Origin of the sequence: Planomicrobium sp. YIM 101495 (genome assembly GCF_009707665.1) — a bacterium.
Lineage (GTDB): Bacteria > Bacillota > Bacilli > Bacillales_A > Planococcaceae > Planococcus.
The window spans coordinates 863,887-979,229 of sequence record NZ_WLZW01000001.1; the positions used below are offsets into that span (position 1 = coordinate 863,887).

Below are 115,343 nucleotides of genomic sequence, written 5' to 3' on the forward strand. Positions count from 1 at the left end.
CGTGGCTGGCGTGTTGTCATCGAAATGGAGTATTCATAATTTGTATCCGGCTGCGAGAACAGCTCTTTACGTACTGTGCCTTTGCCGACGCCAGAAGGGCCGGACAATACAATCAGCAGTCCACGATGTTTACTCATATTATCCCTCATTCGTTTCGTCATCTCTGTTTTACGGCTCGTTGCAGGCGACTCCCAACAAATTGTGGAATGCCTTTGCCGCTTCCGTCTCTTTTAGGTAACTGCCTTATTATATCATATTCTATGCTGAAAATGATAAGATGGAACAAAACGATTTGAAAGAGGGATACACATGGCATTCGATGGCTTGTTTACAACAGCGATGACAAGTGAATTACAGCAGCTTGTCACAGGCAGAATTTCAAAAGTTCATCAGCCGAACGAGCTTGAACTGATTTTGCAAATACGCTCACAAGGAAAAAATCATAAATTGCTGATTTCGATCCACCCGTCCTATTCCCGCATCCATTTGACGGCGAACGGTGGATCCAATCCATCCGAGCCACCGATGTTCTGTATGCTGCTCCGGAAGCATATCGAGGGCGGCGTCATCAAGGAAGTCATCCAGCATGAGCTGGACCGGCTGATCATCTTGAAGATCCGTTCCAAAAACGAAATCGGTGACGACATCGAACGTGAGCTCCACGTCGAAATTATGGGACGTCATTCCAACGTCATTCTTGTCGATGCCGAACGCATGATGATTCTTGACAGCTTGAAGCACTTGCCGCCGAGCGTCAACTCGTACCGCACGATCATGCCGGGCCAGCCTTACATCTTCCCGCCGTCCCAGGAAAAGCGCAATCCGTTCACGGAACCTGAGCGCCTCGCAGGACACGGTCCGAAAGAATTGGTCGCTACATACGCTGGACTGTCTCCGCTCCTGGCGCTCGAGCTGAACACGCGCATGCTCCAAGGTGGCGACACGAAAGCGACGGCAGAAGCGTTTCTCGCAGACTTCAAAAAAGAGCAGCCGGTCGGATATTTCATCGAACAAAACGGCAAGTCGTATTTCTCTGCGACGCTCCTGACTCACCTGCACGGCGAAGTGCAACAATTCCCGACACTCGGCGAAATGCTTGACCGGATGTATTACCGGAAAGCAGAGCGTGACCGCGTCAAACAGCAAGCGGGAGATCTCGAGCGCTGGCTGCAAAATGAAATCAGCAAGCTGAAACTGAAGCTGAAAAAGCTGACAAAGGAACAACAACAAGCGGAAAAGCGCGATCAGCTGCAATTGAACGGCGAGCTCATCATGGCCAACATCCACTTGATCAAAAAAGGTATGAACGAAGTCGAAGTGGACAACTATTATAATGGAGAGAAAGTGAAAATCACGCTCGATCCGCGGAAAACAGCGGTCGAAAACTCCCAGAAATATTATTCCCGCTACCAAAAGGCCAAGACCGCTGTCGTCAAGACAGCTGAGCAATTGGAACGCACGAACGAAGACATCGCCTACTTCGAGACGCTGATGCAACAAGTCGAACAGGCTGAGCTTTCGGACATCGAAGAAATTCGTGAAGAACTCGCGGAACAAGGCTACATGAAAGCACAGAAGTCGAAGAAAAAGAAAAAGCCGACGAAGCCTTCTGTGGAATCGTACGTTTCGAGTAGTGGCACGCCGATTTCCATCGGCAAGAACAACAAGCAGAACGATTACGTGACGTTCAAAGTCGGGACGAAATCAGACGTTTGGCTGCACACGAAAGACATCCCTGGCTCCCACGTCGTCATCCACGACAGCGAACCGGATGAGACGACGCTGATGGAAGCCGCAACAATCGCTGCCTACTTCAGTAAAGCGCGCGAATCTTCCTCGGTGCCCGTCGATTACACGAGCATCCGCCAAGTGAAGAAACCGAGCGGCGCGAAGCCAGGCTTTGTTATTTACTTCGAACAGAAAACGTTGTATGTGACACCTGACGAAGAACTCGTCATTAAGCTGCGGAAGTGAACACGTTTCCGGCCAAGAGTTTTTGGCTGGATGTGCGTGTTGTTTACATAATAAATGTATGGTAGGTTATGGAGGTTATTTGCATGTCCGATATTAAGTGGGAGCTGATTTTCGATCCGGTGCTCGCGATCGAATCGCTTCCGTATGTCCTGAGTGGCATTTGGTACACTTTATATATTTCGTTGATCAGTATGGCAGTCGGGGTCGTCCTCGGCTTCTTCATCTCAATCGCCCGGACTTCGCCGTGGTTCGCACTGCGCTGGCCGGCACGCATGTACATTTCCTTCATGCGCGGCGTCCCGATTCTGGTCATTTTGTTCCTGCTGTATTTTGCGCTGCCGATCATCGGCATCCAGTTCACTGCAGTCCAAGCGGCACTTGTCGGATTCTCACTGAATAGTGCGGCGTACATCGCGGAAGTGTTCCGTTCGTCGCTGTCGTCCGTCGACAAAGGCCAATGGGAATCATCGCGTGCACTCGGCATGACTTACTGGCAATCGATGCGCCGGATCATCCTGCCGCAATCGATCCGTATCGCACTGCCACCGCTATCCAATATTTATTTGGACTTGATCAAAGCATCTTCGCTTGCTGCCATGATCACCGTGCCTGAGATTTTCCAAAAAGCACGCGTCGTCGGTGGCCGCGAATACGATTTGTTGACGATGCTCATCGTCGTTGCGCTCATTTACTGGGCGATCTGCTCGGTCATGACGGTGCTGCAGAACTACTTGGAGAAACGCTACGCCGATTATTTATGAACACCAAAGACCGCCGATTCAACGCTGAATCGACGGTCTTCTTGTCGTTCTAAGTCAGTATGAAATTCCGACACGCACTTTATTGAAATCAAGGCTGTCGATTTGCTTGTACGCGAATTCCGCTGTATCGGCAACAGTGATCCGGGCCCCGCCTTCTGGCAAGGAATCACGTTCCACACGGTACTTCCCTTTCCGTTCCCCGTCCGGTAAATAGGTCGGACAAACGATCGTCCAATCGAGTGATGAACCCGCTAATATTTCGTACGTCTTATGATGCTCTTCCGCTGCCCGCGTCAACTTGCGTTTCGACTCACTTGATTGATACCGCAGGACCTCCGGTGTCACACGGCTTTGCAGAATGCCGGCTGTGCCGATCGTGATGATGCGTGTGATCCCGGTCTCTTGCATCGCTTCGATGATCAGGGGCATGCTTTCGGACAGCGTCGTTGTGCCGTCCGTGTTCAGCGCACTGACGACAACGTCCATTCCGTGCATCGCTTGAATGACGTCATTTTTGACCAAGACATTTCCTTGGAAGATTGACAGATTGTCCACGTTGCGCTGTATTTTTTCCGGTGAGCGGACGAGCACGTTGACGTGATGTCCCCCGCGAAGCGCCTGTTCGACAAGCTCACTTCCGACACGACCCGTCGCGCCTAAAATCAATAACTTCACTTGCAGTCCCTCCAATCACTTCAATAGCCCTTCACTCTTCAGACGCCGGTTCCACCGTATATTTCATCAGAAACGGCAGGAACAACGCCTCTACTGCGAAAATGATGAGCAGCGCCAAGAGGAATAGATAGATGCCTGAACCCATCAAATATAAGTTCGCGATGACGACCGGCACGAACAATAGCAGCGCTGCAAAGACGCGGGTCTTGCTCGTCACGGTATGGATCGTCCCGCACGAGCGGCACGCGACTGGGCGATACGCCAACATCAGCGAGACGAAAAATTGCTTCCACGAAAATCGGGTGTTGCATACTTCACATTTCTGCACTGTTCCACTTCCTCGATAAGATTAATCGGTCTCCAGCAGCTGTTTGCCGCGGCTGTAAAACCCGTTCCATTCGGCTTTCGGCACGAGTGCTCCGCCTGTTGCCCATACAATGTGTGTCGTGTTTTCAAGAATCTCTTCCGTACTGCTCCGGCTAACGACAACCGGACCGATCAAGCCCGCTGTCGCGGACGGTTCGACGGCAATATCTTCCGTATCCGCCAAAAGTGCGAGCAGCTTGAACAATTCCGCGTCTTCGACCGTATACAGGCCGCGGATGGTTTTTTCATTAAAGGATGAAGCAAACCCGGAAGGACGCCCCACTGCGAGGCCGTCCCCTTCCGTTATGTTGTCGATGCCGAGGTCCTGGACACTGATGTTCGACTTTTCTCCGGTCAAGAGGCCGGCAAGAACCGCCGGTGAATGGGTCGGTTCGACAAAGAAGCAACGGACCGCATCGCCGAATACTTGTTTCAGGCCGAATGCGATGCCGCCTGGCGCCCCGCCGACGCCGCACGGCAAGTGGACCGCGAGCGGACGATCTTGATCGATCGTGATGCCCATTTCCGACAGCTGCCGCTTTAAACGCAACGCAGCTGTGCTATAGCCGAGAAAAAGTCTGGAAGATTTCTCATCGTCGACAAAGTAGGCACCCCGCTTTTCCAGGGTCTCCTGTCGCCCGGACTGGATCGCGACGCTGAAGTCGCCTGCGAACTCGACGACCCGTGCGCCTTTTTCACGCAGCAACTCTTTTTTCCACGCCTTCGCATCCCATGACATATAGACGGAAACATCGAAGCCGAGCTTAGCGCTCATGATGCCGATGCTGAGCCCGAGATTGCCGGTCGAGCCGACGCCGATTGCATAACCGCTGAAAAATTGCTTGAATTCTTCGGACGCAAAACGTTCCGTCGACTCCCCCGGCCGGAAGAGACCTGCCTCGATCGCCAACATTTCAGCGTGCAGCAGCACTTCGTAAATGCCCCCGCGTGCTTTGACGGATCCCGCAATCGGCAAGTCGCTGTCGCATTTCAGGAGAAGATCTCCTGCGAGCTGGAAATCATATTGCTGCTCGAGTGCGCGTTTCATTGCCGGAATGCGGCGGAGCGGGGACTCGATGATGCCGCCGCTCTCCTTTAGTTCCGGGAATTCCTTTTCCAAAAATGGTGCGAAACGCTGCCAAAGCTCCTCAGCCTCTTTGATGTCTTTCATTGAAAGTGGCAGTTCTGACAGTTCGTTTACCGGTGCATGATTCGGATTCCGCCAATACACCGGCTGCAACGCTAGAATCTGTTCAAATTCAGGATGCTTCGCTGTCCACTCGTCTAATTGCTGTTTACTGATCTGCATCTGGATTCTCCTCTACACGTGATTCTTCCTGCCTTTATCATACACGAAAGACGCGTTTATTTCGCGCGTTTCCCGAGCAGTGTTGCAATCACGAAGAGCACGAGGGCAGTTGTGACGAACGTCCACCAAGGTAAGCTGACGACCGGGCCGAACTGCGGAATGTACAGCACGACGACAAGAATCGCTGAGAACAATGCTGCTCCAAGAAGTCCCGCTTTCCAGTACTGGATTCTCGCTTTTTTTTTCGTCTTGAACAGTGAAGAGCGCATAATTTTGAACAGTGTAACGACGCCGACGATTGTGCAGACTACACTCGTCAAAAGGATCATTGCGATGCTTCCGAGCGAAATTTCCATCGGTTGTTCTGTGAAGAATCCGATGATCAATTGAAGCACGCCATACGTGACTGCGAACCAGCCGAGGAGACCAGCGAGCTGAGACAGCACAAACAGTGTGACGTTACGCTTTTTCTCGCTTGGCAGCTGTTCAATCAGTTCATCCGCAAATTCCTGCGGGTGGTTACCGAGTACGTGCTCCGCCGTCCTGCCGTTTTCCTGCGCATCGAGCAAGTGATCGAGAATGTCCATCAGCACTTCTTCCCCTGCCTGCTCGTCGACGCGCAAATCCGTCCGGACATACAGCAGCAGATCTTCGTACATTTTCATGTTGTCTTTTGTGAGTCCTGCTCTTTTTTCATTGTTTTGTGCGATCAATGTGTCGGTTGCTCTCATCAGCCTTCACTCCTTTTCAATAATTCGCTGACCGGAACAGCGATTAGTTGCCACTCGTCTGCAATTTGCTCCAACTCTTCTTTGCCCGTGTCCGTCAGGAAATAATACTTCCGGTTCGGTCCTGATTGGGAGGGTCTCATCTCGCCGCGGATGAAGCCATTTTTCTGCAACCTGAGCAGCACCGGATAGATCGTTCCGTCACTGATGTCCGGCAGTCCCATCTTCTGCAGCTTCTGCGACAGCTCATATCCGTACACCGGCTCCGCTTCCACGACCGCCATGACACACGCATCCAAAACCCCTTTCAACAATTGACTCCTGGTCGCCATTTTCTCCACTCCTTCTGGTACTTGGTAAAGCAAGTTAGCTGCTTAAGAAAAAAGCTACCTTGTGATGCATAGTAGTTGAATACACTATATAACGGTCGGATTGTTGCTGTCAACTATTATCTGACAAATTAATTTTTGCGTAGGCTTGACCTAGTATTATTGCAGGATTTTGCTTCCGGATAGTATTTCGCAAATGCAGATAGTATGTCCAATTAACTGGAAATGGAAACGGCCCTATTTTAGCGATTGGACAGTATTTGTTACTAAATCGTACAGTATGTAACCGGAATTTGACAGTATTTTAGTGAATTCCGACAGTATTTGGTCCAAATCGGGCAGTATACCTAATTAATTGGGAAAACCATCACCGATACATCCTCAAAAAAGAAAAAAGCCGACATTTTGTCAGCTTTGCAATGTGCCGGCCTTCAATCCTTCGTGCCACTCACCGAGCATCGGCAAATCCGATCCGTCGATCGCACGGATTTCGGCCGCTTCCTGGATAAGTGCCGGGAAGTCGGTCAATGTGTGGAACGTGAAGCCTGCTCCGTGAATCGCTTCGACCGATTGCGGCAGATCGTATGTAAAAATCGCGACGATGCCGAGCACTTCGAAGCCGGATTCCTCAAGCGCTTTCGCTGCCTGCAGGACAGAGCCACCTTTTGAAATCAAGTCTTCAACGACGACGACTTTTTTGCCAGGCTCGATTTTGCCCTCGATCATGTTCGATTGCCCGTGCCCTTTCGGCTTCGAGCGGACGTAGATCATCGGCAAATCGAGCTCATCGCTGACCCAGGCGGCGTGCGGGATGCCGGCAGTTGCCGTTCCGGCCACCACGTCACATGACGGATAGTGTGTGCGGATCAGGTCGGCTAACCCTTTCGCGATATCTTTCCGGACTGACGGGAATGACATCGTCAGCCGGTTATCGCAGTAGATTGGCGATTTGATGCCGGATGCCCATGTGAACGGGTCATGCGGACGCAGCTCGACGGCTCCGATTTCGAGTAAGTGTCTGGCGATTTTCTGTTTCATCATTGACCACTCCATTCCTTCAGAATCTGGGCATAGCTGCCGTTCGCGTCCGTCGCACGTGTGATGGCACGCCCGACAACGATATGTGTTGAGCCATTCATTTTCGCACCGCTTGGCGTGGCGACACGCTTTTGGTCATCCGCTGCTACGTTCGCCGGGCGGATTCCTGGTGTTACACGGAGGAATCTTTCTCCGCATGCTTCGCCGATGATTCCCGCTTCGTGTACGGAACAGACGACGCCGTCAAGTCCGGCAGCTTTCGCCTGCTTCGCATAGTGGACGACGGATTCTTCGAGGCTCACCGAAACCAATTGGTCGCGCTGCATCTCTTCTGCGCTCGTCGACGTCAGTTGCGTGACAGCAATCAGTTTCGTACCGCTGTCCCCGAGCCCCCGTTTCGCTGCGCGCATCATTTCCAGACCGCCCGCCGCATGGACATTGGTCAGTTCGACACTGAGTTTTGCGATGACACGCATCGCCGATTCAACGGTGTTCGGGATGTCGTGCAGTTTCAAGTCGAGGAAGATGTCGTGGCCGAGTGCTCGAATTTCGCGCACAAGCGCCGGTCCACCTTCGTAAAACAGTTCCATCCCCACTTTGACAAATAGCGGCTCGGTAAATTGTGAAAGAAACTGCAGCGCTGCTTCCCCTGTCGGAAAATCGAGCGCAATGATCGGTTTTGTCATAAGCTGTGGCTCCTTCCAGTCAATTGTTCGATCGAGTCGTAGCCGAGTTCATTCAAGCGGGCTGGCAGTGCTTTGATGATTTCCGGACAGATAAACGGATTGACGAAATTCGCCGTTCCGACTGCCACTGCGTTCGCACCAGCCGACAGGAAATCGATGGCATCATCGACACTTGAGACGCCGCCCATTCCGATAATTGGCAACTCGGTTTGTTTCCGCACTTCGTATACCATGCGGAGCGCGACTGGTTTGATGGCCGGGCCGGATAAACCGCCTGTGACATTGGCGATGATCGGACGCCCAGTTTTTGTATCCATCCGCATGCCGAGCAGCGTATTGATCATCGTCAGTCCGTCCGCTCCGCCCGCTTCCACCGCTTTGGCGATCGACACGATGTCGGTGACGTTCGGGGACAATTTGATGTACACCGGCACAGAAGACACCGCCTTGACCGCTTGTGTCAATTCTTTCGCAATCTGCGGATCGGTGCCGAACGTGATACCGCCTTCCTTGACATTCGGACACGAAATGTTGATTTCGAGTGCGTGGACGTTCGGCGCATGAGAAATGCGTTTTGCGACTTTGACGTAGTCCTCAGTCGTCGTCCCGGCGACGTTTGCGATGATCGGCACGTCGTATCCTTCCAAAAACGGCAGCTCCGCATTCACGACACCTTCGAGTCCCGGGTTTTGCAGTCCGATGGCATTCAACATGCCGGACGCCGTTTCCGCCACGCGCGGTGTCGGATTGCCGAGACGCGTCTCGACGGTCGTCGCCTTGATCATGATCGCCCCGAGCTCGGACAAATCATAAAACTTCGCATATTCTCTTCCGAAACCGAAACAGCCGGATGCTGGCATGATCGGGTTTTTCAATTCGAGTCCTGGAAGTTTTACTGTCAAATCCGTCATGAGATCACCACCCCTGCTGGAAATACCGGTCCGTCCGAGCAGACCTTCACGTAATCCAATTCATTTTTTGTCGTACGGCAGACACAAGCGAAACACGCGCCGATGCCGCAGCCCATCCGCTGTTCATAAGAAAGAAAGCCTTTTTTCTCTTCGAGTGCGCGTTGCAATGCATCAAGCATGGCCGTCGGTCCGCACGCGAAGTACGTGTCGAAATCCTTCGGCAAGCCGTTCAAAATATGCGTGACGAATCCTTCTGTGCCGTGCGAGCCGTCGACCGTTGCGATATGTGTTTCACCAAGCGAACGGAATTCCTCTTCGTAGAACACTGCCTGCTTACCCTCGAATCCGAGGATGTGGACCGTCTCCACGCCGCGCGCATTCAATTGCTTCGCCAGTTCATAAAGCGGTGGAACCCCGATGCCGCCGCCGATTAGGAATGCTTTCTTGCCAGCTTCCGCCAGCGGAAATCCGTTGCCGAGCGGGCCGAGGACGTCAAGCTTGTCCCCAGGCTTCTTCTCGGCGAGCAGTGTCGTGCCGCGCCCTTCCGCACGATAAATCATCGTGAACTGCCCATTTTCTGTATCTATGGAAGCGACGGAAATCGGACGGCGCAGCAACGGTTCGAAACTGTCCGCGACACGCACATGGACGAATTGTCCAGGTGCAGCCATGCCACGTGCGATATCCCCTTCCAGCGTCAATTCGAAAATAGTGTCAGCAATCTGCTGCTGCTTGATGACCGTCATCTGTTCTTGCCGGATCATACAAGCGCCCCCATTTCCTCCGCAGAGAACGTCATCGATTCGATGACGCGCAGCATCGCTTCCGCCGTATCAAGAGAAGTGAGACACGGTGTGCCGTTCTCTACCGATTCTCGGCGGATGCGGAAGCCGTCGCGTTCCGGCTGCTTGCCTTTCGTCAACGTGTTGACAACGATCTGTGCGTCGCCGTTTTGGATGACGTCCAGAAGTGTCTTGCCGTCTGCACCGATCTTGCCGACTTCCGTGACAGGGATGCCTGCTCCTTTGAACGCTTCAGCCGTTCCGCCTGTTGCCATAATCCGATAGCCGATCGCCTGGAACCGTTTTGCAAGCGCTGCAGCTTCTTCTTTGTCTTTGTCCGCCACCGTCATGAGAATCGTCCCGTGGTCTTTCACTTCCATGCCGGCAGCCGCCATCCCTTTGTACAAGGCTTTTTCGAGTGTGATGTCTTTGCCCATAACTTCGCCTGTCGATTTCATTTCCGGTCCGAGCGTAATGTCGACGCGGCGCAGCTTCGCGAAGGAGAATACTGGTACTTTGACGTAGACACCTCCCACAATCGGTGCCAGTCCAGGGTTAAAGCCCTGCGCGACGATCGATTGGCCGAGAATCGCTTTTGTCGCAATGTTGGCCATCGGAATCGCTGTGATTTTACTCATGAACGGCACTGTCCGGCTCGAGCGCGGATTGACTTCGATGACGAACACTTTGCCTTCTGAGATGACGAACTGGATATTGAGCAATCCGACAATCTCGAGCCCTCTTGCAAGACGTGTCGTATAATCCGTCAACGTTTCCAGCAATTCATCGGAAATATTTTGTGTCGGATAGACCGCGATCGAGTCACCGGAATGCACGCCTGCCCGTTCGATATGTTCCATAATGCCCGGGATCAGGACATTTTCGCCGTCTGAAATGGCATCCACTTCAATTTCGATTCCTGTCAAGTAGCGGTCGATGAGGACCGGATGTTCAGGGCTCGCTTCCACTGCAAACTCCATGTAATGGTTCAAATCTTCTTCATTGTAGACGATTTCCATTGCGCGTCCGCCGAGCACATAAGATGGTCGGACAAGCACCGGATACCCGATGTCATTGGCGATGACCACTGCTTCTTCTGCGGATACCGCCGTTTTTCCGAGCGGTTGCGGAATACCGATCTCGCGGAGTGCCGCTTCGAATTTATTGCGGTTCTCTGCGCGGTCAGTCGCTTCGAGCGACGTGCCAAGAATGTTCACGCCATGCTGTGCAAGCCCTTCTGCCAAGTTGATCGCCGTCTGTCCACCGAATTGGACGACGACGCCCACCGGCTTCTCAAGGTCGACGATGTGCATGACGTCTTCGATCGTCAGCGGTTCAAAGTATAGTTTGTCGGAAATCGAGAAGTCCGTTGAAACCGTCTCCGGGTTGTTGTTGATGATGATCGCCTCAAAGCCGGCTTCCTGGATGGCCCAGACGGAATGGACCGTCGCGTAGTCGAATTCCACTCCTTGACCGATCCGGATCGGTCCAGAACCGAGGACGATGACGCTTTCCTTTTCCGTTTTCACCGACTCGTTTTCGTCTTCGTAGGAACCGTAGAAGTACGGTGTTTCCGATTCGAATTCGGCAGCACATGTGTCGACCATTTTATACACCGGCATCAGCCCTTGCTGTCTGCGCCACGCGTACACTTCCCCTTCCGTCACGCCCCATAGCTTCGCGATCGTGCAGTCAGCAAAGCCGAGACGTTTCGCTGTCTTCGCAGCAGCGAAGTCAAAGACGTTCTCCGCCAATTCTTTTTCGAATGCGACGATCTTGCGGAACTTATCCAGGAAGAAGGAGTCGATGCGGCTCCATTCATGGATCGTTTCGATCGTCACACCGCGGCGCAATGCTTCTCCGATGAAGAACAACCGCTCGTCCCCAGCACGGCGGATGCGCTTCTCGATCCACTCATCCGCCATGTCGCTTCCACCTTTCAGTTCCAGGTGGAATTGGCCGGTTTCAAGTGAACGAACCGCCTTCAAGATTGACTCTTCGAACGTGCGGCCGATCGCCATCACTTCCCCTGTCGCTTTCATTTGGGTGCCGAGGTTACGTTTTGCTGCTTCGAACTTGTCGAACGGCCAGCGCGGGATTTTCGTGACCACATAGTCAAGTGCCGGTTCAAACGCAGCGTACGTGCGTCCCGTCACCGGGTTCATCATTTCGTCCAACTGCAGACCGACTGCAATTTTCGCTGCCAGCTTGGCGATCGGGTAGCCCGTCGCCTTCGACGCAAGCGCCGATGAACGGCTGACGCGCGGGTTCACTTCAATGATGTAATATTGGAAGCTGTCCGGATCGAGTGCGAGCTGGACGTTGCAGCCGCCTTCGATTTTCAAAGCCCGGATGATCTTCAGTGAGACGTTGCGGAGCATCTGGTATTCACGGTCAGACAGTGTCTGGCTCGGTGCGACAACGATGGAATCACCGGTATGGATGCCGACCGGATCAATATTTTCCATATTGCAGACGACAATGGCCGTGTCGTTCGCGTCGCGCATCACTTCGTACTCGATTTCCTTGAAGCCGGCGATCGATTTTTCGAGCAGGCATTGTGTCACTGGGCTGTATTTCAGGCCGCTCGTAACGATTTCCTGCAGCTCCTCGTCGTTATGGCAAATCCCGCCGCCCGTGCCGCCGAGTGTGAAGGCGGGTCGGACGATGACCGGGTAGCCGATGCGCGCGACAAAAGCTTTCGCTTCTTCGAGGTTATGGATGATGTCGGAATCTGGAACCGGTTCGCCGAGCTCATTCATCAATGTGCGGAACAGATCACGATCTTCCGCCTGGTGGATGGCATCCAGTTTCGTGCCAAGAATTTCGATGCCGAGCTCTTTCAGGATACCAGACTCGTCCAGTTCGATCGCCATGTTGAGTCCAGTCTGTCCGCCCAGTGTCGGCAGCAGTGCGTCCGGCCGTTCTTTCCGAAGGATGCGGCTGACAAATTCAAGCGTCAGTGGTTCAATGTACACTTTATCCGCAATTTCTGTATCGGTCATGATGGTCGCCGGGTTCGAGTTGATCAAGATGACGCGGTACCCTTCCTCTTTCAATGCGAGGCACGCCTGCGTCCCGGCGTAGTCGAATTCTGCAGCTTGTCCGATGACGATCGGGCCGGACCCGATCACGAGGATACTTTGGATGTCTTGTCTTTTAGGCATGTTGCTGCTCCTTCCGGTGTGAAATCATGGATTCGATGAAACGGTCGAACAAGTAATTCGAGTCTTCCGGGCCAGGTGACGCTTCCGGATGGTATTGGACCGTGAACGCCGGGAAATCTAGATGTGCCAGCCCTTCGTTCGTGCCGTCATTCACTGCACGGTGTGTTACTTCGAGACGTGTTCCTTGAAGCGTTTCTTCATCGACCGCATAGCCGTGGTTTTGGGACGTCATTTCAATCCGCCCAGTCGTCAAATCTTTCACCGGATGATTACCACCGCGGTGGCCGAACTTCAATTTGAATGTGTCTGCACCACATGCGCGGGCGAACAGCTGATGGCCGAGACAAATGCCGAACAGCGGCACTTCGCCGATCAGTTCGCGGACCACTGCCACACATTCTTCTACGTCTTTCGGGTTTCCTGGTCCGTTTGAAAGCATGATGCCGTCCGGACCCCATGCCAGGATTTCCTTCGCACTCGTATTGTATGGGACGACGATGACGTCACAGTCGCGTTTGTTCAGTTCGCGCAAGATGCCATGCTTCATGCCGTAGTCGATCAGAACGACTCGCTTGCCGCGCCCCGGACTCGGATAAGGACGCATCGTCGATACTTGCGCCACCTGGTCTGTCGGCAGCTCCAATTCCTGAAGTGAGACAACCGCCATTTCTTTGTTCAGCTCTGCGCCACTCTCCGTCAGCATCCCTTTGATCGAGCCTTTTGCGCGGATCAGCCGCGTCAACTTGCGCGTATCGATGCCTTGGATTCCTGGAATCCCTTTTGTTTTCAACAAGTCACAGAGCGTGGAGTTGCTCCGGAAGTTCGACGGGAAATCGGACAGTTCACGGACCGCCATCCCTTTCACTGCCGGCGAAATCGATTCAAAGTCGTCGCTGTTGATGCCGTAACTGCCGATGAGTGGATACGTCATGGTGACAATCTGTCCGCAGTAGGACGGATCCGATAAGATTTCCTGGTAACCGGTCATGCTCGTGTTGAAGACGATCTCTCCTGTGGATGCCGCTTCACTCCCGAATGCAGTCCCTTCAAAAATGGTGCCGTCTTCCAGAACTAGATAACGTTTCATCAATTTTCCTCCTCCTGCCAAACGATTGCCCCGCCGAATACTGTCATCACCGGCCAGCCTTTGCACGTCCAACCGCCGAATGGTGTGTTTTTCCCTTTCGATAAAAATTCATTTACATCGATCTCTTTTTCTTTTTCCAGATCCAATAACACGAGATCTGCTGTGCTGCCGACTTCAAGTGTGCCGTATGGCAGTCCGAATGTTTCACTTGGTTTGACGGTCAACCAGTCGATCAATTGCTGCAGTGTCCACTCCCCTGTTTCCACGAAACGCGTGTACAGGAGCGGGAATGCCGTTTCGAATCCGACGATGCCGAACGGTGCGCGCTCCATTCCGTTCGCTTTCTCTTCCGCTGTGTGCGGTGCATGATCAGTCGCGATAAAGTCGAGTGTGCCGTCAAGCAGCCCTTCGCGAAGTGCAGCCAAGTCTTCCTTGCTGCGGAGCGGCGGGTTCATTTTCCAATTTGCTTCATTTCCAGGAATGTCCTCTTCCGATAGCAGCAAGTGGTGCGGACTCACTTCCGCTGTGACGTTCACACCTGCACGTTTGCCGTCGCGGATGACGCGGACCGATTCTTTCGTCGAGACGTGGCACACGTGGTAATGGGTGCCTGCCGCTTCTGCAAGCAGGATATCGCGCGCAATGTGGACCGACTCAGCAATGGACGGGATTCCTTTCAGGCCAAGCTCCCCGCTGCGTTTTCCTTCGTGCATGACACCGTCGTAAATGAGTGTGTTGTCTTCACAGTGCGCCACGATCGGCATGTCGATCTTTGCCGCGTCCTGCATCGCTTCATACATCATGCCTGCTTGCTGGACACCGACACCATCGTCCGTGAAAGCGAACGCTCCGGCCGCTTTCAGCTCTTCCAGATTCGTCCGTTCTTTGCCGGCTTCGCGGATTGTGATCGATGCATACGGTAGTACACGGATGTGCGCATTTTTCTCGATCAAGCTGTTGACGAGGCCAAGGTTTTCTTTCGTATCCGGTACCGGACGTGTATTCGGCATGGCGCAGATGGTCGTATAACCACCTCTTGCCGCTGAGCGTGTTCCGCTCTCGATCGTTTCCTTCTGTTCCCCGCCCGGTTCGCGCAAGTGGACGTGTACATCGACAAATCCTGGTGACAGGAGCTTGCCTCCGCCGTCAATGACCTGCTCGCCGTCTGCTTCAAGCGAGGGAGAAAGTTCGAGAATTTTTCCATCCTGAATGCGTACGTCCGTTTCCATCATTTCCCCATTTTTCAGCATCTGTGTGTTCTTGATCAATAAATTCATTTGAACCTCTCCCTTTCAAAGCATATTCGAGTACAGCCATGCGGATGTACACACCGTTTTCCATTTGTTTGAAAATACGTGATCGTTCACATTCGACAAGACAGTCTGCGATCTCAACGCCGCGGTTGATCGGTGCAGGATGCATGATGATTGCCGAATCTTTCATACGACGCTCGCGTTCTACCGTCAACCCGAACTGTTCGTGGTATTGTTCTTTGCCGAATAACGCAGATACTGCATGCCTTTCGTGCTGGACGCGCAGCAGCATGAGGACGTCCGTCATGCCGATCAATGCATCAAGGTCTTCTGTCGTTTCGAATTCGCCGCTCCACTCTTCCGGACAGATGAATGATACGTCTGCACCAAGTTTTTTCAGTGCTGCGGCATTGGAGCGTGCGACCCGGCTATGGGCGATGTCGCCGACGATCGTAATGTGCAAGCCTTCAAAGCTGCCGAATTCCTGGCGGATCGTGTACAGGTCAAGCAGCGATTGCGTCGGGTGCTGACCGGAACCATCCCCGGCGTTGATGACGGCTGTCTTTAAGCCTTTTAACCCTTCGTAGTAAGCTTCTTCTTCGTGCCGGATGACGACTGCATCGACGCCGATCGCTTCAAGTGTCTTGACTGTGTCGTAAAGTGTTTCCCCTTTCAACACACTGGAAGAGCTCGTCTCGAACGGCAGTGAAGTGATGCCGAGGCGGTGCTCCGCCATTTCAAAGCTCAACTTCGTCCGTGTGCTCGGTTCGAAAAACAGATTGGCTACCGTGCCGCCTACTGTCTCTGCCTGCCCTGTCCGGCACTTGTCCGCGCGGTCGAGCAATCCGATAATTTCTGTTTCCGTCAGTTCGTTCATCGATAATAGGTTCGCCATCATGTCTCATCCTTTCTTTTTTCACAAAAAACACCTTCCCGAATGGCAGGAAGGTGTGCGGAAACAAGGAGACTTAGATCCCCCGCGCAATTCAGCCTTTCCATGCCTCTCTGGACATTTCTTAAAAGGTTATGATTCGGTTGTTTGTTCTTCGTGTTTTGGTCGTCCCGGTAATACCATGTTCAAGACGACACCAACGATTGCAGCAAGCGCCATGCCTTCAACGACGAATGTCTCGGAGAATTCGAGCTTCGCGCCACCGATGCCGATGATCAGGATGACCGATGCGATGACGAGGTTGCGTTTGTCCCCGAAGTCGATGTTGTTCTCGACAAGCATCCGGAGTCCGGAAGATGCGATGATCCCGAACAGTAAGATCGAGATGCCCCCAAGGACAGCAGTTGGAATCGTTTCGATCGCTGCCATCACTTTGCCGAGGAACGAAAACAGGACGGCTAGGATCGCAGCACCGATGATGACGTAAATGCTGTAGACGCGCGTAATGGCGAGTACCCCGATGTTTTCGCCGTACGTCGTCTTCGGTGGTCCTCCGATCAGCGAGGAAAGGAATGTGCCGATTCCGTCACCGAGGATCGAGCGGTGAAGCCCTGGGTCTTTTATGTAATCACGGTTGACGATTTTGCCGAGTACTAGCTGGTGCCCGATGTGTTCCGAGATCGTGACGATGGCGATCGGCACCATGATGAACAAGAGCGTCGGCGTCACCGTGAAGGAATAATCGACGCCTGGCACAAGAAAGTCCGGAACCGCGAACCAGGTTGCTTGTTGGATCGGTTCGTAATTGATGATGCCGATCGCAGCCGAGTAGGCATAGCCTACGACGATACCGATCAAGATCGGCATGAGCGAGATGATGTTTTTAAAATAAATTGTACAGATGATGGCTGTTCCGAGTGTAACAAGCGCTGCCGAGAAATGCTGCAGGCTGTATTGGGAAACATTGTTGACGGTGATATTCATGGCCATGTCGACTGCGGTTCCTGACAAAGCGAGCCCGATGACGATGATGACAGGAGCCACCACAATCGGTGGCAGGATGTTGATGAGCCACTTATAACCTGTTGTCCAAATGACCAGTGCGACAATGGCGTAGACGGCTGAGACGAACATCGAGCCGATCATGGCTGACCCAATGCCACCTGTTTCCGTCGCGATGGTGATCGGGACGATGAAGGCGAATGATGAGCCGAGGTACGCCGGCACTTTGAACTGTGTGATCAAGATGAAGATAATCGTGGCGATCCCGCTTGTCAAGAGTGCGATGGCGGGGCTCAGGCCAACCAGCTTCGGTACAAGGATCGTCGCACCGAACATCGCGAACATGTGTTGTAGACTTAAGGACAGCAACTGGCTTGTTCTCGGTTTTTCATGGACATCCAAAATGGCATCTTTCAATTGGGTTCTCTCCTGTCTCATTCGTGAATGGAAACTAAATCTTTGCCGTCACTTTCCTGCATCTGGACGACGATGCGTTCGTTGCTTGAAGTCGGGATGTTCTTTCCGACAAAGTCCGAGCGGATTGGCAACTCGCGGTGTCCGCGGTCGATCAGTACGGCTAGTTGGATCTGTGCCGGTCGGCCGATGTCCATCACTGCGTCCATCGCTGCGCGGACCGTTCTTCCTGTGTAAAGCACATCGTCGACGAGCACGACTTTCTTGCCTTGCAGATCATGTTCAATATCTACTTGGTGAACGAGCGGCTCCTGGTTCTTATGCTTCTCGGTCAGATCATCCCGGTAAAGGGTAATGTCCAATTCGCCGGTCATAATCGCTTTCCCTTCGATCTGTTCGATCTTTTCGGCGAGGCGATGCGCGATAAAAGCTCCTCTTGTTTTGATTCCGACCAGTACGCATTCGTCGATTCCTTTATTCCGTTCGATGATTTCGTGGGCGATGCGTGTAATCGCACGGGCAATCGCCTTGTCATCCAGTATTGTTGCTTTTTCCATTCGTTTCTTCATCCTTTCTTTGTTGCACGGTACTCGTCTCCGCGATTTCAGACACAAAAAAATCCTTTTACCTAAAGAGGTAAAAGGATGGATGCGCAGAAAAATACAGCCCGGGAGACACACTCCCAGCTTGTTGCGTAACGTAGTTCCTTCTCAGCCTCTCTGGACTGTTATTAAAGGTGACCTATTCAATTTGCTATAGCAAGTATATAAATGGATTTGCCGGTTGTCAAGCGCCGTTTCGAACCGATTCCACCAATTCCGCAAATTCCGTCGGTGGTTCTGCAGAAAACTCAAGGTATTCGCCCGTTACCGGATGGTCGAATCCGATGACTTGTGCATGCAATGCCTGGCCAACCGCTTCTTTCAGACGTTTCGGTCCATACTTCGGGTCTCCTACGAGTGGGAAACCGATATAACGCATATGAACGCGAATCTGGTGCGTACGGCCAGTTTCCAAGCTGCATTCCACAAGTGTGAAATCGCCGAAACGCTCAAGCACACGGAAATGTGTCACCGCGTGTTTGCCGTTGTCGACGACAGCCATGCGCTGGCGGTCTTTCGTGTCACGTGCAATCGGTGCTTCGATCGTCCCTTTGTCATGCGGAATATGGCCGTGTACAAGCGCGATGTATCTGCGTGTCACGGTCTTCTTCACAAGCTGCTCCACGAGGGAATGGTGCGCCGCATCGTTCTTCGCGACCATCAAAAGTCCGGAAGTGTCTTTGTCGATCCGGTGAACGATTCCCGGACGGATGACGCCGTTAATGCCGGACAAATCCGTGCAATGGTGCATCAAACCGTTGACCAGTGTGCCAGACGCATGTCCTGGCGCCGGGTGGACGACCATCCCTTTCGGCTTGTTCACGACGAGCACATCCGCATCTTCGTAAACAATCTCAAGGTTCAAGTCTTCCGGCACTGCATCCAGGTCTTCCACTGGCGGTGGGATGACGACAATTTCGTCACCTTGCTTCGTTTTATAGTTCGGTTTGACCGTCTCGCCGTTGACACGGATGGCACCTTCTTTGACCCATCCCTGGATCTGTGAACGTGACCAACCTTCTTCTTCAGCAGACAACACTTTATCGATCCGGTCTCCTGCTGTTTCTTCTGTTACTGTAAACAAGAATTCTTCCATTATGACACCTTTTTCTTTTGTCTTTTTTCATCTCTGATAATGACGATGAACATCATCACCACACCGATCGTCAAAGCAGCATCCGCTACGTTGAAAATCGGGAATTCGTAATTGATTACCGGAATCAGCACATCGACAAAGTCGACTACTTCCCCACGCGTCATGCGGTCGATGAAGTTCCCGAGCGTTCCGCCAAGCAAGACCATCAAAGTCACTTGGAATAACGGTTCGCCTTTTGCATGTTTGTGGAAATAATAAATGATGCCAATCGTTACAGCTACGGTCACGATCGCAAATAGCCACATCTGTCCTTCGAGCATCCCCCATGCAGCACCTCTGTTGCGGTGCGAGAGCCAGCCTAAATACGGATCGACGACTGCGATCCGCTCGCCAAGTTCCATGTTGGCGACTACGAGCCATTTCGTGAATTGGTCGAATGCAATGATCAATAAAGCAATGCCATAGTAAATTAACACAAGCCTGTTCCCCCGTCATCTCATCAGTCAGTCCATTTTACCATAGATGGGAGGGAAAAAGAAAATGAGGATGGATTGGGTAGTGAGATTGGTGGCACGTAGGAATCTGGTGTGGAGTTTCTATTGGGAAAGATGGGTATCGCATTGAATGTCGCTTGCGGCTTAAGGACATGGCTCCCGGAAGAAGCCAAGCTGAGGAACGCTCGTCTTCTTCCTCCTCCCAGTCCAAACCATCTCCTTCGCTTTGTGTGTGGGAGAAGTGGGAATGATATGCAATTTTCATTTCATTCTATTGTTGGTGTCGAGATAAATGTCTGGGCGGCTGACTGCGTAGGCCGCTGGGGTTCTGATGTTGTGTGTAGAAAAGTAAAATCGGGTGTCGCGTGAGTATTTGCTTCGTCGCTTCGGACAGGGCTCCCGGAAGAAGCCAAGCTGAGGAACGCTCGTCTTCTTCCTTCGCCCAGTCCAAACCAGCCACTCCGCTTTGTGTGTGGGAGAAATGGTGGTGAGATGGAATTTTTATTACTTTCTAATGTTGGTGTTGAGTTAAATATTTGGGCGGCTAACTGCGTAGGGTGCTGTGGTTCTGATTTTGGAGAGGGAAAAAGAGAGAGCGGGCGTCGCGAGGGAAATCTCTTTTTTCATCAGGGATGCAAAAATAAAAGTAGTTTTCACCTCTATTCTGCAACGTGCGGCATTTCCAGCTTCAATAACAAGAATTTTTACCGTTAAGTGACGGAATCGCGCAAATGTGAACGCACCACTCATACCAGCTTGAGGTACGACATTTATTCTTCTGCTCGCTTATTTTCAAGAGTGAAAATCTGAGTCGCGACTGCAAGTGCATGAGTCGCGATTAAATTCCGTGAGACGCGACTAATGCCAGAATCAGCATAAAAACTGAAATCCCCCACCTACCATCCGACACCTTCTGTGAGAATGCGACGATGGCTGCTATGCTTCGATTATCCAAATCTTCAACATTCTACTTCTCTCCCCTTGTCGAGGGAGCTGAGCCGGAATGGAAGAGTGAACGTGCTGAAGGAGTAAAGCTAAGACGAGACCCCGCAGGTTGCGCAGCGACCGAGGAGGCTCGAGGGCAAAGATATGCTCCTGCATCGCTGCGCTAGCTTCGTCGCAAAGACATTGACCGAATTCCATTCGTTCAACGCCTTCTCAGCGCCTTCAGCTCACGAAACCCTGAAATGTGGGTCAGCCGGTTTCCTGCTAGGTCAATCCTCTCACTTCATGAAAACTCTGGAATGCAGACCAGCCGGACTCTATATATTAATACTCTAGTTCTTCACCAACACAAAAACCCGCCCTAGGTCATGTTGCTCGACCTGGGGCGGGTTCGAAATGTTGATTATGCTTCTTTTGTTTCGACGACTGCCGCACAACGTGAGCAGAGTGTCGGATGATTGTCGTTTTGGCCGAGCTGTTCAGAAACAGTCCAGCAGCGCTCACATTTTTCGCCGTCCGCTCTTTCGACGACAACTGCAACGGAACCGTCTGCCACTTTCGGTGCGTCTTCTAGAGAGCCGCCGAATTCGTAGCCGGAAACCATGAACAACTGGCCGACGTTGTCATCGATCGACGCAAGCAATTGTTTCGTTGCTTCGTCTCCGTAAACGACCACTTTCGCTTCAAGCGATTTCCCGATTGTTTTCGCAGCGCGCGCTTCTTCAAGTGCTTTCAAGACTGCGTCACGGATCACCATAAATTGTGTCCATTTTTCTTCGAGTGCATCGTATGCATCTTTCCACTCAACTTCCGGGAAGTCCGTCAGCTGTACGCTCGCTTCTTCTACGAAGTCCAAGTGTGCCCATAGTTCATCCGCAGTGTGCGGGATGATCGGGGAAGCGAGCTTCAAGATTGCCATAAGCGAGTCGAACATAACTGTCTGCATCGCACGGCGATGTGGATGATCCGCCGTTTCGATGTAGACAACGTCTTTCGCTACGTCAAGGTAGAATGAGCTCAAGTCATTTGCGCAGAAGTGATTCAACGCATGGTAGACACTTGAGAATTCGTAAGAGTTGTAGCCTTTATGCGCTGCGTCGATCATTTTTTGAAGACGCATTGCCATGAACTGGTCCATTTCGCGCATATCTTCATATGCGACGCGGTCCGTTTCATTGTCGAAGTCGTGCAAGTTCCCGTGAAGGAATTTCAGCGTATTGCGGATTTTGCGATACACTTCAGAAACTTGCTTGAAGTTCTCGTCAGATACACGCACGTCCGCAGTGTAGTCGACTGAAGCAACCCATAAGCGCAGGATATCTGCCCCAAGTTGGTTCATGACTTTCGCTGGCACGATGACGTTACCGAGTGATTTACTCATCTTGCGACCATTGCCGTCGAGTGTGAATCCGTGGCTTAAGACGCCTTTATACGGCGCGATGCCGTTGATTGCCACACTTGTTGTAAGTGATGAGTTGAACCAACCGCGGTATTGGTCAGAGCCTTCAAGATAAAGGTCTGCTGGATACTGTAGGTCTTCGCGCTCATCAAGTACTGCTTGGTGAGATGAACCTGAGTCGAACCAAACGTCCATGATGTCGTTTTCTTTCGTAAATGTGCCGTTCGGGCTACCTGGATGTGTGAATCCTGGTGGCAATAGGTCGCTTGGCTCGCGCTCGAACCAAACGTTCGAACCGTGCTCGCGGAACAAGCCTGAGATGTGCTCGATTGTTTCCGGTGTGATGATTGCATCCCCGTTTTCCGCATAGAATACCGGAATTGGAACGCCCCATACGCGTTGACGGGAAATATTCCAGTCTCCTCGGTCACGCAGCATATTGTAAAGACGTGTTTCGCCCCAGTGCGGTGTGAATGTCGTCTCGTCGATTGCTTTTAGGATCTGGTCACGGAACGCTTCGATTGAAACGAACCACTGTGCTGTTGCACGGTAGATAACCGGCTTTTTCGTACGCCAGTCGTGTGGATATGAGTGCGTGATGAATTCAAGTGCTTCGAGCGCACCTGCTTCTTTCAACGCTTCTGTGATCGATTTGTTCGCTTTGTCGTAAAACTCTCCTGCGAATCCTGGTGCTTCGTCTGTCATGACACCACGCTCGTCGACTGGACAAAGAACGTCAAGGCCGTATTTTTTCCCGACTAAGAAGTCATCTTCCCCGTGTCCTGGTGCAGTATGAACGCAACCAGTACCAGATTCGATTGTGACGTGGTCACCAAGCATGACGAGTGAAGTACGGTCATACAATGGGTGCTTCGCCGTGATGTGTTCCATTTCCGCCCCTTTGAACTGACGGACAACTTCGTATTCTTCCCAACCAAGCTCTTTCGCAACTGCTTCAGCGAGGTCTTGGGCAACGACATATTTAGAGCCGTTCGCAGCCAATTCAACATAGTTGAAATCAGCATGAACTGTGATTCCAAGGTTAGCTGGAATCGTCCAAGGAGTTGTCGTCCAGATGATGATTTTTGTTCCTTCGTCTAATAGTCCTTTTCCATCAACGACAGGGAAAGAAACGTAGATTGATGGAGATTTCTTGTCGTGGTATTCAATTTCAGCTTCAGCGAGAGAAGATTCACTTGATGGAGACCAGTAAACCGGCTTCAATCCTTTATAGATGTAGCCTTTCTCAGCCATCTTACCAAATACTTCGATTTGACGTGATTCGTATGTTGGCTTCAATGTAACGTATGGGTTTTCCCAGTCGCCACGAACACCGATGCGCTTGAACTGTGAACGTTGGCTATCGATCTGTTGGTATGCATATTCTTCACACAACTTCCGAAATTCGGCCAATGACAGCTCTTTCCGGTTGACTCCTTTGTTCGTCAACGCCTGCTCGATCGGTAGACCGTGTGTGTCCCAGCCCGGAACGTATGGCGCATGGAAACCCATCATCGAACGGGAACGGACGATCATGTCTTTCAGCACTTTGTTGAGTGCGTGACCCATGTGAAGGTCACCGTTCGCATAAGGTGGTCCGTCATGCAAAACGAAGAACGGACGGCCTTTCGTACGTTCGTTGACTTTCTTGTAGATGTCCATCTCTTCCCATTTCTTCTGCATTTCCGGTTCGCGATTCGGCAAGTTGCCGCGCATCGGAAAATCAGTTTTCGGCATTAATAGCGTATCTTTGTAATCCATTCTAATTCCTCCAATTTGGTTGGTTCGCTGAACAGAAACAGCGCGCTGCCAATTTTTTTGCAAACAAAAAGAGTCTCCCCTCCCTGGAAAGGGACGAGAAACTCTCGCGGTGCCACCCTCGTTGCAGTTCGATCAGCTGCCACTCGAATCACCGTAACGTGGTGCAACGGAAGCGGCTAACCGTTCAATTCGCCGCTTCTGCTCAGGAGTGATCTTTTCCTGCTGGCCATACCGGACTCACACTATCCCCGGTTCGCTAAATTGGCTGAAAGCTGGAAACATCTCCGTCTTCGCGTTTTCAATGTATGTCGTTATTATAAAGACTGACAGGGTAACTCGTCAAGCTTGTTAATCTTCTTCTTGTTCTTCCAGACGTTCGAGGTTGGTCGTATCCAGATCGTACTCCATCAACGTTTCCCAATCATCTGTATCGATCAGATCCAACTGTGCTTCCACAAGCATCTTGAAGCGGTTGCGGAATACTTTCGATTGCTTCTTCAGTTCTTCGATTTCCATCGCGATGCGACGAGCTTTCGTCAGGCTTTCGTTGACGATCCGGTCAGCATTCTTCTCTGCTTCCCGCACGATCAGCTTCGCTTCTTTTTGGGAATTGCGACGGACTTCTTCAGCAGCTTCCTGTGCGACGACGATCGACTTGTGCAACGTCTCTTCGATGTTCGTGAAATGGCCGACACGTTCGTCCGTCTGCTTCAGACGTTCTTCCAATTCCTTTTTCTCTTTGATCAGCCCTTCGTAATCTTTGATGATCTGATCGAGAAACTCGTTCACTTCATCTTCGTTGTATCCGCGAAATCCTCGGCCGAACTCTTTATTATGTATATCCAGCGGTGATAATGGCATTTCATGCACCTCTCCTTGCCTCAGCTTCTTTACCCTTCATTATACAGTCCTTCAAGTGAAATATCAGTATATTTTTATATTTATTGTAGCAATTCACCCGGCAAGTCACGAAAACTCGCCGGATTCATCAGCCTTTCGGTACCAGCCTGCCAATTTGCAGACGGATTTTGTCTTTTCTCGTCCGCCCTTCGATGGCAAGGACTTTCACACGCCCTAACCCGCGAACCGAGATCAAGTCGGATTCCTGCAGTTCGAATGCTGGCTGCTCCTGCACAGTCCAGTTCACTTTCGCTTTGCCGCCATGAATGTAAGCCGACGCCTTTTGGCGGGAGATCTTGAAGACCGAGCTCATAACCGTGTCGAGGCGCAGGGAAGACACCGTGTCCGTCTCCTCCGCCCATTCCTCGTGCACTTGAATGAAGTTCTCTGCACCCTCCACTTGCTTCAGCTGGACTTTGACGTTCTTCGCACTGACGAAGTTAGCTTCGAGATAAGACTGGATTTCGGCTGCGACCGCGAATTGCACTTGCTCATTCTCAATGCGGATGTCGCCGTACTTCCCGCGGTCCAGCCCGAGCGACATGAGCGACCCCAGAATATCCGGGTGCTCCAGGCTTACGAACTTCGCAGGGTACTTGAGCTCCAGCATGACCAGCTGGAAATCTTCCGGCTGCGGCTCATAATAAGACGGGTACAACAGCAGACGTTCCCGTTCAGGATCTTGAAATAAACCGGCCGAAGCGATTTTCACATCCGACGAACCGACGACCGACTGGACGATGAAGCGTTGACGAGGATCCAGGAAGTCGGTCAACTTTGGTGTATACCGATCCTCCACTTCGATGATCCAACCCGCCACTTGCTCGATGAATGGCTGCTCTTCTTTACGGAAGTGCTGAAATAGTGACTCCATTTTTAAAATCTCCTTTGTGACGATTCACTTAGTTACAGAAAAAACCCCACAAGAGTGAGGTTTTAGATGAATGTGCGAAACACGACGATCAACCCTTGGCTCGCCAAGTTCAATGCAAAGATTGCAATGATCGGTGAAAAATCGATCATGCCGATCGGTGGTATAATCCTCCGGAAAATATCCAAGTACGGATCTGTAAGTCTGGAAAGCAATTGACCAAAGCTGGATTCCTTCGCATTCGGCAGCCAGCTGAGTAAAATGCTGGCGATGAGGATATACGTATATATTTGGACTGCGTATAAAATAAGATTCAATAAAGCGATCATTGGGAAGTCATACACCTCTTTTTATTGTTGGTCATCGTAATAGAAATCTGAAATAGCTCCGTCCACTTCGACTGTATCGGGAACACATAGGAAGATGTCCGTACCGATACGTTGAATATCGCCGCCAAGGGCATAGACAGTTCCGCTCAGAAAGTCGATGATACGCAAGCCTTGGTCTTTTTCAATCCGTTGGAGGTTGACGACGACCGCGCGTTTGTTCTTCAAGCTCTCTGCAATGTCCTGAGCTTCCGAATAGACGCGCGGCTCAGCTAGCGTGACTTTCGCAGATTTGCTAGCGCTTTGTAAACTCACCAAATTCGGTGGAGCAGCATTTGTATGCTCAACAGGTTTCGGACGCCGTTCTTTCGGTGCCTTCCGCAACTGTTCCTGTTGGGTTACTGGTGCTTTTTCCTGTCGTACTGCTGGTTGTTGCTTCTGTGATTGGGGTTCAGCTTCTTCATAATCATCCATGTAGAAATAGTTTTTGAATTTGTCTATGATGCTCATCCCTCTACCTCACTTTCCGTTCCTACCAGTGCCGTGCCGATCCGGACATATGAAGCGCCTTCTTCAGCAGCGATTATATAATCGCCGGACATCCCCATCGAACATTCTGTACACGGAGCATGGTCCCAAGCCTTCTCGGCAATCTCCATCTGCAGTTTCTTCAGGCCACTGAACACTTGGCGGATCAGTCCTTCGTCTTCTGAAATCGGAGCCATGGTCATCAAGCCGATCACTTGGATTTTGTCGAAATCGGCGAGCGACCGAACAAATTCCACCGCTTCTTCAGCTGGGACTCCGCTTTTTGATTCTTCACCGGAAACGTTGACTTGTACGAAGCAGCGAACTGCTTTCTCCGCACGTTTCTGAATTTCTTTCGCTAAGCTTAGCCGGTCTAATGAATGCAAGAAATCAATTTCATTGATGATGTCTTTTACTTTGCGTGTTTGCAAATTGCCGATGAAGTGCCAGTCGACACTCGCGTGGATCGCTTCGCGTTTCTGCAAAAGGCCAGCAGGGCGGTTTTCGCCAAGATGTATGATGCCAGCGTCTACAGCTTCCTGCGTGCGCTCATTCCCGACTTGCTTTGTAACGGCGATCACTTGGATGCCTGGGTTGATTTGATTGAGTTGCTCGGTTATGTTTTCGAATTTCGATTTGATCGTTTCCATCATTTCACTACTTTTCTTGTCATAATTTCCATGCGTAGCTCATTTAGCGTGAGAGGTCCTGTCCTCACAGCAAGCTCACTTTATTGTACCAATATCATTGTCATTTATCAATTATGTGTGCATTGGAAATCTAGCGGGGTGGTGGGAAGAGGGAGATCGGATGTCGCATGGGAATTCGCTGCGTCGCTTCGGACAGGGCTCCCGAAAGAAGCCAAGCTGAGGGACGCTTGTCGTCTTCCTCCGCCCAGTCCAAACCACCTCCTCCGCTGAGAGTGTGGGAGAAATGATGATAAGATGTCATTTCCATTTTATTCTAATGCTGGTGTTGCGTTAAATGTTTGGGCGGCTGACTGCGTAGGCCGCTGTGGTTCTGATGGGGAATGCGGAAAAGTCATTTGGGTGTCGCATGGGAATTCGCTGCGTCGCTTCGGACAGGGCTCCCGGAAGAAGCCAAGCTGAGGGACACTTGTCGTCTTCCTCCACCCAGTCCAAACCACCCCCTCCGCTGAGAGTGTGGGAGAAATGGTGATGAGATGTCATTTTCATTTTATTCTAATGCTGGTGTTGCGTTAAATGTTTGGGCGGCTGACTGCGTAGGCCGCCGCTCTCAGTTGATTTTATGTGTAAAAGTTATCGGGAGCGCATCATTATTGATCACTTCTTATCCAGCATCGCATTGTAACTAAAAATTGATGATATTTGACGAGATGATCAGAAGATACGCCAAATATATCCGGCTTGCTCATTATTAAGTGTGAAAAACTTGAGTCGACATTAGAATGCCACGAGTCACAACTAAATTTAAAATGAGAATTCCCTGAGCTTGCCCACTAATATCTGACACCTTCTGGTAGAAAGCGACAAAGGCAGCTAGGCTCGATTCATCCAAATCATCCGAATTCTATCCCACTCCCCTTCTCGAACGAGCTGAGCCGAAATGGAGGAGCGAGTGTGCCGGAGACTTAGAGTGTTGCCGAGACCCCGCAGGTTGCGCAGCGACCGAGGAGACTCGGCGACGCTCCTCCAGCACGCGAGCTCTGAAATGGAGGTCAGCCAGTCTCCTCTCCCTCCCCCATCGAAGTCAACCAATCTCCTTTTCCTCTTTCTCTCCAAAACAAAAAACCACCTACTCCGTCAATACACTGACGGAGTAGGTGGTTTCAATTCCACTTGAATTAGCGTCTTCTGCGGTTGCGCAGGAATGTTGGGATGTCTAGTGCGTCTTCCTGTTGGCGTTCCTGGCGCTGTGGCTCTTGTTGGTAAGTCGGAGCCTGCTCTTCACGTTGTGGCTGCTGGCTTTCTCTGCGCTGTTCGCGAATCGGAGCCTGCTGCTGTTGCGGTTGAGCTTGTTGGCGTCCTCCGCCGAAACCAGTTGCACGAGGCTGTCTGACACCTGGCTGCAATTGTTCTTCGGAGAAACCAGTCGCGATGACCGTGACGATGATTTCGTCTTTCAAGTTATCGTTGATGACCGAGCCGAAGATCATGTTGACATCTTCATCCGATGCAGAAGCGACGATGTCGGCTGCTTCTTGTACTTCATATAGGCTCAAGTTCGATCCGCCCGTTATGTTCATGAGAACACCTTTCGCGCCGTCGACTGAAACTTCAAGTAGTGGGCTGGATACTGCTTTTTTCGCGGCTTCCGAAGCACGGTTCTCGCCTGAAGAGACACCAATGCCCATCAATGCAGAACCTTTGTTGGACATGATTGTCTTCACGTCTGCGAAGTCAAGGTTGATTAATCCTGGGACTGCGATCAAGTCGGAGATGCCTTGAACACCTTGGCGAAGAACATTGTCCGCTTCGCGGAATGCTTCAAGCATCGGTGTGTTTTTGTCGACGATTTCAAGAAGACGGTCGTTCGGGATGACGATCAATGTATCGACCGATTCCTTCATTGTACCGATTCCTGTGATTGCTTGTGTCGACCGCTTGCGACCTTCGAATGTGAATGGACGCGTCACGACACCTACCGTCAATGCGCCAAGATCTTTTGCGATTTGAGCGATGACCGGTGCAGCACCTGTACCAGTTCCTCCGCCCATACCAGCTGTAACGAAGACCATGTCTGCACCGCGAAGTGCTTCTTCGATCTGCTCTTTACTTTCTTCAGCCGCTTTTTTACCGACTTCAGGATTAGCACCGGCACCAAGGCCGCGTGTCAATTTCCCTCCGATTTGCAAACGGACTTCCGCTTTCGACAAGTTGAGTGCTTGTGCATCCGTGTTGACTGCGATGAATTCCACACCTTGGACTCCATGTTCGATCATCCGGTTGACAGCGTTGTTTCCGCCGCCGCCGACACCGATTACTTTAATAACTGCAAGTGCATCTATTGCTGTATCGAATTCCAACATTCTATTTTCCTCCCAAGTTTGATCTGCTTTTTCAAGCTTATGTCAAAGTGATTTTATTCGAAGAAACGGTCAAACATCTTTTTAGCTTTCGTGACGACGCCTTCACCATTATTTTTCGCTTTTTTCTGTTTAACCGGTTTAGAAGGTTCGAAGTCGTAAGCTTCCTGCTCCACGCTTACGCCCGTATCATAACCGTAAAACAGATCTTCGTCATATGCATGTCTGATCAACCCGACGGCTGTCGTGTATTTTGGTTCGCGTACGCCGATGTATTCAGGTTCGAATAAACGGACACGTGTCTGCATAATCGTGCGGGCCAGTTCTTGAATTCCTTCGAGCTTCGCCATGCCGCCAGTCAAGACGACGCCTCCTGGAAGGTCTTGCACACCCATTGCATATAATTCATCCAAAATCAGTTCGAAAAGTTCTTCCAGGCGAACCCCGATTATTTCAGATATGTATTTTTGGCTGTATTGTTCTTTCGTGCCGGATCCGATGACAGGGACTTCGAACAGTTCGTCTTCAGAAGCATCGTCGTAAAAAGCATGACCATACTGGAGTTTGATTTGTTCTGCCTGTTCCGCCGGCGTTTTCAAGACGATGGACAAATCTTTCGTCACATTGTCCCCACCGACCGGAATCATCGATGCTGCACGAAGATGTCCGTCTTGGAAGAAAGCGAGTGACGTAGATCCGCCCCCGATGTCGATCAAGACAGTCCCGTGATTCTTCTCATCTTCCGTCAATGCATATTCACCAGCAACGTAAGGCTGCATGTAGATTTCTCTGATTTCAAGGCCTGCACGCTCTACACAGCGTAACACATTATGCAGGATCGTTTTGGAAGTCGTCACCATCGTACCGTCCATTTCGAGACGGATGCCGATCATGCCGCGCGGATCATTGATTTCATCCTGCCCATCCACAATGTACTGCTCACGGACCACGTTGACGATTTCACGTTCAGGCGGGATGGAAATCACTTGTGCCGCATCCAATACGCGGTATAGGTCATCGTTCGTCACTTCACGATTTTCATTATTGACTGCGACTACCCCTTTGACCGGGTGTATTTGAACTTGATTGGCAGGAATTCCTAGCACCACTTCGCGGATGGACGTTCCTACCATTCGTTCTGCCTGTTCCACCGCTTTTTTAATGGATTGCACCGTTGCATCTATATCAACAATCGCACCTTTTTTAATTCCACTCGATTTAACATTCCCGACTCCAATAACATGTACTGAGTTTCCAGCCATTTCTCCAATCAATACTTTTATCGAAGAAGAGCCGATATCCAAACTCACATATAATTCTGATTGATTCAATCCACGGCACCTCCTTAAGTTAAACTATAGGTTCTGTTAATACCATTCTATTGTAATTCCCTTGCCTTGTCTAAGAAAATTCGCAGACTTTGCAATTTCGTGTATAATTTTTAAGATAATTCTGTTTGTGTCTTCTTTTTCGCCCATTTTTCCAAGAGCATCCGCCGAATTACAGCGATATTCTGGAACAACCTGACTCCAAAAGCAAATACTGCTGCTAAGTAAAGATCGACTCCGAGATGCACTCCAAGGAATGCAAGACTCGCCGCCAATACAATATTGAAGAAAAAACCCGAAACGAAGATTTTATCATCGTAGACATTTTGTAGATGTGCCCGAATACCGCCAATCAATGTATCCAACGAGGCAAGTACGGCGATCGACAAGTAGTTCGTATAAGCTGATGGAATCTGGATGTCCGTCAATAAGCCAAGGGCGGCGCCGAGGAATAGGCCCAATATCGGTAGCCACATCCTTATTCCTCCTCTGCCAGCTGAAGTACGGAGAGGTTCAACTCTCCTTCATAAGCCGGGATGGTGATCTGGTGTTGCGGTTTGGATACTTCGACGCTCAAGTTATCGATATACAAGTCCTGGATGATTGGGGACACGACAAGCTGGTTGTAGAGCCGCTCTATGTCTTCTTCCGATTCAGCAGCCACTAAGATCTCAAATGGCGGGCTCGTCAGCGGAAGTGTATTGATTGTGGTCGTCCCATTGATGTACCGAATTGCCGTCGAATTGATGATGCGCTGACCATCGACCGACACTTGGGCATCCACCGTCCGATTGATTTCGTTCAGGAAACGGCTCAGCATGTCTGGTGCAATCTGTTCGATCTCCAGGCCTAATGCGACCGCTTCCAATGACGGCTTGATCATCACTTCGAGTCCTGGTCCTGACTGCTCGGTCAAACCAGCTTCATTGCGTAGTTTTTCGATTGTTTCTTTCAATGCCTGCTCTGGGCTTTCGCTTGCGACCGCTCCGTAATTATCGAGGGTCTCGTCCGCCAAGCTGATTTCCGATAATAATTCAGAGTGGAGCTGCTTCTCTTGCGTAAGCTCCTGCCTAATTTCCCACACACCCCGGACTTCACGTGGATCCGTCCCATTAACAGTATTGTACTGGGTCGACATCATCAAACCGATGATGAATAGGATTCCTGCAAAATACGCCAAGGATTTGTTTTTCATGCAACTCCCCCCTCAATTATGATTCTGTCAGTAAAGCAGGCATCGAGATCGTCTGACTTTGTTCGAGTGTGACGACTAAGTTGTCGTTGACGAGCTGATCCAGCACACCACCGTTCAACTGCATCGCCGCAGCGAGTACATCCGCTTTACCGATCGCTTCGATAATGAAAGGAGCCGGGTGTTGAATGCCATCGACTGTGATGACTGGTCCAGTGCATACGATGTAAGAATTACCATCGATGCGCTGACCGTTGATCGCAATCGCTTGGGCGCCCGAAATATTCAATTCATTGATCACTTGGAATATATGACCTTCGTGGACGATGAAATCGTTCGGATTCAAGTTGCCGGTTCCATAATCGGCGTCGTTCAAGACCACGCGCAACCCTTCGCCTTGAATCGGCATATCGCCGAGCCATAAGCGAAGTTGTTCAGCCTCCAACGCATAGTTCGCAAAGTCTTCTTCATTTTCGGAGAAATCCTGCTCGTACTCTTGCACCAAGGCTTGCTTGTCCTGCAGCTCTTCACGCAATTCTTTATTGCGCTCCTGCTGTTCGATCAGTTGTTCACGGAAATATTCTTCCTGCCCGAAATATTCCCCGCCTGTATACTCCTCTTCATCGCTTCCCGATCCCGACAAGTTATAAGAATAGGCTAAGATGAAGCCGAGGACGATAAAGGCGATCGTAAACAAAATGGATTTTCTGGATTTCTTTTTATTCGGGGTCTGTGTCCTCGAATTCTTCAACTGCTTCACCTTCTAATGGTTCCTCTTCTGGTAGTCCATCCCCATACACTTCATCGAAGGAGCGGAAAAAGACCCCTACTTCCATATCGAAAATCCCTTTCTGCCCGTCCTCCAATTGTGAGACGACAGATGGATAATAATTCAATTTCTCAGCAAGCGTTCCCATGACAATCTGGACTTCATTGCCGTCGGTCATATAGAGGGTCATATAGACACTTCCCTCGATTCTATCTGTTTCGACGATCTGCGAGATCAATTGGTAGGACGAGGAATTGAGGTTGCTCAACTGTACTGCCAGCTTCTCACGGCTTTCCTCGTCTTCGAAGCCGGTGATAACCGGTCCATCGATCTTTTCCACAGGTTCATCCGATGCGTATCCATTGGCCAGTAATGATTGAAACCCTCCGCCGCGTTCAAGGAAGCCGATCGGTTCGAATTCCTCGATAGTGATGGCGACGTTCGTCAACCAGTCCTTTTGCACGTCAGCCTTATCGACCCATGGCAACTGCTCCAGTTCCTTTTTGATGTCCGCCTCACTGAATGACCACATGGAATCTCCGGGTGAAAGCCCACTTTCCGTTATATACCGCTGCTCTTCGTAAAGAACCGCACCGTCGACCGAGATCTCTTGAATTTCACTATACGGCGTTTGACTATAGATCAATACAGCAAGCAAAAGCAGAAAAAGGAACAACAGTGCAACGAATTTGCGATTGGTTCTTTTTTTCCGCCGCTCTCGGAGTGACGGGATGCGTTCTTCGATGTCGATCACTTTGTCCATAATGGCTGCTCCTTCTTTTGGATCCCGACCGTTCAATTACCGGCGGTCAGTTTTTTGACGGCATCAATGAAAGCATCTCCACGAATTTCGAAGCTCTCATATTGATCCCAGCTGGCACAGGCCGGGGAAAGTAAAATGGTGTCCCCTGCCTCCGACAAGGCAATCGCTTTTTCGACAGCTTCTTCCATGCCTTCTACGGATATGGTGTCCCCCACCCCGCAGCTCTTACCGAATTCCGTGAAACGTTCAGCAGTTTCTCCGAATGTCACAAGTGCTTTCACACGGTTCATATATGGGCGCATCTCTTCGATCGAATGATTCCGTTCCAAGCCGCCTGCAAGCAAGACGATGTTTCCTGAAAATGCTTCGAGCGCTGATTTCGTTGCCAGCGCATTCGTCGCTTTGGAATCGTTGTAGAATTTTCTTCCACGCCAGTCCACGATGAACTGTGAACGGTGCTTCACACCGGTAAAGGACGTCAGAACACGTTGAATGGTTTCCACTGTCCCGCCCCAAAGTAATGCTGCAGCAGTTGCTGCCAAGATATTCTCCAAGTTATGCTGACCTGCCAGCAAGATTTTCCTGCGTTCGATCAGCGGTTTTCCTTGCCAGTATACGCACTGGTCATCCGCACTGATATGCTCCTCGGTCCGTCCTTTCATTGTGAAAGGGACGAGCTTTGCAACAGACTGTTCAGCATGGGCCACGACTGCCGGTTGATCAGCGTTATAAATGAGCAGATCGTCCGGTGTTTGGTTTTTCGTGATATTCAATTTCGATTCATGGTAATCTTCACGGCTGTCATGGTAGTCGAGGTGTGCATCATATAAGTTCGTCAAGATGGCGATGTCCGGGCGGAACTGCTCGGTCCCTTTCAATTGGAAGGAAGAGAGTTCCGTAACGATGACGTTGTCAGGTGTCGCCAGTTCAGCGACGCCACTCGCCACCGTTCCTATATTCCCTGCAATCAACGGTTTCTTCGCATCCTGGTTCAGCATATGGAAAAGCAGCGTTGTCGTCGTTGTCTTGCCGTTGGATCCTGTGACACCGATGAAAGGCGCCTCACTAATCAAGTAAGCAAGCTCCACTTCTGTCCAAACTGGAATATTCCGCTCCATCGCCGTTTGGACAAGTGCGTTCGTATACGGGATTCCAGGATTTTTGACGACCAGTTCAAAGCCCTCGTCAAGCAAGTCTTCGGGGTGACGGCCGCAAATGACCGTGATTCCCATGTTCAATAAGTTCTGTGCTTCCGGATTGTCTTCGAACGGCTTCGCGTCGTTGACTGTCACGAAAGCGCCGAGCTTATGAAGGATGCGTGCAGCGGTCAAACCACTCTTCGCGAGTCCCAGTACCAATACTTTCTTCTGTTGAACTTGTGGTACTTGTTTCAATTAGATTCCCCCCAATCCGATAGCAATCATTGCGGCCATTAAGCCGACAAACCAGAAAATGAGTACGACTTTCCATTCGGACCAGCCGCTCAATTCGAAATGATGGTGAATCGGACTCATCTTGAAAATCCGTTTTTTGCGGATTTTGAAGCTACCGACCTGTAAAATGACTGATAATGTTTCGATGACGAAGACGAGTCCAATGAGCAATAGCAGCAATTCCTGTTTCAACAGAACCGAAACCATTGCTAGTGCTCCACCGAGTGCGAGTGAACCTGTATCTCCCATGAAAACTTTTGCCGGAAACTTGTTGAAGATCAAGAAGCCGAGTAGTGCACCTGCCACTGCGAATGTGAAGAGTGCGACGCCGAGCTGATCTTGCTGAATCGCAATCCAGCCGAATGTTGCAAATGCGATCGAAGCTGTCCCGGCCACGAGTCCATCAAGTCCATCGGTAAGATTGACTGCGTTGGAGAAGCCGACGAGCCAAAAAATCAGGAACAAGACGTAGATGACAGACAAATCGATTTCCCATGAAGTGAATGGAATCCCGATATTCGTGTCGAATCCGAGTGTGCGCAGAAGGAAGAACGCGATGATCGCGATGACGATCTGTCCGATCAGCTTCTGCAAAGACGTCAAGCCGAGGTTCCGCTTGAATGCGACTTTGATGAAATCATCGAGGAAACCGATGAGTCCGAAGCCGATCAAGACCAGCAACAGTACCCAGATTTCTGCAGTCAAGACTTCCGCATACATGGATGCTGCGACGACCGAAACGAGAATCGCCAATAAATAAGCGATTCCCCCCATCGTCGGTGTCCCCGTTTTTGCCATATGTGATTGTGGACCTTCTTCACGGATGCTTTGTCCGAATTTCATCCGTCTGAGCATCGGGATGAAAGCCGGAACCAAGATTGCACTCAGGACGAATGCAAGACCGAATGCCATTAAAATATACACGTTCATAAATAGAGCTCCTTTTACTTAATTCCTATTCGTTGTCTTCAGATCCAGTGCCTTCCGCTTCTTCCCCTTCAGGCGCTAGTGACTCGGGGTCCCCTTCAGGACCATCGAGCATCTGATTTTTATATGCATCTTCCGGCGTCTGTAATTGGATGACAATCGGCTCACCGTTCGTGATGATCGTTCCGGCGGACAGACTTTGTCCGCTTGCATACCCTTCGCCTGCAATTTCCAATGATAATCCGCTCAAGCTCTGGAATGCAAGCAATTCCCGCTTCGACCAGCCAGTGAAGTCCGGTAATTGGACCGCCCCAGCCGTTCGCAGTATGATTGTGCCGTTTTCGACCATTTGCTGTCCGTTTGCCGGGTATTGCGTCTCCACTGATCCGCCTTCACCGATCACCACTGTCTGCATGCCTGCTTCCGTCAGTTCCCTTGCGACTTCTCCGGATGGACGTCCGCTGTAGTCGGCAATTTCGATCGTTCTGACTTCCTCGATGTTTTCAGGCTCGATGTTCAAATGCTTCAAGCCATTTTCCATCACCGGTTTGAACACTTTCGAAACCGGGATCGATCCATACTCTGTCGGAGGAAGATTCGGCTGCTGCACAGCTACGTACATGAGAAGCTCCGGATCGTCCGCTGGTGCCATGCCGAGGAAGGAGTAGAGAAAGTTCCCATTCCCACGCATATACTTGCCATTTGGACCTGGAATCTCTGCAGTACCTGTCTTACCGGCAACAGTATAATCCTGCAAGGCAAAACCTTGTGCCGAACCGACTTCTCCGGTAACCGTCGACGCCATGACTTCCAATACTTCAGCTGCTGTTTCCGCTGAGATCGGCTGTCCGGCTGATTCCGGCTCATTCTTCGTCGTGACTTCTCCGGTTTCCGGGTTGACGATTTCATCGATGACATAAGGTTTCATCATCTCACCGCCATTGGCAATCGCTGTCGCCGCCTGAACCATCTGGATCGGTGTAACCGTCGACCCTTGTCCGTATGTCAACGTCAACGTTTCACTTGCATATTGATCGAGTAGCTTGCCGGACGCTTCATTCGGCAAGTCGATCCCGGTTTTTTGGCCAAAGCCGAATGCATCGATATACTGTCGGAACCTCTCTGGACCGATCCGTTCCAGCAAATACGCCATCGAAACGTTTGATGAACGCTGGAAGCCTTCCAGGAATGTAATCGACCCCCACCCTTTACGGCCGTTATGGTCACCGATCGTATCTGGCCCGAGTTTATATGTCCCGGACTCGTACCATGCGTTCGGATCCCACTTGCCTTCTTCGATCGCTGATGCGAGCGTGAATACTTTCATCGGCGATCCTGGTTCGATCGTCAGCTCGATGCTTTCGTTCAACCAGTTTTCAGACAGCCCTTCCCGTGTGTTCGGGTTGAATGTAGGACGTTGGGACATCGCGAGGATCTCCCCGGTCTTCGGATCTGCGATGACCGCGATCATACGTGTCGGTGAATATTCCTCTTGTACACTCGACATCGCGTCTTCCAGGAAGTTCTGGAGCGTGCGGTCAAGTGTCAGGCGGACGTTCGAACCGTTGATCGCTTCTTCGACAACTGCTTCATCATTCGGCAACAGGAAGCCCCAGTTATCCGTATTGAAGACCATTTTACCATCCGTACCGGTCAGGACTTCATCATATGTCGATTCGAGCCCCATCTTCCCTTTCGTCTTCAACGTGCCATCTTCAAGTTCTTCCTTCATCGCAAAACCGACGAGATGAGAAGCGAAGATGCCGTTCGGATAAAGACGCTTGAGGTTTTGCACGAAAAGGATTCCTGGCAACTTCTCCTCCTCCATCTCAAGCATTTTCGTATGGCTGATCTCTCTGCCGGCTGTTCCGAACTCCACTTGGTAACGTTCGTTGTTGACCCCGTTTTGCAAAGTCTCTCTTACGCTCTCATATGAAATCCCGAGATATTCAGAAAGTGCGCTGGCAGTCTTGTCATAATCCGTTACGTGGCGCTGTGTCTTGGAATTACCGGTCGCTGATTCATCGAGGACTGCGACCAGCTTGTACGTCAGCGTGTCTTCCGCAATGACATCACCGTTGCGGTCGAGGATCTTCCCGCGTTCGGCTTTCAAATGTTCTTCTTGGCTATATCTTGCAGCGGCTTTGGCAGCCAGTTCCTGTCCTTCAGCCTGTCCAGTTGCCTGAATCGTCACAATTCGCGTCAATAAAATGAAAAAGAGCCCTGCAAATAGTAAAAATAGCAGAAAGGCTCCCCATTGAAATCGAAACTTCTTCTTCATTGTCTCGGCACTACCTTTACATTTTGATCATTTAGTTTTAAACCACTTTCCTTTGCTTTCGACCAAATGCGTTCATAACGTGAAAGTTCGCTCACTTGAACAGACAAATCCGTATTCTGTTTCATTTTCTCATCGATAGAATTTTCAATTGTTTGGATTTCCTGTGAGGCTGCCTGAATAGTAGCTTGATTCTGTAAAATCAAGACTGCACATAGGACGAAAGCCGCCAGGAAAGACAAATAAAGCACCTTTTCGCCTTTTGTAATCCAAATATTCTTTTTTCGTACCGGTTGCCGCTCCGGTTGTTGAGGAACGGCCGGCTGTTGGATATAATTTTCTCTTCTTGCATGCAACGCCATGTGAACACGCCCTTATTCTCAGTTTTTTGTCTCTATACTTTATCTCTTTATTTCTTCTCTGCAATTCGCAATTTTGCTGATCGTGATCGATTGTTGACTTCCAATTCTTCTTCAGAAGGCAAGATCGGCTTGCGTGTGACCAGTTTCATTTCCGGCTCCATCCCCTCGGGAATGACTGGAAGGTTCGGTGGAAGATCCGGTAATGATGACGCTTCTTTGAAAATCGTCTTCGTGATCCGATCTTCCAGCGAGTGGAAAGTGATGACACTGATGCGCCCACCTGGATTCAAAATGGATATCGCTTGCTTCAAGGAACTTTCGGCTGCGCCGAGTTCGTCGTTGACCGCAATGCGGATTGCTTGGAATACGCGTTTAGCTGGATGCCCGCCCGTTCTTCTTGCTGGGGCTGGAATTCCGTCCTTGATGCATTCGACAAGCTGTCCTGTCGTTTCGATCGGTGCTTTTTCGCGTGTCGCTTCGATTTTACGGGCAATCTGCTTGGAAAATTTCTCTTCTCCGTAGCGGTAGAAAATCCGTACGAGATCTTCAAACGGCCACTCGTTGACCACTTCGTAAGCGCTTAATCCTGCCGACTGATCCATTCGCATATCGAGTGGTGCGTCGTGGTGATAGCTGAATCCGCGTTCAGGCGTATCCAGTTGTGGGGAGGAAACACCCAAGTCGTACAGGATGCCGTCCACTCCTTCGACTCCGCGCATTTCAAGCTCCTCTTTCAGGAATTTGAAGTTCGCACGGATAAACGTGATTTTATGTATATAATCCTTCAGCTTCTCTGCTGCATGTTCTATCGCTGTCAAGTCTTGGTCAAAACAATAAAGGTGACCTTCGTCTGAAAGTTGCCTCACTAAATACTCACTATGTCCCGCCCCGCCAAGCGTACAGTCTACGTAAATACCGTCAGGGCGAACGTTCAGTCCATCAACTGTTTCCTTGAGCAAAACCGTGGTGTGCTGGAACAATCCATTCCCTCCGTTCAATCAAACATTTAAAAATCAAAGTCCACTAAGCTTTCAGCGATCTCATTGAATGAGTTCTCCGATTGTGCGAAGTAATCATCCCACGCATCTTTCGCCCATATTTCAAATCGATTGGAGACGCCAAGTATGATGCATTCCTTCTCCAACTTCGCATAGGAGACGAGGGTCGTAGGTAAATTGACACGCCCCTGCTTGTCGAAGTCCACTTCGGTCGCACCCGAGAAAAAGAAGCGGGTGAACGCGCGAGCGTCTTTTTTCGTGACAGGCAGATCTTTCAATTTCTCTTCGATCTTCTCCCACTCTTCCATTGTGTAACCGAACAAGCATTGGTCCAAGCCTCGGGTAATGACAAAATGATCCCCGAGCTGTTCACGGAATTTAGCCGGTATAATTAACCGTCCTTTTGAATCAACACTATGTTGAAACTCCCCCATGAACATAACCTTCACCCCGCTTATTGTACTTAATGTACCACAATCCCCCACTTCCCACCACTTGTTTTTATAATATTTCATGAATGTTACAGATAAATGTTTCATAACAGCTTCTTGAGACGAAAAAAAGCCTGCCGCAGCAGACTTTTCTGTTTCTACAAGTAGATGATTTTGTGGTTTTTGTCATATTTGAAATCTAAACGGCTCAGGCACTTCACTAAGTCCGGCCCCCACTCGTTCAAATAGACGAACGGTGTGAAGATTCGTTCCTGCAAGCTGTTCTCCGGAACGAGTTCCTGCTCCAGTAGCGCGTAATGCCTGAACTCCGTTTGATTCTGCAGGAGCACTTGCTCTTCCAATTTGTCTGAGAGAAAGTCCAGTTGCTTCGTATGCAGCTGTAGGTTCTTCGCAAGTACTGGCTGTAGTCCTTTACTCACTTCCCGGAAATCTGCTTCGAGTAATTCGTACTGCCGATCGAGGTAAGCGCGCATGTCAGAAATGCGTTGCTCCGCTTCCTTCTCACGATGCCGGTCGTACAATTCCGCTCGTAAGTGGGGGAGTTTCCCACCTTGTACGACATCTATGAAAGTCAGGTCGTATTTCTCGAGCAGTGAAGCTGTCTGGCGATTGATGATCGTCATCCCAAGACGCGGCATGATGACCGGCAATTCCATGCTGAACAGTTCGAACGTCTGCTTCAGTGCTGCCCAATATGCGATCTCTCCTGGTCCGCCGATGAACGATAGCACCGGAAAGACCATTTCTTGCATTAGAGGACGCGTCACGACGTTATTGCTGAGGCGTTCCGGCGTGTTCGCCGCGATCTCAAGCAGCTCTTCTTTCGTGAAACGGAGACTTCCTTCGTTCCCGACAAAATCTGCGCCGTCACGCTGTAGCAATACCCGCTCTTCATTCGCAATGATGAACAAGTTGGCCGACTGCGGATCCGCTCCCATCACTGCCGGGTAGCCAAGCTCTTTCAAGCGCGCTTCCGTTTCGACGACACGCGCAGCGATTTCGTCATTCCGCTCGATCATCTTCTGGAAGTACGCCGACTCGTAACGTCGGAGTGCAGGGTTCGCTGCATCGATATACAGCAAGCCTTCATGACCGAAGAATTCGTTCAGATAACGTTCGAAGAAATCCGTGTAGCTTGTGGATGCTTCCAGGAATTCGAAGCACTGTTCTTGCAGCGCTTTCGAATACGCCGTTTCCGGCAAGCTTCTGAAGTAAACCGTCAAATAGGACTTCATTTGTTCTTTGTCCAGCTCGACAGTGGATGCCGTTTTCTTACCGTATTGGTAGTGAGGCACATTGAGCTTATCCGTCCGCCCGTCTGTCTTCATATAGAAGTGGCTGATCTCGGCAAGGTCGTGGTCTTCGCCAGCAATCCAAAAGACCGGGACGACAGGTCGGTTCAACTTCGCAGCTGCTTCCTTCGCCAAGACAAGCGTGGAAATCGCTTTGTGGACCGTGTAGAGCGGTCCTGTCAGAAGACCCGCCTGCTGTCCTGCGATGATGACTGGTGCGCCTTGTACGAATGCCTCGAGGTTTTTAGCGGCTTCGTCGGTCATTCCGTTCTTTTGCATGCCTTCTTCCATGACACGCGCAAGGGCGGGACGATCCACTGGATGATCCGCTAACACTTCCAGCCGCTGCTCAAATGCCGACAGCTCCGGCGGATAAGAGAAAAACGGCATTAATTTTGTATTTTGATTTATGTAGTGTTCCATCAATACGCTGGAGGGTTTTAGGTATTGCTCTTCAAGCTTCATGAAATTATCCCCTTTTTTCTATGCATTCATCCTAACTATAGCAGAACCGTATGGGGATGAAAAAAAATCAGCCTGTCAAACAAATCGGATGATCATGAAAATAAGGCCACCGATCCAAACCGCTGCATAAATGATGGACAGCAGCAGGAAAAGAATACGCCACGTCTTCCGTAAATATGTGGAGATTTTGAGTTCCTTCGTCCGTTTCCGTTCGAGGAACAGCAGACCGATCGCCAATAAGATCGCACCGTAAACCAGCCAGATCCCGATCGAGATACCCCAGATCGCCTCGATCGAAATCGGAATCGAGAAAAACAGCACCAATGTGGTGACATCTGCGGCGATGCCGAATGCGCGCTTGCCGAGCCAGCGCCTGAGAACAGCGAATACAATGATGAAAACTAAAATTGGGACAATGATCAACGTCCCCGCCAGCACTTGTAAAATTTCCATAGACTCATTCCTCTGTCGATTTTAATAGGTGATACAACGTCCGCAGCAGTGGCAAGTTCTCAGGAGCTCTCGAAATCGTGTAGTGCAGAATCGTATCGAGCTCCATCTTCCGTCCCGCCTGCCTGTCCGCGCGCATCGAAGAGTGATTTTCCGCCGTGGCAGCACAAAGCGCCGTCACTTCCTCGAACGGCAGCATCTCTTCGATTTCCGGGAACGCACCGTAAAGCTCCATGTAAAGGGCTTTCATTAATGTATAAGCATGGACATTCGTCAGCAATTCACCGTTCTTGATCCCCATCAACGCCGTCAATGGATTGATCATGCAGTTGACTAATGTTTTACGGAACAGCAGTCGGTCGACGTCATCGTGCCAGTGCACTCCGATGCTCTCGTCACTAAGCAGCGGCGCGAAATCTTCCCCTGTGCCGTGAACAGCCGCAATTTGGATGCGTCCCGCCCCGGCATGAGTGATTTCATTGTCTGCAATCTTTTTCACACCATGTTCCACACTGCCTGCAGCAATACGTGCGTTATGTAGTCGTGAAAGCTGCTCCAAATGCAGCATGCCGTTCTGCAGGAACACGAGTGGCTGCTCGGGACAGTGTGAGATGATTTCCGGAATCACTTCGGCAAGGTGCGGCTGCTTCACGGTCACGAAGACGAATGCTTTCCGGTCGATCTTCGCATAATCCGTCAGCGCTTCCACGCGGAATTCCGAGCCGTCGCGAATGAGCCCCTGATAGGTAATCAAGTCCGCTTGCTCCTGCCGCTTCGCCACCACTTGCACGGTCGCCCCTTTCTCCGCGAAAAGAGTTGCCAGCAGCATTCCCACCGCTCCGGCCCCGATGATCGTGACTTTCATAATTTCCCCTCCCGGCAATGGCATTGTCAAAAGTTTCTCCACATTTTTTGTGCTAAAAAAGCCTGCCTATAAGGCAGACTTTGTTGTTTGTATCATTATACAGGAAATACTCCGTGTTTTCGATACGGCATCGGCAATTCTTTCGTTGCATAATAGCCGAGACGCGTCGACAACACACTGCGCAATTCAGAAGGCGCGATGATTTCGTCGATGATCAGCTCGGAAGCCAATTTGTAAATATCGATTTCTTCTTTGTACTCCTGATGTTTTTGCTGAACGTATTTCAAGCGCTCTTTCGGATCCTCGATCGCTTCGATCTTGTTCGAGTACACCGCGTTGACTGCTGCTTCCGGCCCCATTACTGCAATTTGTGCAGTTGGAAGCGCGATGCAGACGTCCGGCTCGAACGCAGGACCCGCCATTGCATAAAGTCCGGCACCGTATGCTTTACGCACAACGACCGAAATTTTCGGTACAGAAGCTGAGCTCATCGCAGCGATGAACTTCGCGCCGTGGCGGATGATGCCCGCACGTTCAACTTTCGTTCCGATCATGAAGCCTGGTACATCCGCAAGGAACAGGAGCGGAATCGAGAACGCGTCACAAAGTGAAATGAATTTCGCGCCTTTGTCAGCTGAGTCGCCGAACAATACGCCACCTTTCACTTTCGGTTGGTTCGCCAAGATACCGACAACTTGCCCATCGATGCGTGCAAGACCAGTTACTAGCTCTCCAGCAAACAACTTCTTAATTTCGAAGAAGCTGCCTTCGTCAATCAACTGATCGATCAGCTCATACATATCGAATGGTGCGTTCTGGTTCTCTGGAATGATTTCTTCCAGCGTACGACCAGCAACTGCAGCTTTCGCTTCCAACACTTCCGGCTTCACAGCGAAGTTCGACGGGAAGTATGCCATGTAACGGCGTGCTTCCGCGATTGCTTCCTCTTCCGTCGAAACGAGTACATCACCCACACCACTTACTGTACAGTGCATGCGTGCGCCGCCCATCTCTTCAAGTGAAACTTTCTCGCCGATAACTTTCTCAGCCATCCGTGGAGAACCAAGGTACATCGAAGCGTTGCCTTCGACCATGATAACGATATCACAAAATGCCGGAATGTATGCGCCACCAGCCGCAGATGGGCCGAACAGCAGACAAACTTGCGGCACCATGCCCGACATACGGACTTGGTTGTGGAAAATGCGTCCTGCACCGCGGCGGTTCGGGAACATATCCAACTGGTCTGTAATACGCGCACCAGCTGAATCCACAAGGTACAGCATCGGCACTTGCATCTTCTCAGCCGTTTCCTGGATGCGGATGATTTTCTCGACCGTCCTCGAACCCCATGATCCTGCTTTGACAGTCGAGTCGTTCGCCATGACACAAACCGTTTCGCCGTTAACTTTACCGATCGCCGTCACAACGCCGTCAGCCGGCAAGTCGCCAGCTTCAACGTTCGCAAAACGGCCGTCCTCCACATATTCGCCATCATCGAACAATAAACGCAGGCGATCGCGGACAAACAGTTTATTGCTTTCTTTCATTTTCTCATGATACTTCTGCTGACCCCCAGCGAAGATCGATGAAAGCTTTTCCTGCAGTCTATCGTTATACCCTTTTGTTTCAGTCGTGTTCGTCATGTCGTTACCCCCTTGTTTCAACGTTCTCCTTATTCTCCCAAAGTAAGCAGTGTATCTTCTTCGTTGACGAATGCGCCGACTTCAACGTGTACTTTCTCGACTTTGCCGTCTTTTTCAGCTTCTACCGGGATTTCCATTTTCATTGACTCAAGTGTCAAAACTGCTTGCCCTTTTGTCACTGTGTCCCCTTCTGCTACCAATACGTTCAATACTGTACCTGCCATCGATGCTTTCAATTCATTCATGATTGTTGTGCCTCCTTTTTAGTTATGAGCCATTCGGCCAATGATGCAGTCGTATAATCGCCTGCTTCAAATATTTGTGATTCTGTGAACTCGCGGAACAGTGGCAAGTTCGTCTTGACCCCAGCAATATCCGTCTGCGCGAAAAATTCATGTGATTTGTTCAATGCTTCTTCACGACTTGCTCCTGTGATGATCACTTTCGCAATCATCGGATCGTAAAACGGTGTGACACGGTTGCCCGCTTCATAACCTGTCTCGATGCGTGCATCCTCGCCCCAAGTGATGCGCTCGAGTAATCCTGGTGAAGGCATGAAGGTTTTTGGATCTTCGGCATAAATCCGGTATTCAATCGCGTGGTTGTCCGCTTGGATCGTTTCTTGTGGTGGAAGCGATTCTCCGCGTGCCACGTTGATTTGCCATTCGACAAGATCGAAGCCCGTAATTTCTTCCGTAACCGGATGCTCAACTTGAAGACGCGTGTTCATTTCCAGGAAATAGAAGTTACTGTCTTCGTCTAAGATGAACTCAACTGTTCCGGCGTTCGTATATCCGACCGCTTTCGCTGCTTGAACAGCCGCTTCGCAAAGTTCCGTCCGCACGTTACCAGCGAGTGCCGGTGACGGTGCTTCTTCGATCACTTTTTGATTGCGCCGCTGCACAGAGCAGTTGCGTTCAAATAGATGAACGACACCCCCCGATGCATCTCCGAACACTTGTACTTCGATGTGACGCGCGGTTTGAATGAATTTCTCCAGGAACACGACATCGTCCCCGAAGTATGCTTTCGCACGGTTTTTGACGGATTCGAATTGTTGACTGAGCGCTTGCTCATTTTCACAGCGTACCATTCCGATTCCGCCGCCGCCCGCACTTGCTTTCAGCATGACCGGATACCCGATCCGCTTGGCTTCTATGACCGCTTCTTCCAAAGAACGTACCCCTTCTTCCGTTCCTGGAACAACCGGTACGCCAGCAGCGATCATCGTCCGCCGTGCTTCAATCTTGTCGCCCATCTTCTCGATGATGTGTGAAGCTGGTCCGACAAAGATCATTCCTGCTTCTTCTACTTTCCGTGCGAAGTCCGCATTTTCGGAAAGCAGGCCGTACCCCGGATGGATTGCATCCGCATTGCGCTGTTTCGCTTGTTCGATAATTTTGTCCGCCTGTAAGTAAGACTGGACAACGGGATTCGGCCCAATAAGTACCGATTCGGTCGCTTCTGACACGTAAGGCAGTTCCCCATCCGCTTCAGAGTGTACAGCGATCGTTTCGATGCCAAGCCGGTTGCATGTCCGGATAATCCGGCGTGCGATTTCCCCTCGGTTCGCGATCAATATTTTTTTCATACAGGAAATACCCCCTATCATTTCTCCCCCTATAGCATATACGAAATTTGTAAGCGATTTCAACTATTCAAAGAAAATTTTATATTAGGACTGATTTTTGGAGAGTTTCTTTGAGTGATTGGGGACTGTCGGGATTGACTAAATCAGAGTCCGGCTGACCTCCATTCCAGAGATCGTGAGTTGGAGGCGCGGTACCGAGCCTCCTCGGTCGCTTGCGCAACCTGCGGGGTCTCAGGTTAGCTTTACCTCTCCGACACGCTCACTCTTCCATTCCGGCTCAGCTCGTTCGATAACGGGAGTTTTATGGAATTACAGGGAGTGGGAATATCCCTGCATAGAGTGCCTTCGTCGCTTCCTACTAGAAGGTGTCGGTTAGTATCAGTCGGGATTGATCATAACTGAGCTGGTGTTTCATGTGTTTGGAGACAAGAGATCCGCTGACAAGGGAAGACGAATAGGATTTTTGTGATTTGGATGAATCCGGTGTAGTAGCCTTCATCACTTTCGATTAGAAAGTGTCGAAGGGTAGCGGGTGAGTTCAGGAGGCTATCCTTTTTGGATTTTACATCGACTTATCCAAGTGAAAAGAGGTTTTCTTGGCCAATATCGCATTTCATCAGTTTTATATCGCACTTCACGTGTTGGATATCGCATTTCATGAGCTCCATATCGCACTTCGAGCACTTGATATCGCATTTCACCAGATTCAATGATTTTCACACTAATCAATAACTCTTGATAAAATAAGAAAGCCCTTTTCCTTTCCACGTACTAAATAAGAACCCCGGCGGCCTACGCAGTCAGCCGCCCGAACATTCAACTCAACACCAACAGTAGAAAGAAATGCTTCCGATCACTCACCACCACTTCTCCCACATCCTCAGCGGAGGAGATGATTTGGACTGAGCGGAGGAAGAAGCTAAGCGTTCCTCTAGCTTAGCTTCTTCCGGGAGCCCTGTCCGAAGCGACGCAGCGGATTCCTAAGCGACACCCTCACCCCACAGCCACAACTCCACCCATATAAAAAAAGAAGCCGATTGCTCGGCTCCTCCATCTCGCACTTCACTTTTTCCCTTTTGACAAAAAGCGATCAACCGCTTCATGGTGTGCGTCTTGTGCCCACAAGTATGCATTCGTCCGAATTTCTTCGTCCACTCGAGCCTTCAAGCCCGACTGCTCCCACTTGCGGATCGCCATCGCCTTGTATGCGCGGTGAACCTCCGGCAACGTCTTCTTCATCTGCTCCAAAAAGCGGTCGATATCTGCTTCAGACTCAATGATCTCGGTCGCCCAGCCACTCGCGTAAAGCTGATCAGCTGTATAAGGCACCGCTTCCGTCACCATCTTCATCGCTTGCGAATGTTGGATCGCATCGAACAGGTACGTGCCGCCACCCCAGCCGCTGGTCATAGCAAGACGGCCCTGGATAAAGCCGCCTTTCGCGTGAGACCAGACGAGGCGGTGATCACATGCTGTAGCAAGCTCGCAACCGCCACCGACAGCCGTTCCATTGATGAGTGCGATAGTTGGCACCGGCAGCGTCTTAATGCCGTACAAGGCGTCTCCGACACGTTTGAGCATCGGGTATGCCTGCTCTTCCGTGCGCAGCGCGTGGAAAACGGAGAGATCCCCGCCGGAGCAAAAAGCTTGCTTGCCTGCGCCTGTAATGATGACGAGGCGAATCGTTTCGTCTTGTGCGACCTGCTGTGTCAACAATTCCAAGCCTTCCGTCACTTCGTCGTTGATCGCGTTCCGGATTTCCGGGCGATCGATCGTAAAGGTCATTATGCCTTCTTCTACTTTGATGTGGTAAGCCATTCCCTGACACTCCAATCAATTATGTATGGATTTTGGATAGAGAAAAAGGCTATCGAGAGCCATGGCCTCTCAATAGCCTTCACTAGCAAATACTGAATTACTTGCTAACTACTTCTTTACCTTTGTATGTTCCGCATTCTTTGCAGACGCGGTGAGCCAATTTCATTTCGCCACAGCTTGGGCACGCTACCATACCAGGTACGGATAGCTTGAAATGTGTTCGGCGCTGTCTTTTAGCAGTTTTGGATGTTCTTCTGAACGGTACAGCCATTTGTGACACCTCCTTACGATGATTCTATTCATCTAGCTGATCGAAATACTTTGCTAATTCAGCAAGTCTTGGATCCGGTTTTTTTTGTGCTTCTTCTTTCTCGGCTTTCAATTGTTCATCGGTTGAATAGGACCAGTCCTTGCCGCCTTTGATCTCAGCTTGGTCAGCCCCTTCCTTATACACCTGCATCGGAATTTCAAGCATGATGAGTTCTTCCAGGAGTGGGGTCAAGTCGATGACATCCCCTGTCACTGCATGGACGTTCTCATTTGCTCCTTCGACAGCCATTCCTGACCAGTCGTAGACTTCCACTGTCTCGATGTCGATCGGATATTCAACGTCTTCCCAAGTCCTTGCACAAGGTAAGATCAGCGTCCCTGAAAGATGGAGCTGGCACGTCATGTTTTTCGAACCAATTGTACATAACCCTGTCACTTGTACAGGAGAAATGCTTCGAACGTCATTGCTGCGTTCTTTTATCGAATCCAGAAGGACCGTCTCATCAATTGGCATTCCGTCTTTTTGGTACTTTTGGAGCTGTTGGACAGCTATTTTCAATGTAAATCACCTCAAGACAACAAAGTTGATTATATAATGGGGAAACAGAGATGTCAAGATAAAATCTTGTCACACCGGTACAGCAATCGCTATACTGAATTTAAGTTTACCAAAGGAGTGTTGATTTTGAAAGCTGTAGGCATCATCGTCGAATATAACCCATTCCATAATGGACATTTGCATCATGTGCAGCAAGCGAAGGAAGTTTCTGGCGCAGACGTCGTCATCGCGGTCATGAGCGGACAATTCCTCCAGCGTGGCGAGCCGGCATTCGTCGATAAATGGAGCCGGACGAAAATGGCGCTTGCTGGCGGTGTCGATCTTGTCCTCGAACTGCCATACGTTTACGCGACTGCACAGGCGAGTGATTTTGCAAAAGGCGCAATCGCCCTGCTCGATGCAGCCGGATGTGATTCGTTCTGCTTCGGCAGCGAGCAAGGGAGCATCATGCCGTTCTTGAATTCGCTGGAACTGCTGACCGAACAGTCGGGCGCCTACAACGACAAAATTCATGATGCGATCCAAACCGGCATCTCCTATCCGAAGGCGATGAACATCGCCTATAACGAATTAAAAGGCGACCGGAGTGATTTTGCCGACTTAACGCTGCCGAATAATATTCTCGGCTTTCATTATATCGAAGCGGCTGCACGAATTTCTTCCTTGATGATACCAATGACGATCCAGCGCATCGGCGCAAATTATCACGATCCGATTGAAAGTGGCAATCACATTGCATCCGCGACAGGAATCCGGAAAGCCTTTTTCGAAGGTGGCGATATTGATGCGCTCAGTTCGTTCATACCTTTAGCGTCATTCACCGGACTTCAGCAATTTGCTGCAGAGCACGGGACATTCGGAAGTTGGCAGCAATTTTATCCACAGCTCCGCTACAGCATCTTGCGGGACCGCCCGGAACATCTTGCGCGGTTCGCTGAAGTTTCGGAAGGCATCGAAAACTTATTGTATGCTGCGGCAAAAGGTGCCCTGGATGCCGAACATTTTTTAACACGCATCAAATCAAAACGCTTTACACGCACGCGGCTGCAGCGGATGATGACGCATATATACACCGGCTTCACGTGGGAGCAGCTGAGAAGCTTCGATGCACCTTCATACTTGCGTCTTCTCGGCATGACGCAAAACGGCCGCCACTATTTGGGCGACCGCAAAAAATCATTAACTTTACCACTCATTAGCCGCGCTGCTGATTTGAAAGATCCGATGGGAATGATCGATCTGCACGCCAGCGCTATGTATCAGCTCGGGCTCGGCTCTGATGAAGTGAAACAAGAGTTCACGAGCCCGCCCATTTACTTCGGTGAGACGCCAGAGAGATAATCGAGTGCGTCATCGATGGTTTTAACCGGGACGATCTTCATGTCCGTGCCGATTGACTCTGCAGTCGCTTTTGCGACATCGTAATTGCTGTCGGCACCGTTCGTCTCATCGTCCGGTGCGAAGAAGATGTCGATGCCGCTCCGGTCTGCTGCCATCACTTTTTGATCGATGCCACCGATCCGGCCGACTGTGCCGTCACCGGACATCGTCCCGGTTCCGGCAACGTCATAACCTTTCGTCAAATCTTCGTCCAATAATTGATTCATGATTTCCAACGTGAACATCAGTCCGGCAGAAGGTCCACCAATCGTTTCGGAGTCGATTTCGACAGGCGGATCCGTTTCGATCCGTTTGTCTTCGACGAAGGTGATACCGAGACCGCTTCGTTCAGGCTCGGTCGGCAGTGGAGCGAGTTCGATTGTGTGGCTGATTGTCCGCCCTTCACGCTCAACCTGTGCATCCACCGCTTCACCATCTCCGACACTCGCTAAGTAATCGACGAATGCCTCTTGGTTGTGCAGCTCCTCTCCATCAAGCGCGATGATCCGGTCGCCCGGATTTAAAATGCCGTCAGCTGCACTACCGTCCAGAACGTTCAAAACGAAAACACCATTATCGATCAGTTCGAATTCTTTGCCTGCACGTTCGAATGCGACTTGCACCGCATTCACCTGGGAATCGGACATGAGCTTCAGCTGGCGGACGTTGTATTCGTCCTCGGATTCGTCCGGACTTCTGACCTGTTCAGGTGCCAGCACCTCATAGCCGTCCATGAAGCTCGCTGCTACATACAATGCCGGCGTCGCCGTCAGCATGGACACCGTCATCAAGCTCAGCGTTCCTTCATCATCTTTGTCGCTACCCTCGATCGATACGAATGGTGCGAGCTCGTATGCGCTTCCGGGTCTCGTGATATAGGAGTCCATCTGATAGAGAGATAGGAAAAGCGCTATCAATGTCACTCCGATCAAGACGGTCCATTTTTTCCCTTTCATTTATCATCGCCTCTTTCCTCACTTGAACAAAAAAGCCACGTATGCACGTGGCTCGATCAATATTTCTGCTTTAATGCTTTTTCGACTGCTTCTGGGACGAGTCCAGTAATATTCCCGCCGTACTTCGCCACTTCCTTGACGATACTCGAGCTCAAGAACGAATACTGGTTATTGGAAACCATGAACAACGTCTCAATGTTTTCGTTCAAGAAACGGTTCATGGACGTAATCTGCATTTCGTACTCGAAATCTGATACCGCACGCAATCCTCTGACGATAGCATTGGCTTCTACTTCCATCGCGTAATCGATTAATAGCCCGCCGTAAGAATCTACTTCTACGTTCGGAATGGACTTCGTCACTTCCGCAATGAGCGCCATACGCTCTTCTACGTTGAATAACGGTTGTTTGGATGAGTTGTTCATGACAACCACTTTCACTTGTTCAAAGACCTTCGAAGCACGTTTGATGATGTCCAGATGTCCGACCGTAATCGGGTCGAAACTTCCTGGCACAACTGCAATTTTACTCAACTTGTTCTCCCTCTTCCTTTTCATGCAGATAGATCGAAATGACCGTTCCGCCATAATTTTCTTTTCGGATGCGCTTGAAGCAGGCGGTCCGATCTTTCAACTCCGCTTGTTTTTCATGTTCACAGACGACAATCGCCCCGTCCGTTACAATTCCTTGGTGTGCTGCGAAGTCCATCAAGTCGTAGAAGGATGCTTCGTGATAAGGCGGATCGAGAAACAAGAGCCTTGCCTTGAAATCATTTTTCTTCAACACTTTTATAGCCCGCTTGGCGTCTGCACGGTGCACTTCCGCCTGATTGGTCAGCCTGGTCTTCTCCAGGTTCGCATTGATCGTCTCGATCGCCTTGCGGTCACGGTCGATGAAGACGGTAAAATCGATACCGCGGCTGAGTGCCTCGATTCCGAGTCCGCCGCTCCCAGCGAACAGATCGAGCGCATATCCGCCGTCAAAGAATGGCCCGATGATATTAAAGATGGATTCCTTCACTTTGTCGGTCGTCGGTCTGGTCGATTGACCTGGCACCGCCTTCAACGGAATCCCTTTTACTGAACCCGCAATTACCCTCATACATAGTTCGCCTCGATTTTATAGATTTTTTTGCATGATTGCGTGCAGATGGTAAAATGGCTAATGGAAAGGTTGTGACAAGATGATTCAACGATTTATCGAATTAGGCGAGGGTTACGGCGATATATATGAACTGTCCGAATTGATCGCTTCAAACAAAGAACGTTTTCTCCATGGCTTCGTGTTCGAGGCTAAAGCACCGAACGGCACAAATGCATTGTCCTTAAGCGCTGCCTTCAAGCCAGCGAAGGAAGGCAATTTCATGCCCATCTACATTTGCCGTGAAGGCATCCCGACAGATTCGAAACGGTTGGAACTGTTCGAAAGTGTTGTACGGGAAACTGGTAAGACGCCGATCCGAATGGAAGTGAAACACTCCTCCGCATATGCGGATAGAGTCCATTACTTCAGCCACTTAATTGCCATTCTGCGTTTAAATCACTTTATACCGCCGATGCAATGATCAGAGACCGATTTTGTAATCGTACTCTTTCGCTTTATCCGGCTTAGCGTTCTCATACTCGGTCTTGACATATGGACGTTGCGATTCCAATACTTTCTTGACGTAAGGCAATCTTTGCAGCTTTTCTTTCGTGCCTGGGATCGCTTCCATATCCATATATAATACTGCGTATTTCAACCGTCTCGAAATATAATGGACGTGGCCGAATTTACGCAATGCTTTTGCTTGCTTCAAATGATGCACATAGACGATGAGTCCTTGGCGATCACGCATAACTATCCCTCTTTTCTTAATTCCTAGAATACCATAGGAAAGAATTTTGCCGCAACCAGAGAAACCGGACGGGAAATCCTAAATGTTTACCAATGGATACCGAATCGTTATAATGTGAGAAAGCAATACCATCCAATCCAGTCAAGGGGGCACAACGATTCATGGGAAAAAAGACAAAGATCGGACTCACCGCGGTAGCAGTCGGCGCAGCTGCCTGGGCAGGCTCCAAAGCACTGTCGAATCCACAGAGCCGGCCCGAAAAAGAAGTATTGAGCTATGATTTACCAATCGTATTGGCACATAAAGGCGGCGCAGGTATCGCCCCTGAGAACACGATGGCTGCATTCAGAAAATCCGCTGAGCTCGGAGTCCACGGCTTCGAAATCGATATCCGCCTGACCAAAGATGAAGAAATCGTGGTCTTCCATGACGAATTCGTCGATGCAACGACCGAGAGCAGCGGGCGCGTCGCAGATATGACAATCGAACAATTGCGCGCACTCGACCTCGGCTACCACTTCGTCGATGAACACGGTGAACATCCGTACCGCGGACAAGGCGAGAAAGCCGTACTCCTGAAAGAATTGATGAAAGAGTTTCCTGACTTCCATATCAACATCGATATGAAAGATCCTGCCGACACTTACGAAGGCAGCCTGCTCCCTTCTAAGCTATGGCGTCTCATCGATGAACTCGAAGCATACGACCGCGTTGTCGTGACCAGCTTCCATGATGAGCAGATCGACCGCTTCAACCTATACGCACAGAACCGCATCGCACTCGGTGCCGGTGAAAACGAAGTGCGAAAAGCATACGGCGCATTCAATGGCCAGCTTGGACACTTGTATCAGCCACGTGCCGATGTCTTCCAGATTCCGGTGCGTTCGTCCATCTTCCGTCTGGATTCCCCGCGCTTCATCTCGTTCCTTGCATCGCGGAACATTCCGGTTCATTATTGGACGATCGATGACAAGGAAACGATGGAAGCACTCATTACCATCGGGGCAAAAGGAATTGTGACAGATCGGCCAGACCTTGCAATGGAAGTCATTCACGAACTACAAGGATAAAAATAAAAAATGGACGAAGAAAAGGATTTCCCTTTTCTTCGTCCATTTTCTTTTCTAGCTTAAGCCGAACAAGAACAACCGCCGCCCGTCCCACAACTTCCTCCGCAAGAAGAGTCTGATGAGAAGAATGGATTGCTTGATGGAATCTTCACCGCTTCCGACACTGACCGTCCGATGATGAAGCTGATCTGATCGAGCAGATCTTGCAGTTCGTTCTCGGCGATACGGAGTGCCGCAATCGTTTCGTTCAGATCCAGCGCACGTTTGTCTACCCGGATTTGCTTCATTACAAGCTTGTAGTCCGGATGGTATTTACCGAAGCGCTGGACTTCTTCATACCGTTCCTTCAGCTTCGCAAAATCCCGGATACGTTGTGACAGTTCGGCATTGTGATAAACCGCTTCATATGCCTTAATATATCGCTCGACATGTTCTGATTGCAGGACCATGTCGCTTAGTTCTTCAGAAAAATCGATTATGTTAACCCACTCATAAGTCATGAGCATGCATATTACCTCCTATACGCCTTTCATCATAGCAGAAAAATCATCTTTATCACATGATTTGTTCCTCATTTGAAAGAAGGTTTCATGCGCTTCTCATTGGTTTTCCGCATTCGATTGCTTCTGCTCCAGGAATAACAGCGTGTAGTATTTCCCGAAAACGCCAGCTCCTGCCATATTGTAATCGGAAGACAGCATCGTCTCCCGGTGATCCGGTGAATTGGACCAGCCATGCACCGCTTCTGCAGCATCCAAATATTGTGAGGCCGTATTCTCAGCCGCCGCATTATAGGCGATACCCGATTGATCGAGCGCTTCATTGAGCGGCGGAAGCCCCTGCTCTGCAGAAGAGGTGAGGTTCTTCTGCGCCATCTCTAGTGCTCTGGATGCAGCAATTAGCCTGCTCGCCCGGTTTTCCTCCAAGGCATTATACTGGTGATGCAGTCGGTATACATTCGCCAAGTCCATTAATTGGTTGGCATTCGCTTCGTCGATCGAGCGCTGCAGCGTCGATGACGGACTGCGTGATGGCGGTAATTCTCCGTCATATAGCATGTCATATGGTCTGTGCATGATCAGCGTCTCCGCATTCATGAAACGGACCGCTTCGATCTCTTCCCTGATCGCATCCACATAAACTTGTGCGTACAGCCCATCAAAACGAACCAGCAACCTTGTTGAGAGATCTTCCGGCGCAAGCGTGAATGTATAAATGTTCGTTCCATATTTAACTGTCACTTCATTCTCGACGATTGTGAAGCGGTAGAGATCCTTCAGCTTCTGTCCGACCCGGTACGGCGCTGCGTCGATTTCCGTGCCTGCCGTATACACTTGGACAACTTCTCCTTCCTTGACGCCTGCCATGAGGTAATTGGTATACGATTGATTATAAATCCACCACTCGTAGCCGAATGCAGAAGGCTCGATCCGCGCCGGCATGCCGTAATCCGCCAGCCATTCTTGCGTGGACTGCCCGATGTATACTGAAATACCTTCCTCGGGGCGCTCAGGCTGCAGGTTCATCTCTATAAGGTCCCGTGCCGGCAATGGATCCATCGGACGCGGTGCTTCCAGCATTTCATTTTCCGTTATCGAAGAATCGAAATAAAAAAAGCCGATCAACAGCACTGCGGCGAATATTAAAATACGTAGCAAAGCTTTCAATCAATCAGCTCCTTTTCGAACTTTCATCCATTATAACAGCTGCCACTTACCAGACACAATCTTGCCATTGCAACAAGCACGGATTTCATCTATTATTAAAAGAGCATACAGCCAGTTTTGATATAGAGGAGGAGATCCTATGTATTTCGAAAATACAGGACTTGAAGACATCAAAGTGGACATCGATCTACTTAATGACGTTATGAGTAAACATGGTTTAACAAAAGAAGGCCAATGGGATTATGAGCGTGCGACATTCGACCGTAAATTCGTCATTCGTGAAGGCACGTTCTACTTGCGTGTATTCAGCTATGCAATCGACGGCGATGTGGATGCGAACGACGCCATCATGAAAGTGATGAAACCAGCTCTTGGCAAATACTACTATCCATTCGGTGTCGAATACGGTGAAGACGAGGTTTTCCCAGAACATCTTGTAAAAACATGCAAAGATATTTTGGCAACGATTTCCTCTGAACTATCCGCTTTCATCATCAAGTAAGTTCCATTGCCGCAGTTCGAACATACGAACTGCGGCTTTTTCCAACCATTTTTCGCCTTGAGGAGGATTTAAGTGTCCAGAATATTCAACAAGAAAGTGTTCGCGATCTTGATAGTCATCGCGATCTTGCTCGTTATCTCCTACTACATATTCCCATTGATCGTGCCATTGATCCTGGCCCTCTTAACCGCTATTTTCCTTGAACCTTTCGTGGGCTTTGCCCAGCGCAAGCTGAAAATCTCCCGTAAGCTCTCAGTGACGTTCATCTTTTCCTTCTTTTTGATCATCGTCACAGGCATCCTGTACTGGACCGTCACACAGCTGTTCGGACAGATCATCCAGTTTTCGAAGAACGTGCCGGACTACATCAACTCCCTGACGGAAATCTGGGAGAACTTCCAGGAATTCTTCCTGCGCACGACAGCAGAAATGCCGATGGAGATCGTCGATTCCTTCGAAACGGAAATGATCGGGTTCTTGGATGACGCGAAAAACTGGATTTTGACATTCATCAACTATGACACTGTTACGAATTTGCTTGCGGATATTCCTTCGTTCCTGGTCTCGTTCCTCGTCTTCTTGATCGCATTGTTCTTGTTCATGCTGGACTTGCCGAACTTGAAAGTGATGCTGTTCAGCCGCCTGAAAGATACAACTGCCGAGAAAGTGCGGTTCATGACAGCACGACTCAACCATGTCATCTTCGGATTCCTCAAAGCCCAGTTACTTGTCAGCTGCATCATTTTTATCGTTTCACTGATTGGGCTGTACATCATCATCCCGGAATATGCGCTCGTTATGTCACTCGTCATCTGGATCATTGACTTCATCCCGATCCTCGGCTCGATCATCATCCTCGCACCGTGGTCGATCTACCAGTTCATCGTCGGTGATACATCATTGGCGATCCAATTGGCAATTCTTGCATTGATTCTTCTAATCATCCGCCGGACAGTCGAGCCGAAAGTGATGGGAACACAGATCGGCTTGTCTCCGCTTGCGACGCTGATCGCCATGTTCATCGGGCTGCAGTTGTTCGGAGTACTCGGTTTCTTTATCGGACCATTGATCATCATTTTGATTACATCCGCACGCGAGGCGGGAATGGTTAAGGTCGATTTCAAGATATGACGATTCCTGTGCACAATATGAAAAGGACCGTCCGACCAGCTTTACAGCTGGACGGACGGTCCTTTTATTGATGGATCAGAAGCCAAGTATGGCCTTGAAGACAGAAGTCGTCTCTCCACCTTCGTAGATTACATACAGCAAGAGATAGACCATGACGCCGGTGATCGCCGTGAAGAACCAGACGATGCTCGTGATCGGGCCGATTTTTCTATGTTTGGCCAATTGCTCTTTATAACCCCAGTAGATGGTGATCAACCCCATCACTCCGCCTGTCGTAGCGAGCGTGATGTGGAAGATGAGGAAGATCGTGTAGAAAATCTTGTATTCCTCAGGCCCTCCGAATGCCGTATTACCGACAAATATCGTCCGGGACATGTAGATGATGAAGAATGTCAGTGCCGCGGCACCAGCCCCCCACATGACCTTTTGGTGTGCTTCGATTTTACGTTTAGAGATCAAGTACCAGCCGATTGCTACTAGAATGGCACTTAATACGATGAAGAATGTACTGATCGTCGGTAACAAAGGCAAGTTCATTTCGAATAACTCCTTCATGAATCATCAGGCATTATGTCTGTGATAAGCCATCTGTTCTCTGTCTTTTAAAGCTTTTGCAGTGATATCATCTGCATTTTTCGTTTCATTGCGGAACCACTCGGCGAAGACTGTGCCAAGGAACACCGCGAAGATCAGCTCTTGTAGGATCTTCATGATGATGCCACCCGTGCGTTGGTCCTGCAATGCCGACATATCCGTGAACAGCTCAGGTCCGGACAGTGTCAATTGAGACAACGTTCCCATTGGTACACATAGCGCCATCGCCTGCATCCACGCTTCTCCGTTCGTATACGTCTCATAGAACGCATTGCCCCCGAAGATGATCAATGCACACGCAGGCGTCAAGAGAATGCCGAGTCCGAACAGATAGCCGATTTTCTTCAAGCCATGCAATTGTCGGGTGCCCTCCACTTGATTGACGACCGGCCACCAAAGGAAGAACGCCGAAATGAATAGGATGATGTTAACGATTCCGTGAAGCATCATATCGGTCTTGACGAAGTCGAATACTTCCGGAAGGTGGTATAAGGAAAATAGAAGCGAAAACAAGATCAAAGCGAATAGTGGTTTCGCAAAAAAGCGGAACATCGGTTTGATGACCGGCAGTTCCAAAATCACTTTCCAGAGCCAAGCTGGAATTCCCATGATGAGAAGAGCTGGCACGAGCAGAAGCATGAGTGCCATCTGGACCATATGGACTGTGAATAGGATATGCCCCATCAAATCGACCGGCGAACCCTTTAGTGCATAAAGCAATACCATACCCGAAAGGAAAAAAACGATTTCTTTCACTTTCAGCGGTTCACTATGAGCAAATTCCTTCCGCCATTTTACTGTGATAAGAAAATATAAAATCGTAAAAAATACGATGATTCCGAGATAAACAGGACTCCATAAAGCCTGGAAGCCAAAAATACTGATCGGCATGAATTCATCCCTCCCTTTTGTCGGTACTTCCATTATATAGTGCGAACCCCGCCATATCAATGAACGAACTATGACAAATGGAGAAAAGAACGCAACAAAAAACCCTTCCGCCATCTTAAGCGGAAGGGTTTGTTTCATTTACCACCAAACGATGGTTACGAAAGTCAGGATCGTGATGAATGCAATCAAAATACCTGCATACAAGAAGAACTGAACGACGCCATGACCTTTTTCTTTCATGTGCATGAATTGGTAAAACTGCAATGCGACTTGGACCGCTGCCAAAATAAGAATGGCTGGTGCTACGACGTGCGGCGAGAAATCCGCCATGACCGCCGTAAACGAGATCAAGGTCAAGAAAATCATAATCGCAAATGAAGTTAATTGCATGCGCATTTCAGATGCGCGTTTCTTTCTTGCATATTCATATTCTGCCTGTGTTCGTGTGTGGACTTCGATGTGTGCCATATCAACCCATCACTCCCATCAAGTATACTACCGTGAAGATGAATACCCATACAACATCGATGAAGTGCCAGTACAGCGCTGCTAAGTAGAACTTAGGAGCGTTATACATGTTCAAGCCGCGTTTTGAGTTCCGGATCATCAAGGAAACGAACCAACCAAGACCGAACAATACGTGGGCACCGTGAACCCCGACAAGTGTAAAGAATGCGGAACTGAACGCACTATGCGTATAACCGAATCCAAGATGTACGTAGTGGTTGAACTCATAGATCTCAAGACCAAGGAAAGAAGCACCGAGTAATACAGTGATTCCAAGCCAAGCTTGCATTGCCTTAAAGTTATGGTTCTTCATGTGGTACATCGCGTAAACACTCGTCAATGATGAAGTCAATAGGATCATCGTCATTGCGAATACGAGCGGTAATTCATAAAGGTCTTTCGCGAACATATCCATGCCACTTGGTCCTTTGTCTTTCAAAGCAAGATACGTTGCAAACAATGACGCGAACGTAATCGATTCAGCAGCAATCAGGAGCCAGAAGCCGACAAACTTGTTTTTCCCCTCTAACGTCGCCGTCTCAGGGTGATCCGGCCAGCTTTGCGGAGTATATTTTTTATTTACGTCCATCGGTCTTGCCTCCTTCCAGATCCTTCAAGATATCTTCTTTCTTCACGTAGAAGCCGTGATCATCTTTAAGCGAACGGATGACCATACAGCCGAACATCAATGCAAGTCCAATGATAAGGACTGGAAGCGCCCATGGCTTGCCGTCCGGGAAGTACAATGCTCCGAATGCAGCAACGAACATGAAGAATGAGATAAAGAATGGAATGATCGAACCGTTTGGCATGTGGATATCGCCGATTGGTTCAGAGTATGTCATGCCTTCTTTGTTGCCTTCCATTTTTTCGATCCAGTAAGTGTCTAGACCACGGACCAATGGAGTTTGTGCAAAGTTATAGAATGGTGGTGGTGATGGAATCGACCACTCAAGTGTACGTCCGTCTCCCCATGGGTCGTTGCCGACGCGCTCGTTTTTGATTGTTGTAAGAACAACGTTAACAAGCAAGATGATGACACCGATTGCCATGAAAGCAGCACCGATAGAACTGATCAAGTTGAACAGGTCCCAACCTTGTCCACCAACGAACGTGTAAACACGGCGTGGCATTCCAAGAAGACCAAGGAAGTGCTGGATGAAGAACGTCAAGTGGAAACCGATGAAGAATGTCCAGAACGTCCATTTTCCAAGTTTTTCGCTAAGCATTGTACCGAACATTTTCGGCCAGTACAGATGCGTCGCAGCTAGAATTCCGAGTACTACCCCACCAACAATTACGTAGTGGAAGTGAGCAACGATGAAGTAAGAGTCATGCAACTGGTAATCAAGTGGCGCGATCGCCTGCATGATTCCTGTAACCCCACCCGCTACGAACGATGGAATAAAGCCGACTGCATACATCATCGGAGTTGTGAAGCTGATGCTTCCTCCCCAGATCGTCAAGAGCCAGTTAAAGATCTTAACGCCTGTCGGGACAGCAATCGCCATTGTTGCAAGTGCAAAGATCGCGTTCGCTGTTGGTCCAAGACCGACTGTGAACATGTGGTGAGCCCAAACCATGAAGCCTAGGAAACCGATAAGGATCGTCGCAAATACGAGTGCAGAGTATCCGAATAGGCGCTTACGGGAGAAAATCGAGAAGATTTCCGAGAAAATACCGAAAGCAGGCAGGATCAGGATGTAAACTTCAGGGTGACCGAAGATCCAGAACAAGTGCTCCCAGATGATCGTGTTACCGCCCATTGTTACCTCAAAGAAGTTCGCACCGAACATCCGGTCGAAGACCATGAAGAATACTCCGACTGTAAGTGGCGGGAACGCCAAGAGAATCAACGCGGAAGCAACGAAAGTTGTCCATGTGAACAACGGCATCCGCATGTACGTCATGCCTGGTGCACGCATGTTGATGATCGTGACCAGGAAGTTGATCCCAGAGATCAGCGTACCGAAACCGGAGATTGTCAAACCAAGGGAGTAGAAATCGATCCCGTGCGTTTCAGAAGCAAGTGCTAGTGAAGCGTAGTTTGTCCAACCTGCATCCGGCGCACCACCCATGAACCATGAAAGGTTCAGGAAGAGACCCCCGAATGAGAAAAGCCAAAAGCCGAGAGAGTTCAAGAACGGGAACGCGACGTCGCGTGCACCGATCTGAAGCGGCATAATTGCGTTCATAAAGGCTAACAATATCGGCATGGCCGCCAGGAAGATCATGGTCGTACCGTGCATTGTAAGCACTTCGTTGTAAGTTCCGGCACTTAGGAAATCACTGCCGGCAGTCGCTAATTGGATTCGGATCAACAATGCCTCGACTCCACCGATCAGGAAGAAGATTCCCCCTGAGATGAGATACAGGATTGCGATTTTTTTATGGTCTACTGTTGTCATGTAGTCCCAGATTGTTGCACCGAAGCCCTTTTTCTGAGCATAAGAACTCACAATGTATACCTCCTTTTAATTAAGCTCCGATTTTCACTCTTCTACAGAGAGTCCCATCAGATAAGCTGCCAAAGCATCCAGCTCTTCTTCAGTGAAGTCTTCTCCGCCGTTAAGCTCTTTACCAGATGGCATAATGTTGCCTGGTTTGTATTTCTGTGGATCCTCGATCCAGTTTTTCACGTTCTCTTCGGTATGTTCCATGTAACCAGCAACGCGGTTGCGGTCACCGAATGTTGCAAGGTTCGGACTTGTTTTCCCGCCCTCACCTACACCAGAAGTTGCGTGACAAGCGATACAGCTTTGCTCGAACAACTCTTGACCTGCTTGAGCCATTTCACCTTCTACAGGAGCAGCTTGCTCGTCCTGCATTGCAGTAACCCACTGATCGAACTCGTCAGCTGGAAGGGATTTCACTTTGAAATCCATCAATGCGTGCGATGGTCCACAAAGCTCAGCACATTTGCCGTAGAATACGCCATCTTCCAATTCAGAAGATGCACGGTCGAACTCAAGGTAGAATGTGTTGACGTTGTCCGTGTTCGTATCCAGCTTACCACCGATGGATGGAATCCAAAACGAGTGTTTAACGTCAGCAGCAGCAAGGTTGAAGTAGACACGCTCGCCTACCGGTACAACCAATTCCTGTGAAGTCACGATGCCGAATTCAGGATATTCGAATTCCCACCAGTACAAGTTTGCCATAACGTTGACAGTGACGTTCGTCATTCCTTCTCCATCTTCAGCTTGGACATCCATTGAAGAGACGTCCGCCAAGTCGAATGTAGAATAAACTGTCGGAACTGCAAGAATCAATAGAAGTACGATCGGAATACCTGTCCAGATCGCTTCAAGCTTCGCGCTTCCTTCCACTTGCTCAGGGATCATATCTTCCCCGACTTTAGAGCGGCGGAACTTTACAATTGCTAAAACATAAATGATCGAAACAACGACGATAACAAGCGTCATCACTGCAGTCGACAACAGTAGCAGGTTAAACTGATCCTGCGCGACTTTCCCCGCAGGGATCAATGTGGAGATCTCTTCGCGACCACAGCCTGCCAAGAAAACTAAAAGTGCAGACATCAGTGCAAACAGACGCCACTTCTTGAGTCCTTTACTCATGCTTTTCATAACCCCTCTCTCATAGTAAATGTATAGTTCCTGTTGTGATGGCTATCAAGCGAATACTGCGAAAATGATCATGGAGACAAAAAGGATCGTCATGTAATTTAATGAATAAATGAACATTTTCTTCGCCCATCTTAAATCATCTTCAGCTTTGAAGCCACGGATCGCCAAGTACAGCCAGCCGGCATTCAAGAGCGTCGCCAAGATGAGAAAGCCCATTCCGAGATCCATTAGCAATAATGGCAGAGGGAACAGCAGTAAAATCCAGGCAAGCATGGATTTCTTGGTTCTGTGGAAACCTTTGACAACCGGCAACATCGGGATGTTAGCTGCACGATATTCCTCTGTACGTTTCATCGCCAGCGCATAAAAATGAGGCGGCTGCCAGATGAACATGATAAGGAACAAAGCCCATGCTCCAGGTCCCAACGCGGGTTCTACTGCTGCCCAACCGATAAGCGGCGGGATCGCGCCCGAAATGCTTCCTACGATCGTGTTGCTGACATGACGTCTTTTCGACCACATCGAATAGAGAACGACGTAAGCCAGGATACCAGCGATGCCCCAAAGTCCGGCAGCAACTGACGCAGAAAACAAAAATACTTCGCCTAGAACGATGAAAGTTAGGGCGAGTGCCAAGACAGCTGAAGGCTTGAATCTTCCTGTTACTGTCGGCCGGGATTTTTTACTGGACATCAATGGGTCGATATCAGTGTCGATGAAGTTGTTCATCGCAGCTGAACCCGCAATGATCAATGCAGACCCGACAATCGTATAGACGAGAATATCCAGCTCCTGCAGAAAATGCCGGTCGGAAAATTGGAATGCCAACCACAGTCCTGTGAATACGGTGATCAAGTTCGAATTGACGATGCCGATTTTGATCAGCGATAGAAAATCTTGTAGAAAAGTGGTCGTTTCCGTTTCCTCTTGTGCATTTGCGGAGAAAGATCGGCCATTTGACATGCTACCTCCTCCTTTCAAAGTTGTAAGCATATTCCGCTATTCATAACTATATCTAAATTCCGGTACTATTTCTACATGTAAAGCGAAATTTACCCGATAATAGCTATGATTTCTCGTGAAAATCACACAGACATACGCTCTTCTCATCATACATGAGCCTTACAATTATTTTAAGATAGAAAAACATGAGTTTTTGAACAGTTTGTGAAGCCGTCGTTTATATGTCCAAATCTTGAAAGTTTCCCATCATCCGCGTTTATCATTGTTTTTTAGGTCGACTTTCGCTAATATCGAGTATGCAGGCAAAATATGAACGTGAATATTATGAACAGAGAAAAAGTGGGTGACCTTGTTGCAAAAAAATACCTTCATTAAAATATTCGCTGTCGCCTCCACGATCGGGATGCTGTTCATCCTACTCGGAGGCGCACTTGTCACCAAGACAGACAGCGGACTCGGCTGTGGGCGGAACTGGCCCGACTGTAACGGCAATCTGATTCCAAAAGAAATCACTGCCGAAGTACTAATCGAGTTCTCACACCGCCTTGTCACAGGCGTCGTCGGCATTCTGATCGTCGTCTTAGCTGTGTGGGCTTGGCGTAAATTCGGCCATGTACGTGAGACGAAGTTCCTTGCGATCTCATCGGTTTTCTTCCTTGTACTTCAGGCGCTCATCGGTGCTGCTCAAGTATTATGGGGACAAGGAGACTTTATCCTTGCACTTCATTTTGGAATTTCCCTCCTTTCCTTTGCTTCGGTCCTTTTACTGACACTGCTTGTGTTTGAAGTGGATCGGAAATTTGATACGGATAAGATCCGGATCAGCAAAAAACTTCGTTACCATACGATTGGCGTTACGCTCTATTCCTACATCGTCGTCTATACAGGGGCACTCGTGAGACATACCGAGTCGAGCTTGATCTGTCCGGACTGGCCGTTTTGCCGGAACGATCAGATAGTGCTCCCAAATAACATGTACGAATGGATTCAGATGGGCCACCGTGCAGCAGCGGCACTCATCGTCATCTGGCTCGCTTACATCGCTTGGCACGTATACAAAGAATACCGTGATCAGCGCGCAGTCTACTGGGGGTGGACGATTGCCTTCATCATCGTCATGATGCAGGCGACAACAGGCATGCTCGTGGTTCTGACGAAACTGAACCTAGCAGTTGCTTTGCTGCATTCCCTATTCATTTCCCTATTGTTCGGATTATTATGCTATATGGTCCTTCTTGTTTCGAGAAGCAGAGCCAAAACAAAATGATCAAAAAACGCAGTGCCGTGAAGTCATCGAAGACTTTACGAGCGCTGCGTTTTTGTTTTGAAGAAAAAGAAGCCCGAAGAAGCGATCTTCCCCGGGCCTCGATGTATTGATTGTTATCCAAAATTAAGCGCGCTCCATTTCGATTAGTAAGTCGCCAGTAGAAATGCCATCTGCGGCTGTGACATGGATTTCCTTGATGATGCCGTTGAATGGTGCTTGGACAGTCGTTTCCATCTTCATCGCTTCCGTCACGAGCAAGTGGTCTCCGCGTTTCACGCGCGCCCCTTTTTCAGCTACAACTTTCAGGACCGTCCCAGGCATCGTCGCTGCAATATGGGATTCATCCGTCAAGTCCGCTTTCGGTCTAGCTGTGGATGTGCTCTCGACGGACACGTCCTGAATCGAGACTTCACGCGGCTGGCCGTTCAGCTCGAAGTAGATCACACGTTGGCCATCCGTCTGTGGTTCACCGATCGAGACGAGCTTGATGATCAAGGTCTTCCCTTTTTCGATCTCCACTTCAATCTCTTCACCAAGACGCATCCCGTAAAGGAACGTCAATGTATCGAGAACCGATACATCGCCGAACTGTTTGTTCGTCGCTGCGTACTCTTCGAAAACTTTCGGATACAACGCATATGCCAGGATGTCTTCCTCTGAAATCTCACGCTGCAGCTTTTCGTACAACTCTGTCTTGATTTTGCCGAAGTCTTCCGGCTCAAGCAATTCACCCGGACGTTTATCGATCGCCTTGCGCTCTTTCAAAATGACTTTTTGAAGCTCTTTCGGGAAACCTCCATAAGGCTGTCCGATGTATCCTTCGAAAAACTCGATGACGGACTCAGGGAAATCGATCTGAGGTCCACGTGTCAATACCGTATGCTCGTCGAGATCGTTCTGGACCATGAACAATGCCATGTCCCCGACCACTTTCGAGGAAGGTGTCACTTTGATGACATCTCCGAACAAGAGGTTGACGCGTGAATACATCGTCTTCACTTCGTCCCAGCGTGTGCCAAGACCGACAGCTTTCGCCTGCTGCTGAAGGTTACTGTATTGGCCACCCGGCATCTCATGCACGTAAATTTCGGAATGCGGACTGTTCATGCCGCTTTCGAATGCGCCGTAATATTTCCGTACATCTTCCCAATAGTGGGAAAGTTGTTCGTATGCTCCGATATCCCCGCGTAGCTCGCGTCCACTTCCTGCAAGTGCGTAATGAAGGGAGTTTGCGCTCGGTTGTGATGTCAATCCTGACATCGAACCGATTGCTGTATCGACGATGTCGACACCCGCTTCGATCGCTTTCGCGTACAAGTAGATGCCATTCCCGCTCGTGTCATGTGTATGCAAGTGGATCGGCAAGGAAACCGTGTCTTTCAATTCCGAGACGAGGCGATACGCAGCTTCTGGTTTCAGAAGGCCCGCCATATCTTTGATTGCAAGGATATGTGCACCAGCTGCTTCCAATTCCTTCGCCATTTCTTTGTAGTAGCCGACCGTATACTTATCACGGCTCGGATCAAGGATATCACCTGTATAGCAAAGTGCCGCTTCTGCGACTTTGCCACTGCTCCGCACTTCATCGATCGCTACTTCCATTCCTTGGATCCAGTTCAGGCTGTCGAAAATGCGGAAGACATCGATTCCCGAATCTGCAGATTTACGGACGAATTCGCGGATGACGTTATCCGGGTAGTTTTTATAACCGACAGCATTGGCCCCGCGGAACAACATCTGGAACAGGACGTTCGGGACTTTCTTACGCAATTGCTCCAGGCGCTGCCAAGGGTCTTCTTTCAGGAACCGGTAAGAAACGTCGAATGTCGCGCCGCCCCACATCTCAAGTGAGAATAGGTCATGCTGAAGCTTCGCTGTCTCTTCCGCGATGTTGAACATGTCATACGAACGAAGACGTGTTGCAAGGAGGGATTGGTGCGCATCACGGAACGTCGTATCTGTCACAAGCACATCCTTCTGTTCGTGGATCCAGGCGGTCAGCCCTTCCGCTCCGCGTTCATCTAGAATCTGCTTCGTGCCTTCCGGCGGTGCAGTCCGCAAATCGATTTCCGGCTTGCGTGGATACGCAAGGATCGGTTTTGCAACTTTCTCTACTCCCGGGAAGCCGTTCACTGTAACATTCCCGATGTAGTTCAATAGTTTTGTTCCGCGGTCTTTACGGATTGGGAAGATGAACAATTCCGGTGTTTGATCGATGAAGCCCGTATCGAAATCACCCTTGATGAAGTTGTCATGCTTCACGACGTTCTCTAGGAATGGCAAGTTTGTTTTGATGCCGCGAATCCGGAACTCCTGCAAGTTACGGCCCATTTTCGCTGCCGCCTCTTTGAACGTGTTACCCCATGTCGAGACTTTTACGAGCAATGAGTCGTAGTAAGGGGAAATAACTGCCCCTTGGAAGCCGTTCCCAGCATCTAGACGCACGCCAAACCCACCGCCAGAGCGGTAAACCATCAGCTTCCCGGCATCCGGCATGAAGTCGTTCAACGGATCTTCCGTCGTTACACGAGATTGAATAGCAAAACCATCTAACGGCATGTTTTCCTGTTGTGGAATGCCGATTTCTTCGCTGTGCAGTTCGTGTCCTTGTGCAATCTTGATCTGTGCATGGACGATGTCGATTCCTGTCACCATTTCCGTGATCGTGTGCTCGACTTGAATACGTGGATTCACTTCGATGAAGAAAAATTCATCTCCCGAAACGAGGAATTCCACTGTCCCGGCATTTATGTAATCGATATTTTTCATGAGCTTTACAGCTGCATCACAAATCTGATTCCGCAACTCATCGCTGATCGAGTTTGAAGGTGCGATCTCGACAACTTTTTGATGGCGTCGCTGGATCGAACAGTCCCGCTCGTAAAGGTGGACGATGTTTCCAGCTGCATCCCCAAGAATCTGGACTTCGATATGTTTCGGGCTTTCAACAAACTTCTCAACATACATCTCATCCGAACCGAAAGCTGCTTTCGCTTCTGACTTGGCGCGTTCGTATGATGAAGCAAGTTCTTCTTGGCTGCGGACGATCCGCATCCCTCTTCCTCCGCCCCCGAGTGATGCTTTAATCATCAATGGGAAACCGGCTGTCTTACTGAATTCCTCCACTTCCGCCAAGTCTGCGACCGGGCCGTCAGTTCCTGGAATGACCGGGATTTGTGCTGCAATCGCTTGCGAACGCGCTTTTACCTTATCTCCAAACATATTGAGATGTTCGGATGTCGGACCGATGAAGATGATCCCTTCTTCTTCACAGCGGCGGGCAAAGTCCACATTTTCGGATAAAAAGCCGTAACCAGGGTGAATGGCATCAACGTCTGAGTCTTTTGCGATGCGCAACATGTCTTCGATATCCAGATAAGCATCAATCGGCTTTTTCCCTTTGCCAATCAAGTATGCTTCGTCTGCCTTATAACGATGGAAAGAGCCGCTATCTTCTTGCGAATAAACTGCAACTGTTCCGATGTTCAATTCTGTACATGCGCGGAAAACCCGTATTGCGATTTCGCCGCGGTTCGCTACTAAGATTTTGTTGATTTCTCTCACCGTGTCTCCCAACCTTTACTTTTTAGTTTTGTTAATTTTGTGAAACATGGAAACATTCAATAACACTCCCATAGCTAAAGATAACAAAATTACGGAAGTTCCGCCATAGCTGATAAATGGAAGTGTCACACCGGTCAGCGGGATGATGCCTGTCATCCCCCCAAGATTGACGAACGATTGGATGCCGATCATCGATGCAATACCAGCTGCAAGCATGCGTGCCAGCGGGTCTTGTGTCGTCATGGCGATCCCCAATCCGCGGAGGACAATGAATGCCAGCCCACCGATCGCAAACAAAACGCCAAGAACTCCGAGCTCCTCTGCGATGATCGACATGATGAAGTCGGTATGCGGTTCAGGGATATACCCCAGCTTCTGGACCGACTGGCCAAGGCCAAGACCACTCAGCCCCCCGGAACCGATCGCCAAATAACCATTGACGATCTGCATACCGAAGCCGAGTTCATCTTCGAACGGATTGAAGAACGACTGGATCCGTCCAAGCCGCTTCTCTGTGAAGATCAGATCGGATGCAAAGATCATGACCGGTACGATGAATGCCGATACCGCCGCGATGACGATCGTTGCAAGCTTCAGGAACGACTTGAAGTTGATGCCGCTCGCCGCGATGACACTGAGACCGACCGCGCCGATGATCATCATCGACCCAAGATCCGGCTCGAAGAAGACCAGCGCCAGGACACCGGCGATGACGATGACCGGCGGACCGACCGACTCGTTCAATTTATTGATCGTCCCTTTTCGATATTTGTTGGAGAAGACCCCAGCCAAATAGAAAATCAGACCGACCTTCGCGATTTCGGAAGGCTGGATGCTCGCAAATCCGAGATATATCCAGCTTTTCGCACCGTTCGCATCATAGCCGAAAAAATGGACAAGAATCAGTCCAGTGAAGATGACGCCTAAGACAGTCATCATGACCCCTTTTCGGCTGAAATGCTTGTACGGGAAGAATGAAGCGATCAAGAACGCCGGAAACGCGATGGCCAAGTTTGTGACCTGCTGATCGAAGAAATAGTCTTCCGGACGTCCGTAGCGGTTGACCGACCAGGCCATGCTGGAACTGTAGATCATGACAAGGCCGAACAGTGCCAGCGCTACGTAGACGAAGAATAATGGATAATCGAAGTTTCTTATGTATTTCTTGAAGTATTGTTTCATGGGATCTTAGGGTGGCAGAACCTGCAATTATGCAGGAGAGACCAGCCTGCACTTCCTTTCTATATTGGGCTTGTAACAGTTTCATTTAGTAAAAAAACCCAAACAGATTCGTTTGAGTTTAGTCATTTATTCGTATAGGCCTCGTGCAGGAGTGACAGCTTCTTCTCCAGTGTATCGAGAATCGCTTTGCCTTCTTCACGACCGATCAGCCCAAGCTTCGTTGCAAAGTCGATTTCCTTGGATAAACCGAACATCTGGGTGTCCAGCACTTCCTCGTATAGAGGGCAGGACGGCAACGTCAGATGGTCCATTTGCACTTTGATCAATTGCTCGATCTTCACGGCATCCGCCTGCAGGAGTTCAAGCGCTTTTTGCTGATATGTCTGTTCTTCTGTATGTTCCATGAGGACGCCCCCATCAATCTATAATTTCAAGGTTCCAACCTGTTTAAAGTGTAGCTGTTTAAAATGCAAAATGCAAGTGTCTGCACACCAACCCGGTCCAATCCCTTTATGATTTTCCATGAAAACGGTATACTGAAAATGAAGGACTATTTATTGGAGGGCTCTTAATGGAATTTATCATACCGTTCAAAGGAAAAGTGAAATTCAAAATCATTCTCGACCCGAGCGTCTGGATCTTCGACGACCGCCGGATTGATCTCGAGACTTACTTCATCAACCGACCGAAAGAAGTCGACGAGCTCGAAGAATATAAGCGCGGGATGGGTGAACATTGGTCACGGGAAATCATGGAAGGCGCAACATTCCCACCGACGTTGAAGTCCGAGAAGAAATACAAGAAGCAGCAGATGCTGACAGGTACGTTCGGGATGAAGCTCGCACCATTCATTATGAACACCGAGCCTGAAGCGGACGCGACAGAAATCGTCTTCGAAACGAAAAACGGTGAACACCGTTTTTCCATGGAAGATGCACAGAACCTGATCTTCAAGTTCAGCGAAAAAGGCAAGCCGCTTCGCGAAGACGGACCCGTGCACATTTTATTCCCAGACGGTTCGAACGAGCATGACCCAATCACTGACGTAGAAGCGATCCGCGTCGAATAGGAGGAATGGACATGCGTGTCCAATGCGTGATTTGTGACGAAATCGAAGAATTGACCGATGACACCTTGGAAGCGAAACGGCTGAGGAACCGCCCGATCCATACACACCTATGCAAGCAATGCCACGACCGCATCACGGCGCGGACAGAGGTGCGCCTGGCAACAGGCCGTTTCCACTTCTTCCGTAGCTCCCGTTCCATCGAGGATGACTTCTGATGAAGGTCCTCAAAGGGATCTGGATCGGTTTTTGGAGCGGCCTCATCATCGGTGGATTGATGAAATGGATCGAAGTGATGACAGGCGAAAAGATTTATTCCTTATTATTGAATATCGATTTCATCCCGTTCATCGGAGAAGTCGAATGGTCGGAAGTGACCGAATTCTTTTTCCACCTGCTTGTGTCTTTCGCACTCGGCATCCTCTTCGTCTTCATCGCCAAACGCCGGAATTACTCATTCGGCCAACTGACGATTATCAGCCTGGTGATGTGCATTCCGTTGTACTTGCTCTATTTCCCATTATCTACACTGGCAATTCGCACGGATCTGCCGGCACTCGGGAATATGAACGCCTTTCTCTATTGGGTACTCGCACACTTCGCTTATGCGTTGTTGCTGCCAATCATCTATAAATCGTTCGAACGCAAAAACGCTGCTTCTCAATGAGAAGCAGCGTTTTCACGTTTTTCGCGCCATAGACGGATCTTATAAAGAATCAAAATCAAGGCGGCGATGACGAGACCTTCAACGACTGGCAAGAAAAATGCCAGGAATGTCAAGACAAGACAACCCGTCAGTAAGAACAAGTAAATAATGATGTTACGTCCAAGCGATAACTTTCTCGCAAAGCCCAATTTGAAAACCAATGCCGACAGCAGGAAAATCACTGCAAAAAGTGCGTATCCTGCGATATCGACGTTCGGCATCGTTTCATATAAAAAACGGGCTACCGGATACATACTGTCATAGACAAAAGCTCTTTCGTCCACAGTTCTACATCCTTCCCTTTATTATTCTTCGACTGCTAATTTCTTCTTCTTCGCAACGCGTTCGCGTTCGTTCTTATCAAGAACTTTCTTGCGCAGACGGATTGACTGAGGCGTGACTTCACAGTACTCATCGTCGTTCAAGTATTCCAAAGCTTCTTCCAAACTCATGATGCGTGCTTTCTTCATCGTTGTCGTCTGGTCTTTGTTCGCTGAACGGATGTTTGTCGCAGCTTTGATCTTGACAATGTTCACTGTCAAATCGTTGTCGCGGTTATGCTCACCGATGATCATGCCTTCATAGATCTCAGTACCGACTTCAACGAATGAAGTTCCACGGTCTTCGATGCCCATTAAACCATACGTTGAAGCTTTTCCGCGTTCCATCGAAACGAGTACGCCTTGACGACGTCCACCGACCCGGCCGGAAGCAACTGGTTGATAGCTATCGAATGTGTGGTTGATGATTCCGTAACCACGTGTTTGTGTCAGGAATTCAGTTGTATAACCGATCAATCCACGTGCTGGCACGTTGAATACGAGACGGACCTGTCCGCTTCCGTTATTCACCATGTCGAGCATTTCACCTTTACGTTCGCCAAGTGATTCGATGATCGAACCTGTATATTCTTCAGGTACATCGACTTGGACGCGTTCGATCGGCTCACAGCGGACGCCGTCGATCATACGCACGATTACTTCTGGCTTCGAAACTTGAAGCTCGAATCCTTCACGGCGCATGTTCTCGATTAAGATGGACAAATGCAATTCACCACGGCCGGAAACAACCCAAGCGTCCGGTGAAGCTGTCGGCTCTACACGAAGTGAAACGTCCGTCTGCAATTGTGCATCCAAACGCTCCTGGATTTTGCGGGAAGTGATCCATTTCCCTTCTTTACCAGCGAACGGACTGTTGTTCACAAGGAATGTCATCTGCAAAGTCGGCTCATCGATACGCATCAATGGAAGCGCTTCTGGGTGGCTTTGCGGACAAACCGTTTCGCCGACGTTGATATCTTCCATTCCTGAAATCGCGATCAAGTCCCCAGCTTCCGCCTTTTCGATTTCGACACGTTTCAGACCCATGAAACCATGGATTTTTGTGACACGGAAATTTTTCACAGAGCCGTCAAGCTTCATCAATGATACGCTTTGGCCGACCTCGATCGTTCCGCGGAATACACGGCCTATCCCGATTCTGCCGACATAGTCGTTATAATCAAGCAGCGCTACTTGGAATTGCAATGGCTCGTCACGGTTGTCGATCGGAGCTGGTACATGCTCCATGATCGAATCGTAGATGACCTGCATGTTCTCTTCCTGATCTGCAGGATCTGAAGACAAGCTTGCAGTTCCGTTCATACCGGAAGCAAAGATCACAGGGAACTCCAACTGCTCATCATTCGCTTCAAGCTCGATGAACAACTCGATCACTTCGTCCACCACTTCGTCAGGGCGTGCGAAATCACGGTCAATTTTGTTCACGACAACGATCGGCTTCAAGTTTTGTTCCAAGGCTTTTTTCAATACGAAGCGTGTTTGTGGCATACAGCCTTCATATGCATCGACGACAAGAAGAACACCATCGACCATTTTCATGATCCGTTCAACTTCCCCGCCGAAATCAGCATGTCCAGGTGTGTCCAAGATATTGATTTTTGCATCTTTATATTGAATAGCCGTGTTCTTGGCAAGAATTGTAATTCCGCGTTCTCTCTCGATATCGCCTGAATCCATCGCACGTTCTTCAATGTGCTCGTTTGAACGGAAAATTCCAGATTGCTGAAGCAATTGGTCAACCAAAGTCGTTTTCCCGTGGTCAACGTGGGCAATAATAGCAATGTTTCTCAAGTCATTACGTAAATTCGTCATACTTTCACTCCAATATTCTTTTTTCGCATCTTTAACTGTGATAGTATATCATATGTAAGGATTAATGCCTAAAGTTTTCTTTTGCATTCCGCTACAGGAGGAATAAATTGTGAAAAATATTAAATGGATATTTGTTTTATATGCACTGGCAGCACTGCTAGCAATGGGTGGAATCGGTATCGCCATCGCCCTTCGGAGTGTGCCGCTTATTTTACTGACGATTTTGTTGCTTTGCGTCATCATGGGACTCGGCTTCAAGAAGAAAAAAGAAATGATCACAGCCGGCGAACTGTGATGGCCTCAAAAATGGCCTTCGACGAATCGAAGGCCGTTTTTTCATTTCAACTTCAAATAGTGTGAACAGATCTCTTCGTGGATTGCCGGATTGGCTGCCACGAACGTATCCTGTTCCAGCAGGTTGGCAGGCTCGCCCTTGAAGTTCCCGGCAATTGCCCCGACTTCCTTGGCGATGACCAAGCCGCCTGCAATGTCCCAAGGATTCAATCGCATCGAGATATATGCATCAACACGGCGTGTAGCGACGTAGGCGAGCTCCAGAGCGGCCGAACCGTACGATCTGACACCACGTACCCGTTGGATTAATGCGATCGTCCCCTCGTGGTCTACGCGACGATTTGGCGTCGCCCAAAAAGCATTCATCGCGATGATCGATTCATCGAGTGTCGTCGGCGGCAACGGCTGCAATCGTTCGTCGTTATAATAAGCACCGTGCCCATCGATGGCATTGTACAGATCACCATGAACCACATCGTATATGTATCCGAGTTTCCCGATGCCATCTTCATAGACACCGAGAGAAATCGCGAAGTTGCGTTTTTGATGGATGAAGTTCATCGTCCCGTCGATCGGGTCAAGCATCCAGATCATGCCGGACAGCTCCTCGATGGAATCGCCGAAGCCTTCTTCCCCGAAGATCCGGTGGTCTGGAAAGTCCTTGCGGATACGTGCAATGAAAAACTGTTCGATTTCCTTGTCGATATTCGTCACAAGGTCATTCGCATGAGCTTTCGATTCGACGGTGATATCCGTCATAAACGAATTTCGAATCCGCTGCCCCGCTTCTTTGACTAAATCCTTGCAATATAAATCAAGTGCGTGCCAATCCATCTTCCTACCCCCTTGTAATTCTTCCCTTTTCAGTATAACGAAAAAGGCGTTTGCTGTCTTTGACCAGCGAACGCCTTTTATGTGATGTATCGGTTAAAGTGCATGAAGTGCCTCCAGTTCCACGTGAATTTCAGTCAAGCGTTTTTTGCTAACGTCTATCTCGCTGTCATTTTCCCGTTGCATTGCATCATATAAGGAGGCGAGTTCGTAATCCAGTTCGAGCTTCAGTACTTCGATATATTCTTTTTCGACATCTGCCTTTCGTATGATCTGAACCATCTGTCTCATTGCGAGCACCCCTTTCTCTTCTGCGTCCACTTTTGTGAAGTGTATGTTTTGTTATGATACAAATACCCTGATTGGCAAGTGCAGAAACGTATTTCTACAAAAAAACATTGAACTTCGGTAAAATGGAACGGAACAGGTAAGTAAAAGGAGGCAATTGTGTTGGGTTATTGGACAGAAAAAGACTTCGAAGTTTTTGAGACACCGGGACTCGAAGCCCGCATGGCGCTCCTCAAGGAACGCGTGCGCCCGAAATTCGAAGATCTTGGAAATTATTTCTCGGCGTTCTTCTCCGCGAAAGGCACAGAAGAATTCCATCCGCACGTAGCGAAGCATATGCGCCGCACGGTCAATCCACCGAACGACAGCTGGGTCGCTTTCGCGCCGTTGAAGAGAGGCTACAAAGCGATTCCCCATTTCCAGATCGGCTTGTGGGAAAGTCACGTCTTCATCATTTTAGCGGTCATCTACGAAGCACCGAACAAACCGGAAATGGCGAGCCGCCTTCTCGACACGGCTGCACTCGAAGAGCTGCCAGGTGACTATAAATTGTCAGGTGACCACATGAAGCCGGAAGCGGAATTCCTGGAGACCCTCGGCGAGCAAGGCGCAGAGAAACTGCTCGTCCGGTTACGCGATGTGAAGAAAGGCGAGTTCGTCCTTGGACGCCACTTGTCCCGTGAACAGGCAGTCGCCCTAAGCAAAGAGCAGTTCCACACATTCGCCGAAGAAACATTCGATCAACTATGGCCGGTGTATGAAGCACTCTTGAACCATACAAAAATCCAGCAACCTTAAATGGCTGCTGGATTTTTTTACAAGCGGATGATGGTCGCTTCCTTTGCGGCTTTCGCTTTTTTCATAGCCGGATACGCAGCATAGCCGCTCTCTTTTTCGAATTCACAGAAAAGCGTCTTCTCTTCCGCCATCGACGGTGCCACTCCCTTGAACAAGCGGTAACGCTCCATCAAGTCTTCGCGTTTGATCCCTTTTTCGTAAGCCAATTCGATTCCTTCAAAAAACTTAACCACGTTGACGATCTCATCCGTCGACCATTCGTGCGAAAGTGGATAGGAATAATTCAAAGCTATTCCTCCTTCATTTATTTCATTTCCAGCGATTGCGGATTTCCGTCGCCTGCTCCACCATCTTATCAAATAATCCGGCGATTGTCGGCACATCATCGATCAGTCCGACAACTTGCCCTGCCCAGCCGAAGCCTTCTTCTCTTTTGCCCTCATAAGCATAATTACGGTTCGCCGTGCCGCTAATATATGGTTTCAATGATTCATAGTCCGGTGTCTTTGATTCGATTTCCAATATTTTGTCCGTCCAATCGTTACGCAGCGTCCGTGCCGGTGCACCAATCGAACGTTTGATGATGACTGTATCCGTTTCCAAACTATCGACAAGGTCTTGCTTATACGCTTCTGATGCATGGACGCATTCTTTCGTCGCGATGAACCGCGTGCCCATCTCAATGCCTTCCGCGCCGAGTGCATGCGCCGCCATCCAGCCGCGCCCGTCCCCGATACCGCCTGAAGCGATGACCGGAATCGAAACCGCATCGACAACACGCGGAATCAGCACCATCGTGCCGATATCATCGCGCCCTAAGTGACCGCCGCCTTCTTGACCCACGACCATCACCGCGTCAGCGCCAAGCTCTTCGGCTTTCTCCGCCTGGCGTCTTGCCGCGACAAGGACAAGCGTCTTAATTCCGCTCCCCTTCAATTGTTCGAAGATCGGCGTCGGGTTACCCCCGGTCATCGAGACGACCGGCACGTTCTCATCGATCGCCACTTGCAGCATGTCAGCGAACGGACGGCCATGGTTGCCGATCGCATAGTTGACGCCGAACGGCTTATCCGTCATCTCCCGCACTTTGCGGATCTCTTCCCGGAGCGCCTCAGGATTCGGCAGGCTCATCGCCGTGATTTGGCCGAGGCCACCAGCTTCCGAAACCGCTGCCGCCAGATCAGCATAAGCCAAGTATGCCAACCCTCCTTGGATGATTGGATACTCGATGCCGAGCAATTCTGTTACACGTGTCTGAAAATTCATTATGTATTCTCCTCCCGTTCAATAATAGTCATTCGATGCGTGAATAAAAAATCCTTTATTTCTATAGTACATGATGTCCGCGCATGCTATAATTCTTTTTGTTTTGACTTTCATGAAATGAGGTGTACCCTTTGTCACAATTAGAAACACCCTTATTCGATGCACTTCTGAAACACCGGAATCGGCACCCGATCCAGTTTCATATACCTGGTCATAAAAAAGGAAAAGGTGTCGATCCCGCTTTCCGGGAATTCGTCGGCGATAACATCCTTTCCATCGACTTAATCAACATCGCACCGCTTGATGACCTCCATTCACCGAAAGGCGCGATCAAACATGCACAAGAACTTGCAGCGGAAGCATTCGGTGCAGACCATACATTCTTTTCCGTCCAAGGTACGAGCGGAGCGATCATGACGATGATTTTGAGCGTCGTTGGCCCGAACGACAAAATTCTTGTTCCGCGGAACGTCCATAAATCCATTATGTCGGCGATCGTCTTCGCAGGAGCCATCCCGATTTTCATCCATCCGGAAGTGGATGCGGACCTCGGTATTTCGCACGGCATTTCACCCGAGGCGGTCGACAAGGCATTGACAGAATATCCGGATGCCAAAGCAGTGCTCGTCATCAACCCAACTTACTTCGGTGTTGCGGCAGACTTGAAACGAATCGTCGAAATCGCACATAGCAAAGAGATTCCGGTACTTGTCGATGAAGCACACGGCGTCCACATCCACTTCCACGAGTCCTTGCCGATTTCGGCGATGGAAGCTGGCGCCGATATGGCCGCGACATCCGTCCACAAGCTCGGTGGCTCCATGACGCAAAGTTCGGTGTTGAACGTCCGTGAAGGATTGGTCTCGGCGAAGCGTGTGCAATCGACATTATCCATGTTGACCACGACTTCGACTTCCTATCCGATTCTCGCATCGCTCGACACGGCGCGCCGGCAATTGGCGATTCACGGCAACGACTTGATCGGACAGGCTATCCGTCTGGCAAAAGATACGCGCAAGCGCATCAACCAGATCGAGAACCTCGATTGCATCAGCGAAGAATGGCTGCAGTCATCCGCCACATTCGATATGGATCCGACAAAGCTGCTCATCCACGTCAAAAATCTTGGAATCACTGGGCATCAAGCGGAAGAGTGGCTACGTGAAAACGCCAATATCGAAGTGGAACTATCCGATCTATACAACATCCTTTGTCTCGTCACACTCGGCGATACACGAAAAGAAGTAAACTTGCTCGTGAACGCACTGAAGCGGATGAGCGACCACTTCAAGGAATCATCGCTTGCGGTTGGGACAGCGGTCTTGCTGCCGGAAATTCCGCGGCTCGCAATGACACCGCGCGACGCATTTTATGCACCGACAGAATCCGTGCCGATCGATGAATCGGTCGGTCGCATCTCTGCCGAATTCATCATGGTCTATCCGCCCGGCATCCCGATTTTCATTCCGGGCGAGATCATCACACAGGAAAACATCGATTACATCCGGACAAACGTGGCAGCTGGTCTGCCCGTCCAAGGACCCGAAGACGATACGCTGAAAATGTTGCATGTCATCAAGGAGCAGTATCCGATTCGTTGAGGTTTGGGATGATTTTCGGCGGGTCACCGTTTATCCGGCTCGGATCCCCGGTTAAACATCCCGAATCCCCGGTTATCCAAAAAAATCCGCACCAACCTCGAAAAGGGCCCCCGCCAAATTTGGCGGGGGCCCTTTTCCTTTCAGCAAGCAGAACTCATTCGACTCCTTCGATTTCATTCGGGTCGATGAAAGTATAGCCTTTATCTTGAAGCCCTTGGACGATGCCTGGCAGCGCGCCTGCTGTCCAGTCCCGGTCATGCATCAACAAGTTCGATCCGTTACGCAAGAATTCCGTATTGACCATGATATCAGTAAGTGCCGCTGCGTCCATGTATTGTTGTTCCCAGTCATAACCGTATGACCAGTTCATGAGCAGCATGCCCTCTTCCTCAACTAATGCACGCGAGAAGTCCGTGTTGACGCCATGCGGTGCGCGGAAGAATTTCGGCCGTTCGCCGATAATTTCTTCGATTTTGTCATTCAAGACGACAATCTCTTCACGCTGCTGTTCTTCCGAGACGTCCCGCAAGTTTGGATGCGTGTCCGTATGGTTGCCGATCGCGAAGCCCATATCATGGATTTCCTTCAGCTTCGCTTTTTCTTCATCCGTGTCGATGAAATGGCCGTTGACGAAGAAAATCGCAGGAACGTCAAGCTCTTTCAACGTTTTCGCCATTTCGACAGCATTCTTATCCGGTGCGTCGTCCACCGTCAATAGCACAGCTTCCGCCGGCGCATCGCTGATCGGCTCAAGCCCCCACGTGTTCGGGTTCAATTTGTATTGCGGTTCAGCCACAACGATTTCTTCTTCCGGTTCTTCCTCGTCTACGACTTCCTCTTCTGGATCTGTTTCTTCTATCGTCCCTTCATCAGCTGCATTATTGTCGGATTGCTGCTGCTCGGTTTCGTTCGGTTCCACTGTTTCTGCCGGCTCTGCAGAATCATCCGAACACGCGACCATTAAAGAAAGTCCCGCAGCCATGATAAACCATTTTGTCAGTTTCATTATGTATCACCATTACCCTTTCGCTTGTCATTTTATCATAGCACGCCCGTATATTACACATGAAAAAAGCCGCACAAATTGTGCGACTTCTTAAAATTACTTAATGATGTGAATTGGCGTTCCAAGTGCAACTTCTGCAGCTTCCATCGTGATTTCAGCTAGCGTCGGGTGCGCGTGGATTGTCATTGCGATGTCTTCCACCGTCATGCCCGCCTCGATTGCAAGACCAAGTTCAGCGATCATGTCAGATGCGCCCGCACCAACGATTTGCGCGCCTAGTAGAAGGCCATCCGATTTGCGTGAAACAAGCTTGACGAAACCGTCAGCAGCATTAAGTGCCAACGCACGGCCGTTTGCGCCGAATGGGAATTTAGCAGCTGTCACTTCAAATCCTTCTTCTTTTGCAGCCGCTTCCGTCAGGCCGACACTTGCAAGTTCCGGATCTGTGAAGCAGACCGCAGGAATCGCCAAGTAATCCACTTCGGATTTTTCGCCGGCAATTGCTTCTGCAGCAATTTTGCCTTCGTAAGATGCTTTGTGTGCCAATTGAAGTCCTGGAACGACGTCACCAATCGCATAGATGTTCGGAATGTTCGTGCGGCATTGCTTGTCGACTTCGATCAAACCGCGCTCGCCCATTTTCATGTTCAATTCTTCAAGACCCATTTCGTCCGTGTTTGGACGACGGCCCACAGTTACGAGTACGTAGTCAGCGTCGACTGTTTTCTCTTCTCCGCCTGCTTCGTATGTGACTGTAACACCAGAATCTGTTTCTTTGACACCTTTAGCAGATGCTTTGACGATGACGTCAACGCCTTTTTTCTTCAAACCTTTTTTGACGATTGCCGTCATTTGCTTCTCGAAGCCAGCAAGGATGTCCGCGCCGCCTTCAAGGATCGTCACATCGGAGCCAAGGTTTGCGTAAGCAGTTCCAAGCTCGGTACCGATGTAACCGCCGCCGATGACGACAAGTTTCCCTGGCACTTCTTTCAGTGCAAGTGCGCCAGTTGAGTTGATGACGCGCTCAGTGAATTTGAATGTCGGGATTTCGACCGGGCGTGAACCCGTTGCGATGATTGCGTTTTTGAATTTGTACGTTTGTGCAGAGTTTTCGTCCATCACACGTACAGTGTTTTCGTCTACGAAATAAGCTTCTCCGCGAACGATTTCCACTTTGTTGCCTTTAAGAAGAGATTCTACTCCGCCAGTTAATTTCTTGACGACGCCATCTTTGAACGCTTGTGCTTTTTCGAAGTTCAGCGACACTTCTTTCGCCACGATTCCCATGTCTTCTGCGTTTTGTGCTTCTGAGAAACGGTGTCCGACAGAGATCATTGCTTTGGAAGGGATACAGCCGACGTTCAAGCATACGCCACCGATGTATTCTTTCTCGACGATTGTCACTTTCTGGCCAGTTTGTGCAGCACGGATTGCCGCAACATAGCCTCCTGGGCCTGAGCCGATGACGAGCGTATCTGTTTCAATTGGAAAATCTCCTACTACCATGTTTTTACGCCTCCATTAATAGTAATTCTGGTTCGCTTAACAAGCGTTTGATATGATTCAGTGCATGTTGTGCCGTAGCACCATCAACCATACGGTGATCGAAGCTCAATGATAATGCTAACACAGGAGCGGCAGTAATTTCACCATTTTTAATTACAGGCTTCTCTGCGATGCGGCCGATTCCAAGAATTGCTACTTCCGGATGGTTGATCACCGGTGTGAACCATTGTCCACCAGCAGAGCCGATATTCGTGATCGAGCAAGATGCGCCTTTCATTTCTGCCGACGACAACTTGCCGTCACGCGCTTTTCCTGCAAGTGTATTGATTTCATCAGAAACCGAGAAGACTGATTTGCGGTCAGCGTTCTTGATGACAGGAACGAGCAGTCCGCGCTCAGTGTCTGCAGCGATTCCGATGTTGTAGTAGTGCTTCTGCACAACTTCTTCCGTCGCATCGTCGTAGGAAACGTTCAATTGCGGGAATTCACGCAATGTAGAGACGAGTGCTTTCACGACATACGGCAGGTACGTCAACTTGATGCCTTTTTCGGAAGCGATTTCCTTGAACTTCTTGCGGTGTGCTACTAGTTCTGTTACATCGACTTCGTCCATCAATGTCACATGTGGAGCTGTGCGCTTCGAATGTACCATCGCTTTTGCGATCGCTTTACGCATACCGGAAATCTTCTCGCGCGTTTCCGGGAAGTCTCCTTCAGGCGCGACGATCGGAGCAGCTTTCTCTTCCGGTGCTGATGCTGCAGCCGAATCTTGTGCTTGCTCAGTCGTTTCTTCCGACGGTGCTTCAGCAGACGCTTGTCCACCAGATAGGAATGCTTCGATATCTTCTTTCAGGATGCGGCCATTCTTGCCTGTCCCTTTGACTTGTTTGATGTTGACGTCTTGCTCACGCGCGAATTTGCGGACGGATGGCATTGCGATTACGCGGACATCCGAATCACCTTCGTCTGCTTGCGGCTGTTTGCCAGCGCCTGTATCGCCTTTCGGCTCATCGGCAGGTGCCGGCTTCTTGTCTACATCCTGACCGCTTTCAGCTGTGCCGGATTGCACTTGCTCTTCTGTTTCAGAAGCAGTCTCTTCCGTCGCTTCTTCCGAAGATCCGCTGTCTGCGTCGTCAGAATCAATGCGGATCAGCACATCGCCGACGACCGCGACCGTTCCTTCTTCGACCAAGATCTCTTTTACCGTCCCTGAGACAGGTGACGGGATTTCGACAACCGCTTTGTCGTTCTGTACTTCACATAGAACGTCGTCTTCTTCGATCGTATCGCCGACATTCACAAACCATTTTACGATTTCGCCTTCATGGATACCTTCTCCGATATCCGGTAGCTTGAATTCAAAAGCCATTTCGTTCACCCTTTCCCTCTCCAGTTCTTTAGAACGTCAATACTTTCTTCGCTGTTTCGATGATGTCTTTCGCATTTGGAAGCCAGACTTCCTCTGCTTGTGAGAACGGGAAAACAGTATCCGGGGCAGTGACGCGGAGCACCGGCGCTTCAAGGCTCAAAATTGCACGGTCCATGATTTCCGCCACGACGTTCGCTGCAATCCCGGCTTGTTTCTGTGCTTCCTGGACCATCACTGCACGCCCTGTTTTCTCAACAGATGCAACGATCGTCTCGATATCGAGCGGCTGCACTGTGCGCAGATCGATGACTTCAGCAGAGTAACCGTCTTTTTCAAGTTGTTCTGCAGCTTTCATGCTTTCTTGCACCATTGCACCATAAGCGATCAATGTAATATCCGTTCCTTCACGTTTCACGGCAGCTTTGCCCAGAGGAATCGTGTACTCTTCTTCCGGAACTTCTTCACGGAATGAACGGTATAGTTTCATATGCTCAAGGAAAATGACCGGGTCGTTGTCGCGGATTGCTGAGATGAGCAAGCCTTTCGCGTCATACGGAGATGACGGGATGACGACTTTCAAGCCTGGCTGTGAAGTCACAAGGAGTTCCAAAGAGTCGGCGTGCATTTCAGGTGTGTGCACACCGCCGCCGAATGGTGAACGGATCGTAATCGGTGCGTTCAAGCTGCCACCGCTGCGGAAACGCATGCGTGCCATCTGACCGTTGACCGAGTCCATCACTTCATATAGGAAACCGAAAAATTGGATTTCCGGCACAGGACGGAAGCCTTGAAGAGACAAGCCAATCGCCAAGCCGCCGATTCCAGATTCCGCAAGGGGTGTATCGAAAACGCGGTCTTCACCGAATTCTTTCTGCAAGCCTTCAGTTGCTCGGAATACCCCTCCGTTGACGCCGACATCTTCACCGAAGACGAGGACGTTTTCGTCGTTGCGCATTTCCGTCGCCAACGCATCTGTAATTGCCTGGATCATTGTTAATTGTGCCATGACTTATTTCGACTCCTTCTCTTTGTAAATGTCAATTTGCTCTTGGACGTTGAAAGGGACTTCTTCATACATGATGCCTAGAAGATCCGTCACTTTTTGCTTCGGAGTTCCGTCCGCTTTCTTGATCGCCGCTTTGATTTCTTCTTTTGCTTTTTCGATCACGGCATTTTCTTTCTCTTCGTTCCAGATACCTTTCTTCTCTAGGTATACTCGGAAACGTACGAGTGGATCTTTCTTTTCCCATTCGCTGTCCGTATCGGATGTACGGTAACGTGTCGGGTCATCTCCAGCCATTGTATGCGGACCATAGCGGTAGCAAAGCGTCTCGATCAATGTCGGGCCGCCGCCTTTTACTGCACGGTCACGCGCGTCTTTCGTTACTGCATATACTGCGAGCGGATCCATTCCATCGACCAGGATTCCTGGAATTCCTGCTGCAACCGCTTTTTGAGCGATTGTTTTCGCAGCTGTCTGCAATTCGCGCGGAGTCGAGATCGCGAATTGGTTGTTTTGGACGATGAAGATTGCAGGTGAGTTGAATGCACCAGCAAAGTTGATTCCTTCGTAGAAATCCCCTTGTGAAGAACCGCCGTCTCCTGTGTACGTCACGGCAACCGCTTCTTTCTTGCGTTTTTGTAAGCCGAGTGCAACACCTGCTGCTTGGATGTACTGTGCACCGATGATGATTTGTGGTGGCAGAACGTTCAAGTCTTCAGCCATCTGGTTCCCCATGAAGTGACCTCTTGAGAACAAGAATGCTTGGTGGAGCGGCCAACCGTGCCAGATTAATTGCGGAACGTCACGATAACCCGGTAGGATATAGTCTTCTTTTTCAAGTGCAAAGTGGGAAGCGAGTTGAGATGCTTCCTGGCCTGCTGTCGGAGCGTAAAAACCTAGACGGCCCTGACGGTTCAAAGAAATCGAGCGCTGGTCCAGAATACGCGTGTAGACCATGCGGTTCATCAATTCCTCCAATTGCTCGTCCGATAGCTTCGGATCAAGGTCTTCGTTGACGATGTTTCCTTCTTCATCAAGAATTTGCACCATCTCAAATTTTTCCTGGATTGCTTCTAGTGTTTCAAGCGGGTCGAACTGCTTGGATTTTTTCGCAGCCATAAACACAACTCTCCTTTTATCTGTATTAAAATTTTTATTACTTATGAGTAATACAATTAAGCTTTCTACATCAGTATACGATGTGGTTTGATTGCCGTCAATCATTCAAAACGTGCGTATCCACTAGGGAATACCCTGTTTTCCGATTTTTTAAACAAAAAATACTGTACTACTCCTTTTCGACAATCTGTATTATAGTACAGAGTCGAGAAATCATACTTTTATAGCACAGACGGATTTCTCTTGATCGGGTGTAATTCCACGGCAAACAAAAAACGAAGCAAAGAAACCGGAGTTCCCTTGCTTCGCTGTCTTATTCTTCGGATTGCTCCACTTTCTTGATGAAGCTATTTTTCATTTCATTGAATTCTTCTGTGTGCGTATTGAAGACGGTAACCGCTTCTTCAGTCACTGTACTCTGCTCATTGACCTCCACCGTTTTTTGCTGAAGTGTTTCAATATCCGTTTCTTCATCCGGAAGCAATTGATACAATTCTTTTTGGAGTCCCGCCAATGTTTCGTATTGTGTCGTGAAATCATGGTGAGCCGAGAAGCGCTCATTCATCTTTTCCTTCAAGGCAGTCAAATCGTTTTTGAATTCCTCGTCCGCCTCTTCAATCACTGTATCGATTTCCGCAAACGCTTCTTCCGCTGATTCAACGGAATCTTGTTCCGTCTGCATCAGCTCAAGACGTTCGTCGACCAAAGCCACAGCTTCTTCCACCTGCGTGCCGACCTGCTCACGTTCGTCTTGTGTTAAAGCCATGATGGATTCGAAAATTCCTTGTTCTTGCTGTTCAAGCTCTTCCATTTGACTTTGCACGTCACGATAGTCCTGCTCTGCTGCATGCGTATCCTGCAATACACCATCCAATTCTTCTCCTGCATCGGCAGAACAGCCGGCAAGAATGAGCGTGCCCATCAGAAAGGCAGCTGCTAATTTCTTCATTTCCATAACCTCCTTGTCCCATCTTTCACTATAATCGGTGTGGCTTTCAATAACAACAGGAAATGGAAGCATTTTTTCTTTTCGCTAACCGTTCCGGTAGGCTATAATTGAGAAGGATACGGTCTATTGAAGAAAGGAATGAACCATTTTGATTTTAATGAAAGACATAATCCGTGAAGGTCATCCGACTTTGCGCAAACGGGCTGAGGATGTTCCTTTCCCGTTATCGGCGGAAGATCGGGAGCTCGCGGAAGAACTGCTTGAATATGTCATCAACAGCCAAGACGATGAATTGGCTGAAAAATATGATCTGCGGCCAGGTGTCGGCATTGCCGCTCCGCAAGTGAACGTGGCAAAGCGCATGTTCGCTTTGCACTTTGACGAGAGCATCGGCGAAGACTTGTCAATGATCGCCATTAACCCGCGAATCGTCAGCCACTCGGTGGAACGTGCCTACTTGGCTGCCGGCGAAGGCTGTCTATCGGTCGATCGTGCGGTTCCTGGCTATGTCCCGCGTTATGCACGCATCACCATCAAGGCTTTCAACCTCGACGGCGAAGAATTTAAGATGCGCCTGAAAGGCTTGCCAGCCATTGCTTTCCAGCACGAAATGGACCACTTGAACGGCGTCATGTTCTTCGATCACATCGATGCGAAAAACCCGTTCCCACAAATCGATCATGCCATCGTTATCGGCGGAGACACAGAAGCTTAATCTGTGTCTTTTTTATTTGATCAACCCAAGCTTCCGGAACGCCTTCGCCAGACCGTCTCGATCAACATGATCTGTGACGAACGTCGCTTTCGCTTTCGTCGCGGGATGGCCATTGTCCATCGCGACACTTTGCCCTGCGATTTCCATCATCTGCAGATCATTCAGTCCGTCGCCGAATGCGATCGTATCTTCAATGGAGTGACCGGTCGCTTTGATCAGCTTATGGATGCCTTGCGCTTTCGATCCGCCTTTCGGCAAAATATCGCACGACACACGATGCCATCTAACAAAGCTCAATTCCCCGAATTCATCGTGGTATTGTTGCTCCTCGTGGTCCTCGCAAAATACCAATGCTTGATAAACCGGGTTGTTCAAGTGAAAATCTTTTTCGTATTTCGGATGCGGGAACTTCAAGCTCTTGATGCTCTCGTCGATGTTCGGATGGAAATCGATCGAGGAAATCATTTGCTCGTTGTCCATGAAGACGACAGGATGATCCTGCTTCTCTGCAAATTCCAGGACAGCCGTCAGTTTGGCTGGATCGATCACCGTTTTAGAAATCGGTTCTCCGTTATGTACGATGTACTGTCCATTGAACGTGATGAATGTATCGACATCAAGTGCTTCCTGCAATTCTCCGATCATGAATGGTGCGCGCCCTGTAGCGATCGCTATGTCATGGCCGTTCCGTTTCGCCTCCTCGATCGCCTGTTTCGCTGATTCCGGAAGCTTTTTCTCCGAATCCAACAACGTACCGTCGATATCCAGCAAAAGTAGTTTTCCCATTATAAATCCTCCATTCTTCGGCTTTTCTATACCTCCCCCATGCTTTACAATTAACTGAATATATAGTATACTCTTCGTAAGGAGTGAGTTAGCCATGCTGAAACGTATGAAACGCAGACTTCTCAGACGGCTGAACGGGATCATAAATAAAAAGAAAATAGCCTAATTTGTTTTAGCCCTTCTGAATATTTGAAGGGCTATTCTTTATTTTAAAACAACCTCGTGATAATATAAAGGAAGTGCATTTATTATGAACGTGGATAAAGGAGAGCAAAATGATGATCTATAAAGTTCTGTATCAAGAAAACGGTGCCGAGGCTCCAGTTCGCGAAAACACGAAGAGCCTATATGTCGAAGCTTCTACCGAGCGGGAAGTACGACAACACCTGAAAGACCGCCAATACAATGTCGAATATATCCAGTTGCTTGAAGGCAGCCATTTGGAGTACGAGCAATCAAGCCCGAGCTTCGAAGTGGAGAGCTTGGAGGCGCGATGAAATTCGTCAAAAATGACCAGACTGCTGTTTTCGCATTAGGCGGACTGGGCGAAATCGGTAAAAATACGTATGGTGTCCAATTCCAGGATGAAATCATCCTCATCGATGCAGGCATCAAATTCCCGGAAGACGATTTGCTCGGAATCGATTACGTTATTCCGGATTATTCCTACCTCGTCAAAAATGTGGATAAAATCAAAGGGCTGATTATTACGCATGGCCACGAAGACCACATCGGCGGCATTCCTTATCTTTTGAAACAAATAAACATTCCGGTATACGGCGGCAAACTGGCACTTGGTCTGCTCCGCAAGAAACTGGAAGAACACGGCTTGCTCCGTCAAACGAAAATGACGGAAATCCAAGAAGATGACGTGCTGAAGTTCCGGAAGACATCTGTCTCCTTCTTCCGTACGACACACAGTATTCCGGACGCATTCGGCGTTGTCGTCAAGACACCACCTGGCAACATCGTCCATACTGGCGACTTTAAATTCGACTTCACTCCTGTCGGCGAACCTGCGAACTTGTTGAAGATGGCACAAATCGGCAGCGAAGGCGTCCTTTGTCTTCTATCCGACAGTACCAATGCCGAAGTTCCGGAATTCACGATGTCCGAGAAAAAAGTCGGAGCGACGATTAAAGACATCATGCGGAAAGTCGAAGGCCGTTTGATCTTTGCGACATTCGCATCGAACATTTATCGTTTGCAGCAAGTGACCGAAGAAGCCGTCGCACAAGGACGAAAAATCGCAGTGTTCGGCCGCAGCATGGACAATGCTATCACCATCGGCCGTGAGCTTGGGTACATTACTGCTCCGGAAGATGCATTTGTTGACGTACAGACGCTGAACCGTTTGCCGGCCAACGAAGTACTCATCCTTTGTACCGGTTCTCAAGGTGAACCGATGGCTGCACTTTCACGCATCGCCAACGGGACGCATCGCCAGATCCAGATTCAACCGAATGACACGGTTGTCTTCTCGTCTTCGCCGATTCCAGGCAACATGAGCAGCGTCAACCGGACGATCAACTTGCTGTTCCGCGCAGGTGCTGATGTCATTCACGGTTCATTCAATAATGTCCATACATCCGGACACGGTTCTCAGCCCGAGAACATGTTGATGCTCCGCCTGATCAAGCCTAAATACTTCATGCCGATCCATGGTGAATTCCGGATGCTGAAGATCCACTCTCAATTGGCCGAAGATTGCGATGTACCACTGGAGAATTCTTTCATCATGGAAAATGGTGATGTTCTGGCACTTAGCGAAGACCATGCGGAAATCGCCGGTCGCATCCCTGCAAGCGACGTCTATATCGACGGCAGCGGCATCGGGGATATCGGGAACATCGTCTTGCGCGACCGCCGACTCCTGTCCGAAGAAGGACTCGTCATCGTCGTCGTCAGCGTCAATATGGCGAAGAACAAAATCGTTTCCGGTCCGGACATCATTTCACGCGGCTTCGTCTATATGCGCGAGTCCGGCACGATGATCTACGAGGCGCAGCAAATGCTGAACCGCCACCTGAACAAGAAGATTCACCATCAACAAAACAAAGACTGGTCCGATCTGAAGAATGATATTTCAGATGTATTGGGACCATACCTATACGAGAAAACAAAACGCAAACCGATGATCCTTCCGATTATTATGGAAGTCTAGAAAAGCGGAAGTGGCTCGTTCAGACCCGACAAGCGCTGGAGACTTTGCGATTGATGGCGTACTTCAGCCATCGGTCGCATAGGCGAAGCGTCTCGAGGGTCTGGCCACTAGAAAAGCGGAAGTGGCCGTTCAGCTCTGACAGGCATAAGCGACGTAAAAGAACAGATGATGCAAAAAAGAAGCTGTCCCAACAACTCATTTCGATGACTTGTCAGGGCAGCTTCTTTTTGCGTTTCATTTCTGAAATAGCAACTTCTATCTATAAACATCAATTGATGATTCTCTTTTCAAAACGGCTAATGTCTTTGTCCGAACCGATCAGCACTAATATGTCTTCATGATCGATCGAGAAATCCGCTTGTGGTGAAACAATGATTTCCCCGCCTCTCCGAATTGCGACGATGTTCAGACCGAATTTCGCCCGGATGTCGAGCTCCGTCAATGAATAGCCTCCAAGCTTCTTCGTCGCCTGGATCTCCATGATCGAATACTCGTCCGACAGCTCCAAATAATCAAGGACGTTGTTCGATAGCGCATTGTGCGCGATCCGGATCCCCATGTCCCGCTCCGGGTGGACGACTTTGTCCGCTCCGATTTTCGTCAACACTTTCGCATGGTAATCATTTTGTGCTTTTACCGTGATTTTATCGACGCCGATTTCCTTTAACATGATCGTCGTCAAGATGCTTGATTGGATGTTTTCACCGATAGCGACGATGACGTGATCGAAGTTGCGGACCCCAAGCGATTTCAGCACGGCTTCATCCGTCGTATCCGCAATCGCGACTTGTGTGGCGATGTCCATGAAATCATCCGCACGTTCAGCATCTTTATCGATTGCCAGCACATTGGCTCCTTGCTTGATTAATTCCCGGACAATGCTGCCGCCGAATCTTCCCAACCCGATTACTGCAAATTCCTTTTTCATCGCTCTTCCCGCCTTCCTTGATACCAGCTTGCCTTCAGCGTGGATCTAACGGTCGTTTAGGCCGCTTCTCACAATATTCACATGTGGCATCACTGCACTTCTCTTCGCGCCACTCGTTGCATCCTGTGCAGTACGAAGCATCGAATTCATTATCGAATGTCAAAGCTTCAAGGCATTTCGGACAGTATGCATGAACATCCATCCATGAAATGAATTTTTTCCCCGTCAATAAATAAAGGCCTTTTTCTTCTATTTTATAGTTCATAATCGATGATTTTCGCTTGACCCGGTCTTTCGGATCCAGGAAAAAATTCAACTTTTCCTCCATCACGTTCACTCCTACACACGCAGCACCTTAAGGCTCGCTTGAAGCTTACCTGGATGCTCTGCGTTTATTTCATTCCATATCATAGCCACCCCGCCTGTGAAATTGCAATAGATAACGCTTTTTTATTTATTGAATTTTTTATGTCTTGCACTGCGCTCGATTTTTTGTATAATAAAAGATGTTTGTTGTAAACTTTAAGTATGCTTTAACGAAACTTTCGTTCCGATAAGTTTACTTATACTATACGAATCGAGGAGATAGTTTAATGCAAATTGGCAATAAGATCAAGCGGCTCCGCTTGAAAAACGGCTTGACTCAAGAAGAGCTTGGTGAGCGGACGGATTTAAGCAAAGGCTTCATCTCCCAATTGGAACGGGAGCAGAACTCCCCTTCCATCGAAACTTTATTTTTACTTTTGGAAGTGCTCGGCACCAGTCCGAAAGAATTTTTCGACGATGAAGCAAGCGACCAGACCATCGTCTACTCCCCTGAAGATCATACGGTATTCGCAGACGAGGAACGCAAATACGAAATCGATTGGCTCGTCCCTTCCTCCAATAAAAAGGAAATGGAACCCGTCTTCCTGACTTTACAAAAAGGCGGCGAATTCAAACCGTTCGAACCTTCTTTGTCGGAAACGTTCATCTATGTAATCAAAGGAAAAATCCGACTTCAGCTCGGCAAGCAAGAATTTATTGCAAATGCCGGAGATTCTCTTTATTATGAAGCATCTGACCACCACCAAATCTCGAATGTCCATAACGGCATGACAGAACTTATCATCATCGCAACACAATCTTACTTATAAGCTTAGGAGGTAATTGAATGACCCAACAGCAACAACCAATCATCCGCTTCGAAGGCGTCACGCAACAATATGACGGTGGCGGAAAAGTACTCGACAACGTCAGCTTTGAGCTGGACCGTGGGAAATTCTATACATTGCTCGGCCCGTCCGGCTGTGGGAAAACAACGATTCTTCGCCTGATTGCAGGCTTTATTTCACCGACTGATGGTGATGTTTACATTGAAGGCAAGAAAATGAATAAAGTGCCTGCCAACGAACGCCAAGTGAACACCGTGTTCCAGGACTATGCCTTGTTCCCTCACTTGAATGTATTTGAAAACGTGGCATTCGGTCTCCGCATCAAAAAACTTAAGAAAGCAGAAGTCGAGCGCCGTGTAAAAGAAGCGCTTCAGTTCGTCAACTTGAAAGGCTACGAAAACCGGGAGATCCATGAAATGTCCGGCGGCCAACGCCAGCGTGTCGCGATTGCACGTGCGATTGTCAACGATCCGGAAGTGATCTTGCTTGATGAGCCGCTATCTGCCCTTGACTTGAAGCTGCGTACGGAAATGCAGTACGAACTGCGCGAGCTACAGCAGCGCCTCGGCAAGACATTCGTTTTCGTTACGCACGACCAGGAAGAAGCACTTGCGATGTCCGACGAAATCTTCGTCATGAATGCTGGCGAAATCCAGCAGAGCGGCACGCCGATGGATATTTACGATGAGCCGATCAACCGGTTCGTTGCAGACTTCATCGGTGAATCGAATATCGTGACCGGCCACATGATTGCCGACTATCACGTCCGCTTCGCCAACAAAGATTTCGAATGTGTCGACCAAGGCTTGAACCCGAACGAAGCGGTCGAAATCGTCATTCGTCCGGAAGACTTGGAAATCACAGCTGCTGGCAAAGGGAAAATGACTGTCACTGTCGATACGCAATTGTTCCGCGGCGTCCATTATGAAATCTCGACGATTGATGAGGTCGGCAACGAATGGCTCGTCCACTCGACGAAGCGCGCTGAAGTCGGAACGGAGATCGGCTTGAATTTCGATGCGGAAGCGATCCACGTCATGCGTCTGAACGAGTCTGAAGAAGCATTCGACGCGCGTCTTGAGTCTTATGGGAGTGGAAGCTGATGAAAGCTACACAAGGGCGCCCGTTCTACCTCATCCCGTACTATTTATGGATTGCGCTTTTTGTCATCGCTCCAATCGCACTGATTGCGTATTTTTCATTCTTTGACCTATCCGGCAACTTCACGCTGGACAACTATAAAAACTTTTTCACTTCCGTCTATTTGCAGATGACGCTGAGCTCGTTCTGGTATGCTTTCTTGATCACGCTGTTCTCGATCTTGATCGCCTATCCGACAGCTTACTGGCTGACAAAAACGAAGCATAAGCAACTTTGGCTTCTGTTGATCATCATCCCGTCATGGATCAACTTGCTGCTGAAAACATATGCGTTCATCGGCATTTTCGGCTTGTATGGTCCTGCGAACAACTTTCTTGAAACGATCGGCATCGGCCGACTGCAAATCCTCTTCACGGATTTCAGTTTCATTTTCGTGGCCGTCTATATTTTCATCCCGTTCATGATCTTGCCGATCTTCAATTCGCTTGATAAGTTGAATCCGGCACTCGTCGATGCATCGCGTGACCTCGGGGCTTCCCCGTGGACGACGTTCCGCCGCGTGATTTTCCCGTTGACAACTGGCGGTGTGAAATCAGGCATCCAAGCTGTCTTTATCCCTGCATTGTCGCTGTTCATGATTACGCGTCTTATCGCTGGAAACAAAGTAATTACACTTGGTACAGCGATCGAGCAACAGTTCCTCGTCACACAGAACTGGGGAATGGGTTCGACTATCGCTGTGTTCTTGATCCTATTTATGTTCATCATCATGATTTTGACTGGCCAGAAGGAAAAAGGAGGAAGTGCCAATGGAAAAACTCGGTAAACCGGCGAAAGTGTATTTGGCACTTGTCTTCATCATCCTGTACGCGCCGATCTTTTATTTGATCTTCTATTCCTTCAACAGCGGAGGCACGATGTCTTCGTTCGAAGGATTCACACTTGAACATTACGCAGCAGTGTTCGCTGATACGCGTCTCATCATCATCTTGATGAACACATTGATCGTCGCATTATTGTCAGCACTCGTCTCGACAGCAATCGGGGTACTTGGTGCAATCGGCATCGTTTTCCTACGTAACAACAAGATGCGCAATGCCGTGCTGTCACTGAACAACATCTTGATCGTCAGTCCTGACGTCATCATCGGTGCGTCGTTCCTGATTCTGTTCACGATGGTCGGCATCAAACTCGGATTCGCATCCGTCCTGATTTCCCACATCGCGTTCAGCATTCCGATCGTCGTCATCATGGTCCTGCCGAAGTTGCTCGATATGAACCATTCACTCATCGATGCAGCAAGCGACCTCGGTGCAAGCAAACGCGACATCCTGACACGCGTCATCTTGCCGTACATCAAACCAGGGATTTTTGCAGGATTCTTCCTGGCACTGACGTATTCACTCGATGACTTCGCAGTAACGTTCTTTGTGACAGGCAACGGATTCTCTACACTTTCCGTCGAAATCTATTCGATGGCACGCGCCGGAATCACGTTGACGATTAACGCATTGTCAGCACTGATCTTCGTTGTAACAATGGGACTTGTCGTCGGTTATTACTTCTTTAACAACCGCGCGCGTCAATCCATGGGAACAGGAGGTCCTCGTCCATGAAAGAACTAATTCGTGCAGCAATCGTTTTGATAGCCGTGAGCGCGTTGCTCATGTACGGCGTCTCCTTCCTGGAACGCAGTACAGCGAAGTCCGGCTCCGGCTCTATCACCGTCTACAATTGGGGGGAATACATCGATCCGGAATTGATCGCCCAATTTGAAGAAGAGCACAACATCCGGGTTATTTACGAAACATTCGATTCGAACGAAGCGATGATGACGAAGATCGAGCAAGGTGGAACTTCGTACGACATCGCAGTACCCTCTGAATATGCGATTGAAAAAATGAAGGAAAACGATCTACTTCTCCCGATCGATCACGAGCTGATTCCAAACCTTCAAAACATCGATCCGTATTTCCTTGATTTGCCATTCGATCCAGGCAACGAGTATTCGATTCCTTATTTCTGGGGAACGGTCGGCATCGCATTCAACCCGACTTTGCTGGAAGGCCAGACTTTCGAAAGCTGGGATGACTTATGGAACCATACACTGGAACAGGAAGTGATCCTGGTCGACTCCGCACGCGAAGTAATCGGCATGGGACTCAACAGCTTCGGCTATTCCTTGAACTCCACCGACCCTGCCGAATTGCGGGAAGCGACGGATAAATTGAAAGAGATCGGCCCGAATGTCAAAGCCATCATTGGTGACGAAGTCGTCGAAATGATGCGCAACGAAGAAGCGGCTGTCGCTTTGACCTGGTCAGGCCATGCAGCGGATATGATGTGGATCAATGAGGACATCGATTATATCATCCCGGAAGAAGGCTCCAATCTTTGGTTCGATAACATGATCATCCCGTCCACTTCAACGAATGTCGAAGGCGCGCATGCCTTCATCAACTTCATGCTGGATGCGGATGTAGCTGCGCAAAACGCTGATTATGTCGGCTATGCCACACCAAATGCTGCAGCCGTCGAATTGATGGACCCGGAAGTTGTCAGCGATGAGCGCTTTTATCCGTCTGAGGAAATTCGTGACCGCCTGGAAGTATACGAAAATCTAGGACTCGAAATGCTCGGGGTCTACAATGAATTGTTTTTGGAATTCAAAATGGATATGCAATAACGGGCGAAACCGGAGGAGCTGCACTAGCAGAAGGCCTCCGGTTTTCTTCATTTTCATTTCTTTTGAATGTTGATCATTTCCCTTGTTTACCAAACTGTTATAACGGATAATATGAAAAGAAGATATTTAGTCACCCGAAACACAAGAAAGAAGGTATGTGTGTGGCATCAAAATCCAACACTTTCGCTTTATATATTTTAATGTTCAATATGTTCATCGCCATGAGCGGCATCGGCCTGATCATCCCGATCATGCCTGCCTACCTCGATACATTCGGTGTCGCCGGACAAGCACTCGGGACACTTATCGCGACATTCGCATTCGCTCAGTTCCTGTTCTCACCACTGTCTGGGCAGCTATCTGATAAGCACGGCCGGAAGAAGATGATTATTTTCGGCTTGATTATCTTCGGCTTATCCCAGCTTGCATTCGGGATGGCTGCGAACTTACCGCTCCTTTACGTCGCACGTTTCTTCAGCGGACTTGGAGCTGCCTTCCTGATTCCGCCGATGATGGCATTCGTTGCGGATATCACCACACTTGAGGACCGTGGGAAAGGGATGGGCTACCTTGCCGCGTCCATGTCGCTCGGCTTCATGATCGGGCCCGGCATCGGCGGATTCCTTTCCGAAATCAGCCTGCAATTTCCGTTCTACGTCGCCACGGTCGTAGCACTCGTTTCTGCGCTCCTATCGGCGATTTTCCTACCGAATGCAGTGCCGACTGTCATTCCTGGTGCACCGAAGGCTGGAAACATCTTCAATCAACTGAAACGCTCCAGCGCCACGCCTTATTTCGTCCTGCTGATTGTCGTCTTGATCTTGGCATTCGGATTGGCGAACTTCCAGACTACGATCTCGCTTTATGCGGATAAGAAATTCAACTTCTCACCGAAGGAAATTTCGGTCATCATCACGGTCGGCGGCTTCATGGGCGTCATTATGCAGACGTTCCTGATCGATCGGCTGTTCAAGCGCTTCGGAGAAATGAAGATCATTCTTTTCAATCTCATCCTCGCTGCACTGGCGATGATCGGCATCTTGTTCGTCTCTGCATTCTGGACGATCCTGCTCGTATCGGCGATATTCTTCACTGCCGCTTCCCTTCTACGCCCTGCGGTCAATACGCTCATCTCGAAGATGGCCGGCGACCAGCAAGGATTCGCTGCCGGGATGAACAATGCGTATATGAGTATCGGAAACATGATTGGACCGGCAATGGCCGGCTTCCTTTTCGATTTCAATATGAGCTTTCCGTATATCGCAGGGACCGTCATCTTGATGGCTTGCTTCTTTATTGCTTATACATGGTCGCTGAAGAAATCAGACTTACTTGCTTCACTCAGAACATATTAAAAAGAAGGCTGTCCTGGACGTCAGTTTACCTGACAGTCCGAGACAGCCTTTTTCTTTTGTATCATCCCCGCCAAAAAGCGGTCGTATCTTTCTTTTCTTCGATATTGAAATCGATCATCGCGCCGAGCAATTCCTTATCGACCTCTTCCGTCCATTTGATGCGTATCAATTGCGCAGTGTGCGTGTAACCTATTTCTTCAATGCGGGAAGAAAAATGGTCGATGCCAGCTTTTTCAGGTGCTACAGCGAGGTGATGCTTCGCTGTGCTGAAACCGATAATGTATGTTCCGTGATCAGTGAACATCGGCTGATTCCATTTCACAACAGGTTCCAGGTGTGGATATTCCACATGAACCCATTCGAGTATTTCTTCCATTCGTTCACGATGAGTCGGATCAGCGATTTTCGATAGAAATTCTTTAAAGACTTCCATTTCGATTCCTCCCATTCTGTTACCTGTCCGGTTTGATTAGTTTATCAATCGTACCCGGCGATTCCGTCAGTTCTTCTTGAGCAAGTTCGGATTTCTTCCGATTACGCGGCCACTTCAGACCGAAACGGCGCAGCGTGATGTCGATAAAGAACAGCAGCATCGCCACAAGCAGGAGTTCCACTGCCACTGGGCTGATCGTGCCACTCCTGTATGGAATGTCCCTAAAGGCTTGTGCAGGCTCTTCCAATACTTGCCCGCCTGTTCGTTCTGCCAGACTTGTGAGCAGTCGCATATCGGTCTGTTCGATCCGGTATTCATCACCGTAAGGAATCGTCACCGAAGCGCGGTAAGCTGCTCCTGTTTCATTAGCGATGCTGAAGAACACAAGACCGGGTTCCGCATCGATTACAACTTCCACTTCACCTGGTGCGACCGGATCTGTTTCGACTGGCACCTCTTGTCCACGTTCATCGATGACTGTCACATCCAGGATGGCTGATGAACCAGTCGGATCTTTCACTGTATAGACGCCTTGCTCTTTCCGTGTCACGGAAAACGGAATCTGTTCATAGGACGGCATCATTTGACTGACAGAACGGTTCCAGAAATCCGGCCACTCGGACCAGCTTTGGAAATCTCCGCTCCACGCACCGCTTCCAGATGTAAATGCGATCGCTTTCCCGAGTCCATAGTTCCACGTAGCGAGTACCGGATCTTCTTCCGGACTTTCCAGTGCAACCGTCGACAACGGTTTTGCCGTTGTTGCAATATACGCGTTCATTTGTGGAACACCTTGTTCGAACAAAGAATTCCAGGGGCTGTCATAAACAGTCGGCGTAAACGGCTCATCTACGATATACGTCCTTGACATCATAATCGTCTCCCTTGACAGAATCGCAGGAATCGTCGTCGCGTCGTTGACATCGTAATAACGTCCGCCACCTGTTTCCGCAAGTTGTTCAAGCAGTACTTTGTCAGCGTCTTGACCGATTGCGATGGTCGACAGCGTGACGTTGTTGTCGACTCCGTCTTCAAGCAGAGGGTCGTACGAACTCGCTGAATACGACTGTCCGTCTGTCAGGAGGATAATATGCTTCCGCTGAAGCTCTAAATCACTCAGCTGCTCGTAAGCCATTTGCAAGGAGCTGTAGATTTCTGTCCCGCCACCAGGCCCGATTGACAGAATCGTATCAACTGCATCCTTCTGATCTGATAGCTTGGCTAGCGGCAGCACTTCCCATGGCTTGTCATCGAAGGCGATGAAGCCGACCGTATCATCCGGTCTCAATAATTCAAGCGAGCGGGCAGCCGCTTCTTTCGCCAGTTCCATCTTCATCCCCATCATACTGCCGGAACGGTCCATGACGAGAATTAAGCCTAGCGAAGGAAGTTCATGCTTGCCTGTGACTTCCATTTCGACCGGCAGGAGCCGTTCGATCGGCGTTTTGAAATATCCGCCAAGACCGTAGCTCTGATCGCCCCCGACCATCATGAAGCCAGTCCCGAACTGCTGGACCGCTTGCTCGATGACGTCCATCTGGGTCTGTCCGATCTTCGTAGCCGGAACATTGTCGAAAATGATGGAATCATATTGCAAAATGGAGCTGAGCGACTGCGGCACACTTTCAGCCGGAAGCTCTGTGATGTTTACATTGCCTGCGTCCAGTAACGTCGGGATGGGACTCGCCTCGCCGTTATTGACGACGAGTACTTCCGGCGGCCCTTCAACTTCCGTCAAACTGACGAGGCGATTGTTCTCAAGAAACGCATCGTTGTCGAGCTCGAGTGCCGCCTCGAATTTCGCGAGACCTTCACTTGAAGCAGGGTACTTGTAGTTGAAGGCATTCTCCCCTGGTGCAAGGTTGATTTCCTGGCGGCTGAATTCCTCATCATTTACTGAGAAGACAAGTCTTGCAGCCGTTTCAGTGTTCGATTCGATCGTTACGGAAAAATCGAGCATTTCACCAGCGAATGCCGCTGCCGGTGTTTCGAAACTCTCCATCGCAGCGTCCGACTCCGTTTGGGCAGTCATCGGCACGACATCGATTTCCAGCCGCTCCGATTCGAGTCGGATAAGACTATCCATCGCAGAGCCTTTCGTTTCATTGCCGTCCGTCATGACAACGAGCCTTGTCGCAAGATCTGTATCGCCACTATTCGCGGCCAACTCGATCGCCTGCGCAAGCGAGGTATGACCGGTGCTGAAAATCGGCCAGTCTCTCGGTAGTGCGTCTGTGTCCTGAGAAATCGGGACAATCGATTGGAAGTCTTCTGCAAAACCGTATACACCTGTCGCTTGGTGTGTTTCTTTTGATTCGAGTGCTTTATTGATCCATTCCGTCGCGGCTACTTGCTGAGTCTCTGCAGATGCAGAGCGGTCGACAAGGAACAAGATCTGCTCTTCATTGACCGGCTGGTAAAGATGCGGTCCAGCAAGCGCAAAGATGAGCAGTGCACACGCGATACACCGCAAGACGTAAACGACTTTCATCAGCGCCTTACTGCCGGGAAGCAGCTTCCAGCCCGTGAATGCGAAGTATACGGCGAGCGGAACAAGCAATATTAGCCAAAGCGGCTCATCTACGCGAAATTCCACGTCGGTACACCTCCCATTCTATGAGCACGATCAGTAGGATCAGTGGAATGATCCACGGCAAGAACGAGACGCGCACCAATTCCGAGCTCACTTCCCCCCCTTGTCCGATGCGGTAAGAGCTACCAGCCTGCAACTGCTTCTCTTCTTCACCGAGCTGAACGATCAAATTCATCGATTGCTCTTCACCGATCAGCTTGTAGACGCCCGGCGCAGCAGGGGCAGAGAATGCGCCTTCGCCTTCTCTGTACGTAGAGATGAATTCTTCACCGCGGTATAAATCCCATTCCGTTCCGTCTCCTGCAACCGAGATGGAGCGGATTTCATTCGGGCGGAACATCCCGGCAAACTCATTGTCACCCGATAACTCGTTCAATGTACTCCATAAGAACAGAGGGAACGAAGGAGACAACGGCCAATCCGTCGACTGGATATCCGACAAAATGACGATATTCCCGCTTGGACCGACTTGGATCCAAGGTGCTTCGCCGACTGTGGCAATCGTTTCATATCCTTCGACCGGTGGATACAGTTCCGCAACGTAAACGTCTGCAAGATCCGCGTAAGCGAACAACGGATGATCTCCGACTGTAACCGCACCTTTTGCCTCCACTGCTTCCGCATCATCTCGTCCGATCAGCAGCATCGGTTCTTTCCCTTCCAATAAACTTATCCGATTTGTCACCACAGGGAAATCAGCAGCTGCATCCAACTGATCCCCCGGGACGAGCTGGACGTTCGCACCAAGAGAATCAAAGCCAGCTGACACAAGTTGATGCAGTTCCGCGTCGATCATGACTCGGTTAGCAGACTGCTGCAAGTAGGCAGCCATTTCGTTATCCGTCTTGTAGTCATCTTCTGCATCGACCGTTGCAATCCACAATATAGACAGCGGAAGCGAGTCGAAGACGATTAATTGCTCTTCCGAACTGGCGAGTTCAATTTCCTTACTTTCCTTGACTGTTCCGTCTGTCACTTCGATCGTCACCGGCATCTCCACTTCTGAATCGTTGATCACTTGGACGATGGCCGACATGCTGCCATCATGCTCCGTTACGCCGAACTGGCGGATAGAGACGTTGGCAGGTTGCTCCTTAAAGCCATGTACTTCATATGCACCACTTGTCCGATTCACCAGCACTGCGCGATCAAGTGAATCCGTGAAAATATGTATGATCGTCGCATCACTATCTGTCAATGTATCGGCGAATAATAAGGTCTGTTCCATTTCAGCTGACTCGTATTCGACTGTGATGTCTTCAATCGTCTTCATGAGCGCACCTTTATCACGTTCACGCCGCAGCTCCACTTTCGGGCTTGCCCCGGCTATAACGATAGTGACAGGACGGCCACCCCCCGACTCTAATAGCTCTTTCATTTCATCCTTCTGAACTTCCAGTCGTGATGGTTCACCCGCCAGCATCGACGCGGAAGCATCGACGACGAAAACCCATTCATCCCCTGCTAGTGACGGCTTCTCCACATACGGTTCCAATAGGAGGAAGACGAACAAAAGAAGTGCTAGCATCTGCAAGTAAAACAGGAGGTGCTGCTGAAGTTTTTTCAAGTAAGGGGATGCTTGCCATTCCTTCATCAATTCCTGCCAGAACAACGTGGAAGGCACTTGCTGTACCGTATATTTCTTTCTGAAGAAGTAATAGATCAGGACCGCGAACGGCATGGCTGCAGTCCAAATCATGATCCAATTGCCGAAACTCATCCCGCTCACCTCACCTGATCCAATTTTCCCTCGGTAGTTGTTTGAAGATTACATCCTGGATTCCTGCTTCTTCTGCCACTTCCAAATATGAAATTCCGAAGCGCTGGCAAAGCGACTCCAGCATGCGGTTATGCATTTCCCGCTGCTCACGGTATTTCTGCACTGCAGCCGGCGTCATCGAGACGTTCATTTTCACACCCGTCTCGCTATCGACCAGCTGGACATCGCCCCGGTGCACCGGGTCCGCCTCTTCCTTCGAGACGATACGCAACAGCCTGACGTCCTGTGCATGACGCACCGCCCGTCTCAGCAGATGCTGCCACTTGTCGACCGGCTCCAAACCGTCCGTCAAGATGATTAAAATATTCGAACGACGAGCTGCTTCAAAATCTGCACCGCCTGTGAATGCATCGCCTTGTGGTTCAGGCAGCTTGGTTAAAAATTGCTCAAGCGACTGCCGTGCGTTTTTCCCTTTCTTTTGAAAACGTGGACTGCCCTTCCTACCGAGTGACATGGACAGTCGATCATCCGAAGCTAAAGACATCAAGCCGAGCGAAAACGCCAATTGACGTGTGAATAGCCAGTGCGACTGCATCGACGCCGAGTCATCTAGTAAAAGATGGACGCTGCGATCTTGTTCATCAAGAAAGCGTTTAATGTAGACGCGTTCTGTCCGGCCGTACACATTCCAGTCGATGTGACGAATATCGTCTCCTGGATGATATTCTCGGAAATCCGAGAATTCCATCGACGAGCCGAAGCGGTTTGTCCGGTGTGAACCTTTATGCCCGCTCCGGATCTTCACTACGGAAGCGACGGAAAAACGGCTCATCCGGCCAGCCCAGTCCGTCGGGAGCTCCAGCGGTCTCATGTCCGTATCCCTTTGCCTGCAGCTTCCAAAAGACTTTCAATCAACTGGTCCGTCTCGATCCCTTCCGCCTCTGCCTCGTAATTCATCAAGAGACGGTGGCGCAGCACCGGAACTGCAACGTGTTTCAAATCACCAATCGAAACGTGGAAACGGCCATCCATCAAAGCTCTTGCTTTAGCCAGACGGATCAAGCTCTGCAAGCCACGTGGACCACTGCCGTATTGGATGTATTGCTGGACGCTTACATCCTTGCTGCGGTCCGGGTGTGTTTGTTCGATGATATCAACAGCCACATCAAGAATTTCATCCGCAATCATCACTTCAGTGACGAGCTTCTGTACCTCAATCAATGACTGCGTATCCATTTTCTTCTGAAGCTGCACTTCAAACGAACCTGTCGTCCGTCGGATAATTTCTGCAAGCTCTCGGGCTGATGGATAAGGAAGCAAGACTTTACATAAGAAACGGTCCATTTGCGCTTCCGGAAGTGGATAAGTTCCTTCCATCTCGATTGGGTTTTGCGTCGCTAAGACGAAGAACGGACGGCTCATCTTCTTCGTATCACCGAGGATTGTGACCGTCTTCTCCCCCATCGCCTCAAGCAATGCACTTTGCGTTTTCGGTGTCGCTCGATTGATCTCATCCGCCAATACCATCTGGTGGAAAATCGGGCCTTCCCTGAACAGGAATTGCTGTCTGCCGTCTGCATCGCGTTCGATCAAGCTTGTTCCTGTAATATCTGATGGCATCAAGTCCGGAGTGAACTGGATTCGCGAAAACGATAAGTCCAGCACTTCTGAAATCGTGCCGACGAGCATCGTCTTCCCAAGTCCCGGTGGTCCTTCCAAGAGCGCGTGTCCGTCTGCTAAAATGGCATAAAGCGAAAACTCGATCGCTTCTTCCTGCCCGACAATAAAACGGGACACTTCCTCTTTCACTTCTTTTAATCTCTTGCTTGCCTCGATAAACGGCTGTGAAGCATTTTCCATACGGCTGTGCCCCCTTGTTAATCTGGTTCGATCGAAGAGAAATACGATTCGACGATTTTCTGTAAATCGGCCGGCAATCCGAGCCGGTCCGTGCTTGAGAAATATGATTCTGCGTAATCACCCATGACGTCTTGATAAGGCTGTACGGTGCCGCGTTCAGCAGGTACACGTCCTTTCGACGTGTCCGCTGCTTCTCCGTTGCCAAGTTCACCACCGTCGACTGTGGAATCACGTGTACCACCAATCCGTGACGGCGTCGTCAACAAGTCTCTGCCTCCGCTGCCGAGTCCTGCGCCTTGGCCTTGGCCTGAACCTGAACCTGATCCAGATCCGGAACCTTGGCCAGAGCCTTGACCGGAGCCTTGCCCCTGACCTTGGCCTGATCCAGACCCTTGACCTTGACCTTGGCCTGATCCAGACCCTTGACCGGAGCCTTGACCTTGACCTTGGCTATTCCCTTGCGTTCCAGAGCTTTGTCCAGACTGTTGGCCGCTCCCTTGCTGAGAAGAACTCCCACTTTGGTTGCCTGTCGTGCCGGACTGACCGGATGATTGTCCTTGTCCATTCTGCCCTGACTGACTACTTTGGCCCGGTTGGCTGTCGGCGGATTGATTCCCGCTATTTTGTCCAGGCGTTCCTTGCGAAGGGTTCGCACTTGAAGCGATGGTTTGCTGCAGTGGATAAGAGACAGGTTTCCCCATCTTGCTCAGTTCTGTCTGTGCTTGACCTGCCTGCTGTGCTAATTCCTGTGCAGCTTCACCTGCTTCTTGCTGTTCAAGCTCACTTTTCGCTCCAGCTTCTGCTAATTCTTTTTGATGAAGATCCAGCTCTTTCTGTGCTTTCACCAACTGTTCAAGCGCTTTTTCCGCTTCATCCACGTCTGCTATTTCACGCTCCAATTGCTCCAGCCGTTCTTCGACGAAAGGCGACTTCGCTTTTTCTTTCAGCTCCGCCACTTTCTCTTCCAGCTCTTCCACTAGCCCCTGTTCTTCTTCGATTTCGATGGCGCGTTGCTGCGTTTCGCTCGGCATGTAAGAAAGGAAGACTAGGAAAATCGCGATGACGAGTGAAGCCGTCAACCATTTTGGATGGAAGACACGTACGGGAAGTTTTTTGAAATCAGCATAGCTGAGTGGCAAAATAGCAGCTGTCCGCCGTGCCAATTCAGCGAGGAGCGGTGAATCCCCTGGCATTCCCAATACAGTCAATAATTCGTTATACGGTGTCTGTGCATCCAGCTGATGGATTGCCATCTTCCGGTCTGGGAACTGTCTCGCCTGCCAAAAAACAGCACCCAAAAAAGTCATGGTTGCTGCAAGGATTGCGTATTGCTGGTAATTCGGCAAAACCGTGATGCGGGACAAAGCGAGCACGAGCACAGCACCCGCGAGACCGAATGGCAAAGCGATTTGGAAAATCCTATTCGCTCTGAGTAAGGCCAGGCGTACATATGTTTTACGGATCCATATTTTGATCGATTGCTGGCTCATGCCGATTCCTCCTATTATTTATACTTGGACATGTTGACACGTAGTTTTTTGACAGCGAGCAGTAGTGCTCCGACTGTGACGAGCGAGTAGAAAATTAAGTATCCAGCCCATAACGGGAATGGTACGCCCGTCATGAGAAGAATTTCATCCGAGAATGACGGCTCTAGCAGTGTTACCATGACAACCGCCGGATTCACCGATGCCCAGAAGTGCGCAAGTGGCGAGAATGTTGTCTGCTGCATCCCGAATCCTTGTGACACCGAAATCGAGATAAGCATGAAAAACCCTGTGACGGCTGTAATGAAAAGCATGACACCATATGTCACGATCATCGACACGATGGTCTTACGGATCCAAGTCGAGAACAAGACTCCGAGTGAGCCGATTGCAACAAGCGTCAAGAAGTAGAAGGCGAAAATGATCGCGATCTGGACTGGCGAAACGCCTCCGTATAGAAAGACTAGGCTATAGACCGGCAAGCCCGAGACGATCATCAATAGCAGAAACGCAATCGATGAGCTCATCTTCCCGAAAATGATCTGCCAAGACGTTTGGGAAGTCGTCAATAAAATATTCAAGGTCTGCTTCTCACGTTCCGAAGAAATGGCACCGGCTGTCAGACCTGGTGTGATGAACAGGATGAGTCCTAGCTGGATATAAGAAATCATCGCAAACAACAAGAAGCTTTCGTCCGGACGGAAAAATCCGTTGCCACTGAGCGTAGTCGTCAAGAAAATGAACCCGAAGACGAAAAGGCTCAGTGCTGCCAAGTAAAAGAAAATACCTATGAAGCTTTTAAGATTACGGAACCGTAATTTCAGTTCTTTCAATAACACCGGGTTGGCTAGTGCGTTCTTCATTTCGATGCCACCCCTTTCGTGATTGCCATGAAGACGTCTTCTAGATCCGTTTCTTCCGGATGGAAGCTGAGGATCGGAAGAACTGCTGACACTTGCTTGAGCAATTCAGCTTGCTGCAAGTCGTCTCCTCTGTAATGGAACGAGATGGACCCGCTCCCTTCATCGATGGTGATACCCGAAACGAACGGATCGCCTTCGAAGAAACGGACCAGTTCTGCCGTCTCTATCGCTGCGCGTACGTGCAAGATTTTGTCTTGCTGCAGCTGCGCTTGGATTTCATGGACGGAACCGTGAGCAATCAGCTTACCCGAATCGATCACGCCGATGTTGTCACACATCTCAGCAAGCTCCGGTAAGATGTGTGACGAAATCAAGATGGTCTTGCCCATCGATTTCAATTGTTTCAAGATGTCGCGCATTTCCACACGAGCTCGCGGGTCAAGGCCTGACGCCGGCTCATCGAGAATCAGGATTTCCGGATCATGGATGAGAGAGCGCGCGAGGCAAAGCCGCTGCTTCATCCCGCGTGATAGATGGTCGACATATTCGTAACGTTTGTCCTCTAAGTTGACGAGGCTCAACAATTTCGGGATGAGCGCTTTCCGTTCATCCGATTTGATGCCATAGCTGGCACCATAAAAGTCCAGATATTCTTCCGCTTTCAGTTGGTCATAGACACCGAAGAAATCGGGCATATAACCGATGCGACTGCGGATTTCCTGCGGATTCTTCGTGATGCTGACACCGTTGATGAAAGCATCTCCGGCAGTCGGTTGAAGCAGCGTCGATAAGATCGAGAACGTCGTAGACTTCCCTGCACCGTTCGCGCCGACGAATCCGAAGACCACGCCTTCCTCGATCGTCAAGTTGAGATCTTGGAGGGCGTAAAATGACCCATATTTTTTCGTCAAACCGATAATTTCGATCATTCTTTCACCACTCCTTTCAAATCGATTTGCGGCACAGTGAATTCACCCGCTGCGGTATTCGGCACTTTCAATCCAAGGCGAATCGCATCGTTTTCATCGATGTACGAGCTAGCTGCTTCACCGAACGACTTCTTCCGATCATCGATCACTTCGAACTCGCCGCTCACTTGATTGAAAATCGTCAATTCCATTTGATTCGTACTAGCCGCCACGGTCAAATCACTCCACTCAATCGAAGCGGAAGCCAGTGAGCCGGGCAAGGTGTAAGTCAGTTCGTAATCACCCGTTTCGAAGTAATACATGTATGGGTTGTTAGAATAGTTTTCATAAAAACCGTTTCCGATCGTATCGATTGTCATGATGAGTCCATCTCTTCCAATCGATACTTCTCCGCTGATGCTTCCTGCAGGATCGAATTTCTGTGCGATCATATATAATGCCTCGACGGAAGCCCGGTCGCCTTCAAGAACTGCCGGCACCAATCCATCCTTCGCATAGCCGACGATCATCGGTGAATCCGAACCGCTGGCAATCATCTCGGAAGTCATGTCCTGTACCATGTAACGACGCTCTTCATGCAAATCTGCGATCGATTTGATCGAGTAATAATTCCCTTGGCTCGTGATCGGAAATGCCGGTGCCAAGAAACCGGATTGCATCGTTTCTTCGACCGAAAGCTCTTCCCCTGGTGCAAGGTCGCCAAGCTCGATCAAACGTGTGCCTGTCCAAATCGAAACATCTTCCAGTGCGAACGGGAAGTTATTACGGATTGGACCTGACAATAGTTCATCTTCTAATCTAAGGTCGACTGCCAGGTTCCCGGCATCTTGGATGTAAGCGTCCCCGATGATCGAGGATACCGACCAGTTGCGCATGTCGCGGATCGTCAGTTTCGATTTGCCACCTTCTTGTTCTACGATGCTCGAGTTGCCCGATTCACCGAAACCGCCATAATTCGTATAATGTGTCATTGTAGTGCCAACCGGGGCTGTGAATGAATAGTCCCCCGCGCGGTTCGATAAGACCGAATTCATATAATACCCTTTCAAGCCGCCATCCTGATCCGCTTCGAAAAAGCCGATTTGCTGGACTTGCGGATTCGTGATGCGGTCTTTAGCCCCATAACCGAAAATCGCGAGCGAAACGAGCACTGCAATCGCAGGAATGACAAACCAGGCGTATTCGCGCTTATCGCGTCTTTTCAGGAAAATATAAAGGACCGGTACAACGATGACGATGTAAAGAATGATGATCAGCAGCATGACCGGCTGAGAGACGTTGAAGCTATCGAACAATTCGTTGACGTTGCTCAATTCCGAACCGAGATAGCTTTTGATGGATTCGCCCACCCACATCGTGGCAACCGGATTAATGCCAATCAACATTTGCATCACTTGTGGATACGCATCTTGATCAGAAATCCCTTCATCTCCGAGTGAGAATGCCGTTTGGATAATCTCACCAGCACCGAACTTCTTGCTCGCTGCCAGCACTTGACCTTCATTCTGGAGCAATACGTCGGCGCCTTCTACTGCTGTTGCTTCAAAGACCGGAATGTCCGAGCCGAGGCCCGTCACTTGTGCGCGCGCTTGCTGGCCGAGTGTCAATGGCAATTCACTGGCGTATTCCCCCATCTCGGCATTCAAAGTGCCCGTCGAGCCGACCAGCATTTGGCCACCTTGGCGCACCCATTCGAAAATTGCGCTTTGGATTGCTGGCGACAAATCGCTGAAAGCCACTTCATCGATGACGAGTGCGTCGATCGACTGCCAGGAAGTCGGCTCTGCCGGAAGGATGAAATCTTCCAATTGGTTCAAGTGAAACAGTTCAACTTGCCCTCTCCCTACTACGGAAGTTTGGCTAAGTGCATTGAGACGGTCTGCATTGTTCGTCAATGTTGCAATGAAAAATGCGTCCGGCTCATGATATTGTGCTTGCAGATTCTTTTTTCCGTTGAATTTCACCTTTTTGCCGTCTTCCCAACCGCCTTCGTATAACTCAAGGCTTTCAGTAGAGCCGGAATACGAGTACGACAGGTCGATGCCGCCATTCGAGGCAACTTGAATCGTCTTCGTCTCTCCTTGTGCGAGTGAAACCGGGATTGCGACCGTATGGTTCAAGTTATAGCCTTCCGCTGTCGCCATCAGTAGATCTCCTGAGAAATCAGGGCCGTTATTGGTGATCGTGAAGAGGACTGGAAGCCCTTTGCCGTATTTCGCTTTGCCGTCAAAGCCGGCTTCCGACTCGATCGTGATGTTCGGCTCAGCACTTGCTGCTTGCGGTACAGCTGACAATAATAGCGCTATCATGAAAATGATTCCCAGCAATGATCGCTTGTTCATAAGTTTCTCCCACCTTTTTTCTTCTCTCTATCAAATAAAACGATTATGTATGGAATGGGTTGCATAACTCCGAAAAAAAGAGCAGACAGAAAGACTGCCTGCTCATTCACGTGTTCCTAAAAATTGATACAGAAACTCCGGCATGATGCCCAGAACCTTTTCATCCGGGTTCAATTTCGCGTGATGCAACCCGAAAGGTGATGACACTCCAGCCCAAAACATGACGCCTGGAATTGCTTCTGTAAAGTAGCCGAAGTCCTCTCCTGTCATCGCCGCGTCTGCACGGACCGCGTCGATCCCATCATACGCATCGGCGAATGCCAGGAAATGTTCAGCCAATAGATCGTCGTTGTTCACTTCCACATAGCCGCTGCCGTAATCAATTGAGACACGACATTCATATGCCTCTTCGATCGAGCGGCAAATCGCCTCGACACGCTGTTTCATGCGCACCATCGAAGCTTGATTCAAAGTCCGGATCGTTCCTTCCAGCCTTGCGTGTTCCGCAATGATGTTCTGCATAGTCCCCGCAGTCATCTTGCCGATCGTCAACACCGCCGAGTCCAGCGGGTCGATGCTCCGGCTGACGATGGTCTGCAGTTGCAGAAGCAGTGCCGCTGCCGCAACAGCCATATCACGTGTCCGGTGTGGAAACGCCGCATGGCCGCCGGTGCCTTCCAAGTCGATGAACAGCTCGGAAGTATTGGCGAACAGTAGTCCCGGCTTTGTCGTCACGGTTCCGACCGGATGCTCCGGTGCGATATGCAACGCGAAGATTTCATCCGGCACCCAGTCTTGCTGGTCTTTCAACCAGGCCAATAATGGCTTCGCACCGCCTGGATTTTCTTCCGCCGGCTGGAACAGGATGATGACGTCGTTCTTGATCGGGTTGTGTGACAACTTCTCAAGCAAACCAAGCGCGATCGTCATGTGCAGATCATGGCCACATGCATGCATGAAGCCTGCATGATCAGAGGCAAATGGCAATCCCGTCTCTTCGGTGATTGGCAATCCATCGATATCCGCACGCCAAGCAAGTGTCTTGTAAGAAGAAGTCCCACGCACTTTCACGATGATCCCCGTTTTCCACTGCTGCACTTGGAGGTGCTTCTGAGGCAGACGTCCGATCAGCTCGAGTAAATAGTGCTGTGTCTTCGTTTCCTGGAAGCCGATCTCAGGAATGCGGTGCAGCTGTCTACGGATTTTAACAAGATCCATCGCACTCATCCGCTTATAATTGACGCAGTTCTTGTTTGATTTCCGTTTTCGCGCGTGTTTTTTCGTCCATCAGCTTCAAAACGCGTGCCGGTGTACCGCCGACGACTGCGTTGGCAGGTACGTCTTCGATGACGACCGCTCCTGCAGCAACTACTGATCCTTCACCGATGCGTACTCCTTCAAGCACGACAGCATTGGCACCGATCATAACATTGTCTTCTACGATGACCGGTGTCGCGGATGCCGGTTCGATAACACCTGCTAGGACAGCTCCTGCTCCGACGTGACAATTTTTCCCGACCGTTGCACGACCGCCGAGGATTGCGTTCATATCGATCATCGTGCCATCACCGATTACGGAACCGATGTTAATGACGGCACCCATCATGATGACACAGTTGTTGCCGATTTCGACGTTGTCGCGGATGAATGCGCCTGGCTCGATCCGGCTGTTGACGTTCTTTAAGTCGACCAATGGAATCGCTGAGTTTCTGCGATCGTTCTCGACGACGTGGTCTTCGATGACTGCTGCATGCTGCGCAAGCGCCTTCTCGATTTCTGCCCATTCACCGAATACGGTAGCGTGGTTGCCTTCCCCGAATACTTTCGAGCCTTCACCATAAGACAGCGAAGCGACCCCTTGCCCTTTAACGTAAAGTTTGACCGGTGTAGATTTTTCAGCATTTTGTATGTACGAAATAATTTCTTGTGCGTTCATTTGTTCCATTTCCAACATCCTTTCTTCATTCGACAGAATGTTTTCATTATACCGCAAGAAGAATTATTATTCATGGTTTAGGCTAAAAAACAGACATGTTTTTTAACCACTTCGACGAAAGCCTCGACCTGCCGCAGTTCGAAAGCGGTTTCATAGCCGATCAGCCATGTATCCCTTGTCAGCTCAAGTTCTTCGGTGTTATCAGACAATGCAATTGTATGGACTTTTTCGTTGCCGTCCAATGTAATCGAAGGCAGGATCGCATAGCCAATTCCATTCAATGCCATCTGTTTACACGTCTCGATCTGGTCGACGGTGATCTGGCGTTTCGGGTTCACTGTAAAGTGACGCTGCCACCATTGCTGGATTTCCTCGAAATAGTTCGAGTCACTTTTAAACTGGATGAATGGCCGTTCCGTCTTCTCCACTTCCTCCAACGTTTGCAGCTCCGTATCCACAAGGTAGAGCGTGTCACGGAACAAATGCTGCTTAGGTCCTTTCCAGTCGGTCTGTCCACGGACGATCCCGATGTGAGCTTCCCCTTCATATAAAGCCCGGACGATTTCCGAGCTCCAGCCGGTGATCAGCTGAATTTTCGCCTCAGGGTATTGCGTGACAAAATCCTTCAACACTTTCGGCAGCCAGTTTTGGCCGATGATCGTCGCGCATGCAATTTTCAACGTCCCATGAACTTTCGACGACATCATGTGCAGTGCTTCGATGACTTCTTCTTTGCGCTGGATCGTTTCTTTTGCGAACTCGATCACATGCTCGCCAGCTGGCGTCGCCGTCAAGCCTTTATGGGAGCGGATGAACAGCTGCTCCCCCCACTCTTTCTCGATCGTTTGCAGCCGCTGGGACAATGCTGGTTGGGACAGGAACAGACGGTCTGCGGCTTTGCGCATATTCCCTTCCTCCGCCAACACTTTCAAAATGACTTCTTCAGTTACCATGAGTGCCCACTTCCTTCTTTTTCGGCAAGCCGAATACTAACAGCAATGCAACGACAGCAGCTATGGCGGTGATGATATATATGTTTTGGACCGCTGCTGACAGACCTTCCTGTAGATAAAGGAGACGATCCGTCCCCATTTCGATCCGACCATCCGCGGTCAATAAGCCGTTGACTGAGTCGAGCGTTTCACCACTATCCGCAAAATAGCGGATTAGTGAATTGTTTAAGATACCGCCAAGAATCGCCACCCCGAACGTACTTCCGAGATTGCGCATGAAGACGTTCGAGGCAGTAGCTGCCCCCCGCTGCTGATGCGACACCGCAGCTTGAATCGATACGATGAACGCAGTCGTCGTCAATCCCATCCCGACACCGACAGAAAAGCTCGAAGCGGCAGCCCATCCCGGCCCAAGCTCCGACGTCATGAAAACGAACATGACCGTACCGAGGAGCAAGAAACAACACCCGACAAAGGATGTTTTGAAATTGCCGATCGTCAGCAGCAACTTCCCTGCGACGACTGAGGCAATCGGCCACCCGATCGACATCGTCGTCAGCGTAAAGCCTGCAATGATCGCTGGTTGCTCCATCACTCCTGTAACATACGACGGCAAGTAGCTCGAAATTCCGATCAAGATCATTCCTGTGACAAACGACACGAGATTCGCAAACAGGATCGTCGGGTTTTTCCACACTTCGATGGAAACGACCGGATCCACTGCCCGCTTTTCGGCGGCGAAAAATAATACGCCGAAAAGGGCAATGGCAGCGATGATCACAGCAGTCTGCACCGAAACCCATGGGAATGCTAAACCGCCTTCGACAAGAAGATAAACTGCAAGACCGATCGTCAGCATCAGCATGGCAGTCCCTTTGTAATCGACAGACGGAGTTTTCGTATTTTCAGGTTCTTTCAAGAAAAGACAGATGCCTGCAAGAGACAGGAGACCGAGCGGGATGTTGACCCAGAAGACGTATTCCCAGCCGATCGTCGCGACAAGTACACCGCCAATCGCCGGGCCCGCCACAGCGGAAATTCCCCAGACGCTCGACAAATAGCCTTGGATCTTCGCGCGTTCTTCAGGTGAGTAAATATCTCCGATGATGGTTGTCGTAATCGGCATGACCGCTCCGGCACCAATCCCTTGGATAAATCGGAAGACGATCAACGCCGTCATCGATTCCGCCATCCCGCACAGCAAAGAGCCGAGTAGGAATAGCGACATGCCGATGGTGAAAATCAGCTTTCTTCCGAACAGATCCGACAACTTTCCGTACAGAAGAACGGTCACCGTGCTCGTCAGTAAGTATGCCGAGAACACCCAGCTGTATTGCGAAAAACTGCCGAGATCGTTTGCGATACTCGGCATGGCGGTGGAAACAATCGTCGCTTCAACTGCACTCGCGAACATCGCGAGCATCACCGCCACCAGGATGATTGGCCTCTTCATCCAATTTCCCCCCTCCAAAAAATAGGAGCTGACCGAAGGCGTTTGCCAGGTCAACTCCTCATTACAACATCATTTACGAATTGCGCAATTGGTAGATTAGTTTTTTCAGATGTTTCAAAATGACACGACGCGTTAAGATTCCCCTGAACATGCCTTCATCGTCGACGACGCATAGGAAGTTTTGGTTAATGACAAGATCGAGCGCTTTTTGGAACCGCTCCTCGATATGAATGACCGGAATCTCCTTATTCATGATATCTTGTACACGAATCTCTGGCAATCGCTCATATTCAATATGGTTCATTCCTAATATCGAATCCGTGATCATCTGTGCGTTGATCAGCCCCTGGAAACGATATTTGGAATCAAGGACTGGAATAGCTGCATACCCTGTCTTTGTCAACACCAGCAACGCATGCTCGGCACTGTTGCCGATTTGTACATGAGCAACTTTTTCCGAAGAAATCACGAATTCTTCGATGCGGGTGTCAAAAAAGTCTTTGCTCGGTAATGAAATCATATCCTCTTCTCCTTTTGCACAGCTATGAAAGCCCATACACTTTACTCCCGTCTATCATAACATAGGATCGGAATTCAAACGAACGATTGAGAGTTTTTTTCTTTAAAATGGAAATTTGTTAAGCCACTGTCCGCCGTCCAACGTGACGATTTCCCCGTTCATGTAAGACGCCTTGTCGGACATAATGAATGCTGCCAATTCTGCGATTTCTTCCGGTTTGCCGAGTCGACCGAGCGGGACCGAATCGAGCGTGCGTTTCATCGCTTCGTCCGATTCGAACAATTTGTCTGCTCCGCCTGTCCGTTCAATCGGTCCTGGTGCGATGCCGTTGACCCGGATGCCGAATTGCGTTCCCCATTCGACGGCAAGTGTGCGTGTCAATGACATGACGCCCGCTTTGGCTGCTGCCGAATGACAAACGCCAGCTCCTGCATTCCAGGCATACGTCGCAAGCATATTGAGGATGTTTCCTTTCTTCCCGTTGTCGATCCAGTAATTTCCGACCGCGTGCGAACAGAAGAACGTTCCGTTCAGAACGATATCGATGACAGAACGCCAGCCGTTCGGTGATAGCTTCTCAGCGTGGACGATGAAGTTCCCCGCAGCGTTATTGACCAGGCCATCGACCGAGCCGAATTGATCGTGTGTAAACTGGACCATGGCTTTCGCGTGCTCCGGCTCACGCACGTCCATCTGGAACACTTCGACGCGTCCTTCTCCTTCCGGAATTTCCGTCACTGCTTGATTCAATTTCTCCATATCACGGCCGGTGATCACGACATTCGCTCCTTGTTCGATGAAGTGCTTAGCCATAGCTAATCCCATCCCGCTGGAACCTCCGGTGATAATTATTGTTTTCCCCTTAAGCATGATTTTTCCCCCTTTGTTTGTTTTGAAGACACTTTCACCATATGATATGATAAGCATGTACACAACACAGCCAAATCAAGTGAAAGGATGAAGACGATGGCAACTAACCGAACCGATTCTGAAATCGCCCAAGCGATCTTCTCGGTCAACCGTCATGCTAAAACAGCGCCCGACAATCAGTACTTGTACGCCCTTAAGAAAGAAGCGTTATCCAAAATGATTCTACAAGGCCGTGCGAAGAAAGTCGGTCTCCACTTCAGTAAAAACCCCCAGAAAAGTCAGCAGCAATCATCTGTTCTCGTGCAATGCGGAGAATATTACTTCCACATGCTCCCAAGAAAAGAAGATTTCGCCCAGTTGGAACACTTAGGGTCGCTGGACGAAACTTACCGCAATCCGCAAAGCCGGATGAACTTGCGGACGGCAAAAGAGATTCTGAAGGAATTCACGGGACTTGAGCCAATCACGAAAAAAGAACCGACCTCTCCTGTTTCCCGCAATACGTACACCCCAAAACCGCAGAGCCGCTTCTACTCGCCGAAAAAATCATATTTTGACTGAAAGCAGCTGCGCCCCCTCGGAGGTGCAGCTTTTTTTCATCGGTCGTAAAGTTCGTATAACGCCTGTGTCCCTTTGTTGCCATGCCCTTCGTCTTCCAGCTGCTCATACTTCGACAAC

116 protein-coding genes and 1 other annotated feature (2 of these 117 only partly in view) are annotated in these 115,343 nt (G+C 49.7%); of the genes, 24 read left to right on the forward strand and 92 right to left on the reverse strand.

The features are described 5' to 3' along the window. Positions 1-137, reverse strand: the 5' end (the start) of a protein-coding gene (gmk, locus tag GIW82_RS04435; RefSeq protein ID WP_154748679.1) for a guanylate kinase. The gene continues 484 nt to the left of window position 1, outside the view; the window shows 137 of its 621 coding nt (coding positions 1-137); its start codon is at positions 135-137; its stop codon lies off the left edge, out of view. A 172-nt stretch (positions 138-309) separates the two neighbouring features. Here gmk and GIW82_RS04440 point away from each other — a divergent pair, with 172 nt between their 5' ends. Both GIW82_RS04440 and GIW82_RS04445 read left to right on the forward strand, forming a co-directional pair. Next, positions 310-1,974, forward strand: coding sequence for an Rqc2 family fibronectin-binding protein (locus GIW82_RS04440; RefSeq protein WP_154748680.1), 1,665 nt, complete (start codon positions 310-312; stop codon positions 1,972-1,974). Positions 1,975-2,057: 83 nt separating this feature from the next. Continuing rightward, the gene (locus GIW82_RS04445) at positions 2,058-2,735 is read left to right on the forward strand and encodes an amino acid ABC transporter permease (RefSeq protein WP_154748681.1); all 678 of its coding nucleotides are present in this window, start codon (positions 2,058-2,060) and stop codon (positions 2,733-2,735) included. 54 nt (positions 2,736-2,789) lie between these two features. Here the strand turns inward: GIW82_RS04445 and GIW82_RS04450 are convergent, their stop codons facing one another. The 44 genes from GIW82_RS04450 to GIW82_RS04665 all read right to left on the reverse strand — a co-directional run bounded on the left by GIW82_RS04450 (position 2,790) and on the right by GIW82_RS04665 (position 48,761). Continuing rightward, complete coding sequence (locus GIW82_RS04450) at positions 2,790-3,410, reverse strand: NAD(P)-dependent oxidoreductase (protein ID WP_370455999.1); 621 nt, start codon at positions 3,408-3,410, stop codon at positions 2,790-2,792. A gap of 31 nt (positions 3,411-3,441) precedes the next feature. Beyond that, positions 3,442-3,738: a TIGR04104 family putative zinc finger protein gene (locus GIW82_RS04455; RefSeq protein ID WP_154748682.1), complete on the reverse strand. Its 297-nt coding sequence runs from the start codon at positions 3,736-3,738 to the stop codon at positions 3,442-3,444. Positions 3,739-3,759: 21 nt separating this feature from the next. Further along, positions 3,760-5,085, reverse strand: coding sequence for a D-serine ammonia-lyase (locus GIW82_RS04460; protein WP_154748683.1), 1,326 nt, complete (start codon positions 5,083-5,085; stop codon positions 3,760-3,762). 56 nt (positions 5,086-5,141) lie between these two features. Next, positions 5,142-5,816: a DUF1129 family protein gene (locus GIW82_RS04465; RefSeq protein ID WP_154748684.1), complete on the reverse strand. Its 675-nt coding sequence runs from the start codon at positions 5,814-5,816 to the stop codon at positions 5,142-5,144. Beyond that, entirely contained in the window at positions 5,816-6,145 is a 330-nt protein-coding gene (locus GIW82_RS04470) for a PadR family transcriptional regulator (RefSeq protein ID WP_154748685.1), read from the reverse strand. Before GIW82_RS04470 ends, GIW82_RS04465 begins: the two co-directional genes overlap by 1 nt. A 405-nt stretch (positions 6,146-6,550) precedes the next feature. Continuing rightward, positions 6,551-7,180 carry an orotate phosphoribosyltransferase gene (gene pyrE, locus GIW82_RS04475; RefSeq protein ID WP_154749598.1) on the reverse strand — a complete coding sequence of 210 codons (630 nt, stop codon included), beginning with the start codon at positions 7,178-7,180 and terminating at the stop codon, positions 6,551-6,553. Next, positions 7,180-7,866, reverse strand: a complete 687-nt coding sequence (gene pyrF, locus GIW82_RS04480; RefSeq protein ID WP_154748686.1) for an orotidine-5'-phosphate decarboxylase — start codon at positions 7,864-7,866, stop codon at positions 7,180-7,182. Before pyrF ends, pyrE begins: the two co-directional genes overlap by 1 nt. After that, a complete protein-coding gene (locus tag GIW82_RS04485) occupies positions 7,863-8,777 on the reverse strand; it encodes a dihydroorotate dehydrogenase (RefSeq protein ID WP_154748687.1) in 915 nt (304 codons plus the stop codon). Before GIW82_RS04485 ends, pyrF begins: the two co-directional genes overlap by 4 nt. Continuing rightward, positions 8,774-9,541: a dihydroorotate dehydrogenase electron transfer subunit gene (locus GIW82_RS04490; protein WP_154748688.1), complete on the reverse strand. Its 768-nt coding sequence runs from the start codon at positions 9,539-9,541 to the stop codon at positions 8,774-8,776. The genes GIW82_RS04485 and GIW82_RS04490 overlap by 4 nt, the downstream gene beginning before the upstream one ends. Next, a complete protein-coding gene (gene carB / locus GIW82_RS04495) occupies positions 9,538-12,726 on the reverse strand; it encodes a carbamoyl-phosphate synthase large subunit (RefSeq protein ID WP_154748689.1) in 3,189 nt (1,062 codons plus the stop codon). Before carB ends, GIW82_RS04490 begins: the two co-directional genes overlap by 4 nt. After that, positions 12,719-13,816, reverse strand: coding sequence for a carbamoyl phosphate synthase small subunit (locus tag GIW82_RS04500; RefSeq protein ID WP_154748690.1), 1,098 nt, complete (start codon positions 13,814-13,816; stop codon positions 12,719-12,721). Before GIW82_RS04500 ends, carB begins: the two co-directional genes overlap by 8 nt. After that, positions 13,813-15,090: a dihydroorotase gene (locus tag GIW82_RS04505; protein WP_154748691.1), complete on the reverse strand. Its 1,278-nt coding sequence runs from the start codon at positions 15,088-15,090 to the stop codon at positions 13,813-13,815. The genes GIW82_RS04500 and GIW82_RS04505 overlap by 4 nt, the downstream gene beginning before the upstream one ends. Continuing rightward, positions 14,984-15,961, reverse strand: a complete 978-nt coding sequence (locus GIW82_RS04510) for an aspartate carbamoyltransferase catalytic subunit (protein ID WP_154748692.1) — start codon at positions 15,959-15,961, stop codon at positions 14,984-14,986. The genes GIW82_RS04505 and GIW82_RS04510 overlap by 107 nt, the downstream gene beginning before the upstream one ends. Positions 15,962-16,090: 129 nt before the next feature. Next, complete coding sequence (locus tag GIW82_RS04515) at positions 16,091-17,377, reverse strand: solute carrier family 23 protein (protein WP_154748693.1); 1,287 nt, start codon at positions 17,375-17,377, stop codon at positions 16,091-16,093. Between the two features lie 17 nt (positions 17,378-17,394). Continuing rightward, positions 17,395-17,931, reverse strand: coding sequence for a bifunctional pyr operon transcriptional regulator/uracil phosphoribosyltransferase PyrR (gene pyrR / locus GIW82_RS04520; RefSeq protein WP_230309311.1), 537 nt, complete (start codon positions 17,929-17,931; stop codon positions 17,395-17,397). Between the two features lie 229 nt (positions 17,932-18,160). Next, the gene (locus tag GIW82_RS04525; RefSeq protein WP_154748695.1) at positions 18,161-19,072 is read right to left on the reverse strand and encodes an RluA family pseudouridine synthase; all 912 of its coding nucleotides are present in this window, start codon (positions 19,070-19,072) and stop codon (positions 18,161-18,163) included. Beyond that, positions 19,072-19,548, reverse strand: coding sequence for a signal peptidase II (gene lspA, locus GIW82_RS04530; RefSeq protein WP_370456000.1), 477 nt, complete (start codon positions 19,546-19,548; stop codon positions 19,072-19,074). Before lspA ends, GIW82_RS04525 begins: the two co-directional genes overlap by 1 nt. Before the next feature lie 1,366 nt (positions 19,549-20,914). Further along, positions 20,915-23,671, reverse strand: coding sequence for an isoleucine--tRNA ligase (gene ileS, locus GIW82_RS04535; RefSeq protein WP_154748696.1), 2,757 nt, complete (start codon positions 23,669-23,671; stop codon positions 20,915-20,917). Positions 23,672-23,757: 86 nt separating this feature from the next. After that, positions 23,758-23,971: a binding site (T-box leader), on the reverse strand. Positions 23,972-24,019: 48 nt separating this feature from the next. Next, the gene (locus GIW82_RS04540) at positions 24,020-24,532 is read right to left on the reverse strand and encodes a DivIVA domain-containing protein (protein ID WP_154748697.1); all 513 of its coding nucleotides are present in this window, start codon (positions 24,530-24,532) and stop codon (positions 24,020-24,022) included. Positions 24,533-24,659: 127 nt separating this feature from the next. Continuing rightward, positions 24,660-25,445, reverse strand: coding sequence for a YlmH family RNA-binding protein (locus tag GIW82_RS04545; RefSeq protein WP_154748698.1), 786 nt, complete (start codon positions 25,443-25,445; stop codon positions 24,660-24,662). A gap of 62 nt (positions 25,446-25,507) precedes the next feature. Beyond that, a complete protein-coding gene (locus GIW82_RS04550; RefSeq protein ID WP_154748699.1) occupies positions 25,508-25,771 on the reverse strand; it encodes a YggT family protein in 264 nt (87 codons plus the stop codon). Positions 25,772-25,792: 21 nt separating this feature from the next. Next, complete coding sequence (locus GIW82_RS04555) at positions 25,793-26,278, reverse strand: cell division protein SepF (RefSeq protein ID WP_154748700.1); 486 nt, start codon at positions 26,276-26,278, stop codon at positions 25,793-25,795. Beyond that, complete coding sequence (locus GIW82_RS04560; protein ID WP_154748701.1) at positions 26,275-26,946, reverse strand: YggS family pyridoxal phosphate-dependent enzyme; 672 nt, start codon at positions 26,944-26,946, stop codon at positions 26,275-26,277. Before GIW82_RS04560 ends, GIW82_RS04555 begins: the two co-directional genes overlap by 4 nt. A 1,175-nt stretch (positions 26,947-28,121) precedes the next feature. After that, positions 28,122-29,306, reverse strand: coding sequence for a cell division protein FtsZ (gene ftsZ / locus GIW82_RS04565; protein WP_154748702.1), 1,185 nt, complete (start codon positions 29,304-29,306; stop codon positions 28,122-28,124). 53 nt (positions 29,307-29,359) lie between these two features. Beyond that, on the reverse strand, positions 29,360-30,634 hold the full coding sequence (ftsA, locus tag GIW82_RS04570) for a cell division protein FtsA (RefSeq protein ID WP_154748703.1): 1,275 nt from the start codon (positions 30,632-30,634) through the stop codon (positions 29,360-29,362). 110 nt (positions 30,635-30,744) lie between these two features. Beyond that, complete coding sequence (locus GIW82_RS04575; RefSeq protein WP_154748704.1) at positions 30,745-31,107, reverse strand: small basic family protein; 363 nt, start codon at positions 31,105-31,107, stop codon at positions 30,745-30,747. 2 nt (positions 31,108-31,109) lie between these two features. Beyond that, complete coding sequence (locus tag GIW82_RS04580; RefSeq protein WP_154748705.1) at positions 31,110-31,826, reverse strand: DUF881 domain-containing protein; 717 nt, start codon at positions 31,824-31,826, stop codon at positions 31,110-31,112. Between the two features lie 16 nt (positions 31,827-31,842). Beyond that, complete coding sequence (locus tag GIW82_RS04585) at positions 31,843-32,583, reverse strand: DUF881 domain-containing protein (RefSeq protein WP_370456001.1); 741 nt, start codon at positions 32,581-32,583, stop codon at positions 31,843-31,845. Next, positions 32,543-33,355, reverse strand: coding sequence for a cell division protein FtsQ/DivIB (locus tag GIW82_RS04590; RefSeq protein WP_154748707.1), 813 nt, complete (start codon positions 33,353-33,355; stop codon positions 32,543-32,545). The genes GIW82_RS04585 and GIW82_RS04590 overlap by 41 nt, the downstream gene beginning before the upstream one ends. 32 nt (positions 33,356-33,387) lie before the next feature. Continuing rightward, positions 33,388-34,749 (reverse strand): UDP-N-acetylmuramoyl-L-alanine--D-glutamate ligase, encoded by a 1,362-nt coding sequence (gene murD / locus GIW82_RS04595; RefSeq protein ID WP_154748708.1) that lies wholly within the window; start codon positions 34,747-34,749, stop codon positions 33,388-33,390. Next, positions 34,750-35,718: a phospho-N-acetylmuramoyl-pentapeptide-transferase gene (gene mraY, locus GIW82_RS04600; RefSeq protein ID WP_154748709.1), complete on the reverse strand. Its 969-nt coding sequence runs from the start codon at positions 35,716-35,718 to the stop codon at positions 34,750-34,752. A 25-nt stretch (positions 35,719-35,743) separates the two neighbouring features. Continuing rightward, positions 35,744-37,996, reverse strand: a complete 2,253-nt coding sequence (locus GIW82_RS04605; protein WP_154748710.1) for a penicillin-binding protein — start codon at positions 37,994-37,996, stop codon at positions 35,744-35,746. After that, positions 37,993-38,355: a cell division protein FtsL gene (gene ftsL / locus GIW82_RS04610; RefSeq protein WP_154748711.1), complete on the reverse strand. Its 363-nt coding sequence runs from the start codon at positions 38,353-38,355 to the stop codon at positions 37,993-37,995. The genes GIW82_RS04605 and ftsL overlap by 4 nt, the downstream gene beginning before the upstream one ends. 47 nt (positions 38,356-38,402) lie before the next feature. Further along, positions 38,403-39,335: a 16S rRNA (cytosine(1402)-N(4))-methyltransferase RsmH gene (gene rsmH / locus GIW82_RS04615; protein ID WP_154748712.1), complete on the reverse strand. Its 933-nt coding sequence runs from the start codon at positions 39,333-39,335 to the stop codon at positions 38,403-38,405. Between the two features lie 26 nt (positions 39,336-39,361). Then, positions 39,362-39,793 carry a division/cell wall cluster transcriptional repressor MraZ gene (gene mraZ, locus GIW82_RS04620; RefSeq protein WP_154748713.1) on the reverse strand — a complete coding sequence of 144 codons (432 nt, stop codon included), beginning with the start codon at positions 39,791-39,793 and terminating at the stop codon, positions 39,362-39,364. 149 nt (positions 39,794-39,942) lie between these two features. Then, positions 39,943-41,562 (reverse strand): bacillithiol biosynthesis cysteine-adding enzyme BshC, encoded by a 1,620-nt coding sequence (bshC, locus tag GIW82_RS04625; protein ID WP_154748714.1) that lies wholly within the window; start codon positions 41,560-41,562, stop codon positions 39,943-39,945. A gap of 75 nt (positions 41,563-41,637) precedes the next feature. Beyond that, complete coding sequence (locus GIW82_RS04630) at positions 41,638-42,015, reverse strand: DUF3397 family protein (RefSeq protein ID WP_154748715.1); 378 nt, start codon at positions 42,013-42,015, stop codon at positions 41,638-41,640. A 4-nt stretch (positions 42,016-42,019) separates the two neighbouring features. Continuing rightward, positions 42,020-42,877, reverse strand: coding sequence for a ketopantoate reductase family protein (locus GIW82_RS04635; RefSeq protein ID WP_195913939.1), 858 nt, complete (start codon positions 42,875-42,877; stop codon positions 42,020-42,022). A gap of 95 nt (positions 42,878-42,972) precedes the next feature. After that, positions 42,973-44,523: an acyl-CoA carboxylase subunit beta gene (locus GIW82_RS04640; protein WP_154748717.1), complete on the reverse strand. Its 1,551-nt coding sequence runs from the start codon at positions 44,521-44,523 to the stop codon at positions 42,973-42,975. Between the two features lie 29 nt (positions 44,524-44,552). After that, on the reverse strand, positions 44,553-44,768 hold the full coding sequence (locus GIW82_RS04645) for an acyl-CoA carboxylase biotin carboxyl carrier protein subunit (RefSeq protein WP_154748718.1): 216 nt from the start codon (positions 44,766-44,768) through the stop codon (positions 44,553-44,555). Then, entirely contained in the window at positions 44,765-46,114 is a 1,350-nt protein-coding gene (locus GIW82_RS04650) for an acetyl-CoA carboxylase biotin carboxylase subunit (RefSeq protein ID WP_154748719.1), read from the reverse strand. The genes GIW82_RS04645 and GIW82_RS04650 overlap by 4 nt, the downstream gene beginning before the upstream one ends. A gap of 1,062 nt (positions 46,115-47,176) precedes the next feature. Then, positions 47,177-47,932 carry an enoyl-CoA hydratase/isomerase family protein gene (locus GIW82_RS04655; RefSeq protein WP_154748720.1) on the reverse strand — a complete coding sequence of 252 codons (756 nt, stop codon included), beginning with the start codon at positions 47,930-47,932 and terminating at the stop codon, positions 47,177-47,179. Between the two features lie 97 nt (positions 47,933-48,029). Continuing rightward, the gene (gene rpmF / locus GIW82_RS04660; RefSeq protein WP_154748721.1) at positions 48,030-48,203 is read right to left on the reverse strand and encodes a 50S ribosomal protein L32; all 174 of its coding nucleotides are present in this window, start codon (positions 48,201-48,203) and stop codon (positions 48,030-48,032) included. Positions 48,204-48,227: 24 nt separating this feature from the next. Beyond that, positions 48,228-48,761, reverse strand: a complete 534-nt coding sequence (locus GIW82_RS04665) for a YceD family protein (protein ID WP_154748722.1) — start codon at positions 48,759-48,761, stop codon at positions 48,228-48,230. A 126-nt stretch (positions 48,762-48,887) separates the two neighbouring features. On the opposite strand from GIW82_RS04665, the gene GIW82_RS04670 reads away from it, so the two are divergent. Continuing rightward, positions 48,888-50,102 (forward strand): nucleotidyltransferase, encoded by a 1,215-nt coding sequence (locus GIW82_RS04670; protein ID WP_154748723.1) that lies wholly within the window; start codon positions 48,888-48,890, stop codon positions 50,100-50,102. On the opposite strand, the gene GIW82_RS04675 is transcribed toward GIW82_RS04670, so the two are convergent. The 3 genes from GIW82_RS04675 to rsmD are packed head-to-tail and all read right to left on the reverse strand — an operon-like array spanning position 50,075 to position 52,198. Continuing rightward, the gene (locus GIW82_RS04675) at positions 50,075-51,097 is read right to left on the reverse strand and encodes a SepM family pheromone-processing serine protease (protein ID WP_154748724.1); all 1,023 of its coding nucleotides are present in this window, start codon (positions 51,095-51,097) and stop codon (positions 50,075-50,077) included. The genes GIW82_RS04670 and GIW82_RS04675 overlap by 28 nt on opposite strands. Before the next feature lie 56 nt (positions 51,098-51,153). Beyond that, positions 51,154-51,630 (reverse strand): pantetheine-phosphate adenylyltransferase, encoded by a 477-nt coding sequence (gene coaD / locus GIW82_RS04680; RefSeq protein WP_154748725.1) that lies wholly within the window; start codon positions 51,628-51,630, stop codon positions 51,154-51,156. Then, entirely contained in the window at positions 51,623-52,198 is a 576-nt protein-coding gene (rsmD, locus tag GIW82_RS04685) for a 16S rRNA (guanine(966)-N(2))-methyltransferase RsmD (protein WP_154748726.1), read from the reverse strand. Before rsmD ends, coaD begins: the two co-directional genes overlap by 8 nt. A gap of 82 nt (positions 52,199-52,280) precedes the next feature. Here rsmD and GIW82_RS04690 point away from each other — a divergent pair, with 82 nt between their 5' ends. Next, complete coding sequence (locus tag GIW82_RS04690; protein WP_154748727.1) at positions 52,281-52,661, forward strand: DUF7147 family protein; 381 nt, start codon at positions 52,281-52,283, stop codon at positions 52,659-52,661. On the opposite strand, the gene GIW82_RS04695 is transcribed toward GIW82_RS04690, so the two are convergent. Continuing rightward, positions 52,662-52,934 carry a YlbG family protein gene (locus tag GIW82_RS04695; protein WP_154748728.1) on the reverse strand — a complete coding sequence of 91 codons (273 nt, stop codon included), beginning with the start codon at positions 52,932-52,934 and terminating at the stop codon, positions 52,662-52,664. A gap of 161 nt (positions 52,935-53,095) precedes the next feature. Here GIW82_RS04695 and GIW82_RS04700 point away from each other — a divergent pair, with 161 nt between their 5' ends. Further along, positions 53,096-54,004, forward strand: a complete 909-nt coding sequence (locus GIW82_RS04700; protein WP_154748729.1) for a glycerophosphodiester phosphodiesterase family protein — start codon at positions 53,096-53,098, stop codon at positions 54,002-54,004. A gap of 59 nt (positions 54,005-54,063) precedes the next feature. On the opposite strand, the gene GIW82_RS04705 is transcribed toward GIW82_RS04700, so the two are convergent. Together GIW82_RS04705 and GIW82_RS04710 are read right to left on the reverse strand one after the other, a co-directional pair. Continuing rightward, positions 54,064-54,510, reverse strand: coding sequence for a YlbF/YmcA family competence regulator (locus tag GIW82_RS04705; protein ID WP_154748730.1), 447 nt, complete (start codon positions 54,508-54,510; stop codon positions 54,064-54,066). Between the two features lie 93 nt (positions 54,511-54,603). Next, complete coding sequence (locus GIW82_RS04710) at positions 54,604-55,671, reverse strand: CAP domain-containing protein (protein ID WP_154748731.1); 1,068 nt, start codon at positions 55,669-55,671, stop codon at positions 54,604-54,606. A 139-nt stretch (positions 55,672-55,810) separates the two neighbouring features. On the opposite strand from GIW82_RS04710, the gene GIW82_RS04715 reads away from it, so the two are divergent. Then, positions 55,811-56,173, forward strand: a complete 363-nt coding sequence (locus tag GIW82_RS04715) for a YugN family protein (protein ID WP_154748732.1) — start codon at positions 55,811-55,813, stop codon at positions 56,171-56,173. Between the two features lie 72 nt (positions 56,174-56,245). Further along, positions 56,246-57,304, forward strand: coding sequence for a sporulation integral membrane protein YtvI (ytvI, locus tag GIW82_RS04720; RefSeq protein WP_370456002.1), 1,059 nt, complete (start codon positions 56,246-56,248; stop codon positions 57,302-57,304). A 75-nt stretch (positions 57,305-57,379) separates the two neighbouring features. On the opposite strand, the gene GIW82_RS04725 is transcribed toward ytvI, so the two are convergent. The 7 genes from GIW82_RS04725 to cyoE form a co-directional block, all read right to left on the reverse strand. Then, positions 57,380-57,841 carry a DUF420 domain-containing protein gene (locus GIW82_RS04725; RefSeq protein WP_154748733.1) on the reverse strand — a complete coding sequence of 154 codons (462 nt, stop codon included), beginning with the start codon at positions 57,839-57,841 and terminating at the stop codon, positions 57,380-57,382. A gap of 24 nt (positions 57,842-57,865) precedes the next feature. Further along, complete coding sequence (gene ctaG, locus GIW82_RS04730) at positions 57,866-58,789, reverse strand: cytochrome c oxidase assembly factor CtaG (RefSeq protein ID WP_154748734.1); 924 nt, start codon at positions 58,787-58,789, stop codon at positions 57,866-57,868. Positions 58,790-58,927: 138 nt separating this feature from the next. Further along, positions 58,928-59,257, reverse strand: coding sequence for a cytochrome c oxidase subunit IVB (gene ctaF / locus GIW82_RS04735; RefSeq protein ID WP_154748735.1), 330 nt, complete (start codon positions 59,255-59,257; stop codon positions 58,928-58,930). 1 nt (position 59,258) lies between these two features. After that, the gene (locus GIW82_RS04740) at positions 59,259-59,885 is read right to left on the reverse strand and encodes a cytochrome (ubi)quinol oxidase subunit III (protein ID WP_154748736.1); all 627 of its coding nucleotides are present in this window, start codon (positions 59,883-59,885) and stop codon (positions 59,259-59,261) included. Beyond that, the gene (ctaD, locus tag GIW82_RS04745) at positions 59,872-61,755 is read right to left on the reverse strand and encodes a cytochrome c oxidase subunit I (protein ID WP_370456003.1); all 1,884 of its coding nucleotides are present in this window, start codon (positions 61,753-61,755) and stop codon (positions 59,872-59,874) included. The genes GIW82_RS04740 and ctaD overlap by 14 nt, the downstream gene beginning before the upstream one ends. Before the next feature lie 33 nt (positions 61,756-61,788). After that, complete coding sequence (coxB, locus tag GIW82_RS04750) at positions 61,789-62,877, reverse strand: cytochrome c oxidase subunit II (protein WP_154748737.1); 1,089 nt, start codon at positions 62,875-62,877, stop codon at positions 61,789-61,791. A gap of 54 nt (positions 62,878-62,931) precedes the next feature. After that, positions 62,932-63,849 (reverse strand): heme o synthase, encoded by a 918-nt coding sequence (cyoE, locus tag GIW82_RS04755; protein ID WP_154748738.1) that lies wholly within the window; start codon positions 63,847-63,849, stop codon positions 62,932-62,934. Between the two features lie 403 nt (positions 63,850-64,252). On the opposite strand from cyoE, the gene GIW82_RS04760 reads away from it, so the two are divergent. After that, positions 64,253-65,116 (forward strand): COX15/CtaA family protein, encoded by an 864-nt coding sequence (locus GIW82_RS04760; protein ID WP_230309312.1) that lies wholly within the window; start codon positions 64,253-64,255, stop codon positions 65,114-65,116. A 123-nt stretch (positions 65,117-65,239) separates the two neighbouring features. Here GIW82_RS04760 and pyc read toward each other — a convergent pair whose 3' ends face one another. The 3 genes from pyc to GIW82_RS04775 form a co-directional block, all read right to left on the reverse strand. Beyond that, positions 65,240-68,680, reverse strand: a complete 3,441-nt coding sequence (gene pyc, locus GIW82_RS04765; RefSeq protein WP_370456004.1) for a pyruvate carboxylase — start codon at positions 68,678-68,680, stop codon at positions 65,240-65,242. Positions 68,681-68,695: 15 nt separating this feature from the next. Next, positions 68,696-69,862 (reverse strand): FtsW/RodA/SpoVE family cell cycle protein, encoded by a 1,167-nt coding sequence (locus tag GIW82_RS04770; RefSeq protein WP_154748741.1) that lies wholly within the window; start codon positions 69,860-69,862, stop codon positions 68,696-68,698. Between the two features lie 122 nt (positions 69,863-69,984). Beyond that, entirely contained in the window at positions 69,985-70,266 is a 282-nt protein-coding gene (locus GIW82_RS04775; protein WP_154748742.1) for an Fpa/YlaN family protein, read from the reverse strand. A gap of 167 nt (positions 70,267-70,433) precedes the next feature. Here GIW82_RS04775 and GIW82_RS04780 point away from each other — a divergent pair, with 167 nt between their 5' ends. Genes GIW82_RS04780 through GIW82_RS04790 form a run of 3 tightly spaced genes read left to right on the forward strand, consistent with a single transcriptional unit; the run spans position 70,434 to position 71,595 of the window. Beyond that, positions 70,434-70,931 carry a peptidyl-prolyl cis-trans isomerase gene (locus tag GIW82_RS04780; protein ID WP_154748743.1) on the forward strand — a complete coding sequence of 166 codons (498 nt, stop codon included), beginning with the start codon at positions 70,434-70,436 and terminating at the stop codon, positions 70,929-70,931. 11 nt (positions 70,932-70,942) lie between these two features. Then, on the forward strand, positions 70,943-71,146 hold the full coding sequence (locus GIW82_RS04785; protein WP_154748744.1) for a YlaI family protein: 204 nt from the start codon (positions 70,943-70,945) through the stop codon (positions 71,144-71,146). Continuing rightward, entirely contained in the window at positions 71,146-71,595 is a 450-nt protein-coding gene (locus GIW82_RS04790; protein WP_154748745.1) for a hypothetical protein, read from the forward strand. Before GIW82_RS04785 ends, GIW82_RS04790 begins: the two co-directional genes overlap by 1 nt. Here the strand turns inward: GIW82_RS04790 and GIW82_RS04795 are convergent. Both GIW82_RS04795 and typA read right to left on the reverse strand, forming a co-directional pair. Further along, positions 71,589-71,918 (reverse strand): YlaH-like family protein, encoded by a 330-nt coding sequence (locus GIW82_RS04795; RefSeq protein ID WP_370456005.1) that lies wholly within the window; start codon positions 71,916-71,918, stop codon positions 71,589-71,591. The two genes, GIW82_RS04790 and GIW82_RS04795, sit on opposite strands and share 7 nt — an antisense overlap. A 21-nt stretch (positions 71,919-71,939) precedes the next feature. Beyond that, positions 71,940-73,787, reverse strand: coding sequence for a translational GTPase TypA (gene typA, locus GIW82_RS04800; protein WP_154748746.1), 1,848 nt, complete (start codon positions 73,785-73,787; stop codon positions 71,940-71,942). Between the two features lie 109 nt (positions 73,788-73,896). Here typA and GIW82_RS04805 point away from each other — a divergent pair, with 109 nt between their 5' ends. Next, complete coding sequence (locus tag GIW82_RS04805) at positions 73,897-74,082, forward strand: DUF5325 family protein (protein WP_154748747.1); 186 nt, start codon at positions 73,897-73,899, stop codon at positions 74,080-74,082. Between the two features lie 41 nt (positions 74,083-74,123). On the opposite strand, the gene GIW82_RS04810 is transcribed toward GIW82_RS04805, so the two are convergent. Further along, positions 74,124-74,915 carry an inositol monophosphatase family protein gene (locus GIW82_RS04810; protein WP_154748748.1) on the reverse strand — a complete coding sequence of 264 codons (792 nt, stop codon included), beginning with the start codon at positions 74,913-74,915 and terminating at the stop codon, positions 74,124-74,126. A 93-nt stretch (positions 74,916-75,008) separates the two neighbouring features. After that, positions 75,009-75,203, reverse strand: coding sequence for a hypothetical protein (locus tag GIW82_RS04815; protein WP_154748749.1), 195 nt, complete (start codon positions 75,201-75,203; stop codon positions 75,009-75,011). Between the two features lie 156 nt (positions 75,204-75,359). On the opposite strand from GIW82_RS04815, the gene GIW82_RS04820 reads away from it, so the two are divergent. Beyond that, entirely contained in the window at positions 75,360-75,998 is a 639-nt protein-coding gene (locus tag GIW82_RS04820; RefSeq protein ID WP_370456006.1) for a YktB family protein, read from the forward strand. A gap of 17 nt (positions 75,999-76,015) precedes the next feature. Here the strand turns inward: GIW82_RS04820 and GIW82_RS04825 are convergent, their stop codons facing one another. Further along, the gene (locus tag GIW82_RS04825; RefSeq protein WP_154748751.1) at positions 76,016-76,285 is read right to left on the reverse strand and encodes a UPF0223 family protein; all 270 of its coding nucleotides are present in this window, start codon (positions 76,283-76,285) and stop codon (positions 76,016-76,018) included. A 22-nt stretch (positions 76,286-76,307) separates the two neighbouring features. After that, positions 76,308-77,264 (reverse strand): NAD(P)H-dependent flavin oxidoreductase, encoded by a 957-nt coding sequence (locus tag GIW82_RS04830; RefSeq protein WP_154748752.1) that lies wholly within the window; start codon positions 77,262-77,264, stop codon positions 76,308-76,310. A gap of 131 nt (positions 77,265-77,395) precedes the next feature. Here GIW82_RS04830 and GIW82_RS04835 point away from each other — a divergent pair, with 131 nt between their 5' ends. Beyond that, positions 77,396-78,865 carry an aminotransferase class I/II-fold pyridoxal phosphate-dependent enzyme gene (locus GIW82_RS04835; protein WP_154748753.1) on the forward strand — a complete coding sequence of 490 codons (1,470 nt, stop codon included), beginning with the start codon at positions 77,396-77,398 and terminating at the stop codon, positions 78,863-78,865. A 154-nt stretch (positions 78,866-79,019) separates the two neighbouring features. Here the strand turns inward: GIW82_RS04835 and GIW82_RS04840 are convergent, their stop codons facing one another. From GIW82_RS04840 to GIW82_RS04865, 6 genes are all read right to left on the reverse strand, one after another. After that, positions 79,020-79,871, reverse strand: a complete 852-nt coding sequence (locus GIW82_RS04840; RefSeq protein ID WP_154748754.1) for a polysaccharide deacetylase family protein — start codon at positions 79,869-79,871, stop codon at positions 79,020-79,022. 96 nt (positions 79,872-79,967) lie between these two features. Further along, on the reverse strand, positions 79,968-81,377 hold the full coding sequence (gene lpdA / locus GIW82_RS04845; RefSeq protein ID WP_154748755.1) for a dihydrolipoyl dehydrogenase: 1,410 nt from the start codon (positions 81,375-81,377) through the stop codon (positions 79,968-79,970). A gap of 4 nt (positions 81,378-81,381) precedes the next feature. Beyond that, positions 81,382-82,746: a dihydrolipoamide acetyltransferase family protein gene (locus tag GIW82_RS04850; RefSeq protein ID WP_154748756.1), complete on the reverse strand. Its 1,365-nt coding sequence runs from the start codon at positions 82,744-82,746 to the stop codon at positions 81,382-81,384. 28 nt (positions 82,747-82,774) lie between these two features. Next, a complete protein-coding gene (locus GIW82_RS04855; RefSeq protein ID WP_154748757.1) occupies positions 82,775-83,752 on the reverse strand; it encodes an alpha-ketoacid dehydrogenase subunit beta in 978 nt (325 codons plus the stop codon). A gap of 3 nt (positions 83,753-83,755) precedes the next feature. Further along, positions 83,756-84,868: a pyruvate dehydrogenase (acetyl-transferring) E1 component subunit alpha gene (gene pdhA / locus GIW82_RS04860; RefSeq protein WP_154748758.1), complete on the reverse strand. Its 1,113-nt coding sequence runs from the start codon at positions 84,866-84,868 to the stop codon at positions 83,756-83,758. A 313-nt stretch (positions 84,869-85,181) separates the two neighbouring features. After that, positions 85,182-85,817, reverse strand: coding sequence for a YkyA family protein (locus GIW82_RS04865; protein ID WP_154748759.1), 636 nt, complete (start codon positions 85,815-85,817; stop codon positions 85,182-85,184). Positions 85,818-85,965: 148 nt separating this feature from the next. Here GIW82_RS04865 and def point away from each other — a divergent pair, with 148 nt between their 5' ends. Beyond that, positions 85,966-86,532, forward strand: a complete 567-nt coding sequence (gene def / locus GIW82_RS04870; RefSeq protein ID WP_154748760.1) for a peptide deformylase — start codon at positions 85,966-85,968, stop codon at positions 86,530-86,532. Positions 86,533-86,544: 12 nt separating this feature from the next. On the opposite strand, the gene GIW82_RS04875 is transcribed toward def, so the two are convergent. Continuing rightward, positions 86,545-87,318 carry a Cof-type HAD-IIB family hydrolase gene (locus GIW82_RS04875; RefSeq protein ID WP_154748761.1) on the reverse strand — a complete coding sequence of 258 codons (774 nt, stop codon included), beginning with the start codon at positions 87,316-87,318 and terminating at the stop codon, positions 86,545-86,547. Between the two features lie 278 nt (positions 87,319-87,596). Here GIW82_RS04875 and GIW82_RS04880 point away from each other — a divergent pair, with 278 nt between their 5' ends. Both GIW82_RS04880 and rnjA read left to right on the forward strand, forming a co-directional pair. Continuing rightward, positions 87,597-87,815, forward strand: coding sequence for a DNA-dependent RNA polymerase subunit epsilon (locus GIW82_RS04880; RefSeq protein ID WP_154748762.1), 219 nt, complete (start codon positions 87,597-87,599; stop codon positions 87,813-87,815). Continuing rightward, positions 87,812-89,482, forward strand: a complete 1,671-nt coding sequence (gene rnjA / locus GIW82_RS04885; RefSeq protein WP_154748763.1) for a ribonuclease J1 — start codon at positions 87,812-87,814, stop codon at positions 89,480-89,482. The genes GIW82_RS04880 and rnjA overlap by 4 nt, the downstream gene beginning before the upstream one ends. 268 nt (positions 89,483-89,750) lie before the next feature. Here the strand turns inward: rnjA and GIW82_RS04890 are convergent, their stop codons facing one another. After that, positions 89,751-90,410 carry a potassium channel family protein gene (locus GIW82_RS04890; RefSeq protein ID WP_154748764.1) on the reverse strand — a complete coding sequence of 220 codons (660 nt, stop codon included), beginning with the start codon at positions 90,408-90,410 and terminating at the stop codon, positions 89,751-89,753. Between the two features lie 34 nt (positions 90,411-90,444). After that, positions 90,445-90,738, reverse strand: coding sequence for a hypothetical protein (locus GIW82_RS04895; RefSeq protein ID WP_154748765.1), 294 nt, complete (start codon positions 90,736-90,738; stop codon positions 90,445-90,447). Positions 90,739-91,003: 265 nt separating this feature from the next. Here GIW82_RS04895 and GIW82_RS04900 point away from each other — a divergent pair, with 265 nt between their 5' ends. The 6 genes from GIW82_RS04900 (at position 91,004) to GIW82_RS04925 (ending at position 96,706) form a co-directional block, all read left to right on the forward strand. Further along, the gene (locus GIW82_RS04900; RefSeq protein ID WP_154748766.1) at positions 91,004-91,546 is read left to right on the forward strand and encodes a helix-turn-helix domain-containing protein; all 543 of its coding nucleotides are present in this window, start codon (positions 91,004-91,006) and stop codon (positions 91,544-91,546) included. A 17-nt stretch (positions 91,547-91,563) separates the two neighbouring features. After that, entirely contained in the window at positions 91,564-92,667 is a 1,104-nt protein-coding gene (locus GIW82_RS04905; RefSeq protein WP_154748767.1) for an ABC transporter ATP-binding protein, read from the forward strand. Next, positions 92,667-93,491 (forward strand): ABC transporter permease, encoded by an 825-nt coding sequence (locus tag GIW82_RS04910; protein WP_154748768.1) that lies wholly within the window; start codon positions 92,667-92,669, stop codon positions 93,489-93,491. The genes GIW82_RS04905 and GIW82_RS04910 overlap by 1 nt, the downstream gene beginning before the upstream one ends. Continuing rightward, entirely contained in the window at positions 93,475-94,281 is an 807-nt protein-coding gene (locus GIW82_RS04915) for an ABC transporter permease (RefSeq protein ID WP_154748769.1), read from the forward strand. Before GIW82_RS04910 ends, GIW82_RS04915 begins: the two co-directional genes overlap by 17 nt. After that, positions 94,278-95,351 carry an ABC transporter substrate-binding protein gene (locus GIW82_RS04920; protein WP_154748770.1) on the forward strand — a complete coding sequence of 358 codons (1,074 nt, stop codon included), beginning with the start codon at positions 94,278-94,280 and terminating at the stop codon, positions 95,349-95,351. Before GIW82_RS04915 ends, GIW82_RS04920 begins: the two co-directional genes overlap by 4 nt. Before the next feature lie 161 nt (positions 95,352-95,512). After that, positions 95,513-96,706: an MFS transporter gene (locus GIW82_RS04925; protein ID WP_370456007.1), complete on the forward strand. Its 1,194-nt coding sequence runs from the start codon at positions 95,513-95,515 to the stop codon at positions 96,704-96,706. A 61-nt stretch (positions 96,707-96,767) separates the two neighbouring features. Here the strand turns inward: GIW82_RS04925 and GIW82_RS04930 are convergent, their stop codons facing one another. From GIW82_RS04930 to fadH, 15 genes are all read right to left on the reverse strand, one after another. Continuing rightward, on the reverse strand, positions 96,768-97,139 hold the full coding sequence (locus tag GIW82_RS04930) for an iron chaperone (RefSeq protein ID WP_154748772.1): 372 nt from the start codon (positions 97,137-97,139) through the stop codon (positions 96,768-96,770). Between the two features lie 19 nt (positions 97,140-97,158). After that, the gene (locus GIW82_RS04935) at positions 97,159-99,735 is read right to left on the reverse strand and encodes a VWA domain-containing protein (protein ID WP_370456008.1); all 2,577 of its coding nucleotides are present in this window, start codon (positions 99,733-99,735) and stop codon (positions 97,159-97,161) included. Further along, positions 99,716-101,452 (reverse strand): vWA domain-containing protein, encoded by a 1,737-nt coding sequence (locus GIW82_RS04940; RefSeq protein WP_154748773.1) that lies wholly within the window; start codon positions 101,450-101,452, stop codon positions 99,716-99,718. The genes GIW82_RS04935 and GIW82_RS04940 overlap by 20 nt, the downstream gene beginning before the upstream one ends. A 10-nt stretch (positions 101,453-101,462) precedes the next feature. After that, on the reverse strand, positions 101,463-102,323 hold the full coding sequence (locus tag GIW82_RS04945; RefSeq protein ID WP_154748774.1) for a DUF58 domain-containing protein: 861 nt from the start codon (positions 102,321-102,323) through the stop codon (positions 101,463-101,465). Next, complete coding sequence (locus GIW82_RS04950; RefSeq protein ID WP_154748775.1) at positions 102,320-103,312, reverse strand: AAA family ATPase; 993 nt, start codon at positions 103,310-103,312, stop codon at positions 102,320-102,322. Before GIW82_RS04950 ends, GIW82_RS04945 begins: the two co-directional genes overlap by 4 nt. A gap of 17 nt (positions 103,313-103,329) precedes the next feature. Then, complete coding sequence (locus tag GIW82_RS04955; RefSeq protein WP_154748776.1) at positions 103,330-104,802, reverse strand: hypothetical protein; 1,473 nt, start codon at positions 104,800-104,802, stop codon at positions 103,330-103,332. Positions 104,803-104,816: 14 nt separating this feature from the next. Further along, positions 104,817-105,662, reverse strand: coding sequence for an ABC transporter permease (locus tag GIW82_RS04960; RefSeq protein WP_154748777.1), 846 nt, complete (start codon positions 105,660-105,662; stop codon positions 104,817-104,819). Beyond that, on the reverse strand, positions 105,659-106,591 hold the full coding sequence (locus tag GIW82_RS04965; RefSeq protein ID WP_154748778.1) for an ABC transporter ATP-binding protein: 933 nt from the start codon (positions 106,589-106,591) through the stop codon (positions 105,659-105,661). Before GIW82_RS04965 ends, GIW82_RS04960 begins: the two co-directional genes overlap by 4 nt. Next, a complete protein-coding gene (locus GIW82_RS04970; RefSeq protein ID WP_154748779.1) occupies positions 106,588-108,933 on the reverse strand; it encodes a hypothetical protein in 2,346 nt (781 codons plus the stop codon). Before GIW82_RS04970 ends, GIW82_RS04965 begins: the two co-directional genes overlap by 4 nt. Before the next feature lie 102 nt (positions 108,934-109,035). Next, positions 109,036-110,160, reverse strand: a complete 1,125-nt coding sequence (locus tag GIW82_RS04975; RefSeq protein WP_195913940.1) for an N-acetyldiaminopimelate deacetylase — start codon at positions 110,158-110,160, stop codon at positions 109,036-109,038. A gap of 4 nt (positions 110,161-110,164) precedes the next feature. Next, positions 110,165-110,878 (reverse strand): 2,3,4,5-tetrahydropyridine-2,6-dicarboxylate N-acetyltransferase, encoded by a 714-nt coding sequence (gene dapD, locus GIW82_RS04980; protein ID WP_154748781.1) that lies wholly within the window; start codon positions 110,876-110,878, stop codon positions 110,165-110,167. 68 nt (positions 110,879-110,946) lie between these two features. After that, positions 110,947-111,822, reverse strand: coding sequence for a transcriptional regulator CcpC (locus tag GIW82_RS04985; RefSeq protein ID WP_154748782.1), 876 nt, complete (start codon positions 111,820-111,822; stop codon positions 110,947-110,949). Next, entirely contained in the window at positions 111,812-113,275 is a 1,464-nt protein-coding gene (locus tag GIW82_RS04990) for an MDR family MFS transporter (RefSeq protein WP_154748783.1), read from the reverse strand. The genes GIW82_RS04985 and GIW82_RS04990 overlap by 11 nt, the downstream gene beginning before the upstream one ends. Before the next feature lie 73 nt (positions 113,276-113,348). Further along, entirely contained in the window at positions 113,349-113,795 is a 447-nt protein-coding gene (cbpB, locus tag GIW82_RS04995; protein ID WP_154748784.1) for a cyclic-di-AMP-binding protein CbpB, read from the reverse strand. Between the two features lie 102 nt (positions 113,796-113,897). Further along, positions 113,898-114,665 carry a 2,4-dienoyl-CoA reductase gene (fadH, locus tag GIW82_RS05000; protein ID WP_154748785.1) on the reverse strand — a complete coding sequence of 256 codons (768 nt, stop codon included), beginning with the start codon at positions 114,663-114,665 and terminating at the stop codon, positions 113,898-113,900. 96 nt (positions 114,666-114,761) lie between these two features. Between fadH and GIW82_RS05005 the strand changes: the two genes are divergently transcribed. Next, positions 114,762-115,226, forward strand: a complete 465-nt coding sequence (locus GIW82_RS05005) for a YkyB family protein (protein ID WP_154748786.1) — start codon at positions 114,762-114,764, stop codon at positions 115,224-115,226. Positions 115,227-115,261: 35 nt separating this feature from the next. Here GIW82_RS05005 and GIW82_RS05010 read toward each other — a convergent pair whose 3' ends face one another. Beyond that, positions 115,262-115,343 carry the final stretch of an NAD(P)-dependent oxidoreductase gene (locus GIW82_RS05010; RefSeq protein WP_154748787.1) on the reverse strand. The gene runs 809 nt beyond the window's last position, so only the last 82 of its 891 coding nucleotides appear in the window; its start codon lies off the right edge, out of view; it ends in the stop codon at positions 115,262-115,264.

Excerpts from the sequence above, each read along its gene's own strand:
- GIW82_RS04440 (WP_154748680.1), top strand. The coding sequence starts at position 310 with ATGGCATTCGATGGCTTGTTTACAACAGCGATGACAAGTGAATTACAG.
- GIW82_RS04445 (WP_154748681.1), top strand. The coding sequence starts at position 2,058 with ATGTCCGATATTAAGTGGGAGCTGATTTTCGATCCGGTGCTCGCGATC.
- GIW82_RS04460 (WP_154748683.1), bottom strand. The coding sequence starts at position 5,085 with ATGCAGATCAGTAAACAGCAATTAGACGAGTGGACAGCGAAGCATCCT.
- GIW82_RS04465 (WP_154748684.1), bottom strand. The coding sequence starts at position 5,816 with ATGAGAGCAACCGACACATTGATCGCACAAAACAATGAAAAAAGAGCA.
- GIW82_RS04470 (WP_154748685.1), bottom strand. The coding sequence starts at position 6,145 with ATGGCGACCAGGAGTCAATTGTTGAAAGGGGTTTTGGATGCGTGTGTC.
- pyrE (WP_154749598.1), bottom strand. The coding sequence starts at position 7,180 with ATGAAACAGAAAATCGCCAGACACTTACTCGAAATCGGAGCCGTCGAG.
- pyrF (WP_154748686.1), bottom strand. The coding sequence starts at position 7,866 with ATGACAAAACCGATCATTGCGCTCGATTTTCCGACAGGGGAAGCAGCG.
- GIW82_RS04485 (WP_154748687.1), bottom strand. The coding sequence starts at position 8,777 with ATGACGGATTTGACAGTAAAACTTCCAGGACTCGAATTGAAAAACCCG.
- GIW82_RS04490 (WP_154748688.1), bottom strand. The coding sequence starts at position 9,541 with ATGATCCGGCAAGAACAGATGACGGTCATCAAGCAGCAGCAGATTGCT.
- carB (WP_154748689.1), bottom strand. The coding sequence starts at position 12,726 with ATGCCTAAAAGACAAGACATCCAAAGTATCCTCGTGATCGGGTCCGGC.
- GIW82_RS04505 (WP_154748691.1), bottom strand. The coding sequence starts at position 15,090 with ATGAATTTATTGATCAAGAACACACAGATGCTGAAAAATGGGGAAATG.
- GIW82_RS04510 (WP_154748692.1), bottom strand. The coding sequence starts at position 15,961 with ATGGCGAACCTATTATCGATGAACGAACTGACGGAAACAGAAATTATC.
- pyrR (WP_230309311.1), bottom strand. The coding sequence starts at position 17,931 with ATGGAAAAAGCAACAATACTGGATGACAAGGCGATTGCCCGTGCGATT.
- GIW82_RS04525 (WP_154748695.1), bottom strand. The coding sequence starts at position 19,072 with ATGGAAGAATTCTTGTTTACAGTAACAGAAGAAACAGCAGGAGACCGG.
- ileS (WP_154748696.1), bottom strand. The coding sequence starts at position 23,671 with ATGGATTACAAAGATACGCTATTAATGCCGAAAACTGATTTTCCGATG.
- GIW82_RS04540 (WP_154748697.1), bottom strand. The coding sequence starts at position 24,532 with ATGCCATTATCACCGCTGGATATACATAATAAAGAGTTCGGCCGAGGA.
- GIW82_RS04545 (WP_154748698.1), bottom strand. The coding sequence starts at position 25,445 with ATGGAGTCACTATTTCAGCACTTCCGTAAAGAAGAGCAGCCATTCATC.
- GIW82_RS04550 (WP_154748699.1), bottom strand. The coding sequence starts at position 25,771 with ATGATCGCTTTATTGAATCTTATTTTATACGCAGTCCAAATATATACG.
- GIW82_RS04555 (WP_154748700.1), bottom strand. The coding sequence starts at position 26,278 with ATGAGCATCATAGACAAATTCAAAAACTATTTCTACATGGATGATTAT.
- GIW82_RS04560 (WP_154748701.1), bottom strand. The coding sequence starts at position 26,946 with ATGGAAACGATCAAATCGAAATTCGAAAACATAACCGAGCAACTCAAT.
- ftsZ (WP_154748702.1), bottom strand. The coding sequence starts at position 29,306 with ATGTTGGAATTCGATACAGCAATAGATGCACTTGCAGTTATTAAAGTA.
- GIW82_RS04575 (WP_154748704.1), bottom strand. The coding sequence starts at position 31,107 with ATGTGGCTACCGATATTGGGCCTATTCCTCGGCGCCGCCCTTGGCTTA.
- GIW82_RS04580 (WP_154748705.1), bottom strand. The coding sequence starts at position 31,826 with ATGAAAAACAAATCCTTGGCGTATTTTGCAGGAATCCTATTCATCATC.
- GIW82_RS04590 (WP_154748707.1), bottom strand. The coding sequence starts at position 33,355 with ATGGACAAAGTGATCGACATCGAAGAACGCATCCCGTCACTCCGAGAG.
- mraY (WP_154748709.1), bottom strand. The coding sequence starts at position 35,718 with ATGAACGTGTATATTTTAATGGCATTCGGTCTTGCATTCGTCCTGAGT.
- GIW82_RS04605 (WP_154748710.1), bottom strand. The coding sequence starts at position 37,996 with ATGAAGAAGAAGTTTCGATTTCAATGGGGAGCCTTTCTGCTATTTTTA.
- ftsL (WP_154748711.1), bottom strand. The coding sequence starts at position 38,355 with ATGGCGTTGCATGCAAGAAGAGAAAATTATATCCAACAGCCGGCCGTT.
- mraZ (WP_154748713.1), bottom strand. The coding sequence starts at position 39,793 with ATGTTCATGGGGGAGTTTCAACATAGTGTTGATTCAAAAGGACGGTTA.
- bshC (WP_154748714.1), bottom strand. The coding sequence starts at position 41,562 with ATGAAGCTTGAAGAGCAATACCTAAAACCCTCCAGCGTATTGATGGAA.
- GIW82_RS04630 (WP_154748715.1), bottom strand. The coding sequence starts at position 42,015 with ATGGAAATTTTACAAGTGCTGGCGGGGACGTTGATCATTGTCCCAATT.
- GIW82_RS04635 (WP_195913939.1), bottom strand. The coding sequence starts at position 42,877 with ATGAAAGTCACGATCATCGGGGCCGGAGCGGTGGGAATGCTGCTGGCA.
- GIW82_RS04640 (WP_154748717.1), bottom strand. The coding sequence starts at position 44,523 with ATGACGAACACGACTGAAACAAAAGGGTATAACGATAGACTGCAGGAA.
- GIW82_RS04645 (WP_154748718.1), bottom strand. The coding sequence starts at position 44,768 with ATGAATGAATTGAAAGCATCGATGGCAGGTACAGTATTGAACGTATTG.
- GIW82_RS04650 (WP_154748719.1), bottom strand. The coding sequence starts at position 46,114 with ATGAAAAAAATATTGATCGCGAACCGAGGGGAAATCGCACGCCGGATT.
- GIW82_RS04655 (WP_154748720.1), bottom strand. The coding sequence starts at position 47,932 with ATGGCTTACCACATCAAAGTAGAAGAAGGCATAATGACCTTTACGATC.
- rpmF (WP_154748721.1), bottom strand. The coding sequence starts at position 48,203 with ATGGCTGTACCGTTCAGAAGAACATCCAAAACTGCTAAAAGACAGCGC.
- GIW82_RS04675 (WP_154748724.1), bottom strand. The coding sequence starts at position 51,097 with ATGAAAGGGAAAAAATGGACCGTCTTGATCGGAGTGACATTGATAGCG.
- rsmD (WP_154748726.1), bottom strand. The coding sequence starts at position 52,198 with ATGAGGGTAATTGCGGGTTCAGTAAAAGGGATTCCGTTGAAGGCGGTG.
- GIW82_RS04690 (WP_154748727.1), top strand. The coding sequence starts at position 52,281 with ATGATTCAACGATTTATCGAATTAGGCGAGGGTTACGGCGATATATAT.
- GIW82_RS04695 (WP_154748728.1), bottom strand. The coding sequence starts at position 52,934 with ATGCGTGATCGCCAAGGACTCATCGTCTATGTGCATCATTTGAAGCAA.
- GIW82_RS04700 (WP_154748729.1), top strand. The coding sequence starts at position 53,096 with ATGGGAAAAAAGACAAAGATCGGACTCACCGCGGTAGCAGTCGGCGCA.
- GIW82_RS04705 (WP_154748730.1), bottom strand. The coding sequence starts at position 54,510 with ATGCTCATGACTTATGAGTGGGTTAACATAATCGATTTTTCTGAAGAA.
- GIW82_RS04715 (WP_154748732.1), top strand. The coding sequence starts at position 55,811 with ATGTATTTCGAAAATACAGGACTTGAAGACATCAAAGTGGACATCGAT.
- GIW82_RS04725 (WP_154748733.1), bottom strand. The coding sequence starts at position 57,841 with ATGAACTTGCCTTTGTTACCGACGATCAGTACATTCTTCATCGTATTA.
- ctaG (WP_154748734.1), bottom strand. The coding sequence starts at position 58,789 with ATGCCGATCAGTATTTTTGGCTTCCAGGCTTTATGGAGTCCTGTTTAT.
- ctaF (WP_154748735.1), bottom strand. The coding sequence starts at position 59,257 with ATGGCACACATCGAAGTCCACACACGAACACAGGCAGAATATGAATAT.
- GIW82_RS04740 (WP_154748736.1), bottom strand. The coding sequence starts at position 59,885 with ATGGACGTAAATAAAAAATATACTCCGCAAAGCTGGCCGGATCACCCT.
- coxB (WP_154748737.1), bottom strand. The coding sequence starts at position 62,877 with ATGAGTAAAGGACTCAAGAAGTGGCGTCTGTTTGCACTGATGTCTGCA.
- cyoE (WP_154748738.1), bottom strand. The coding sequence starts at position 63,849 with ATGTCAAATGGCCGATCTTTCTCCGCAAATGCACAAGAGGAAACGGAA.
- GIW82_RS04760 (WP_230309312.1), top strand. The coding sequence starts at position 64,253 with ATGCTGTTCATCCTACTCGGAGGCGCACTTGTCACCAAGACAGACAGC.
- GIW82_RS04770 (WP_154748741.1), bottom strand. The coding sequence starts at position 69,862 with ATGAAACAATACTTCAAGAAATACATAAGAAACTTCGATTATCCATTA.
- GIW82_RS04775 (WP_154748742.1), bottom strand. The coding sequence starts at position 70,266 with ATGGAACATACAGAAGAACAGACATATCAGCAAAAAGCGCTTGAACTC.
- GIW82_RS04780 (WP_154748743.1), top strand. The coding sequence starts at position 70,434 with ATGGAATTTATCATACCGTTCAAAGGAAAAGTGAAATTCAAAATCATT.
- GIW82_RS04785 (WP_154748744.1), top strand. The coding sequence starts at position 70,943 with ATGCGTGTCCAATGCGTGATTTGTGACGAAATCGAAGAATTGACCGAT.
- GIW82_RS04790 (WP_154748745.1), top strand. The coding sequence starts at position 71,146 with ATGAAGGTCCTCAAAGGGATCTGGATCGGTTTTTGGAGCGGCCTCATC.
- typA (WP_154748746.1), bottom strand. The coding sequence starts at position 73,787 with ATGACGAATTTACGTAATGACTTGAGAAACATTGCTATTATTGCCCAC.
- GIW82_RS04810 (WP_154748748.1), bottom strand. The coding sequence starts at position 74,915 with ATGGATTGGCACGCACTTGATTTATATTGCAAGGATTTAGTCAAAGAA.
- GIW82_RS04815 (WP_154748749.1), bottom strand. The coding sequence starts at position 75,203 with ATGAGACAGATGGTTCAGATCATACGAAAGGCAGATGTCGAAAAAGAA.
- GIW82_RS04830 (WP_154748752.1), bottom strand. The coding sequence starts at position 77,264 with ATGAATTTTCAGACACGTGTAACAGAATTGCTCGGCATCGAGTATCCA.
- GIW82_RS04840 (WP_154748754.1), bottom strand. The coding sequence starts at position 79,871 with ATGAAACTGACAAAATGGTTTATCATGGCTGCGGGACTTTCTTTAATG.
- lpdA (WP_154748755.1), bottom strand. The coding sequence starts at position 81,377 with ATGGTAGTAGGAGATTTTCCAATTGAAACAGATACGCTCGTCATCGGC.
- GIW82_RS04850 (WP_154748756.1), bottom strand. The coding sequence starts at position 82,746 with ATGGCTTTTGAATTCAAGCTACCGGATATCGGAGAAGGTATCCATGAA.
- GIW82_RS04855 (WP_154748757.1), bottom strand. The coding sequence starts at position 83,752 with ATGGCACAATTAACAATGATCCAGGCAATTACAGATGCGTTGGCGACG.
- pdhA (WP_154748758.1), bottom strand. The coding sequence starts at position 84,868 with ATGGCTGCGAAAAAATCCAAGCAGTTCGACCCGCTTGAAACACTAGAA.
- GIW82_RS04865 (WP_154748759.1), bottom strand. The coding sequence starts at position 85,817 with ATGAAGAAATTAGCAGCTGCCTTTCTGATGGGCACGCTCATTCTTGCC.
- GIW82_RS04875 (WP_154748761.1), bottom strand. The coding sequence starts at position 87,318 with ATGGGAAAACTACTTTTGCTGGATATCGACGGTACGTTGTTGGATTCG.
- GIW82_RS04880 (WP_154748762.1), top strand. The coding sequence starts at position 87,597 with ATGATCTATAAAGTTCTGTATCAAGAAAACGGTGCCGAGGCTCCAGTT.
- rnjA (WP_154748763.1), top strand. The coding sequence starts at position 87,812 with ATGAAATTCGTCAAAAATGACCAGACTGCTGTTTTCGCATTAGGCGGA.
- GIW82_RS04890 (WP_154748764.1), bottom strand. The coding sequence starts at position 90,410 with ATGAAAAAGGAATTTGCAGTAATCGGGTTGGGAAGATTCGGCGGCAGC.
- GIW82_RS04895 (WP_154748765.1), bottom strand. The coding sequence starts at position 90,738 with ATGGAGGAAAAGTTGAATTTTTTCCTGGATCCGAAAGACCGGGTCAAG.
- GIW82_RS04900 (WP_154748766.1), top strand. The coding sequence starts at position 91,004 with ATGCAAATTGGCAATAAGATCAAGCGGCTCCGCTTGAAAAACGGCTTG.
- GIW82_RS04905 (WP_154748767.1), top strand. The coding sequence starts at position 91,564 with ATGACCCAACAGCAACAACCAATCATCCGCTTCGAAGGCGTCACGCAA.
- GIW82_RS04910 (WP_154748768.1), top strand. The coding sequence starts at position 92,667 with ATGAAAGCTACACAAGGGCGCCCGTTCTACCTCATCCCGTACTATTTA.
- GIW82_RS04915 (WP_154748769.1), top strand. The coding sequence starts at position 93,475 with ATGGAAAAACTCGGTAAACCGGCGAAAGTGTATTTGGCACTTGTCTTC.
- GIW82_RS04920 (WP_154748770.1), top strand. The coding sequence starts at position 94,278 with ATGAAAGAACTAATTCGTGCAGCAATCGTTTTGATAGCCGTGAGCGCG.
- GIW82_RS04930 (WP_154748772.1), bottom strand. The coding sequence starts at position 97,139 with ATGGAAGTCTTTAAAGAATTTCTATCGAAAATCGCTGATCCGACTCAT.
- GIW82_RS04940 (WP_154748773.1), bottom strand. The coding sequence starts at position 101,452 with ATGAGTTTCGGCAATTGGATCATGATTTGGACTGCAGCCATGCCGTTC.
- GIW82_RS04945 (WP_154748774.1), bottom strand. The coding sequence starts at position 102,323 with ATGAGACCGCTGGAGCTCCCGACGGACTGGGCTGGCCGGATGAGCCGT.
- GIW82_RS04950 (WP_154748775.1), bottom strand. The coding sequence starts at position 103,312 with ATGGAAAATGCTTCACAGCCGTTTATCGAGGCAAGCAAGAGATTAAAA.
- GIW82_RS04955 (WP_154748776.1), bottom strand. The coding sequence starts at position 104,802 with ATGAGCCAGCAATCGATCAAAATATGGATCCGTAAAACATATGTACGC.
- GIW82_RS04960 (WP_154748777.1), bottom strand. The coding sequence starts at position 105,662 with ATGAAGAACGCACTAGCCAACCCGGTGTTATTGAAAGAACTGAAATTA.
- GIW82_RS04965 (WP_154748778.1), bottom strand. The coding sequence starts at position 106,591 with ATGATCGAAATTATCGGTTTGACGAAAAAATATGGGTCATTTTACGCC.
- GIW82_RS04970 (WP_154748779.1), bottom strand. The coding sequence starts at position 108,933 with ATGAACAAGCGATCATTGCTGGGAATCATTTTCATGATAGCGCTATTA.
- GIW82_RS04975 (WP_195913940.1), bottom strand. The coding sequence starts at position 110,160 with ATGAGTGCGATGGATCTTGTTAAAATCCGTAGACAGCTGCACCGCATT.
- dapD (WP_154748781.1), bottom strand. The coding sequence starts at position 110,878 with ATGGAACAAATGAACGCACAAGAAATTATTTCGTACATACAAAATGCT.
- GIW82_RS04985 (WP_154748782.1), bottom strand. The coding sequence starts at position 111,822 with ATGGTAACTGAAGAAGTCATTTTGAAAGTGTTGGCGGAGGAAGGGAAT.
- GIW82_RS04990 (WP_154748783.1), bottom strand. The coding sequence starts at position 113,275 with ATGAAGAGGCCAATCATCCTGGTGGCGGTGATGCTCGCGATGTTCGCG.
- cbpB (WP_154748784.1), bottom strand. The coding sequence starts at position 113,795 with ATGATTTCATTACCGAGCAAAGACTTTTTTGACACCCGCATCGAAGAA.
- fadH (WP_154748785.1), bottom strand. The coding sequence starts at position 114,665 with ATGCTTAAGGGGAAAACAATAATTATCACCGGAGGTTCCAGCGGGATG.
- GIW82_RS05005 (WP_154748786.1), top strand. The coding sequence starts at position 114,762 with ATGGCAACTAACCGAACCGATTCTGAAATCGCCCAAGCGATCTTCTCG.